Here is a 94,875-nt window from a genome sequence, read left to right on the forward strand (position 1 = left end):
CGTTAGATAACGTTGAAAATGAATCGAATGAAATAGGTAATGAAGAGCCAGAAGAGGCAAATCTTAAGTCAGAAGATAATCTAATCTTACCTGATATTAATAATGATAACAAAACCGTTGATGCAACACCTAAATATGCGCCACACACGGTTGATAGCGGTATTGCTTATATTATGAAAGATGGATTACGTACCATTGTTTTTGGTGGTTCGGATTGGCAAGGTACAGCATGGCGTGTAAAAGCCTTAGGTCGAAAAGATGTTGGTGGTAAAACTGGTACCACTAACCAATCGAAAGATGTTTGGTTTTCTGGATTTGGTGGCAATATTGTCACATCGGTTTGGATGGGCTTTGATGATCACCGTCGTGCTTTAGGGCGGACTTTCCGTGCCGAAGCTGGTGCAGTTACAGCTAACCCAGTCTGGGTTGATTATATGAAAGTTGCTCTTGAAGATGTGCCAGAAAAACAAGATGTAAAACCAGATAATGTGATTTCAGTGACAATTGATCAACGAACCGGAATGTTACCAGGTTCTGGTGCAAGAACAATGTCTGAATACTTTATTAAAGGAACTGAGCCAACTACATATGGATCACAAGAAGTTGGTACTAGTGTGACGGATTCACAAGGCAATACTCAAGAACTATTCTAAGTAAGGTTATTATATGAATGGTTCAATAAGAATTATTGGTGGTAAATGGCGCGGTAGAAAATTATCAGTTCTTGATAAACAAGGCCTGCGTCCAACCACAGATAGGGTAAAAGAAACTTTGTATAATTGGTTAATGCCAATTATACAAAATAGCAATTGTTTAGATTGTTTTTCTGGTAGTGGATCATTAGGTTTTGAAGCTGCATCACGTGGAGCTCAATCAGTCACATTATTAGAGAAAGACAAGCAAACAGCTAATCAGTTGAAAAAAAATAAACAACTCATTGCCAGTGATAATATTGATATTTATGCAACCGATACTTTTCAATGGTTAGATAAACCTGCGCAAAAACAATTTGATGTTGTTTTTATCGATCCGCCTTTTCATCAATCATTGATTGAAAAGACAGTACAACTCCTTGAAAATAATCATTGGCTTACTTCATCAGCTTATATTTACATCGAGTCTGAAACAAATCATGATCTAACTAGTTATATCCCATCAAATTGGTATTTACATCGGGAAAAAACCGCCGGCCAAGTTCATAGTTATTTATTTATACGAGAAGAAAAATAATGTTTATACTTTTGGGCAAATCAATCTATTCATTTATATGGTTATTTTTATTATTTAACTTAGTTCATCCATTTCCAAAGCCAGCCAATATTGTTGCTTACGTTGGATTGGCTGCATTTGTTATAACTCATGGCTTACAAGCTTGGTTATTACAATCAACAATGACCAACCAAGAAAAGCAGCAGGATAAATTTAGAGCACTTAGACTTTTTATTTTTGGTGTTTTTGAAACACTTAGCTGGAAGAATAAAAAATAACGGTTAAAAAAGGTTGCCATAGACTAATATTTTTGTATAATGCTCACCACTTCTTTCGAAGCAATCAATATGCGGGAATAGCTCAGTTGGTAGAGCGCAACCTTGCCAAGGTTGAGGTCGCGAGTTCGAACCTCGTTTCCCGCTCCAAATTCTTCAAAAATAAATAAATTCATTTAAATTCAAATAGTTAATCACGTAAATAAAGTTCTAAAATACGACTCGAATTCGGTTGTTTTTTGTTTGAATTATTACTTAATTGATATTAATTGATTTATTTTTAAACCCCTTCCTTATTACCTTTTATAACCACTAATTATTTAGTCCAAAAATCAGTACATCTGGATTTAGGTAGTACATCGTTTTTTGTGCTATTTATGGCCTGATTTTTAAACCTATCGAATTTGACAGGTTTAAAATTATGTATTTCTTAATTTGCTTTTTTATCCATCAATATTATTGTAGATATATTTTTTTCTTTGTCAGTTGCTAACAAGGAGCAATGATGCCATTAGTGGATAAAGTTGTGCATTTTGCAAGACCTGATAATAAACCTTATACGCTTTGTGATGGGAACGGCTTATCATTATTTGTCGCTTGTAACGGTCGACGAAGTTGGCATTTCCGTTTTTCTTGGCAAAAGAAGCAGTACCGGATCTTGTTAGGGGTGTTTCCTGAGGTGAGTCTGGAGGAAGCAAGAGCTTTGTGTCGAGACTCGAATGAGCTGCTTGGGAAAGGGATTGACCCTCGAGTTTATCGCCAACAAACTAATTCACCGGCTGCTGACAGTCGGCTATTTCGTGTGTTTGTTCGATCTTGGTTGGCATTCAAGTTGAAACGACTAGATTCAGTGTTTTCTCGGGAAAAGAAACATGTAGGTGGTCAAGTAACAGCTATCCAGATTGAACGTTCATTGAAAAGGGATATTTTACCGTTTTTGGGTGATCGAACATTAAGAGATATTTCTCGTGAAGATGTGTGGGCAATTCAGCAGCGTATTGAACAGCGAGGTACATTTGCTGTGGCTAAGAAGGTGCGGACTTGGCTTAAAGAGATGTTTGCTTATGCGGTGGCATTGGGTGAGTTAGAGTTGAATCCAGCCAGTTATTTGAATGAATTAGCATTACCTTGTTATGGCAAGCGGATGGTGAATCCTTTCTTATCTCTGGAGGAAATCCATGAGTTATTATCTTGTCTTGCCCGTTATAGAGGTAATTTGCAAACTAGATTAGCGATTCGCTTACTATTGTTGACGGGGGTTAGGTTAGCGCATTTGCGCTTTGCACAGGTGCAACATTTTGATTTCAAGCTGTCGGTTTGGCATGTTGATGTGTTTAGAGGTCGTAAGGTATTGGAGAATTCAGATAGGAGTCGTCTTATTTATCCTGCTTATGTTGTTCCTTTATCTTCCCAAGCATTAAGTATTGTGAAGAAGTTGTGTGAGTGTGCTTTTCCTGGTCAAAAGTATCTTTTGTGTCATCGTCTCGATCCCCAGCAAACAATTAGTGAAAATACATTGAATATGGCATTGAAGCGTTTAGGGATTAGTGGTCGTTTAACCAGTCATGGGATTAGAAAGATGCTTTTTGCGGCCTTTAAGGACTTGGGCTATGATGATGATTTGATTAATACACAGTTGTATCATTTTAGTTGTGAAGAGATCCGACGTACTTATAATCATGCGCTGTATATTGAGCAGCGTAGAACGATGATGCAGGAGTGGGCGGATTTATTGGATGCGTGGGAGAAAGAAGAACAATTTAAAGTAGTTTACTAAGAATTTTGGTTTATCTTAGCCAGAAGTCGAATTAATCCCTCAAAAATAACCATAATAATTAAAATATAATTCCATATGTTTTCTAAAATATTTACATTAAAAATCTTTCGACGATAACTAAATATTGAATATTGGATTATTATTTTTTTACTGTACAATATTTTCAATTATAATTTTACAGAAATTAGAGATCTAAATGAACGCGGAACAACTAAAACAATTAGAAGACGATCTATGGGCTGCTGCCGACAATCTACGAGCAAACAGCGACCTTAAATCTAGTGAATACGCCACACCAGTTTTAGGGCTTATATTCTTGAAATTTGCTGATAACAAATATGCAGTAGCTGAAAAAGCCATTCTTGATGAGTATAACAAGCTAAAAGGTACTCGCCGAGAAAAACCAATCAGTGATGTTGCTATTGAAAAATGTGGTTTTTATCTACCCGATCACGCTCGTTATGACTATTTGCTAAATCTTCCCGATGAAGAAAATGTTGCTAAAAAAATCAAAGAAGCAATGCAAGATATTGAGCGTTATAAGCCTGAATTGGATGGGGTATTACCTAAAGACGAGTATTTTCCTCTTGCCCGAACCGATAAAACATTACCTTCGCAACTATTAAAGGCATTTTCTAATATTCCTCGTGATGCAAGTGGTGATGTTTTAGGCAAAATCTATGAGTACTTTCTAGGTAACTTTGCCTTAGCAGAAGGCCAAGGTGGAGGCGAATTCTTCACACCTACCTCTGTGGTTAGATTAATGGTTGAAATAATCGAGCCCTATAAAGGTACAGTATACGATCCAGCTTGTGGCTCAGGTGGTATGTTTGTTCAATCACAGCATTTTATTGATGATCATCGCCGCGAACTTATAGCTTTAGGGCAAAGCTATGAGCAAGATCAATTATTTGTTTATGGTCAAGAAAAGACTTTAGATACTGTAAAATTAGCTAAAATGAACCTTGCAGTTAATGGATTACGTGGTGATATTCGCCAAGCTAATAGCTATGCGGAAGATCCATTTAATAGCTTCGGAAAATTTGACTTTGTGATGGCTAATCCTCCATTTAATGTTGACGATGTGCCAATTGCTACTGTAGAGAAAGATGAACGTTTTAATACTTATGGTATCCCACGTAATAAAACCAAACCTAAAAAAAGTGAAGAAGGTAAAGAAACTGTACCCAATGCCAATTACTTATGGATTAACCTATTTGCCACCTCATTAAAAGATAAAGGACGTGCAGCATTAGTTATGGCTAACTCCACTAGTGATGCACGTCACTCGGAAGCTGATATAAGACAAACCTTAATTGAAAATAATTTAATTTACGGGATGCTTACTTTACCGTCCAATATGTTCTATACAGTAACTTTACCAGCAACATTATGGTTTTTTGATAAAGCTAAACAAGATAGCCGTATTCTATTTATCGATGCACGTAATATCTTTACTCAAATTGATCGTGCCCACCGTGAATTTAGCGAAGAACAGATTCATAATATTGCCATTATTAGTAAGTTACATAAAGGTAATCGTACAGCATTTATTCGTTTAATAGACAGTTATTTTGGTAAAGGAATGCAGCTACTGCTAATAAGTGAACAACAAATTGTTCCTATCAGTGAAAAGCTACTTGAAGTATTAGGAGAACAAATAGGTAAAGATACTGTAGATGAATTAGTTGAAAACTGGCAAGAAATAGCTCAATTACAGAAAGAATATCAAAATTACCAATCCCATATAAAAGGAAAGCTTACTGATAACAAATATATTGATAAAGTAAATCAAGCACAACAAGAACTATCAAATACTTTCCAGCCGTTCTTTAAATTATTACATAATAGTTTAAAGCAACTAGATAAAAATGTACGTCAACATGAGAAAACACAACAAGATATAGCTCATGCTGAAGGTAAACGTACTACAACCGACCGAAAAACTAAGCAATTAAAAGAAGCATTAGAACAACTACACCAAGCTTTAAAAAATGCAGAAAGCTTTTTTAAACATATTAACTGGTTACATGAACGTTTTCCAAATGCAGAATATACAGATGTTATTGGACTTTGTAAGTTAGCTACACCTGATGAAGTTAAAGAACAGGATTATTCACTTAACCCTGGACGATATGTGGGGGTAGTAATTGAAGAGGATGGGAAAACTGAAGAAGAATTTATCTCAATGCTTCTTGAAACACAAGATGAATTAGAACAATTGACTGCCGCCGCCCAGACTCTTGAAATAATCATTTCAAAAAATATTAAGGCTCTCTGCGATGAATGAAACAAAACTATTTTTAGAACAGTGTTTTGAATTTATTAATGGTGGCACATGGAATGAAAATGAATATTCCCTAGAAGGTATTCATGTTGTTAAAGTTACGAACCTAGTGAATAGTGGCGTTGAAAGAAAAAAAGATGATAGCTATTTGCCATGGTCTAAATATGAAAAATACCAAAAGCATAAATTATTTGAAGGAGATGTTGTCATTGCAACAGTAGGGTCTCATCCAACACAACAAGGGTCAGTTGTTGGACGCACATCGAGAATTCCTAAAGACTTTGACGGTTCTTTTTTAAACCAAAATGCTGTGTGCCTCAGAAATAAAGATACTAATAAAATTAATTCCAGATACTTTTTTTATCTGACAAAAACAATACTATTTAAGGGATATATTGAAGGAAGAGCAAAAGGTAGTGCAAATCAAGTAAGGATGGCTCTTAGTGATTTAAAAAAATTTAATTATTATTTCCCCCATATTTCTTATCAACGCAAAATTGCTGCAATTTTGTCTACATATGACGATCTTATTGAAAATAATAATAAACGTATTGCATTATTAGAAAAAATGGCTGAAGAAATTTATCGTGAATGGTTTGTACATTTTCGTTTTCCAGGATATCAAGATATCAAATTTGAAAAAGGTATTCCAAAAGATTGGTCTGTCAAATCCTTGGGTAATATTTTCGATACTGCTTCAGGGGGAACACCCTCTAGAAAAGATATAAGAAATTATAATGGAAAAATAAACTGGCTTAAAACAGGAGAGTTAAAAAGCATATTCGCATTTGAAAGTGAAGAAAAAATAACCTTATCTGGATTAGAGTCATCATCTGCGAAAATTTTCCCAATAAATACTATTGTGATTGCAATGTATTGCGCAATGCCAGATATATCAATTTTAGCTGAACCTGCAGCAACTAATCAGGCTTGTTGTGCCTTCTTACCAAAATTGGATTATTTTACATATCATTATAATTATTATTTAATTAAGTATGCACAACCCCATCTTATACAATACTCTCATGGTGCGGCTCAACAAAACTTGAGCCAAGATTTAATTAAACGATTTGAAGTATTAATTGCTAATGAGTTTATTATTAAAAAATATACATCAATAGTTGATCCACTATTTCAAGAAATAAAGATTATAATGAAACAAAATAAGATTTTGAGAGAATATAAAAATATGTTACTCCCACGTCTAATCTCAGGAAAACTTTCAGTAGAAAATTTAGATATCGCATTTCCTCCTAGTATGCAGCAAGAAGAAGGTAAAGTAGATTAGATAAAAAAGGAACTACTTATGGTAAAAGGTAAAGTAAAAAACTTCATCAGTGAAGACGATATAGAACAAGAATTATTGCAAAGCCTACAACACCTTTATGGCTTTGATATATTAAATTGCTTTACACCTAACCCTGAAACATTAAATGATGGTTCTAATCGTTCTGATAAACGTGATGTAGTACTTATTGATCGTTTACGTATGGCATGCCTTACCTTAAATCCTACAATTCCTATCGATGTAATTGAGGCTCAGGTACTATCTAAAATCATTGATCATCGTAATATGATGAGCCCAGTTATAGCTAATAAAGAACTCGATAATTTTATTCGTAACGGCGTACCGGTCATATATGAAGACAGTAAAGGTATAAAACAACAAGAGTTTGTTAAACTTATTGACTATAATCAGAAAGAAAACAATAGTTACCTAGCAGTCACTCAATTATGGATTAAATCAACTGTACAAGTTCCTTTTGCTGCTTATCGTCGTCCTGATATTATCTTATATATTAATGGGTTACCCTTAGTATTTATCGAACTAAAAAACTCTAATATCAAGCTTCGCTCAGCATATGAGGATAATTTAACTAGCTATAAACACGATATTCCCCAATTGTTTAATTATAATGTCTTTTGCCTACTTTCTAATGCAGTTGAAACCAAAATAGGCAGTTTTACTGCTGGTTGGGAACATTTCTTTAATTGGTTACGTGTAGATGATGAAAAAGAAACTATTAATCGTAAGGATATTGCTGAAGCAGGTACTAGCCTAGAACGTGTTATCGATGGTTTATGTAACCCCAACCGTCTTTTAGACTATATAGAAAACTTTATTCTTTTTCATAAAGATAATCTAAAAATTATTGCTCAAAATCATCAGTTTATGGGGGTTAATCAAGCATTTAATCGCTTTTTAAAACGTGATGAACTAGACGGTAAGCTAGGAGTTTTTTGGCATACTCAAGGCTCAGGTAAAAGCTTTTCCATGATATTTTATGTACGTAAGATTTTAAGGAAAGTAACGGGTAATTTTAGCTTTGTAGTAGTAACTGATCGACAAGATTTAGATGGGCAAATTTATCGTAATTTCTTAAATACGGGTACAGTAAATGAGAAAGACGCTGCTCAGCCTGCCAATGCAGAAGAAATGCGTAAGTTTCTTGGTCAAAATAAAAAAGTGGTGTTTACCCTCATTCAAAAATTCCGTTTTACTAAGGGTAAAACTTATCCTCATTTATTTGATCCCGTCAAAGAACAGCGAGAAATTATAGTTATTGTTGATGAGGCACATCGTACTCAGTATAAAGACCTCGCTGAAAATATGCGTAGGGGATTAAAAGGTGCACATTTTATTGCTTTTACAGGTACTCCTCTACTAGGTAAGAAACGGAAAACTAGTGAATGGTTTGGTGACTATGTATCAGAATATAACTTTAAGCAAGCTATGGAAGACGGTGCAACAGTGCCCCTTTACTATGAAAAACGTGTTCCAGAAATGCTTATTCAAAATGATGATCTCAGCGAGGATTTTTATACATTATTAGAAGAAGAAAAACTTGATGACGCCCAGCAAGAAAAATTAGAAAAAACATATGCTAAAGAAATACAGATAATTGTTCGAGATGACCGTCTAGAAACACTAGCTCAAGATATTGTCTACCATTTTCCTCGTCGTGGCTATCTTGGTAAAGGAATGGTTGTCACACTGGATAAGTTCACTGCTGTCAAAATATACAATAAAGTTCAATCTCATTGGAAAGCAGAAATAAAGCGATTACGTGGTTTAGTTAAAACTACAGCCAATGAGATTGAAAAAGCTCGTTTCAAAAAAATTATCGACTACATGAAGCGGGTTGAAATGGCTGTTGTTATTAGCGATCCAAATGCTGATATAGAACGCTTTGAAAAAGCAAAGCTGGATATTAAACCGCATATTAAACGCTTAGAGCAGATTGATGAGCATGGGCATGATATTGAATATAATTTTAAAGACCCTGAACATCCTTTGCAGTTAGTATTTGTCTGTGCTATGTGGCTCACTGGTTTCGATGCACCAACTTTATCAACATTATATTTAGATAAGCCAATGAAAGATCATACGCTCATGCAAACTATTGCACGGGCAAATCGCGTAGCTGCTTATCGTATTAGAGGCTATAACGGGGAATTAATCGAAAAACGTAATGGCGAAATCGTCGATTACTATAATGTATTCCGTAATATGAAAAAAGCGTTACGCGATTATGCCTTAGGAGGGGATGATACAGAACCTCCTGTACAAGAGAAATCAGTACTTTTTAGCTTATTAGATAGTGCAATTTTACAAGCAGCTACTTGGTGTAAAACCTGCGATATTGATCTTTATAGCATTATTAACACAGAAAATACTTTCAAGAATATTACTCTATTTAAACAATATGCCGATATCTTGTTAAGTAAAGATGAATGGCGAAAAACTTTTTATGTATATGACAATACTATCTCTTCACTTTATGAAGCTAGTAAACCTGAAGTATTAGATCAAGAGCAACGCCCTTTAATTGCTATTATCCAATATTTACGTGGGATTGTGGACACACATATTAACCAAGCTGATATTGATGATGTTAATGAAAAAATTGCAGAACTATTAGATGAAAGCATGGTTGTTGATAACGGTGAGAAATTTGCTGTTAGGGAACACCAAGCCGAATACAAGATAGTGCAAAAGAACCGAGTGTGGGATCTCAGTAAGCTTAATGTCGAAAAACTTAAAGAAGAATTTGCTGAGACTCAATATAAACATATTGAGATTGCAGAGCTAAAAACATTTATTGAAGATAAATTACGACGAATGTTGGAAGCTAATCATACTCGAGTAGATTTCGCACAAAAATTACAGCAAATTGTCGATCGTTATAATGCTGGTGGCTCTTCTACAGAAAATTATTATGATGATTTGATGGCATTTACTGAAAGTATGAAGCAAGAAGATGAGCGCCATATACATGAAGGCTTAACGGAAGATGAACTTGAACTTTATGATTTACTCAAAAAAGATAAACTAACTAAAGCTGAAGAACAAAAAGTTAAACTTGCAGCAAAAGAACTGATTATAAAATTATTAGAACGTCACCCTAGAGTTTTAGTACAAGATTGGTGGAAAGATGGTCAAACTCAATTAAAAGTAAAAACAGCCATTGAAGAAGTACTTGATCAAAATTTGCCAGAAAGCTATAACCGTCTTGAGTTCAAGGAAAAGTGCGATAAAGTTTTTGAGCTTGTTATAGAGTTTGCTGCTCATCATAAAAAATGGGCTGCATAATTTGTGAGTGTTTTAACCACACATAACTCCAACTGATATACACCTTGATATGTTAAATTATATGAAGGACATTCAATTAAGTTAATTGATAAATATGACCTTCACTAAATTGTAATGACCTTCCAGAAAAATCGGAAGATAAATGTAACTGAGTTATTATGACTCCACGCTGTTAGTACCAATTATGGAGATTATATTATTGAAATATTTTCTTTTTGTATAAAATAACTTAGTATTATTTACGACTCTTTGTAATCCATTTAAGTATATAAATAAAATTATTGTAACTAAAAGCTATTTAGTCCAGAATATAGTCCAAAGGATAGCTTGATCAATAATAAATATAACTTATTCAATAGATTGTAGAGGTAATATGGATTACGTTTTCCGCTCCAAACTCATTCCAAAGTGAAAAATATTCAAATTCGAATTATCATTTATAAATTAGAAAATTCTGAAATTATAGACTAATGACAATCTTTTTATTGTTTCTTTATACCTATCTATTTTATCGTCTTATCTACTCTTATTGAGATCAGAAGTTTGGTATCGACTACACAATTTAAAAGAAGTAAGTCCCAACTATGAACCGGTTATATTTCTACTATAGAGTCGAATAGTTTTTTTATTTAATTATATATAACCTTATTTTGTTATGCTCATATATTCTATTAAACTATCAACAAATAACCTTACATTCAGCGGTAGGTATTTGGCATACAGATATAATAAAAAAATGGCCGTGTTGCGCCATTAAATTCCGTTAATACCTCAACGGGTGTTTGGTAGAAAAATAACTAAAATTAAATAAAACTGCAAGTAATAACTATTTATATATTATTGATTGATAAATGTATAATCATACAGCAAAATTAGCTAATAATTTATTTACTTGCCAATTGAGTTAGTGATGGATGCTAAGAAAACAAATATTATTAATAAATTAAATAATTTATTAAACCATCAGGTAACTTTAATTGCGGAAGATATTAATTATTTAAGTTACCAAACTACCTCTCTTCCTAAAGATATTTCTGCTTATGACGCTTATAGAATGATGATTCAATCTCAACCGAAATGGCTTAAAATATTGTTTCAGATGAGAGATTTTTTAGGCCTAATGGTTGGAATTAAAACAATAAAAGGTTTTGAACAGTTAGGTGAAAATATACCTAATATTGGTGATATAGTGCATTTTTTTAACGTTATTGAGTTAGAAAAAGATAAATTAACTTTAATCGTTAGAGATCATCATCTAGATGTTTGTTTACATCTTCGTTTAATTGAAGATAATGATAAACAAAATAAATTATATGTAATTACATCAGTCAAAAATCATAATTTTATCGGCAAGGTATATATGGCACCAGTGTCTGTACTACATCCACTGATAGTTAATAGACTATTGAAAAATCTTAAAGCTAAAAAATGAATTTACTAGTAAATCCGGATTGATTTTTTGATTGCACAATTAAACATCGTTAATTTTTTATGATTAAAGATCATAATAAGCCAAACTTTTTAGTTCTGAAAAATTTAGCTAAAGATTTACCTAAATAATTTAAAATATATAAGGAATATATAATGATAATTGTAACTTTTAAGTTTAAAAAACCTTTGGAAGAATTGTTAGCTAAATTTGAAGAACATAATAAATTTTTAGATGAGTATTTTGCCAACAATAAGTTTATCGCGTCTGGTCCTTTAGAGGATAAAACAGGTGCGATTATTGTAGTAATGAGTGATTCACTTGAAGAAGTTAAAAATATTATGAAATTAGATCCGTTTTGTATTTATGATCTTGTTGATTTAGAATTTACTTTATTTCAAGTGGCTAAAATTTCACCTAACTTATTAAATAATTAAGTTTATATTATCTGATCCGAGCAGATAAAAGACTGTTGCGTATAATAGCTTGAATAATTTAGGAAATACTAAAAAAATTCACTCGTATAAAACTCATTTTCTTTTTTAGACGCATTAATATATTTTATTCTTTTAATTGCCAATTTACCTACTATGTGGTAAAAATGGCACTCTATTCCCGTCAGTTTTCTTTTTGTAAAATTTAAATTATTCATAATATAGTTTTTCTTTTTCTTTTTTAATTATTTACTAATTTAGTCTTATTGTTATTGATAAATTAAGTCTTTTTTTATTTATTCGAAATTTTGCCTCGCTCCATAGTTGTATTGATTTGTTAGCTGTAATAAGCAAATTGCCATGCACTTAATAGCACTACTTAAAAATTCTCTATTAGATTTTTCAAATAAAAATGTTGTTTTACCAATATAGATTTATTTTGGAGAGGAAATAATGAATAAAGTATTTAAGTTAGTTTGGAATGCACAACGTCAGGCCTACATCGTTACATCAGAAAAAGCACAATCTAAAAGTCGATTATTTTTACTTAATTTATTACCAGCTATCAGTTTAATATTAGTCATGACACCAATGAGTTATGCTCAGTGTGATAATTCATTGCTCGTTAATAATTGCAGCCGAAAAGTTACTAATAAGATTGCCAATAAAAATTTATCTAATAATCAATTATCTAATAAACAAATCAATGCTTATATTAACTCACTTTTTGGCGCTACTAACTTTAACAATCCAGTAGAAATATTACTATCCAATCATATTGAATCTGATGATGATGGTTATAACTATACTGGCGATAATAGTGTTAGTGACATAACTTTATATCAATCTGCTGGAGATATTATTGGTGGCAAAAATGGTATTAATCTTAACCATAATGGTAATGGTTCAACCGGTATTACGATTTCTAGTGATGTCACGGGTAAACAAGGTGATGGAATAAGAACTATAAATAGCACCTCTACTCAAGATCTAAACATTACCGAACTTGTTGGTGCCAATGTTCATGGGCAAGCCAATGGAATTAACGCCGTAAATAATGGACATGGTATAACAATAATTTCAACTGCGGATTCGGTTATCGGTGATGAACTTGATGGTATTTCGGCGGTAAACGATGGTGATACTCAAGGTTTAAAAATAATTCAATCAGCAGGTAATATTCATGGGAAAAAAAATGGTATTAATGCTGATAATAGAGGTAAAGGAAGAACAAATATTACTACCAATGGAGAAGTGGTTGGTGATGAAAATGAAGGTATTAATGCCGTAAATGAACAAAATGCCGGTGATTTACTGATTTCACAAAATGGTGGTTCTATTACTGGTGGACTTAATGGTATCAAAGCTAATAATCAGGGCAATGGTTCTACCTCAATTACGGTTACAGCTAATATTATTGGTCAACAAAATGATGGGATCAATGCCAATAATAGCAGCAATACGCATGATTTATCGGTAACTCAAAATTCAGGGGTTATTAATGGTAAATTAAACGGTATTAATGCTGTTAATAATGGCAATGGATCAACTATTGTCACAACTTCAGGCACAGTTACTGGTAATGAAAAAGATGGGGTAAACATTACTAGTCAAGCCAATACTAATAAATTAACCTTTAATCAATTAAAAGGTGAAATTACGGGTAAAGAATACGGCTTAAATATAGTTAATAATGGTAATGGTATAACTTCGATTTCAAGCCATGGAGCGATCGAAGGACAACAAAAAGATGGTATACAGGTTACGGGTAGTGCCAACACAACTGATCTAAACGTTAATCAAACCGATGGTAGTATAAAAGGTGCACTTAATGGAATGAATTTGACTAACCAAGGTACAGGTTCAACTTTAATTACTACTAATGGCGAAATCAGTGGACAACAAAATGATGGCCTTTATGCAATTAATCAAGCTAATACCCACGACATGACGGTTAATCAATCGGCAGGAACTATTTTGGGTCAATCCAATGGTATTAATATTCATAATGGTGGCAATGGATCTTCTATTATTGGTAGCTCGGGTAATATAACCGGTATGACTAATTATGGTATTGTCGCTGTTAATGAGACTAATACCAAAGATCTTACAATTATCCAATCATCAGGTAATATTAAAGGTGAACAAGATGGTATTAATATTGAACATAAAGGGACTGGGTCTACAACGATTTCAACTGCAGGACAAGTATTAGGCTATCAAGGTAATGGTATTTATGCTGTAACTCAAACAAACAGCCAAAATTTAACTGCAAAACAATCATCTGGCCGTATCTATGGCAAAAAAAGTGGTATTAATTTTAATAATAATGGTAATGGATCTACATATGTTAATACTTTTGGTGATGTCATTGGCGAAGAGAATGAAGGGATCTTAGTCAATAATGACATTCATAGCCAAGATGTCAATGTGATGCAGACATCAGGTCAGATTAAAGGTAATACTAATGGGATTAATATTACTAATAAAGGTAGAGGTAAAACAACAGTAACTTCATCAGGTGACATTATTGGTAGTCAATATAATGCCATTACATTACTCAATGATCAAAATAGCCAAGATATCACGGTGTCACAATTAGATGGTAATATGCAAGGGGAGTCCTACGGCATGTATATCACTAATAATGGCAAAAGTACCACCGCGATCACTACTTCAGGCAATGTAACTGGTGATCAGAATGATGCAATCCGTGTGTTTAACAATAATAGTGCTACGGATTTAAAAATCAATCAATTAAAAGGTAATATTACCGGTAATCAAGATGCTATAAATATAGAAAATAATGGCCAAGGACTAACCAATATTACTACTTCAGATAACGTTATCGGTAAACAACGTGATGGTATAGCAGTGAAAAATGGTACTAACTCTAAAAATCTTACTGTTATCCAATCAGCTGGTGAAATCAATGGTAATCGCTACGGAATATATGCAGTCAATAGTGGTCAAAACTCAACGGTAATTAGTATTGCAGGTAAAGTCATAGGTAATAATAGTGACGCTATTTTTGCTGTTGCAGAGTCTGCTACTTATAACTTACTTTTTAGTCAAAACAGAGGTAGTGAGATTAATGGCAAGCTCAATAGTGTCAATCTTACCAACAATGGGCAAGGTTCAACGAATATTAAAGTTGCAGGTAAAATCATTAGCCAAACATTAGATGCTATCATTGTAGCTAATGATGCCAATACTAGTAGTCTATCTTTTAAACAAGAAGCGGATAGTAATATTCAGGGAGAGATAAATGGCGTTAATCTCACCAATAAAGGACGCGGGTTAACTAATGTTATAGCTCAAGGTGTTATTAGTGCTAATCAAGGTTCAGGCATATTAGCCGCTAATGGTGATACCGCAACAGATTTATTTGTTAAACAATCCAATGGCATCATCAGTGGTTTTGATAACGGTATTATGGTGACCAATAATGGTACAGGTATGACTGAACTTGATATATCAGGAAAGGTAGTTAGCCAAAATAATATCACGGGTGTAGGTATTAATACTTCTGGTAAAGAAGGTCTTAAAACTTATATCAATTTAAATCAGGGCGCTGATGTCTCCTCGGCTAGTGGTATTGCGATTAAAAATGAAACAACTGATTCAATTATTGCCCTTAATAATGGCTCTAAAGTTAGTGGTCAAATTAGATTGGGTACTGGCAATGATACCTTATTTATCAATGAGGGTGCAGATATATCACAATTGACAGTCGTTGATGGGGGGAATAAATTATTTCGCGTAGGTGGATCGTCTGATGTTGATAGCCTTAACCTTAATACTCATCTTATTGGTTCATCAACCTCTAATGGTTCGATAGGTGATGTGGCTATTATTGGCTGGGAAAATATTAATCTTAGTAGTATTGCTAGACTAACACTGACAGGCGATTTAAATACTGATAAATTAACCATTAATTCAGGTGCTATGGTGGATCTTAAATCTGGTCTGCACCAATCTAATATTAGTGGTAGTGTTTATAATAGTGGCGTGATTACCCTCGGTAATCAATTTGCCGGTGACCGTTTAACGATTGCTGGTGATTATATTGGGGATGATGGTAAGTTAATCTTTGACACAGTTGTACAAAATAGTGATAGCCCAACTGATCGATTATTTGTACAGGGTAATGTTTCGGGTAATACTTTTATAGAGATTAATAATATTGATGGTTTAGGTGCTGATACTAGTAATACAAATGGTATTGAATTAGTGCATGTTGATGGATCAAGTAGTAATGATGCTTTTAAAATGCGACAAGAGCATATAGATGTGGGTGCATATGAATATTATTTACATAAAGGTGATCTTAACAATCAAAATAATAACTGGTATTTGCGTTCTTACTTGCCAAATAATCCAAATGATCCAAATGATCCAAATGATCCAAATGATTCCAATAATCCTAATAATCCCACAGACCCAACTCATCAAAGTGATCCACAAGAACCTACAGATCCAACTATAAATCCCTTTCCTGAATCAGGTAAACCGGCCAGAATAAAAACTTATCGTAAAGAAGTATCGATGTTTGGTGCAATAGCTGAACAACTTCGTTTAGCAGATAACCTTATGCAAAGTAATTTACATCAACGTATTGGTAATGCGCCATTGTTGGATTCATCAATAGGGTGGGGAAGAATTATCACTAAACGTGTTAATGTAAAACAGAATGGTACCGCAAATGCAAACAGTAAAGGCAACTACTCAGGTTTCCAATTGGGTAGTGATATTTGGCAAAATGACGATTGGCGAATTGGGGGATATTTCGGTTATCTACATGGTAATTTAAGTGTTGATGGCTTTGCTAGTGGTAGATATGGACGGGTAGGTAGCAATGGTATTAATTCATACTTTATGGCTGTTTATAGCACCTATATGCAAAACGATGGGGGGTATTTAGATATGGTTTTACAAGCTGCTCGTCACCGAGCTGATGTAAATCCAAATAGTAATAAAAATAGCAAACAAAAAGCAAATAGTTTGAATGCCTCCATTGAAACGGGCAAACCATTTGGGTTATTCGATAGTAATTGGAAAATCGAACCTCAAGCACAAGTGATTCATCAGTTGTTAAACTTAAAAGATAGTCATATCAATGGTAAAACTACAGTAAAACATAGTGATAATAATGCTTTGCTATTGCGTATTGGGGCTAGATTTGAAGGTGACTATAAAGTTGATAATGAATTATGGCGTCCTTATGCACGGTTGAACTTTTTCTATTCACCAAGTGGTGCTGATCATGTAACTTTTGCTAGTAAAAGTGCTGCTACTAAGTTTAGTAATGGTGCTAAATCTTTCAGTTCTGAATTAGCTATTGGTGGTAGTTATGAAGTTAATAATCAAATTAATGCATATAGTGAAATTGGTCACACATTCACTCATGGTGGCGATGCCAGAGTGAAAGCTCCAATTAGTGCTTCTGTTGGCATACGAGCTAAATGGTAAATGTAAAAAAATCACAATTAATTTGTAAAGCCGATATTGTATGTTAAATATCGGCTTTTTTTAGATTTTTTATATATAGTAAATTTTTTAAAACTAAATATTTGGTCGGCGTTGAGTCAACCACTCTACAATGGCCGGATCGCTATGTGAAAAAAATGCACTGGTTGCAGTATCAATCGCGGTGATATCGATCATATCCTTATCTGAAAGTTGAAAATCAAATAGATTAAAATTCTCCATCATACGCTCTTTTCTAACTGATTTAGCCAAACTGACAATTTGCCGTTGAATTAACCAACGTAAAATAATTTGACCTACCGACTTATTATATTTTTGGCCAATTGCGGTTAAAATTGGATGATTGAAGATATCATTCTTTCCTTCAGCAAATGGCGCCCATGCTTCCGGCTGAATAGTCTTACTTTGCATCCAAGGGGCTGCTTGTAATTGTTGATTAAAAGGGTTAACTTCAATTTGATTTACGGCCGGTTTTATTTTATTAAATGCCATTAAATCGGCTAAACGATCCGGACTAAAATTACTAACACCAATTGCTCTGATTTTTCCTTGCTCATAAAGTTCTTCCATCGCATGCCAAGCGCCATGAATATCACCAAAAGGTTGGTGGATTAAATATAAATCAACATAATCTAGTTGTAGTAAATTTAATGATTGTTCAAATTGGATTTTAGCACCTTCATAGCTAGCACGATTTAACCAAAGTTTGGTAGTAATAAAAAGATCTTTTCGGTCAATTCCACTAACTTTAATCGCATTTCCGACTTGGCGTTCATTTTGATAGGCCGTTGCGGTATCAATCAGACGATAACCAACATCAATTGCATCCAACACCGCTTGCTGACACTGGTTTTCATCAATTTGATAAACACCAAAGCCTAGAATAGGCATTTCAATGCCATTATTTAATTTTGTGCTTTTCATAATGGGCACCTCTAACATTAGAATTAACTGAAAATATTAACGGTTGTCTTTTTGAATGATTATTTATTAATCTCACTATTAAGTAAAGTAGAAATGTTATCTCATCAGTCAACAAATAACCTGTTTCATAGTAGTTTTTCTAGCTATTTACCTTTATGTTTATCTTTAAAAACCCCTTTCCTCAAAATTTTTTTATTATTAAGTAAATTATTATGAGTTATTAAAGTGATTATTATTTCAATAAACTTTAATCATTTGATAAGTGTATAAAATAAGATAGATGGATTATAGGTAGGGAGACAACTGCGTTCGTTGCCCAATTATAGTGCAATGGTCATTTAAATTAATTTACAAATTATTATAAAAATAACTATCTTTGAAAAAAATATAATATTTATTTTTAAATTATCAGTAATTATTATTTAGTTTTTTTCTAACTTCATTAAGTTATATCATGATTATTAAATGATTTTAATTATCTCTATAAGTTTATTCTTTGCACATCATTAATCATTATAATTTTTTTTAATTAGTTTTTTGTTAAAAAAATAGTAATTATATTTGCTATTGTTTTTTGAAATATGTTAGAAATATTGGCATAGTAATTGCATATATTGATATCAGATTAATCATAATTATAGAGAAGTTTAGTAAAGAGGAACATGCGTATGGAAAATCATAGCAGCAGTACCGTTGCTTTTGTAAAAAATAGGCGAGCATCGCTGATTAGTGCAATCTTTTTGATGGCAACTTCGGCAATTGGTCCCGGTTTTATCACTCAAACAGCTACTTTTACCGTGACACTTGGCACTGCTTTTGGTTTTGGTATTTTGGCCTCTATCATTATAGATTTTGTGGTTCAGCAAAATATTTGGCGAGTAGTTGCATTAACAAAAATGAACTCATCAGATATCGCTAATAGTACTATACCTTTTAGTGGCTATATATTAGCAATATTAGTTATATTTGGTGGTTTAGTTTTTAATATAGGCAATATAGCTGGAGCCGGTTTAGGTTTAAATGCATTAGTTGGCCTTGATCCTAAGTGGGGAGGAGCAATCAGTGCTCTAATGGCGGTTTATATATTTTCATCACGTAAAGCGAGTAATTTTATTGATCGCCTAATGATTGGTTTAGGTTTATTAATGATCATTTTGACGCTGTTTGTTGTTTTTGCTTCTCATCCACCTGTCGGCGAGGCTTTAAAAGAGACTGTTATACCATCAAAAATTGATTTTGCTTCAATTACAACTATTGTTGGTGGTACTGTCGGTGGTTATATCTCCTATGCTGGTGCTCATCGCTTACTTGATAAAGGTATGGTTGGCGTAGAACATATAGACTATGTATCTGGTGCAGCAACAAAAGGGATTATGGTTGTAGGCTTAATGCGTTATATTTTGTTTCTAGCCATTTTAGGTGTAGTAGCCAGTGGCGTAACAATCGATATTTCAAGTTATGCCGCTAATCCTGCATCACAAGCATTCCAAGCGGCTTTAGGCGAATTAGGTTTACGTATTTTTGGTTTGATATTATGGGCAGCTGCCATCACGAGTATTATTGGTGCCGCTTATACCTCAATGACTTTTATTACACCTTTTAAACGTAATATCAGTGAAAAACAACGCCAATTTGCGACTATTGTTTTTATTGCTGCCTCATTGGCGATTTATTTAATTATGGGTACCGCTCCGGTATCATTGCTGGTTTTTGCTGGTGGGTTTAATGGTTTAGTATTACCGCTTGGTTTAACTATCTTTGTTTACATAGGATGGAAACGGGCTGATTTAATGTCTGGTTATCATTATCCTAGATGGCTATTGTGGTCAGGACTTTTGGTCTGTGCTATTACATGGTATATGGGAGCAATGTCTGTTTTCACTATTTTTAATTATTTAAAATGAAGGGCATCATGATTACTAATAAGATTATTGATTTAAACAGTGATCTTGGCGAAAGTTTTGGTCAATGGCAAATGGGTAATGATGAAGCAATGCTAAAAGTTGTTAGTAGTGCCAATATTGCCTGTGGTTTTCATGCCGGTTCGCCAGAAGGGATTTTAAAAACATTAAAAGCAGCCAAGTTAAATAATGTAAGTATTGGTGCTCATTTTGGATATCCTGATTTAGTTGGTTTTGGCCGACGAAATATGGATATTAGCTCTGAAGAATTAATTGCTGATGTTATTTATCAGATTGGCGCATTAACTGGCTTAGCAAAATCTATTGATGCTAAAGTTAGTTATGTTAAACCGCATGGTGCTTTATATAACACGATAGCGCATGATAAGCGCCAAGCAATGGCAACGATTGATGCTATTCGACTGATTAATCCTAATCTTGTTTTAGTCGCTTTGGCTGGATCACCATTAATCAGCTGGGCTAAAGAAAGTGGCTTGAAAGTTGTTGCTGAGGCATTTGCTGATAGAGCCTATCATACCGATGGTACATTAGTCTCTCGTAAGGAGGCTGGTGCAGTCTTACATGATCCAGATATTGTTGCCAATCGTATGTTACAACTTGTTAATGAAGGCGGTTTGATATCAATTGAAGGCGAGTTTGTTGAGATTGATGCTGGATCAATTTGTGTTCATGGTGATAGTATGGGCGCTTTAGCGATGGCGCAAAGAGTTAGCCAACAATTACAAAATAATGGCGTTAAAATTGCTTCATTTACCGATGTTATTAATGAGTAATTTGCAGTAGATATTGCAACAATATAATTCAATTATTTGCCGTAATTTTCAAATAAAGATTTACTTATAATCAATCTTTTTTGCGGTGTTTAGAGGTGTATAATGCGTTTTTTACCAGTTAATATTGATGCTCTGCTTGTCGAGTTAGAGACTCTAGAACAAGTGATGGCATTAACTGATGCATTACAATATAAAAAAGATGTATGGAATATAAATGAAATAATACCAGCCGCTCGGACTGTGTTAGTTCGATATAATTCCATTATTATGGATGGAAATAAACTTGCCCAATATATAGCGCAATTAGATGTATCCTCAGGGCAATTAAGATCGGGTGAATTAGTTACCATTCCAGTTAGTTATAATGGTGAGGATTTAGGCTTTGTAGCAGAATATTTAGGCATTAGCGTTGCTGATGTTATTTCTAGACATACAAGTAATGAATATCAGGTTGCTTTTTGCGGATTTGCACCTGGTTTTGCTTATATGGTAGCGAAGGATATTCAGCTTAACGTACCTCGCCGTCAATCTCCTCGGGTTCGTATTCCAGCTGGCTCTGTAGCCTTAGCTGGTGAATTTAGTAGTGTTTATCCGCAAGCAAGCCCCGGTGGTTGGCAACTGATTGGTGTTACCAACGTTAAAGTCTGGGATATTTATCGTGACGAGCCGGCACTCTTTAAACCAGGTACACGAGTAAATTTTATTGATGCAAGTAAAACTGTCACTAAATATAGCTTACCACAATCGAAAAAAGTAACCTTGCCGGTTGAACAACAAGAGCAATCGCAAGATATTGAGATATTAGCCACTGGAATTCAAACTTTATTACAAGATAATGGCCGCATAGGACAAGCTGAATTAGGTATTTCAGAATCAGGTGCAATGGATAAAGCAGCTTTGCATAGTGCCAATCGTATACTAGGTAATCCAACTAATGAGGCTGTTTTAGAAATAACTCAAGGTGGTTTTAAAGCTCGTATTAATAGCGCTATGTTAATTGCTGTGACAGGGGCGTCATGTGAGATTAAAGTTACTACAATTAGCGGTGAAAGCTATTTTGCTAATATGTATCAACCGATCCAATTAGAACAAGGTGATATTGTTCATTTAGGTAACGTACAGTATGGCGTACGTAGTTATGTTGCTGTGCGTGGCGGTTTGCAAGTTCAGCCGATCTTAGCTAGTTGTTCTTTTGATACTTTGGCGCAAGTCGGTCCGAGTCCGCTAAAAGTTGGTCAAACATTGACCATCAAGAATGGTCAAACTTTTAACGCGCTTTCTTTAACAGAAACTCCGGCTATCTCTTATCCATGTAAAGATGATGTTGTCGAATTGGATATAATGTTTGGCCCTCGTACCGATTGGTTTACACAACAAGCTATACAACAACTAACTTCACAATTGTGGCAAGTGACCCCGGCATCAAATCGTATTGGTTTACGTCTTTTGGGTGAAATTTCTTTAGAGCGTGAAAAACAACAAGAATTACCAAGTGAAGGCACTTGTATGGGGGCAATACAAATTCCTGCTAATGGTCAACCGGTACTATTTTTAAATGATCATCCTCTAACAGGCGGTTATCCGGTTATTGCAGCAGTATGTAATTATCATTTGGATTTGGCTGGTCAAATTCCAGTTAATGCCAAAATAAAATTTAATCCGATTGGAGTTTTTAAAGAATTTGAAGGGAGCCATGTTAATCATGTCTGAAATTAATAAACAAGTTGCACACAAAGTATTGATTGCTAATCGTGGTGAAATTGCCGTTCGGATTATTCGTGCTTGTCGAGATATGAATTTTACATCGATAGCGATTTATGCCGATGTTGATATGGATGCACTGCATGTGCAAATGGCTGATGAAGCTTATGGATTATCAGGTAATACACCGAGTGATACCTATCTAAATATTGATAAGATTATTGCGATTGCGCAGAAATCTGGAGCGACAATGGTTCATCCCGGTTATGGTTTTTTGTCTGAACGAGTTGAATTTGCCAAAGCGGTACAAGATGCTGGTTTAATTTGGATTGGTCCTAAACCTGAAACAATAGCTATTTTGGGCGATAAAGTAAAAGCGAGACAACTTGCTATCGAAGTCGGGGCACCACTAGTTACCGGTACAGATAAGCCTGTACAAAATGCCAAAGAAGTTGTTGAATTTGCGCATAAGCATGGATTACCAATTGCAATTAAAGCCGCATTTGGTGGCGGAGGCCGAGGACTTAAAGTTGCTTGGCAAATGGATGAAGTAGAAGAGCTCTATAATTCAGCTGTGCGTGAAGCAACGGTAGCATTTGGTCGTGGTGAATGTTTCTTAGAACAATTTTTACATCATCCTCGACATATTGAAGCACAGGTTATCGCTGATACTCATGGTAATGTTGTTGTAGTTGGTACTCGTGATTGTTCTTTACAGCGTCGTAATCAAAAGTTGATAGAAGAATCACCAGCACCTTTTTTAGATGAAAAAATAGAAAAACAAATAGTTAAAGCATCAATCGATATCTGTGCTAAAGCAAATTATATTGGCGTTGGTACCGTTGAATTTTTACTGAGTCAGGATGGTAAACTGTCTTTTCTAGAAGTAAATACTCGATTACAAGTTGAACATCCAGTGACCGAAGAAACAACAGGAATTGACCTCGTTATTGAACAGTTACGAATAGCGCAAGGATTACCTGTTAGTATTAAACAAATGCCTCAACCGCGAGGGCATGCTATTGAATTTCGCATAAATGCAGAAGATGCTGCTAATGGTTTTTTACCTGTGGCCGGAACGATAACTCATTTTGATATACCGACAGGTCCAGGTGTTCGCTTAGATAGTGGCGTTAATGCAGGATCAGTGATCCCTGCTACATTTGATTCGCTCATGGCTAAACTTATTATTGTTGGTAATAATCGCCAACAGGCTTTGGCAAGAGCTCGTCGTGCATTAGCTGAGTTTACCATTGAAGGAGTTGCTAGTGTGCTACCATTTGATCGAAAAGTGATAGACCATCCTGATTTTTGCCAGCAGTTTAATGTGCATACTCGTTGGATTGAAACGGATTTTAAAGCAGAACTTGAACCAGCAAAAAGGCAACTTCCGCAGCAAGAAGATATATTGACCCATACCTTTATTGAAATTGATGGTAAGCATTGTAAGCTTGGTTTGCCTGCGAAACTATTTTCTGGATTATCTATCAGCCAGACCAATAGTGAAGCCCAATCAGTTGTAACCACTAACACAAATCTTGATTTAATTGTTCCAGCTCCAGTGTCTGGCAATTTGTTTAAATGGTTGGTTGAGGATAATCAAAAGGTTGAACAAGGTGATATGATTGCAATTGTCGAGGCAATGAAAATGGAAATACAAGTAATAGCTCATCGTGAAGGTATTTTGAAACATTCTCATACCGAAGGTACGTATGTTAATGCTGATGATCCTATTGCTGAAATTATTTAGTATTAAAAATAATTTATAAATTAATAATAACAATATGTTTTATTAGATTCTTGCAGTTGGTAAAACATATTGTTTTTTATATTAAGATTATTTGTATTGCCTTTTCGAAACAGTTATATCAGCGATTAATATGTAATTTAAATTTTTGATATTAACATCCCTAATCTTATTGTTGAGCTCTTAACTTATAAATTAAACGATATAATCACGAATATTTATCTCGAATTTGAATTAATTATCCAATGCTATTCTCGTTTTATCATTCTCAAAAACCCCTTTCCTCAAAATTTTTTATTGAATGATAATAGTTATTGGCGACTCTTTCTAACCCCTATCTAGATTCAGGATAATAATTAAACTTAATAATTGAATAAAGTAATATAAAAAATAGTTATCATGATAATTTTTTTATAGTTTTAGTTTTAATTTATGATAAGGTTGCCCTTTTGTATTTTATACATAGGGAAGCACAATGACACATTCAACCAATAAATTGGTTCGTTTTTATTTCAAAGTAGGATTAATACCACAAATTATTTTGGGGTTAATCTTAGGTATTGCTTTAGCGGCAATTTCAAAAGATGTTGCATTAGATATGTCCTTTATTGGATCACTTTTTATTAATGCTTTGAAATCAGTAGCCCCAATCTTGGTACTTATTTTAGTTATTGCTTCAATATCTAATCACCAACATGGTAAACGGGCCAATATGGGAGAACTATTGGCTCTTTATTTTGCAGGGATGATGTTAGCGGCATTATTAGCAACTGTTGCCAGTTTTATTTTTCCTTCTGATATCTCTTTAGGTGATACCGCTAATCAAACAAAATTAACACCTCCAGGTAGTATTCTTGAAGTACTAAAAACGTTATTTAATAAGATGATCGACAATCCAATTAATGCGCTGGTTAATGCTAACTATATTGGTCTTATTATTTGGGGTGTTGGTATTGGGATTGCATTAAGACATTCAAGTGAAACCACGAAAACAATGATGAATGATCTTTCTGTAGCTATTTCATTTATCGTTAGAATTATTATTCGTTTTGCGCCATTAGGTGTATTTGGTTTAGTCGCTTCAACGCTTGCAGAAACAGGATTTGGTGAATTACTTAAATATGCCCATTTAATTCTTGTGTTGGTATCTTGTATGTTAGTTGTGGCATTGATCATTAATCCTTTATTGGCGTATATGGTCATGCGTAAGAACCCGTATCCATTAGTTTTAACTTCATTAAAAGAGAGTGCTATTCCAGCTTTCTTTACTCGTAGTTCGGCAGCAAATATACCGGTTAATATGGAAATTTGTCGAAAACTAAAAATGGATGAAGATACCTATTCCGTCGCGGTACCGTTAGGGGCAGCCATTAATATGTCAGGTGCAGCTATCACTATTACTATTTTAACCTTAGCAACTGTTAATTCATTACATATAGAAGTTGATGTCCTTTCTGCGGTATTGCTTTGTATTGTAACGAGTGTTTGTGCTTGTGGAGCATCGGGAATTGCTGGTGGTTCATTACTGTTGATTCCTGTTGCTTGTAGTATGTTTGGCATACCTAATGAAATTTCAGCAAAAGTCATTGGTATCGGTATTGCAATTGGTGTAATTCAAGACTCAGTTGAAACTGCACTTAATTCATCTAGTGATGTGGTATTTATTGGCGCTGTTTCAGAGAAAGTACAGCGTAATAAAGCAAAATAGAATCAATTTATTCGTTAGCCAATTTATAATGACTATTAAGCCTGATAGATATCAGGCTTTTTTATGAATTGAAAACACAATCAGTAGCTCAATGATTGCATTTACTCTAATGACTATTTATCATGATTTACATATTAAATGTACTAAGGAATTATCATGTCATTCAATGCAATTATATTAGGGAAAGATGAGGTTACTGGATTTTCAAATTCCTTAAAGACAATTACTAAACAGCAGTTATTGCAGCAGCCGGGAGATACTTTAGTTCAAATCCATTATTCAAGCATCAATTATAAAGATGCATTAGCCTTGACCAATAAAAGTCCTATAGTTCGACAATGGCCAATGGTGCCGGGTATTGACGGTGTGGGTACTGTTATTGAGTGTCAAAGTGGCCATTATCAAGTCGGTGACTTGGTTATTTTAAATGGCTGGGGATGTGGAGAAACTCATTGGGGATGTTTAGCACAATATGCCTATCTAAAATCAGATTGGTTAATCCCTTTACCTAATAACCTGACTACTTATCAGTCAATGGCTATGGGTACCGCTGGTTATACCGCTGCACTTTGTGTAAAACGCATTATTGATTTTGGTATTAAACCACAAGATGGCAAAATTTTGGTAACCGGTGCTAGTGGTGGTGTCGGTTCTGTGGCCATTGCCTTATTGTCTAAATTGGATTTTAACGTTACAGCATCAACAAGTAAAACTTCTGATAAAGAGTATTTATCAAAACTAGGTGCGGTTGATATTATTGATAGTCAATCATTAAAAACGCCGAATAAACCGTTACAAAAAGAGTTATGGTCAGCAGCAATAGATGTTGTTGGTTCAAGCACATTAGCTAATATTTGTGCTCAAACTCGATATGGTGGCATAGTCGCATGTTGTGGTTTGGCGCAAGGTATGGACTTACCTGCAACCGTGGCACCATTTATTTTACGCGGCGTAACATTATCGGGAGTTGATAGTGTGATGGCAAGTTATGATAAACGGGTTTCAGCTTGGCAATTAATAGCAGAAAACATGGACGAGCAACTGTATACTCATATAGCTAAAACCATTACATTAGATCAATGTTCTGAGATAGCAAATAAGATGATCGCTGGTGAAATTAAAGGACGCTTTGTGGTTGATGTGAATAGGTGATTTCATCTTTAGTCGTAGAACAATATATAGCGGTGTAAAAATACACCGCTATATAAGTGTTAATATTAATCGAGATGAAAATTAATACTATCAATTGCGTGATAATACTTGTATTTCGGGTAAAATAAGACTAAATTCAATCCAACTTAACTATTTTTCTGTGATGTTCGCAATTACCAATCAAAGTTATCAATAATCTGTGATTAATTTCGAGGGGGAATGTGATATGCCATATCAAACAAGAAATGATCTACCCGAATCCGTCCGACATGTTTTACCTACCCATGCTCAAGATATTTTTAAAGAAGCTTTTAATAGTGCCATAAAAGAGTATCAAGATCCGAAAAAACGACGCGATAAAAGTGATGCCGAACAAGTTGCTTTTCGTGTTGCTTGGTCAGCGGTTGAAAAGGTCTATCATAAGGATGAGCATGGCAAATGGGTAGCTAAATAAAACTTAAAATATTATAGATAGCTTGTTTTATTATTGAATAACGTTATAAATAATAAGTAAGAATAAATGCTAAGCCGACATGGATAGTCGGCTGAATTAACTTTCATTTCCGCATCGGTAAGAGCAGGTGCAACTATGGCGCATGGTTTGTTAGCAACGCGATTATTTGCACAAAAAAATGGTTAACACCTGAGTATTTTTGTTTAACTGACAGCTATTTAGTTATAAATTAGCTGGCAAATTTTTATTCTCTTAAGTTTAAATTTACAACTCCCTGTTTTAATCCTAATTCTCTTCGTTATCCAAATCTAAGATAAATTTTCCTTATTCTATTTACAATTTTCCTTATCAATACGGAAAAAGTTGGTTAGTAATTATTTATTTTTCCTTTTATACTAAATTTGAATCATCAATAAACATAGGTAATTGATTATGAATAATAAAGGTTTACCAAAAGATTTTCTATGGGGCGGTGCTGTTGCTGCTCACCAATTGGAAGGTGCTTGGCAAGTTGGCGGCAAAGGTATGAGTGTTGCTGATGTGATGACAGTCGGATCGCCGAAAAGTTATCGCAAAATCACTGAAGGTATTATTCCTGGTGAGTATTATCCTAATCACGAAGCTATCGATTTTTATCATCATTATAAAGATGATATTAAGTTATTTGCTGAAATGGGGTTTAAGTGTTTTCGAACTTCAATTGCTTGGACGCGAATTTTTCCGAAAGGTGATGAGCTTGAACCAAATGAAGAGGGGTTAAAGTTCTATGATGATCTTTTTGATGAATGTTTAAAATATAACATTGAGCCAGTTGTTACCCTTTCACACTTTGAGCTACCTTATTATTTAGTAACCGAATATGGTGGTTTTCGTAATCGTAAATTAATCGATTTCTTTGTTCGCTTTGCCGAAGTCTGTTTTGATCGTTATAAAAGTAAAGTGAAATATTGGATGACCTTTAATGAGATTAATAACCAAGCTAATTTTAACGAAGATTTTGCTCCTTTCACTAATTCTGGTATCTATTATAAAGAAGGTGATAATCGTGAGGAGATCATGTATCAAGCTGCTCATTATGAATTAGTTGCCAGTGCAAAAGCAGTTCAAATTGGTCATGCGATTAACCCTGATTTTCAAATTGGCTGTATGATTGCTTTAGTGCCAATTTATCCTGAAACTTGCAAACCAAGCGACATCCTAATGGCACAAAAAGTTATGGAACGTAAGTACTTCTTTACTGATGTTCATGTGCATGGCAAATACCCAAATTACATTAAAAAATATTGGCAACGTAAAAACATCAAGCTAGATATTACTTCGCAAGATTTAGAAGAGTTAACAAAAGGAACCGTAGACTATATTGGCTTTAGTTATTACATGTCGAATGTGGTTAGACACAATAAGGGTAATGACCATTTTGATTATAATGAAAAAACTGATTTAGTCGGCAATCAGTATGTCAAAAAATCCGATTGGGGCTGGCAAATTGATCCAGAGGGCTTACGTTATACCTTAAATTGGCTAACTGACACCTATCAATTACCGCTATTCATTGTAGAAAATGGTTTTGGTGCTTATGACAAAGTTGAGTCTGATGGTAGCGTTCATGATAATTATCGAATTGAATATCTACGTGAACATATAAAACAAATGAAGTTAGCCGTTATTGAAGATGGCGTTGACTTAATGGGTTATACACCATGGGGTTGTATTGATTTAGTTTCTGCGGGTACCGGTGAAATGGAAAAACGTTACGGTTTTATCTATGTTGATAAAGATAATAAAGGCAATGGTACTTTAAAACGTAGTCGTAAAGATTCTTTTGCTTGGTATAAAAAAGTCATTGAGTCAAATGGTGAAATTTTATAACGATTTAAATTCATTAGGAGAAATTATGAAAAAAGCGTTAATTATTTGTGCAGCAGGTATGTCATCATCACTTATGGCTAAAAAAGTTACTGAATTTTTTGCTAGCCAAAATAAAGCCATTGAACTTGATGCGGTATCAGCAACTGAAGGTAGTAATAAGATTAAAAATAGTGATTTTTCACTGTTTTTGGTTAGCCCTCAAACCATGATGATGTTTGATAAATTAAAAGCGTTGGGCGATGAAGTAGGAAAACCTGTGGTGAGTATTCCTTTTCAAGCATATATCCCAATACCGTCTGGTATTGAACAATTAGCTAAATTAGTCGAGGATAATATTAACTAATATTCAAGAAAATCTTTGTTCTACCGATCTTAATATGATGCGATTCTTTTATGGAGGCTCGCATCATAAAATGGCTTAAGTTTAACATTACCATTTTAGTAACTTAACCCTTTGGATAAATTTCATTAATAGTTAAGGTGTAGTAGATAATGATAAAACAAAAACAACGAGAACTAATTAGTTTACTTGTTCGTTCTAAAAATGAATATAAAAGTAGTCAAGAATTAGCTACGCAATTATCGTTATCTGATCGTACCGTACGTACCTACTTTAAAGATTTAAAAACTATAATTGAAAGTAATGGCGGCAATATAATAAGTAAACAAGGTTACGGTTTTCAATTACAAATTGAAGATCGAAATGCATTTAATTTATTTTTAATTGAACACCATTTATTAGACAAAAATGTTGAACAATTTCAATGTCGAGAAGCGAGTGAACGAAAACATTATATTTTGAATTTATTGTTATTAGAGAGTCAAAAAATTGATGTTGAAGCATTATCAGAACAACTATTTATCAGCTCATCTCAATTAAATAAAGATATTGCCGAAATTAAATCTCAATTACTTCCTTATGAACTAACGATTAAAAAGAATCGTTCTCTAGTTTTTGTTGATGGTGAAGAAAAAGCTAAACGTCATTTTATAATGAGTTATTTTTTTCATGAAGATTCAATTAATTTTCTACATCATTTGTCCTATTTTAATCAAGCTTGTGAAACCATTAGTTTTGATTCATTAACTATTATTATTTTAGATGAATGTCGTGAGGCAAATATTAAATTATCAGATGTGATGATACAAAATATTGTCTTGCATTTATCATTAAGTATTAAGCGTTTACAATCGGGACTTTCTATTCAAAATCTTGATTTGCCTGTTTCAACAAATTCGTCACTTGAATACCAAGTTGCCGAGCGAATCATCGCTCGCATTGAATCGATTATTGGTTTTCATTTTCCTAAAGAAGAACAGATGTACCTTACTCTACATTTGATGAGTAAATCTAATTTAATCCAAGATGATCTGGATGATGATTTAGGTTCGTCACTAACAAATTTGCTATTAAAGATCCAACAAGAAACAGGCTATCCTTTTTTGCATGATGAACAATTAAAAAATGGATTAATCCAACATTTAAAACCAATGTTAGTGCGTTTACAACAGAATATTAAATTAGATAATCCATTAATAGATGAAATCAAACGTCAATACTGTGAGGTCTTTGGGTTAGTTAAGCGTTATTTCAATCAATTACCCAATTTACAACAATATGAAGTGAATGATGATGAATGGGGATATTTAGCGCTGCACTTTTTAGCATCACTAGAAAAGCTAAAAAGTGAACAGAAAGCCAAAGTGTTAATTATTTGTGCAACGGGTCTTGGTAGTGCTCAATTACTTAAAAATCGAGTAGAAAGTGAATTTGATGAAAGAGTGAAAATTGTGGCAACGCGGGGGTATTATGAAATTGATCCAGAAATGTTAAATGACATCGATTTTATTATTTCTTCGGTCGATTTATCGTCAAAAATATTTAAAGTTCCAGTATTTCATGTTTCAGTATTTTTTTGTGAAGAAGACGTTCAAGCGATTCGCCGTTATCTTTCCCATAGACAAAAACCTAATTCATTGCCAAAAAATTCATTTGTGACAACATTTGATGATAAACAGCAAAATCATTCGCATTATATTAGTCAAATCTTTGATGATATTGCCGCAGATTATTTTTATTTGTGCTCAAAAAAACCATCTAAACAAGCTGTTTTGGATCATTTGCTTGATCTCTTGTCTATTAATGAGGCAAAAAGCTTTAAAAGTGAAATGCAAAAGCAAATGGAAAAACGGATGGTTATTGGTGAAATACTTTTTAGTCCAACTATCGTGGTTCCTCATCCAGCTATTCCAGTAGGTAAAATAGCTAAAATAGCGATTGCCATTATTCCAGAAGGACTTTGTTGGGATGAAAACTACCCAGATGTAAAATTCGTTTTTATGATTTCACCGTCAATTTATCAAAATTCTCATTTAGCAATGATGACTAAAGCAATTGTTAATTTAATCGATGATTCGGTCATGCAACAAGCCATGTTAAAAATTGCAAATTTTAATCAGTTTAAATCACTTTTTATCCAACTTATTGAAAAAGGATCGTAATAATGAATGACCAAATGAGCTCAGAGGATATTCAAATTACCGCATTTAATATTATTTTACATAGTGGTAATGCCAAAACCAAAATTCATGCTGCTTTCAAAGCAATGAGAAACGCAGAATTTGATACAGCAAATCAGCTCTTAGAAGAGGCCAATGAGGAAATATTAGAAGCACATAAATCGCAAACCGATCTTCTACAATCTTATGCTAATGGTTGTAAAATTGAGATGGAAATTATCATGGTGCATGCTCAAGATCATTTAATGACAACAATGACGTTACGCGAAGTTGCCATTGAGATGTGTTATCTCTATCAAAAAACCTATCAGTTATCAAATCAATAAAGAGGTTAGCGATGAATACTCCACTAGAAAGCCAACTTAAAATGCATAAAAAAGTCAGTTTGACTAATCTTTATTTTAATCGCTTTTTAGCGGTTCGTTATGCGACAGCCTTCTTTCTATTTATTAACCTTTATTGGGCTGTCTTTCTGTTGGGGAGCTTATCAATTGCTATAGTACTACCACTGTTGCTTATCGTGATGGCTACATTAACCAGTTTTGAACAAATTAAGCTTTATCGTAATCATAAAAATCATTTACGTTATGCCAGTTTATTGTACCGAACATTATTAATATCCATTATCGTGTTAATGGTTTTGATTTATACCCCATTGTTTCACTTTTTCTTTCCATTTCTAAAAAATTCACCGGAGGCGGTAAATATTATATTAGGCATTTTGGCAGCAAGTTTAGTTTTTACTATTTTTATACTGATAAAACTAAAAAAAATTGAGCGTAATGAGGATAAACATTTTAAAAGAATCCAAGCTTATCAAGAAATCATCAATTGAATGAGGAAAACAAAATGAATACCGGATTTGTGTTGTTACAAAAGTATCTAATGACTCCGATGGCTAAAATATCGCAGTTTAAGATTGTTCGAGCAGTAATGGCAGCTGGAATGGCGTCAGTGCCTTTTTGTATAGTTGGATCGATGTTTTTGGTGTTTAATACGTTGCCGATGACATTTACTGGCTTAGAAACAGTGTTTGAAAATACTGTTTTCAAAGTAAGTGATCTTTATATGATAGCAAATACAGCGACAATGGGGATATTAGCACTCTATTTTAATATTGTTGTCGGTTATGAATTAACTAAAATTGAGGAAGAAGAAACTGGTTTAAAAGTAAATGCACTTAATGGTGCTATGTTATCGGTATTTGCTTTTGTTATGACTTTACCAGAATTGGTAATGCAAAGCGGTGCAATGGTTTTACTTAATGACCAAAGTGAATTAGTTTTTAACGGATTACGTTTAAAACCGTTTATTTATCGCTTAGGTACATCTGGTATCTTTATTGCCATTGTTATGGCGATTATTGCAACACAGTTGTATTTCCTCTGTGTACGTCGTAATTGGGTGGTTAAAATGCCGGAAACCGTTCCATTAGGCGTATCCCGATCATTCACTGCATTAATTCCAACTTTTGTTATTGCATTCACAATTCTTATTCTAAACGGAATTTTGGTGTATTTTGGTACGGATATATTTGATATTATCGGTGTTCCATTTACCTTTGTAACCAATTTAACTAAAAGTTGGCTGGGTATAATGGTGATTCTATTCTTAATCCATGCGCTTTGGGTTGTTGGTATTCATGGTGCTAGTATAATTGGGGCATTTATTACGCCTATAATGCTTAGTAATATGAATGAAAACGTTGGCGGCGCACATATTCCATTTGCTGGTGAATTCAATAATTCATTAGTAATTTTAGGTGGTTCAGGTTCAACGTTACTTATGACTTTCTTTATTGCTTTTTGTGCTAAATCGAGTCAATTAAAAATTTTGGGTCGAGCTTCAGCTGTCCCGGCAATTTTTAATATCAATGAGCCAATTATTTTCGGTATGCCGATAGTGTATAACCCATATCTTGCCTTACCGTTTTTATTAGCACCGATGGCATGTGGTACTTTAGGTTACTTTGCGATTAGTAGTGGGTTTATGAATCCAATTATTGCATTAATACCATGGCCATCACCAATGGGATTAGGGGCGTTTATTGGTACTGGTGGGGACTATCGAGCTATGTTTGTTGCGATACTTTCAGCAATTTTAGCGTTAGTAATTTACCTACCTTTTGTCAAAATGTACGACAACAAGCTTTATAAAGAAGAACAAGTTAAATCTGAAAGCAAAAGTCAAACAGAGGAATAAATTGCAGGTTGGTGTCGAATCTATTCTTGTTTTGATAAAAAACAGTAAAAACATAATAGATTCTTGAGGTAATAAAAAACCCGTTATAAAAACGGGTTTTTTTACTGTTATTTATTTGATGATTATTCAGGAATAATATCAACAATAACTTTTGCAAAAGCTTCGCTGTGTACTTGGAATAACACTTCGTGTTCACCAGTAGTACGCAATACACCATTTGGTAAACGAACTTCGCTTTTTGATACTTGAATACCACGAGCTTTAACTGCATCAGCGATATCACGAGTACCAATTGAACCAAATAAACGACCTTCATCACCTGCTTTAGAAGTAATAGTTACTTTACCTAAAGCATTGATTTCAGCAACGCGTTGTTCAGCTGCTTTTAATGTTTCAGCTAATTTTGCTTCTAATTCAGCACGACGAGCTTCGAAGAATTCAATATTCTTTTTAGTTGCTGGTACTGCTTTACCTTGTGGAATCAAAAAGTTACGAGCGTAACCCGCTTTAACATTAACTTGATCACCTAAGCTGCCTAAATTAGCAACTTTATCGAGTAGAATAATTTGCATTATATGTTCCCTCTGTTGCTAATTACTGATGATTGTCAGTATATGGTAATAATGCCAAGTAACGAGCGCGTTTGATAGCGCGAGCTAGTTGACGTTGATATTTTGCGCTAGTACCAGTAATACGGCTTGGTACGATTTTACCACTTTCTGTGATATAGCTTTTTAATAAAGAAACATCTTTATAATCAATTTCTTTAACGCCTTCTGCTGTAAAACGGCAGAATTTGCGACGACGGAAGTAACGTGCCATTTGGCTATTCTCCTAATAGTTTAACTTGGTCAGCATGTAAAACTATTTGACTGGTTTTATCTCGTTTAGTATGTGTACTAATAAAGCCACTTACCAAAACTTTGCTGCCTTTTTTAATACTGTAACTTAACTCTTGTTGTCCACTGACAATAACGGGCATTATGCACCATGCTTGTCTTGGGAGTCCTGCTTCAATTTGTTCAGAAACATGTTCTAAATAAAACTGACAGTGTGATATCCCACTTGGACTCATTTTTTTAATCGGGGTTTTGGTAACCAATCCCGATAAAACTAAACGATTATTCTTCCGAATCATCGTCCATATTTGCATCGCTAAAATCTTCTTCAGAACTACGACGTTCATCTTTAGCTTTTAGCATTGGTGATGTTTCAGTTACAGAATGTTTAGTACGCATAATTAAACTGCGAATTACTGCATCATTGAAACGGAAGTTATCTTCAAGTTCATTTACTGCTTCTTGAGTAGCTTCAACATTCATTAACACATAATGTGCTTTATGCAATTTTTCGATAGGATATGCTAATTGACGACGACCCCAATCTTCTAAACGATGGATTTTGCCACCATCAGTGGTTAACGTACCAGTATAACGTTCGATCATACCAGGTACTTGTTCACTTTGATCTGGGTGAACCATAAATACAATTTCGTAATGACGCATTATCGCTCCCTACGGATTAATCAGCTTTCTGTCGGGGCAACCGCAACCCATTGAAAGCAAGGAACATGAAAATTAAGCGGTTGAAATCGACGGCGCATTATATATCAAAATAATTACTTTAACAAATGAATAAATATTAAAAATGTTATTCGTTTTTTATAATAAAAATAATCTGTTAATCATAACTAAAAATTTTAACTAAAAATCGATTATAAATAGAATAAAAAAGCTTTTCGGTAAAGTTTTTACTTGAACAACCGAATTAGGTGTAAAAATGTAACGATATCTATACATCTTTGTTATTAAAATATGTTATTCTTTATAAAATAAAAGATTAATGTTAATAGCTATTTTTAAAGGAGTGCTTATATGGCTGAAGAAACCATTTTTAGTAAAATAATTCGCCGTGAAATTCCTGCTGATATTGTTTTTCAAGATGATCAGCTCACAGCCTTTCGGGATATTTCTCCTCAAGCCCCTACACATATTTTAATTATTCCCAATAAATTGATCCCAACCGTAAATCATATTGCAGAGTCTGATGAAGCTCTGCTTGGTCATATGATGGTTGTTGCGGCTAAAATTGCCAAGCAAGAAGGGATTGATGAAAGTGGTTATCGTTTAATAATGAATTGTAATAAAGATGCAGGACAAGAAGTTTTTCATATTCATATGCATTTATTAGGTGGTAAAAATTTAGGGCGATTAATAGGTTAGCTTATATGAAACAGTTTAAACGTATCATTGGAATGGGCATGCTTGCTTTTAGTTTAGCTGGATGTCAACTTCTTGGTTATAATCAAAAAACTGAAGTTAATCCGCCAGTAGAAATCCCCGATAACACTGGAGTGGTAGATACTCCACCACAGATAGTTAAAACAACTGATTGGAGTGATATATTATCTCCAGTTGTAAATAAAATATTGCAATCTTCATCAGCAATTGAAGGTAATAAAGTGTTGTTAATTAGTGATATCCAAAATCGTAGTGGTGATTATTTAGCAACAAATCAGATTGATACAACGTTACATAATATACTGAATAAGCAAAGCATTTTCTCTGTGGCTGATAGACAATCGATCAGTCAAGCTAAACAAGCGTTAGGTATTTCTGTTGATGATAAACTTGTTTCTCGCAGTAAAATGATCGGTTTGGCTAAGTCAATAAATGCAAGCTATGTGCTTTTTACCACACTTTATAAGTTACCAACCGAAAATGAAGATGCCAACCTTTCTATGGAATTACTTTCAACCCAAACGGGTGAAATTTTACAACGTGTGACAACAAAGGATATCCAATCCAAAAATTCTGCTAATCCTGATCCTTCTCAAGGAGCTGCTGAATAATGGGGCCTTTATTGATTGATGTGCCGAGTACATCATTAACTAATGATGATATGGCGCTTTTAAAAAATCCAATGGTAGCAGGGATTATTTTATTTAGTCGCAATTATCAGTCGCCTGAGCAATTGACTGACTTGATAAAGCAAATTCGTTCGGCGACATCAGAACGTTTATTAATTTCGGTTGATCATGAAGGTGGTCGAGTTCAACGTTTCAAACAAGGTTTTACTCTTATTCCTCCTGCGCAATCTTTTGCTTTGCTTAATGATTTAGAAAAAGCGAAATCATTAGCATTTGACGCTGGTTGGTTACTAGCGATGGAATTGATTGCCTACGACATTGATTTAAGTTATGCGCCTGTACTTGATTTAGGTCATGATTGTTTAGCCATTGGTAGTCGGTCATTTCATCAAGATAGTTATATTGCTTATCAAATTGCATCGTCAATGATTGATGGTATGCATTCCGCAGGCATGAAAACAACTGGTAAACATTTTCCTGGTCATGGTCATGTTATTGCTGATTCTCATAAAGAAACACCAATTGATTATCGTTCGAAAGAACTCATTGAAAATGATATGCAGATTTTTGCTAAATTAATCGCTGAAAAGAAACTTGATGCCATTATGCCTGCTCATGTTATTTATCCTGAATTTAATGATAAACCTGCCAGCGGGTCAGAGTTTTGGCTAAAAACAGTGTTACGTGAAAAGTTACATTTTGATGGTGTTATATTTTCTGATGATTTATCGATGGAAGGTGCTTCTGTTTTGGGTGATCACGCTGAACGAGCTAAAGCAGCGCTTAATGCTGGTTGTGATTTATTATTGGCTTGTAATAATCGAAATGGCACATTAGCTATTTTAGATGCATTAATTCGTTTAAATGAAAAACAGCCATTATTAACTGATAAAGCAAAACTACTATTAACTAATACCAAAGTAAATTATGCCGATTTGATAAAGAGTCATGATTGGCAGAATCGTCATCAAAATTTAATGAAGTTGAATGAAAAGTGGGAGCATTATAATGCAAGCAGCCATCATTAAAATCGACAATAATACACAATTAGTTGCTTATAATGATGCAGCAAAAGCATTATTTTCTAGTAATTTATTAAGCTTAGATCAGCCATTTGATTATCGAAATGCATTTAATTTAGATACAACATTCGATTTATCTGAACATGATGATACGATTATTGTATTGAACTCGCAGTATTTTTTATTGCAAAAAATTAATGAATCATCCCTTATTACCTTTGTTTTGCAACCAGTTGAATATCTAAAAAAACGGTTAGCAAAAATTAATGTTGTTGGACATCATGCTTTTGATATTTTTGCTGTTAAAAGCCAACCAATGCAAAAATTAATTGCTCAAGCTAAAGCTTTTTCAATGCAAAGGGAGCCACTATTGATTACCGGTGAAACTGGCACCGGTAAAGATTTATTGGCTAGTGCATGTCATCAATATAGCCCTAGAGGGGATCAAACCTTTTTAGGTCTTAATTGTGCTGCTATGCCTGATGATGTTGTTGAAAGTGAGCTTTATGGTCATGCCGCAGGGGCTTATCCAGGAGCACTAGAAAGCAAAAAAGGTTTTTTTGAGCAGGCTAATGGTGGTTCTGTATTACTTGATGGCATTGATGAAATGTCATTCCAAATGCAAACCAAATTATTGCGTTTTATTAATGATGGCTTTTTTAGACGAGTCGGCGATGATAACGAAGTTTATGTTGATGTTAGAATCATCTGTGCAACTAAAGTTGATTTAGCTGAATTGGTGGAACAAGGAAAGTTTAGGAAAGATCTTTATTATCGCTTGAATGTGTTGTCCTTAAATTTACCTTCACTACAAGAGCGTCAGGAAGATATTGCACCGCTTACACAAATTTTTATTGATGAATTTGCTAATAAGCAGGGCATTACACCGCCAACAGTTAATCAAGATGTTATTCCTTATTTAGCTCAATATTCATGGCCAGGAAATGTAAGACAGCTTAAAAATGTACTTTATTCAGCATTGGCTCAGTTAACATCTTCACAATTGACAGTAAAAGACATTGTTTTACCAGCAATAACTTCAACTCAGATCTCATTGATTAGCGATATTGACAATAAAACGCTAGATGAAATGACTAAAAACTATGAAAAAGAAGTCCTAAAAAGTCTCTATGTCAAATATCCAAGCTCAAGAAAACTTGCCAAAAGATTAGGGGTATCACATACTGCAATTGCGAATAAGCTTAGGGATTATGGGGTAGGACGGTAAGTCTTATTTTGATTATATTAACAAATAAAAATTTCATATACTATATAAAATTAGGTATGTTTATAAAATTTAATTAATATTATAATTTTTAATTGATATTGGGCAATTATAATTTTAGAATTGTTATAATTATTTAAAAAGCATAAAAAAATGCACACCATGATTTATGATTTATTAAATTTAGCACTAAAATTAAGTAAATATATGGATAATAAAATTAAATAGGTAATTTAGCATGACAGAACACAGTGTTATTAATTTATTAAATTCTAGCAAAGATTATTTTCATAAAAACAAATGTAAATATAATAATGATTATATAGAAGAGGTTTTAAAAAATCTTGAGAATTATGATATAGTTTCATTTGATATATTTGATACAATTCTAACAAGACTAGTTGAATGTCCTATTGATATATTTTCTATAGTTGAACAGTATTTAATTGAGAGTAAGTATCCTGTAGAAGGTTTTGCTATTGCAAGATTTAAATCAGAGAAAATAGCTAGAGATAATGCTTATAAAGCTGGAAAAGAAGAAATAACACTTGAAAATATTTACGAACAAATAAGTTCACTTTATCCAAAATATAACGATTTTTTAGATGAAGCTAAAAGAATCGAAATTTTTATTGAGGTAAATTATTGTGTTCCGTCAATTGATAATTTATTTTTGATAAATAAAATTATTGAGAAAAATAAAAAGATTATTTTAGTATCTGATATGTATTTAGATAAGAAAACAATCATACAGATGCTTAATAAAATTAATGTTACATCTTTTGATAATTTATATCTATCAAGTGAATTATTTGCAACGAAAAATCATGGCAGTATCTGGGAAAAAGTTCTAACTGATTATAAAGACAAAAAAATTCTTCATATTGGAGATAACCATGATTCAGATATCGTCATCCCCAAAAAATATGGCATAGATACAATTTTATTTAGTTTATTTAAAACAGAAAGGCGGTTAGGAGGACAATTATCACCTAACATTATTCCTTTCTCCCTAATTAAAAAAATGATTATGTTAACTGATAGAAAATTATCCGAGGATTTTTGGTTATCTTTGGGTGTATCTTTCGGTTCTTTTTATATTTACAGTTTTCTTCAATGGTTGAGCTTAGAAGCAAAGAAAAATAAAATCCAACATATTTATTTTTGTTCTCGAGATGCATATTTAATATATAAATTATGGGAAGAGTTTGATTTTGATAAAGTTTGTAATACATCATCAAGTTATTTATATATATCGCGGCTAGTTCTTGGATATACTCAATGCTATATAGAATGTAAAAATAATAATAAATTATCTGAGGAATCCCTAAGTTTTCTTTCTAATCATAACATAATTTCAGGACAAACCTATCGAGAAGTACTTACAAGGTTAAAGATTAATATTAATGATATTGATCTCAAAAAGTTCATAGCGAGGTTTGGTGAGTTAGATAATGAATTTAATTTTTCATATTTAGATGATTTTAAATATTATTTAGGAAATGATCTACTTCCATTTTTACTTCCACAGTTTGAAGAACATTATAATAATTCTTATGCTTATTATAAGCAAGAAGGTATATTTGAAGAAAAGAAATTAGCTATTGTTGATCTTGGATGGTCAGGTTCATTGCAACATGCACTGACTCTTATTAGAGAAAATGATGGTATTAAGGAAAAAATTAGTGGATTTTATTATGGTTTACATAATGGTTCAGCAACCGGACGAATATTTTATAATGGCGTGATGAAAGCTGCATTTTTTAGTGAATTTAACGATGATAATATTTTAATGCGAAATAGTATTAATATTTTAGAGAATCTTCATTATGCTAATCATGAGTCAGTTATTGGTTTTAAAAGAGAAACAGATATTTACAGACCTATTTTCAAAGAAGAAAAAGAATTTTTAAAGCAACAGGCTAAAAATTTAAGTAAATTTTATCAAGGCGTGCATATTGCAATTTCTAAATGGATGAATAATGAAGAAGTTTTTGGATTAGCTTCTAATTATGTTAATATAGATAGTTCTAGAGGTGCTTTAGCTCAAGTACTATGTTCTCCTAATAAATTAGAACTTAATGAACTTGGGCATATTTTGCACGCACCTGGTTATGATCATCAAACCTATTTTCCGTTAATTTGGTTTTCTAGCGAATCTTGGAATAATAATATTTCTATTATGATGAATAGGGGTGGTTGGTTATGCGGTCAATTGAGTTATTGGAAAAACGAAGGATATTACTCAAACGATGCGAATCTGTATCAATTTATTAATGAAACACTAACGAATTACCCCAAAATATTAAAAGAATTTTTATTAGGATAGTTTAATGAACATTTCAGAACAACTCTACCCATCATATATTGAAATTGAAGAAAATGATAGTTTGGTAAAAAATGATGGCTCTGTTGCCATTATTATGCGGACAAAAAATCGTCCTATTTTATTAGCTAGAGCATTAAAAAGCGTATTAGAACAAGAATATCAAAAGTGGCATTTATATTTAATTAATGATGGTGGTGAAAGAAAACCAGTAGAAGATCTGGTTAGTTCATATCAACCTTATTTTGAAGGACGTCTAACACTGATACACAATGAAAAATCCCTTGGTATGGAAGCTGCTTCAAATAAAGGTTTTGAGCTTGCTAATGAAGAGTTTTTAGTTGTTCATGACGATGATGATTCTTGGACACCTCAATTTTTAATTAAGACTACCCGATTTTTACGTGAAAATATACAAGCAGTCGCAGTTATAACTAATTGTATTGTGATACATGAAGAAATTAAAAATAATTGTGTTCAAGAAACTGCAAGATTTGATTGGGGTTATTGGCACGATAATGTTGATATATCTACCCTTATAAAAGGGAATGTCACACCTCCTATTTGCCTTTTGATAAGAATGCGATTTGCAAAAAAAATTGGACAATTCAATGCTGATTTACCTGTATTAGGTGATTGGGATTATAATTTAAGATTATTTAGATGTGGTGAAATTTTAACATTAAATGAAAAACTTGCTTATTATCATCATCGAATAAATGCAAAATCGGTTTATGGAAATTCTGTTCATGCAGGCTTAGATAAGCATAAACTTTATGCTATACAGTATAGAAATGCTTTGGTGAGAAAGTCACTTCAAGAAGCACAAGGAAATTATGGAATTCTGCATGTATTATTGCATGAGCATGAAAAAACACACAACCAATTAGCTGAAACTTTACATCAATTAATCGACACTGTAAATCTTCAGCACATTGAACTATTAAAAATTAAAAAAATAGTTAATGAAAAAATTACTATTTATAACCGAATAAGATTGTTAATACGAAAACTGAAACAACTGATAATTAAAAAAAATAAATGATAAATGGAGATTATAGTGGGAATTAATAAAATTGATATTAGGAAATTTTTGTCAAATTTTAGAAACAAAAAGGTCTATTTCGTTTCTAATCCAGGTAATGCAGGTGATGCATTTATTGCTTATTCAACTTTTTATTTGTTTAATGAATTGGGTATAGACTACGAAGTTATCCAATCAGAATCTATATCTTTAGAGGGTGAAACTATCTTTTTTAGTGGAGGTGGTAATTTAGTAGAGGGTAAATATGATCATCTTTACAATAAAATGAAAAAGTATATAGATAATAACAAATGTATTTTGTTACCACATACGATTTTTGGCTATCAAGATCTTATAAAAGAAACTAATAATAATTTAATTATTTTTTGTCGAGAGAAAGTAAGTTATGAATTATGTATGTTAAATGGAGCGAATAAAAATAATCTTTATTTATCTGATGATATGGCTTTTTATCTTCCAGAGTCTGAGTTATCTCAATTTATAATTAAAGGTAATGGGAGGACTTATTGTCTCAGAACAGATGGCGAATCATCTAACCAACATTACATTAAAGATTTTAATAGAGATATATCATATTCTTGGAATGGGGAATTATGGAGTAATTTCTTATTAGCAAAATATGTTACATTTAGTCTCGCAAGTTATCTTTGCCAATTTGATGAAATTGAAACGGACCGCTTACATATTGCAATACTAGCAGCAAAGTTGAATAAAAAAGTTATATTTTATCCAAATAATTATTATAAAAATAGAGCTGTTTATGAAAATAGTATGGCTAACACTTACGAAAAAGTACATTTTATTAATACTTCAACAGATTTATTGCATTCCGAATATATAATGAATTTATTAAAAATAAATGGAATAAGTGAATGCTAAAGTTAATAGAAGATAAAATTACTAGTTCAATAATTTTATTTTATTTTTTTACTCCTTGATAATTAAATAAAAAATGATATTAGAAAAAATAAAAGATATAAATCAAGTAAAGATTAAACTCTTGGGATTTACTTTGTATAAAAGATCACGGCAAACCAATATACAAGATTATCTGCATGGTTTTTTTACTATTGAAAAAAATAATAAAAGAAAGATCTATCGCATATTAGGATTGCGGGTAGCCTCAAAAAAAAATAAAAAAAACAAAAATAAATATGATTTAGTTAGTTGCGTTAATTCAACTGATATTGTTGTCCCAAATTACAATGTCTTGAAAGATGAACTTCCTATTCAAATTGATGATATTATTAAATATGTAGAATTAAACACTATAAAAGTCGTTAGTTTTGATATATTTGATACCTTACTATTAAGACCAACATTAGAGCCTATAGATTTAATCTATTTATTATCAGAAATTGTTAATAAAAAGTATAATCTCAAGATTTTAAAACTCAGATTATCCGCTGAAAATGAAATAGGGATTGAGCAATCGAATATTTATAATATCTATGATTTTGTAGCGCAAAAACTCTCCTTAGATGAAACAACTAAACAACTTTTAATTGAAGAGGAATTAGCATTAGAAAATAAATTACTTAGTGTACGAAAAGACATAAAATTAGTATATGACGCAGCGGTAAAATGTAATAAAAAAATAATCGCAATTTCTGATATGTATTTACCTAAAGACTTTTTATTGAAAGTTTTACAGGATAAAGGCCTTAACCAAATTGAAAAAATATATGTTTCAAATGATTTTCATAAAAGAAAAGATACAGGTGAATTATATGATGAAGTTATTAAAGAAGAAAAAATTTCACCTTCATCTATTTTACATATTGGAGATAATTATTTTTCTGATTATGTTAAACCACTTGAAAAATTTATTACAGCTGTTTATTACCCATCAATCAAGAACATTATAACTTCTGAAAAATCGATCTATAAAGATGTATTATCTAATTATCAAAACTTAGATATAGGTCAAAGATTATTGATTGGATTCAGTTTTAATCGTATTTTTGCTGACAGCACTAAAATGCCGACTAAACCTCATATTTTCAGTGATATAAGTTTTTTAACAAAATTATTGATAGCTCCAGTTGTCTCAAATATCGCATTAAAAATTCTACAAAATAATGAAATCCAAAAAAAATATAAAATTATAAACTTTGCTTCTAGGGATGGTTATTTACCTAAAAAAGCTTATGATTTTTTAAATGAAAAATTGTTTAAAACTAAGTTACCATCTCGATATATTTATCTTTCTCGTCGTTCATATTATCTTTTTGAATGTAAAGATATTATAGAATATGTAAAAAATATTAATATTATGCATGATCCATCATATAAACTGCGTAATTTAATATATGCCTTAATTTCTGATGAAACACTACAAAACACATTGTTAAATAATTTATCTGAAGAAGAAAAAAATTTATCGTTTTATGAAAATAAGCAACAATGTATTGATATTCTTGAAAAATATAAAAACATTTTGGATGAATATGAGGTTCAAACAAAAAATAATATATTAAAATATTTTGAACAAGAAATATCCGAGGATAATAGTCAAAATTCTATCATATTTGATATCGGATATTCTGGCAGCATAGGTAATGCACTAAAGAATATAACTAATGTCTGTTTTGATAAAATATACTTATTTGAAACGAGTAAAAATAGAGAATTAGATACAACGAATAATACTAAAACTTTTAATATTATGCCAGAAGTAATGGATTATACACCTATTCATCTTTTGTTTGAGGAATTATTTTCTCCATATCAAGGCGCTTGTATTGGTTATAAAGAAATTAAAGATAAAATATCAGAACCGATATTAGAAGTATTACTTGAAAATAATCAAATGAAAAAAATATTTATAACTATTGAGAAAGAATTGAATGAATATTTAAACGATTTTATCGATTTATTTGGTTATTATATTAATGATATTAATATTCATAATATGAAAGGTTTTATGGAGTTAGCTAGGTTTTCATGGCTAAAATCTCCTTATTGTGAAATGAACATTGTTAAAAATGTAATTTTCCCAGATCCTTTAAATTGCTCAGAAAATTTCTCACTGCAATACAAGATTATGAAACATTCAAATGGATATTATAATGTATTTTCTGCAACAGGGTTTAATAATCCAGAAAAAAGATGTTCAATAAACCATGTATTATCTTCGAATTTTAATAAAAAAATTGGTATTCATTGCCATTTATTTAATGTAGATCTTTCTGAAGAAATAATAAAATATTTAAAAGATTTTCCTGTTGAATTTGATTTGATTCTTACTATTCCAGATAAAAATTATGAAAATGTAATAAATAATTTATTTAATTCAAAAATTATTATTAATTTAAATAAATTAATCGTAAAAGTTGTTCCTAATAGAGGGCGAGATGTTGCTCCATGGCTTATTTCAACTAAAAATGAACAAAAAAGTTATGATATATTTTGTCATATTCATACAAAAAAAACGCAAAATGCTATATGGGCAAATCGGTGGAGAAATTACCTATTTTCTAATTTAATTAAAAAAGACAGTGTAATTGATATATTTAATTTTTTTGAAGAAGATAAAGAATTAGGAATTATCATTAATGATTTTTATCCTGAATTAGCTAAATTTTGTATTGAAAAAAATATTCCTCTTATTGGACAAGCAAATGAAGATGTAATGATTGATAATCTTCTTAATAGAATGGGATTTTTACCGTTAATCCCACGTAATGATCTATTATTTGCAGCAGGTACAATGTTTTGGTATAGGCCGGAAGCTTTAAGACCATTATTCGAATTAGATTTAACTTATGAAGATTTCCCCGAAGAACCAATTGGAGTCGAAGGAACAATTGCTCATGCGATTGAAAGGTTACCAGCTTTAGTATGTGAAAGAAATGAATATAAAAGCTTTATATATTCTAAATATTAAATTTAATCAAACTTAATATTTTTATTCAACTAAAGATTCTAATTAAAGAGATTAATAATGAAAATAATTGTAACTGGAGGAGCCGGTTTCATTGGTTCTGCTGTAGCTAGGTATATTGTAAAACATACTTTGGATGAAGTCTTAGTTATTGACAAATTGACTTATGCAGGAAATTTAGAGTCATTAGATGATGTATGGACTAATGAGCGATTTTTATTCAAACAAATTGATATCTGCGATAAACAAGCACTTGATGATGTAATTGTAAATTATTCACCAGATATTATTATGCATTTAGCAGCAGAAAGTCATGTAGATCGTTCCATTGACAATCCTTCTTCATTTATTGAAACAAATATTATTGGCACCTATGCTTTGCTCGAATCTTCCTTAAACTATTGGCGTAAATTAGATCAAACTCGACAATCAACTTTTCGTTTTCATCATATTTCCACAGATGAAGTTTATGGTGATTTACATGGAACAACCGAGTTATTTACAGAAAAAACTCCTTATTCACCAAGTAGCCCTTACTCAGCTTCCAAAGCATCAAGTGATCATCTTGTTAGATCTTGGCACAGAACTTTTGGGTTACCAACAATTATTACTAATTGTTCGAATAATTATGGACCTTATCATTTCCCAGAAAAATTAATTCCATTAATGATTTTAAATTCATTAGAAGGAAAACCTTTACCTGTTTATGGTAATGGTCAACAAATCAGAGATTGGTTATATGTCGAGGATCATGCCAGAGCTCTTTATTTAGTGGCAAATCAAGCAAAAATTGGAGAAAATTATAATATCGGTGGTCACAATGAACGAAAAAATATTGATGTGGTAAATCTTATTTGTGACTTACTTGAAGAATTGGTTCCTAATAAACCAAATGGTGTTATTAATTATAAAGATTTAATTTGTTTTGTTACTGATAGACCTGGGCATGATCAGCGTTATGCTATTGATGCTTCGAAAATATATCATGATTTAGGTTGGAAACCACAAGAAACATTTGAAAGTGGGATGCGTAAAACAGTTGAGTGGTACTTGAAAAATAGTGACTGGTGTAATCATATAAAAGATGGTTCATACGCTAGATCTAGGCAAGGTATCTTAAAAAAATAGGTTAAATTATGAAAGGAATTGTATTAGCAGGTGGTTCTGGAACCCGACTTTATCCTATAACTAGAGGTATTTCGAAACAATTATTACCTGTATATGATAAACCAATGATTTATTATCCATTATCGGTACTTATGCTTTCAGGTATCCGTGATATTTTGATCATCACTACACCTGAAGATTTGAATATGTTTCAAAAGTTATTAGGTGATGGTTCAAGATTTGGAATTAAGCTTAGTTATGCACAACAACCAAAACCTGAAGGATTAGCTCAAGCTTTTTTAATTGGTGAAGAGTTTATCGAAAAACAACGTTGTGCGATGATACTAGGTGATAATTTATTTTTTGGTCAAAGTTTTGGTAAAAAGTTAATCAAAGTTGCTAACCAAAAAGAAGGTTCAACCATTTTTGGATATCAGGTTGTTGACCCTGAAAGGTTTGGGGTTGTTAATTTCGATGAAAATTTTAAGGCATTATCAATTGAAGAAAAACCTTTAAATCCAAAATCAAATTGGGCAGTAACGGGGCTCTATTTTTATGATGAAAATGTAGTTGAAATGGCAAAATGTGTAAAACCTTCCGATAGAGGGGAATTAGAAATAACGACTCTTAATCAAATGTATTTAGATGCAGGGCTATTAAATGTAGAAATATTAGGACGAGGTTTTGCATGGCTTGATACCGGAACTCATGATAGCTTAATTGAAGCTTCATCATTTGTTCAAGTTATAGAAAAAAGGCAAGGTTTAAAAGTTGCTTGTCTTGAAGAAATTGCCTATCGTAATGGCTGGATAAGTGCAGAAAAAGTAAAAGAAGAAGCTATTTTATTGGGTAAAACATCATATGGACAGTACTTAGCTAGATTGATAAATGATTAGAGGAAGGAATAAATGGAAGTAATACAAACTGAAATTCCTGATGTGAAAATTATTCAACCCAAAGTATATGAGGATGAAAGAGGTTTTTTTCTAGAAACTTTCGAACAAAAACGTTATCAGGAAATGTTAGATATCGATTTCAATTTTGTGCAGGACAATCATTCTCGTTCACAAAAAAATGTATTAAGAGGTTTGCATTTTCAAAAAGAAAATCCTCAAGGGAAGTTGGTTAGAGTTGTCAGGGGTGAAATATTTGATGTAGCTGTAGATATTCGCAAGAATTCATCCACTTATGGTAAATGGGTTGGTGTTATTCTTTCTGAAGAGAATAAAAATCAATTGTGGATTCCACCAGGCCTTGCTCATGGATTCTTAGTTTTGTCTGATATTGCTGATTTTGAATATAAATGTACAAACTATTATGATCCTAACTCTGAAGGATGTTTAGTTTGGAATGACTCAACCGTAAATATTAATTGGCCTATATCAACGCCAACTTTATCCGAAAAAGACAAATTAGGCAAAACATTACAGGAGCTATAATAAATCATATGAAAGTTTTATTAACTGGAGCTAATGGGCAACTAGGTAATTGTATTGTTGATATTTTCCCAGCAAAATGGGAACTAATTAAGACTGATGCTGAACAACTTGATATTACTAATGAGAATGCGGTAGATAGTTTCATTGCTAAATATAAACCTGATGCAGTTATTAATGCTGCTGCATATACTGCGGTTGATAAAGCGGAGGATGAGCCTCAGCTAGCTTATAATGTCAATGTTATAGGGCCTCAAAATTTAGCCATTTCATCAAAAAAATATAATGCGAAATTTTTTCATGTTTCGACTGATTATGTCTTTGATGGAACAAACAATATTCCTTATACCGAAGAGGATATAACTAGCCCGGTTAATATCTACGGCAAAACAAAACGTGAAGGTGAAGTAGCCGTTTTAGATAATGCTCCATCGGCAGTTGTCATTAGAACATCTTGGGTATTTAGTCCTTATGGCAATAATTTTGTTAAAACAATGTTGAGATTAGCCACTGAAAAACAACAATTATCCATAATTGAAGATCAACTTGGTAATCCAACTTATGCAGGCGATCTCGCTCAAGTTATTCTTTATTTGCTTGATAAAAAAATAGATGGAGGTATCTATCATTTTTGTGGTGATAGTTCAACATCGTGGTTTTTGTTTGCCAAAAGAATTTTTGAAATAGCCTTAACCCTAAAAGTGATAACCAAATCTCCAGAAATTATTCCAGTTAAAACTCACGCATTTCCTACGAAAGCTAAAAGGCCAAAATATTCGGTAATGAGTGTTGAAAAATTAATTAAGTATGGTTTATTCGCCTCAGATTGGAATAAAGGTTTGATTCACAGTATTACTAAAATTAAATCTGATAATTAACCTAAATAATATAATATGTTATGACTATTTATTTTGCAGAATGGAATGCTGATTATGAAAAGTATATGATCAACGCCTTAAAACATGAGTATGATGTTATACTTTATAATAAATTGATGAAGCATTTTAGGGATATCAATTTTTCTTTAGAAAGAAAGAATTTTCCTCGACAATGGTTTATCAAACTAAATCAGTTAATAAAGTTAAGAAAATTAAAACGTAACGATATTTTATTATGTAGTGGTTTTGGTATATCAGGATTTATAGATTTAGTTAAAGATGTGAATTGCCACCGAGTGCTAATTTTAAGAGACACAATTGATGTTTTAAATAATAGTATGAAAAACAAGAAAAAATGGCTACTTCAAGATGAAGACTATATAACCAAAATTACTCCTCATTTTGATAAAATATATAGTTTTGATTTTGATGATTGCAAAAAATATAAATTTACCTATTTAAATCAATTTTTACCGTTTACTATCTTGGAAATGAAAAAAATCAGAGAAGAAGTGAATTATAATGTAGCAACGAAAAGCTGTTTTTTTATTGGTGAGTATTTGGATAATCGAGTAGAGGTAATAAATAATTTAGCTCCTATTTTATTAGATAATAATTATAAAACTGATTTTCATTTAATTAATTATAATTTACTTCCAAAAAAAACAGAGTTAAATTTCAAAAAATCAGATTATTATAAGTTAGGATCAAAAATAGGTTATTTTGACAATATTGAAAAGGTAAAACAAAGTGATATTATTTTAGAAATTGGTCAATTAGGTCAAACAGGAGTGACTTTAAGGGCAATAGAAGCAATATTATTTAATAAAAAATTAATTACTACAAATAAATCTATTAAAGAATATGATTTTTATAACCCAGAACAAATCTTTATTCTTGAAAATGAAAATTATATAAATATTTCAGAATTTTTACAGACAGATTTCTTACCTATTCCATTAGAAATTTTATACCAATATAGTGCCGATGAAATGTTGAAAACAATTAACAGTGCATTTATAACATCTAATTAAGTTCATTTATGTTTAGTTAATTTTTTAAGACAATATATAATGTTACAGATTATACCAGAAAAATATTTTTTCTGATGTATTTTATGTTTAGAACAATATCTCATTTGATTAGCTGTAATAGCTGATAAAAATGGTATTGATTTTAGCGGTGATTGTTCTTTTGCATTAACAAAATATTGTGAACACTTATAATCTTTAGCCCAATTATGCCACGGTTTTGTCGGTCCGATATAATGAATTAATATTGTTTGTTCTAAATCAGGTGAATAAATCTTATATTTTAGTTCATAATTTATACTAACTTGTCGGTTGTATTTGTTATCGAGATATTTAACTTTTTCGAGAAGTAATAAATTTAATACATCTTGATCAAGATGTGTAAATTTTGGTGATTTATTATTATCTGATAGAAGTTCCAATGCTTGGCTATTTATATTATTTTCATACCATTTGTTTAAATCTATTAGTAAAAAACCTGCATTAAAATAAGCATTTGATAATCGATTTTCATCTAGTCGAAAAGCACATTTTTTCCACCAAATGGAATCTTTGTCTTTAACAACATATGCAATATTGTTATCAAATTGTAATTCAAATAACTCTTCTAATGATCCATTACATATGATATCAGCATCTAAATAGAGAATTTTATCAATTTTTTGATAAAAATAATCAGCTATTATAAATCTAAAATAGGTTGCGATAGTCCAATTCTTTGTAGTAGGAAGTTTCGACAAACTTAAATCATTAACTAAATATAATGTTATATTTGTTTTATATTCTTCAGATAGTAACTTAAAATTTTTTTCAAAATCTTCTGGTAAATGGTTAGTAAATATGTGAAAAGAAAAATTTAGATTAGGATTAAATATTAAAATAGAAGAGAGCGAAACAGCACAACCTAGGGAAAAATTTTTATCTATTCCGTAGGCTATATTCAGCTGATTATCATTGTTACTATTGTTGTTATAAAATGTTATTTTTTTTGTAATAATGTGGTTGACATCGAGATACATTGTTTATTTCCTATTTGTAATAATTTACAAATAAACACATTTAATTAAAAAGCTACGGTTATTGTAAACTTTTAACTTAACGTACAGATTAAATTAAATTTGAACTTTAATTTTATAGTTATTATATAGATAATACAAATTATTTCTAGTTGAAAAAGAATTGAAATAAAATATTAAACAATACAGTTTATATAGTATAATTAGTATTTTGATTAATTGCTCTCTTTTATGAAAAATAGATATAGTTCATTAAACACAATTAAACAATTGTGGCCATTTATTTCTCCAAATAAAAAAGCTTTAATCGTTGCTATTATTGCTCTTTTGTTAAATGCAGCAACTGACGCAACATTAATTTCACTAACTAAACCACTATTAGATAATGGCTTAATGGATAAAAACTATGATATTCTGGTCCTTTTTTCGATAGGTATTATTGGGCTGATTGCTTTACGTGGATTATCCAATTTCTGTTCAACTTATTGTCTTTCATGGCTTTCTGGTAAAGTGGTAACTAAATTTCGTCAATTAATTTTTAATCATTTAATCAAAAGTCCAACTAGTTTTCTTAATAAAAATCCGATTGGAGAACTAGTGACAGTAATAACTTATAATACCCAATTATTATCTAAAGCATCATCTGATGCGCTGATTATTCTAGTAAGAGAAATCGCTTATGCTATTGGTTTATGCGTAGTAATGTTTTATGGAAATTGGAAATTAGCTTCAGTATTAATTGTTGTTGTGCCTGTGGTTATTTTTATTGCCCAATTTATTGCAAAAAAATTTCGTAAAACATTAGTCTCTATGCAAAAAGGAATAGGGAACATAACTACTGCTGCCGATGAAATGATTAAAGGACATAAAGAAATATTAGTTTATAACGCCCAAGAATATGAAAAAAATAATTTCTTAACTATTAACAAAATTTTTAGGCGCAGTATTTTGAAAATCGTTTTAGTTTCTGGATTATCTTCACCTATTATTCAACTAGTTGCTACCTTTGCATTGGGTTTAATATTATATCTTGTAGCAAGCCAATCTTTAGATATTACACCAGGCTCATTTACCGTTGTTTTTTCGGCAATGATTGCCGTTATGCGTCCATTGAGAGAATTAACAAGTGTTCATCTTGAATTACAAAAAGGATCGGTAGCTTGTGAATCATTATTTGGTCTTCTAAATACTCCTTTAGAGGAAGATAATGGAACTATTACATTAAAAGGAGTAAAAGGTGATATTATTTTTAGTCATGTCACTTATACCTATCCAACGAATAGTGTGCCATCTTTAAAAGATGTAAGTTTTAAAATTAATAAAGGTGAAACAGTCGCTTTAGTTGGCCGCTCTGGCGCAGGCAAATCAACAATAGCCAGTTTATTACCAAGATTTTATGATATTGTTGAAGGTGAGATATTAATTGATTCTATCAATATCAAACAATATACGTTAAGATCATTGCGTGACCAAATAGGATATGTTTCTCAACAAGTTCACTTATTTAATGGAACTATTGCTGATAATATTGCTTATGGAGCTAAAAATAGGTATACCAGACAAGATATTATCGAGGCTGCTAAGCAAGCTAATGCAATGGAATTTATTGATAAATTAGAAAATGGAATTGATACCGAGATTGGTGATAATGGAATTTTATTGTCTGGTGGACAACGTCAACGAATTGCAATTGCACGAGTTTTATTAAGAAATAATCCAATTCTTATTTTTGATGAAGCTACATCTGCGTTAGATAACGAGTCAGAAAGATTAGTACAACAAGCAATTGAACGTTTACAGAAAAATAGAACTTCAATTGTCATTGCTCATAGGTTATCAACAATTGAGCAAGCAGATCGTATTTTAGTTATTGATGGAGGTCAACTTGTAGAGGATGGGACTCACCAATCTTTGTTATCCCAAAATGGCCTTTATGCCTCAATGTATCAACTACAATTTAACTCTTAATTAAAATTATATTATGAAAAAAAATAGTAAAAAGATAAATAATGATATAGATCGAGATTTTTCAACGTTACATACTTTTTTTAAGTTATGGCCATATATAACTAAACATAAATTTCTGCTTTTTTTTGCAATAGTATTATTAATTATAAGTGCATTTGCAGATACATCACTTATTGGAATACTGCAACCTTTACTAGATAAAGGTTTTGTTGAAAATGATCAGCACTTTTTATTTATGGCACCAATTTATATTTTTACCTTAGTTTTTCTTCGCGGTGCTGCAAATTATGGGTACTCTTATTTTTTATCTTTAATTTCAACTAAAATTGTCCTTAAAATTCGTCAACGACTTTTTAATCATTTTGTTGATGCTCCAGTGAGTTTTTATGATAAAAATTCAACTGGACGATTATTATCGCGTATAACATATGATACTGACCAAGTAGCCTCTTCTTCCTCAGATGCTTTAATTACTATAGTACGTGAATCAGCATTTATTTGTGGCTTATTTTATACAATGTTTATTAATAGTTGGCAATTATCTTTATCTTTGATTTTTATTACACCTATAGTGATTGGTTTAATTGCATTTGTGTCAATAAAATTTCGAAAAATGGCCAAAACTATGCAAAACTCAATGGGTAATGTTACTATGTCTGTTGAGCAAATGTTAAAAGGTCACAGAGAAATTATTCTTTTTGGTGCTCAAGATGAGGAATCGAATCACTTTGCAAAAGTAAGCAATAGATTTCGAAGAGATACGATGCGTTTAGTCTCAATATCTGCTTTATCTACACCAATTGTTCAACTAATTATATCGTTTGCTATCGCTTTTGTATTATTAATGGCGAGTAACCCAGATTTAAATATTACTCCAGGGCAGTTTACCGTAGTCTTTTCTTCACTAGTTGCTTTAATGCAACCGATAAAAAGTTTAACGAGTGTTAATGCTGACTTTCAAAAAGGGATGGCTGCATGCCAAACTTTATTTTCGATATTTGATCAACCTATTGAGAAAAACAATGGAAATTTAACTATTGAACGGGTAAAAGGTAATATTGAATTTAAACATGTTTCTTTTACATATGAAACTAGACAAGAACCAGCATTAAGAGATATTAATTTTACAGTAGAGCATGGTAAAACCATTGCTTTAGTTGGTCGTTCAGGTTCAGGCAAAACAACTATAGCAAGCTTACTTACTCGTTTCTATGATATAAATGAAGGCGAAATTTTAATTGATAATTATAATATTCAGGATTTAACTCTATATAGTTTACGAGACCAAATAGGCTTAGTTTCTCAAAATGTACATTTATTTAACGATACAATTGCAAATAATATTGCTTATGGGCAAATAGGTGAATATTCTCTAAATCAAATTGAAGAAGCAGCTAAAAAAGCTTATGCCTATGATTTTATAAAAGAGCTAGAAAATGGTTTTGATACTGTAGTTGGTGAAAATGGAATACTATTATCTGGTGGTCAACGACAGCGTATTGCTATCGCTAGGGCTTTATTACGTGATAATCCAATTTTAATTTTGGATGAAGCAACATCAGCTCTTGATTCGGAATCAGAAAAAGCAATACAAAAAGCATTAGAAGAATTACAAAAAGGTCGAACATCAATTGTCATTGCTCATAGGTTGTCGACAATTGAAAACGCAGATAAAATTTTAGTTATTGATGGTGGTGAAATTGTTGAACAAGGAAATCATCATGAATTAATATCTCAAAATGGTATATATTCAAAATTATACAAAAGTAACTTATCAAATTAAAACTTAATATTTTATTTATAAAAAGATATTTTGAATTATAGGAAATTGAAAGGAATATGGTAAACAAGTTACTTAATTTTATTAAACATCTAAATAGACAACGAAATTTAAAAGTTAAACCTTTAAAATTAGCTATTAAATTATACTTATTAAATCGAAAAAAAAAAGTAAGATCGTTATTAACTCCGCAGGATTATTCTTCTGTAGCTATTTTAATGAATGACCAAGGTATAGGTGATGCAATAATCACCTCTTACTTAATTGAATCATTAAGGAAAAATGCTTTTAAAGTTTTTGTAGTAGTAGAAAAACGAATTGCATTTTTATTTGATGAATTTATCTCAGTTGATGGTATTATTTTTTATGACAGAAAGAAGAAGACAGAATTGATAAAAGAGTATTTAGGTAATACTGAAATTGATGTTGTTATTGATCTTGTTGATAAGGGGCCGAATAGTGTTCGACGTTCACAAATAATTAAAGCACTTAATCCATTACATACGATAGGTTTTAATCAAGAAAAATATAAGCTATATGATACATCTATTGATTACCATGATTATACCTCTCATATTTCAAAACGAAGTCAGAAAGTATTGGATTTAATGAACATTAAGGTTGATAGAGTAAGTTATTATCTTAATATCCCTCCTTGCAATGAAAAATCCGTAAATGATTTTTTGAAACCTTATAAATCATTAGGAAAAAAAATTATTATCTTTAATCCATTTGGTTCTAATTCAGCAAGAAGTTTTTCAAATTCTCAAATTGAAATCATTTTATCTTTTTTATCACAATATAGTAACTTCATTACAATCGTGGTAGGTGAGCCAGATAAAATTTCAAATATAAAATCTACAAATAATATTATCATAAATCAAATGGCGTCTTTTTTTTGTACGGTAGCACTGGTTAAACATTCAGATTTTGTGATTACAGTTGACACGTCAATTGTGCATTTAGCCTCGCATTATGATAAGAAAATGGTTTGTGTATATAATAATAGAATAATAGATAATAAGTTCATTAATAATTTTGTATGGGGACCAAATTATGCTAATGCAATTCAGGTTTTCACTGACGAAAATGTTAATACAGGACTTGGTGATTTAATATCTAATTTTGATATTAATATAATGTTAAAACAGTTGGAAAATGAGTTACATAAATTATAAGATAAATGGTAAAAAGGAATTTTTTTATAAGAATGAAGAGAAAAATAAAGCAGTTAAATTGGAAACGTAACTTAATAACCAAAAAAATTAAGTATTTTATTTTTATGAAATTTCTATCATTTATTTTCTTTTTTGTAAAAAGACGAAATGAAATAATTAATCCCGATACAGTAAAAAAAGTGCTGATTATTAGAAATGATTGTATTGGTGATATGATTGTTACTACACCTTTTATTCGTTGTTTATCTAATGCTGGGTATAAGGTTTATATTTCATCAAGAAAAAGTAGTTTAGATATTCTTGATGGTAATCCATATATTAGCGATTGTTTTTTATATCAGGATAGAAAGCTAAATAATTTGGTTGATTCTATTCGCACAATAAGAAAACATCAATTTGATTTATCCATTGATGCAAGATTTCATCGCAGATTAGACCTAAAACACCTAATTTTTTGTTGTTTAATTAAAACAAATATTTTATTGAGTTATAATAAAAGTAATATAAAAGCCTTCAATATATCTTTGCCGTATTATAAACCGAATGATCATGTAACAAATCAATTAAAATACTATTTAGATAATCTTAATATTAAACATGACTTATTCAATTACGATATTTATATTAATCCTTCACAAAATCAGAATGTTACTGATTTTATAAACCGATACATTTATCCTAATAAATTTGTTGTTATTAATCCATTCGGCGGTTCAGAATATCGGTGTTTATCAGGCTCTCAACTTCAAGGGATTTGTGATTTATTTAAGAAACATTATCAGGATTATAAAATCGTACTAATTGGTGAAGGTAAGAAATTTGAAAAATTATCATTGCTAGATACAATTAAATTTAAGTCTGAGACAATTATGGATGTTACTCCATTGATTAAAAGAGCTGATTTAGTGATAAGTGTTGATACATCGATTGTACATATAGCATCGGCATTTTCTACAAAATGTATTTCCATTTATATGGAACCTTTAGCACCAAATTTAGTAAATTTGAAGTCCATATATAGTAGGGAATATAGTGATTACAAATATTTAAGACAAGATTTATTTCTCGATGGAAAATATATAAAAAAATACAAACCTAGACTTGAGTTTCAAATAAATAAAGATCTATGGGCACCAAATAATATTAATGGTAGACAGCTTGTTTATGATGCTAATAGTATCGAATCAGTAGAAGTGCAAAAATTATTGGAATCAATAAAAAAATATATTTAATTATTTTTTTGTCTACCCCGTAATTTATAGATTAAATAAAGAGTATAATATTTCATACCATTAATAAATTTCTTTTCTTTAAAGCTAGATTTTGCATAAATTCGATAATCATTTACTCGCATTTTAGGTTTATAACTTTTTAAATTACAGTTAGCCCAAGGAGTAAAATGTTTATAAAAACAATAAATATTTTGGGCTATACCTGTATGTTCTTGATACCATATTTTTCTTGGACCTGTAAAATGCACAAAATAAGGTAACGATTTTTTATGATGAAAAAAAGATTCTTTTTCTTTTTCATTCATCCAAGTAAATAAATAATTCCATTTAACATCAACAAAAACAACACGTTCTTGCAAAACAATGTTTAAAGCATCTTGGTCTGGGTAGATTAAATTATAATTCTCTGGTGATAATAATGTTTGGTTGGCTTTATTTTCTATGTCAAATTTTTTCCAATTCTGAGTGTTAATATATAAAAAACCTGAATTAAAATATTTTTTATTTCCTAACGATAAACGATTTGCATTTGCTAAAAGATTATCATCATTTAAAGAATCAGCTGTTACCGCACAAACTACTGAATCAATATTGATATTTAAAACAGGAGAAATGTCGCCAAAACATAAGATATCAGCATCTAAGTAAATAAACTTATTAATATAATCAGGTAATAGTCTTGGAACAGATAAGCGAATATACATTGAGCGATTTATATGCTTTATCTTATCATTCTGAATTTCAGAATATTTATCTAACTCATCTGTCGGGATAGAATAAAGATTAATTAAAGGACTAATTTCCTTGAGCTTGTTTTTATCTTCTTCCGAAACATCATACAAAAAAATATGAAAATGAATATTATTACTTTTATTATTGAGTATGATCGAAGTAATAGAAACACCAACATGTTCTAGATAATTGGAATCTGTACAATATACAATATTAATAATACTATTATTCATTTCAAACACTCATTAATACAATTTGTTAAATATATCATAGCTATTTATGTATTACAAAATAGTTAAATAAATATGAAATGGATAGTTAATTTTTTTTATAATAATTAGTTATGTTACAATAAATCAAATTTCAAATTCTCAGTATTACTAGAACATGTTAACAGCAAATCTTTTTATTAGTAAGATTACAACTTTATTTAGTCATATTATTGAATCACAAGAAACAGTGCATATTGCATTCTGTTTCGATGATAATTATGCAATGCCAGCAGGTATTGCTATGTCATCAATTATTATCAACAACCCCGATAAAAATCTTTTTTTTCATTTATTTGCTAATAAAGTATCTAATAAAAAAATTGAAGACTTTAATCAACTTAGTCAGAATAATACCACAATAATCTGTTATGAAGTGAGCGATGATTTCTCGATAAATCCTGATACTTTAGTACTACATGTTTCGGCATCAACGTGTTTACGTTTTGTCGTACCACAAATACTAAATAAAATAACATCCAGAGTGTTATATTTAGATTGTGATATTCTTTGTACTAACAATCTGAATCATTTAATCAATACCGACTTATCCGATAAATATGCCGCTGTAGTGCCTGATGTAGAGAAAACTCAAGAAAAACAATGTTCAGCCTGTGATATTCCTTTTGGTGAATATTTTAATGCGGGTATGATTTATATCAATACTGATATGTGGGTAGATAATAATCTTACCGAAAAAGCTTTTGCAATGATTAATAGTGGTAAAGTTTACAAATTTGCCGATCAGGATGTTCTGAATATATTAATGCAAGGTAAAACTCAGTTTCTACCTAAGATATTTAATCAACTTACATCGCTTACAGTTGGTGGAAAAGAAGATAGCATTTTAAGTGATGATACGGTTATAATTCATTATGTGACTGGTAATAAACCATGGTACCAATTATATTTAACTCCCCTTTATCAACGCTATATGGCTGCTTCACCATGGACTAATCAAAAATTATTATTAGCTAACGAGAATGCCCCTTCAACTACAAGACGTTATGCAAAACTGTTAGCTAGTAAACATCAATATTTCAAAGCTTTTAAATATTATCTTTTATATTTAAAGCACAAAGTATTTAGAAAGTAATTTATTCTAACAAATAGAATAATGGTTTTAGTTGTATGGAAAATGATATGCACTATAGTGATAAATTTTTAAAAAATATATTAGTTTTAAATAAAAATGTACAGGTTACTGAAGGATATCATATTGCTTATTGTTTCGATGATAATTATGCAATGCCAGCTGGCTTATCTTTGATGTCTGTTATTGAAAATAATCCGAATATTGCGATTAATTTTCATTTATTTACTAATAACCTTTCTAAACAAAATTTAGCTCATTTTGAAACATTAGCGAAACAATTTGATTGCTCTATAACTTGTTATGAAATAGATAGCAATTTTTCAGTAAATTCTGATACATTAGTTTTAGGAATATCAATTGCAACATGTTTAAGATTTATTGTTCCTGAAGTTTTAGAAAAAATAACAAGCAGAGTTTTATATTTAGATTGTGATACCTTATGTGTGGGGAATTTAGAAGGGCTTTTTAATAGAGACTTAACTAATAAAATAGCCGCAGTAGTACCTGATATTGAAAATATGCAAAATACCCAAGGTAAACGTTATGGAATCCCTTATGGTGAATATTTTAATGCAGGTGTTATATTTTTTAATACATTATTATGGAATCATAACAAATTAACAGAAAAGACATTTCAACTGATTAATGATGGAAATGTATATACATTTGCAGATCAAGATGTTTTGAATATTGTTATGAAAGAAAATACATTATTACTATCTTCGGATTATAATAATCTAACAGCATTGACAGTGAATGGAAATGAGGACGCTAAAGTTAATAAAACAACTAAGATTATACACTATATAACTAAAAACAAACCTTGGCATCAACCTTATCGAACTAATTTATTTGATTATTATTTTACTAACTCACCTTGGAAAGATATGTTATTACCTTTCTATAACGATAACAAAACTTCTTCAATTAGAGCTTATGCAAAATTAATGTTTAAGCAAAAGAAATATCTATCAGGAATAAAACATTATATTATTTATTTAAAAACTAAATTTAAAAAATAATATTCGGTCAATGATCTTGTTGCTTTCAAGCTTATTTAGTTAATAGATTAGAAAAATTTTAATCTATTTCTAACTAAGCTATTTATAGTTAAAGTTCATGTGTATATTTCTAACGTGGTTATTGATATAGTATACTTCATTTTTTTGATGGTTAATTATCCAATTTAATGACTATTATTTCATGCCAATTTTATGAGGGCGTTATATTTTACTAACGTTAATTATTTCTTTAACAAATTTTCTAAAGTATATAAATAGGGCTTATCTTTTGATTAGGTGTATTTTAAGTGATTGATGATTTTGCAGAAAATGGTTTACTTGCGACAGCTATTGATGGCTTTGTTGCAAGAACGCCACAAAAACAGATGGCAAACAAAGTCACTAAAGCAATACAAGCACAACAATCACTGGTGGTTGAAGCGGGAACCGGTACAGGTAAAACCTTTGCTTATTTAGTTCCAGCATTACGAAGTGAGAAGAAAGTCATCATTTCAACTGGCTCGAAAAATCTACAAGAACAGTTGTATAGTAAAGACTTACCCATTATCAAAAAAGCTTTGAACTATACCGGTAAAATTTCACTCCTTAAAGGGCGGGCCAACTATCTTTGTTTAGAGCGTATGTATCACCAATATGCGGCAGCTGGCGATTTAGATAAGAGTTTACGCACAGATTTAGTTCGGGTAAAAAATTGGTCAATCAAAACTAAAGATGGTGATATCAGTAAATGTACAACGGTAACCGAAGATAATCCAATTTGGCCAATTTTAACTAGCACTAATGATAATTGTTTAGGCAGTGAATGCGAACACTATAATGATTGTTATGTGGTTAAAGCTCGTAAGCGAGCGTTAAATGCTGATATTGTTGTGGTCAATCATCATCTGTTTTTAGCTGATGTTGTGGTAAAAGATACTGGGTTTGGCGAACTGATTCCAAAAGCTGATGTAATGATATTCGATGAAGCTCATCAACTGCCAGACCTGGCATGCCACTATTTTGGGGAACAGCTAACCAGCCGACAACTGTTTGATTTAGCCAAAGAGATAAATTTAGCATATCGAACCGAAGTCAAAGATATGTCTCAGTTACAGCAATGTGCTGATAAACTGCAAAAATGTACTCAAGATTTGCGAATATTAATCAGTCAGCAAAATAACAAAGGCAACCTGCGTTATCTATTTAATCAAGCTAACATTAAACAAGAATTATCTTATTTATTTGATGCTCTTGATTTTTGCAAAGAAGTACTTTTATTAGCGATAGGGCGCTCTACCACGTTAGATAATTGTTTTGATCGTGTTAACCAGTATCAATTATTATTGAAGCGTCTAACAGAAACACATGTATCTGGTTTTAGTTATTGGTATGAGAGTTCATATAGTTCTTTTCTGTTCGCATTAACACCATTGTCGGTAGCTGAAAAATTTGCAGAGTTATTAATCGAGCGCAAAGGAAGCTGGATTTTTACATCAGCAACCTTATCAGTCGATAATCAATTAGATTATTTCACCAAACGTTTAGGATTAACTAATTCTGACTCATTGATTTTAGAAAGCCCTTTCGACTATAACAACCAGACAATATTGTGTGTGCCACGTTATATACCATCACCAAATGAGCAAGGTAATGCTGAAAAATTAGTTAATATTCTATTACCTGTTATTGAAGCTAACAAAGGACGCTGCTTTTTCCTCTGTACTTCATATGCCATGATGAATGCTTTAGCGACACAATTTCGAGAATTGACTAAATTACCTGTGTTAGTTCAAGGTGATACCAGTAAAGTAAAATTATTGGAGCAATTTATTCATAGTGGTAACGCTCTATTAATTGCAACTAGCAGTTTTTGGGAAGGAATCGATGTTAGAGGCGACACACTTTCTTGTGTTATTATAGATAAATTACCTTTTACTTCACCTGATGATCCTTTAATTAAAGCTCGAATGGAAGATTGCCAAATGCAAGGTGGTGATGCATTTAATGAGGTTCAATTACCCGAAGCTGTTATTACCTTAAAACAAGGAGTAGGGCGATTAATTCGCCATCACAATGATCGTGGCGCAATTATTATTTGTGATAATCGATTAGTCATGCGACCATATGGCGCAACATTTATTAATAGTTTACCACCTTCGCCAAGAACGCGAGATATAAATAAGGTCATCAATTTTTTATTATCTAACAGTGAATCGATAACCGATAATTTGGAAAGCAAATGAGTACTATTTTAGCCATTGATACTTCAACAGAAGCTTGTTCAGTCGCATTATTTTATCAAAATGAAATCACTCATGATTTCATTATTTCAGAGCGAGATCACACAAAAAAAATCTTACCCATGGTGGATAAAATTTTGCATCAAGCTGGGTGTAGTCTTTCACAACTAGATGCAATTGCTTTTGCTCAAGGCCCTGGTAGCTTTACAGGAGTGCGAATAGGTATTGGAGTGGCTCAAGGTTTAGCTCTCGGTATTGATGTTCCAATGATAGCTGTATCGACATTGCAAACTTTAGCACAAGGTGCTTATAGAACTAAACGTGCAACTAAAGTTCTTCCAGCAATAGATGCTAGAATGGGAGAAGTCTATTTAGGACAATACCATTATCAAGATCAACAATGGCAAGCGATCATTCCTGAATGTGTGATTAAACCTGAGGATGTGGTAACTAAAATCCGACATATTGATAATGATGATTATTCGGCTGGCACTGGTTGGCAAACTTATCCTAATATGTTAGCAATGATTAAATCAAGTGAAGTGTTATTACCTGAAGCACAAGATTTGGTGGTTATCGCCCAGCAAAAATGGTTAAGAAAGGAAGTGGTTAAAGTTGAAGATGTTGAACCAACTTATTTGCGTAATGAAGTAACTTGGCAAAAATTACCAGGTCGATAAGAGCAGATAAGCTATGGAAATGCGTTATCTGCTGTAAAATTAAGCTTAATATTTATTCTTGGAATAATCCCAAATTCGCTTTGGCATATGCTTCAAAGTCAGTACAGCCACCAATTGGTTTTTCATCAATGAAAATTTGGGGTACGGTTTCAACTGGTTTACCAACACTTTTTGAAAGATCTTCTTTGGTAATACCTTCAGCATTGATATCAACATAACGGTATGAAAAGTCATCTCGTTCTTGTGATAATTTTTCTGCTAACTCTTTAGCTCGCACACAATATGGACATCCTTGACGTCCGAAAATTACAGCATACATAGTTCACCTCTAATAGTTAAATTTAATTGTTGGATTAACTATACTTCAGTTTTAAATAAAAAAAAGTAGTTAAATCTAGTTGATATAATAGATTATACCTATTGACATTACGCTTGCAAAGTTAGCAAGGTATACGTTTTAATCATTTAGATAATTTATCGAGTATTTTATCTGTTATGACAAAAAAATTTTGAGGAAAGGGGGTTTTAAGCCTCAAAAATAGTGCTAATTTGATATTACTCACTATAATTTTAATTTCAACCATTAAATGGATGTCAGTATGTTAAAAAAAATGATATTTATTTTGTCATTAACTTTATCGATAGCTACTTTTGCAGCACAAAAAGAGTGCCCTGTAAAACCAAGTTACGATATTGTGATAAATAAAGACAGTATCCATATATATAATAAATCAAATGATTTATCTATTATGAATGATGGCCAGGTGATATTAAATAAAAAAATAATATCACCAAATCCATCATTGCAAAAAAAACTTGATCAGTTTGAGAAAGGTTTACGCTCACAATTACCTCAACTAGAGCAGCAATCATTAAGTTTATTGTCTGAAGTGAAAGTCGCTTTTGATCAGGCAATCACCAAAAAGTTGAGTGATGATCGTGAACTGCATAGCGAGTTAAATAAATTATATAAAAGATTAGTGAAACTATTACATGGCTCTCTTATTAGCGAGAATGGCAGCACAAAATTTTATTATCAAAATTTTAATAAATTGAAAAAAGATGGGCATGATATTGGTGAACGTATTTTTTATAATGTTATTGGTGGTAGTATTTTAGATTTTAATTTGTTTAAAAACATAGCTGCGATTAAAGATATTTCGAAAAATGAATGGAAGGCTCAAAAACCAAAACTTAAAGCCTTTGATGCTCATATTTGCTCGGTTATTACGGATGTGGATCACCAATATCAACAGATTTTAACAGAACTTAATCAATCGGCCGACAAGTAAATAGACAATAATCAAAACTTTTGCGAAAATATCTTATCTACAATCATCAGGTAAAAGAAGTAATCAGCTTATGACAGCGAATATAATTGATGGCAAAGCGTTAGCATTGCAAATACGCAATGAAATTGCTCAAAAAGTAAAAAAACGTACTGAACAAGGTTTATCTGTTCCCGGTTTGGCTGTTATACAAGTTGGTTCGGATCCCGCCTCGAAAATTTATGTGAAAAATAAACAAAAAGCTTGCGATGATGTCGGTTTCGCTTCTTTTGCGTATGATTATCCATCGTCAACCACTGATGAATTATTAGCATTAATTGATGAATTGAACCAACGCTCCGATGTTCACGGTATCTTAGTTCAATTGCCTTTACCGGATAATATTGATAAAACTAAAGTGCTAGAGCGTATCGATCCTCGTAAAGATGTCGATGGTTTTCATCCTTATAATATTGGTCATTTATTACAACGAGATCCAATACTACGACCATGTACACCATATGGTGTCGTTAAAATGTTGGAATCAACCGGTATTAATTTATCGGGGTTAAATGCAACAGTTGTTGGTGCATCGAGTATTGTTGGTCGCCCTATGGCATTAGAGCTATTACTTTTAGGATGCACAACCACAATCACCCATAGTCGAACAGTGGATGTAGCAAAGCATGTCAGTAATGCAGATATTGTTGTGGCTGGTGTCGGTATACCTAATTATGTCAAAGGTGAATGGATAAAACCGGGTGCTATAGTGATTGATGTTGGTATTAATCGTTTGCCTGATGGGAAATTAGTTGGTGATGTGGAATTTGATGTTGCTAGCCAACGAGCCGGCTGGATTACACCGGTACCTGGTGGTGTTGGGCCGATGACGGTAGCAATGTTAATGAGTAATACATTAGATGCATGTGAAAGATTTAGTGAGTAAGCATATTAAAAGATATTGCTCACCTTTTAACAATTTTTACGTAATAGAATGAAATTAAGGAACATTTTATGATTATATTTCATACTTCATTAGGCGATATTAAAATTAATACTTTTGAAGATAAAGCTCCAGAGACAGTTAAAAATTTTGTTGAATATTGCCAAGAAGGTTTTTATAACAACACCATTTTCCATCGTGTCATTAATAATTTTATGATTCAAGGTGGTGGTTTTGAACCAGGTATGAAACAGAAAAAAACTAAATCGCCGATTAAGAATGAAGCTGATAATGGTTTAAAAAATAATCGTGGTACATTAGCCATGGCGCGTACCAGTGATCCTCATTCTGCAACAGCGCAATTTTTCATCAATGTCGTTGATAATGATTATTTAAATTATCGCTCATCAGATATCAATGGTTATGGTTATTGTGTTTTTGCCGAAGTTGTCGATGGTATGGATGTGGTTGATAAGATTAAAGCGGTTAAAACTGGCCGTAGTGGCATGCATTCTGATGTTCCTGTAGAAGATATCATAATTAAGAGTGTAACGGTTGAATAATCCGGTTCGCTTTTTTATTGCAGATATTCATCTTGCAGACAATCAGCCTGCTGTAGATCATTTTGATATAACAGCAGGTTTTTTATCTTTTCTTAAACAATTACCTAATCAATGTGAGCTTTATATACTTGGTGATTTGTTCGATTATTGGGTAGGTGATGATGTACAGTCAATACTACACAATCAAATCGCTGATGCCTTAAAAGAGCTCTCGTTACGTCATATTAAAAAATTCTTTGTACATGGCAACCGTGATTTTTTAATTGGTAAGCATTACGCTAAACGCTGTGATATGAATTTATTAAGCGATATTAATTGTTTAGTTAATCAGAATAAAAATATTGTATTTCTGCATGGTGATTTGCTTTGCATTGATGATCCTCAATATCAAAAATTCCGCAAAATCATGCATAAAAAATGGCTACAAAAATTATTTCTATTATTACCATTAAAGATACGTTTAAAAATTGCCACTAAATTACGTAAAGAGAGTAGCCAGCATAATCAAATCAAATCTGAAATTATTATGGATGTAAATCCAAAAGCTGTCATTGATATGATGATTGCCAATAACGCTAGTATTATGGTTCATGGACATACTCATAAACCTGCTACACATCATCTTTATATTAATGGCGAGCCTGCGACTAGAATTGTGTTAGGAGCTTGGCATGATGGCATTTCGTATATAAAACAAGAAAAAAATAGCGCCACTTTAGAACTTTATAACCACTCTTTCAAATAATCACTTTGTAGAATTTGTTCAGTATCACCATAGATTTGTAATTTCCCTTGCTCTAAAACTGCTACTTGTTGTGCAATGCGTTTAACTTCATTGATATTGTGCGTTACATAAACAATAGGGATATTTAGATCATTTACTAGTTTATCAATATAGCTTAATAGCTCTTTTTTACGGGGCATATCTAAAGCTGAGAGTGGTTCATCCATTAGTAATAATTTTGGTTCTGCTAATAGCGCTCTACCAATGGCAACACGTTGTTTCTCACCACCCGATAACATTGCTGGATAACGATTGAGAAGTGAATCAATATTGAGCACCGAAACTATTTCGTCAAATTTTTCTTTATTCAATGATTTTGCACCATAAGTTAAGTTTTTTATTACTTTATAATGGGGAAAAAGCAATGCATCTTGAAAAACAGTACCAATTTGTCTTTTTTCTGGTGGAGTAAAAATTCCTTTTTCAGTATCAACCAAAGTAGTTTGATTTAGTTTAATATAACCGCTATCTGGTTTAATCAAACCATTAATAAGGTTAATCAGAGTTGATTTTCCTGATCCGGAGACACCTAAAATTGCCGTTACGCCATGACAGGGAATTTCATGTTTAAACTGGAAAACAAACGAGGCGAGTTTTTTGCTCACATTTATATTTAACATGATGAACTATCCTGTTAACTTCTTTTTATGCCAACGATTAAGCATTTCAGATAAAAATAAAGCAATTAATGATAATAGTATCGAAACAATGCAAAGCCGTAATGCACCGGATTCGCCATCAGGGATCTGTAATAAAGTATACATAGCTAAAGGAATAGTACGGGTTTCACCTTGAATATTTGAAACGAAGGTAATTGTTGCGCCAAATTCACCTAGACAACGAGCGAAACCAAGTACGGTTCCCATTAAAATGCCCGGAAATGCTAATGGTAAAGTAATGGTCATAAAAACACGAAATGGTTTAGCGCCAAGGGTTCTTGCGACTTTTTCTAATCTTGAATCAATTGATTCAATCGCTAATCGAATCGATCTGACCATAAGAGGGAATGCCACCACCGCAGAGGCTAAGGCAGCACCTTGCCAATTAAAACTGAAACTGAGATAAAAATAGTTATTTAGCCATTCACCAATAATACCGTGACGTCCCATCATCAAAAGTAGTAGATAGCCTAAAACAACAGGCGGTAAAACTAATGGAAGATGAACAATACTATCAAACAATGATTTACCTATGAATTGACATCTTGCTAAAATCCAAGCAGTTAAGATCCCTAATGGTAGGCTAAAGATTATCGCTGCTCCAGCTATTTTTAAGCTTAGCAGTAATGTTTGCCATTCAAATTCAGTTAATATCATCTTTTCAAAATACTAATTAGTTAAAAAACCATATTTTTGGAAAATATTTTGTGCTGTTGGTGAATTTAAATATTGATAAAACTCTTTTGCTTCAGGTTTCAATAATGTTATTGGATATTCAATAGCTTTGAATGTATCGGCAGGAAAACTACCAACGACTTTCACTTTATCACTTACTTTTGCATCAGTGCTATACACAATCCCTAATGCAGCTTCATTGCGTTCAACTAACATTAACGCATCACGAACATTACTTGCTGGAGCCATTTGTGGTAACAATTTATCAAATACGCCTAAATTAGTTAAAGACTCTTTAGCATACAGTCCGGCAGGGACATGGTCAGGATCACCGACAGCTAATCTTTCGCCTTTGGGTAAAATTGTTTGCCAGTTAGTCTCTGTATTGATATCTACTTTGTCTAATTTAGATTGTTTTGGGGCTATTAAAACTAAGCCGTTTTTTAACAAATTTTGTTTTTCTGTTGTAATTTTATGTTCAATAAGATAATTCATCCATTTTTGATCTGCTGACATAAAAATATCTGCTGGAGCACCTTGTTCAATTTGTTTAGCTAATACAGAAGAAGAAGTAAAGGAAAATACGATTTCGGTATCTTTATGCTCTTTTTTATAACTAGTTGCGATATCTTGCATTGCATTAGTCAGCGATGCTGCGGCAAATACTGTGATTTTTTGACTGGCTGTTGCAGATAAACTCAAAAATAAAGCTGTTAATATTATTATTAATCCAGTGATTTTTTTCATATTATCCCTTATTTTCGTTATATAAAATAATGCATAACGATGCTATCAAACTTTACCGATAATGTACAATTAATCTTTACTTGTTAGCGAAATTTTATTGTTCATAAAGAGATAAGATTACAATTTTTGGTGGAAAATAAAAAAACGTCTACAATAGAATAACTTTACCATTAATAATGGTTTATTTAATCTAATAAGGCACAAAATAATGCTGTCACCAGAAATTTTATTAACTTTAAACTTAAATCAGCAATTATTTACTGATCCTCGGCGAATTGCCCTATTAAAAGCGATAGAGCAAACAGGTTCATTAAGTCAAGCAGCTAAACAAATCGGTATAAGTTATAAAACCGCATGGGATGCGATTAATGAAATCAATAATTTGGCTCCAACCCCTTTTTTGATTACCGCCACAGGAGGAAAAAATGGTGGAGGTACCAAACTTAGTGCTTACGCTGTAAGATTTATACAACTTTACGATCTATTAACTCAGCTACAATATAATGCATTTAATATTTTAAATGATGACAATATTGCGCTGGATGATATTTTAAAAATCACTGCTAGATTATCATTGCAAACCAGTGCTCGTAATCAAATTTATGGTAGTGTTGCAAATATTGAAACTAGTAACATTGCCGGATTTGTAAAGGTTAAATTAAATGATAATCAAACGGAACTAAAAGCTTATATAACTCAGCAAAGTATTGAACGTTTAAAAATAGATGTTAATAAAACCGTGCTTTTACTTATTAAAGCGCCTTTGATTGAATTGAATAATTTAAATGAAAATCAATTAACGGTTAAAGTTGAAAAAATAATCACTGATGGTCAGTTATCTGAAATTTCATTTTCATTGCCATCAGGTATGATACTTTACGCAAGCAAATTAACCAGCGAAGTTAATCGTGTAAAGTTAATCGAAGGTCAGCAAACAACCATATCTATCGATCCTCAACATATTATCATTGCTACATTAGTTTAGTCATTTGAGGTATTTATGTTACAAATTGAAAATACAATATATAAAATTAGTGATTTCCGCGTTTTTACTATCGAGTCTTTGACGATTAATGCTGGTGATATTGTTGCTTTTGTCGGCCGAAATGGATCGGGTAAGTCAGTATTAGCTAAAGCATTAGCTGGTGATCAAACAGTATTATCAGGGAAAGTAATTAATCATTTTAAATCTGTTGCGCATATATCCTTTGAGCACTTACAGAAAATAATCGATGATGAATGGAAACGAAATAATACCGACATGCTAAGCGATAAAGAAGATGATACTGGATTAACTACGGCTGAGATTATCCAAGAACATAATCAAAACCAAGCGCTTTGTGAAAGTTTAGCACTACAATTTGGTATAGCAGATCTTTTAAATCGTCGTTTTAAATATCTTTCCACCGGAGAAACTCGTAAAACCTTAATTTGTCGCACATTAATGAGTAAACCTGAACTATTAATTTTAGATGAGCCATTTGATGGTTTAGATGTTGCATCTCGAGCTAATTTAGCTGAAACACTCAGCCAACTATCAAAACAAAATATTACTATTGTAATGGTATTAAATCGTTTTAATGAAATCCCACCATTTGTAAAAAATATTGGTTTACTGGCTAATTGTCAACTATTGAAATTTGGACCTAAAGACACCATATTAGATGACGTAGCCATCAAGCAACTGGCAAATTTAGAACAATTATCAAACTTTACTTTACCCGAACCGGATGAAACTCCCATTCAACTACCCGATACGTTGGACCGCATTATTTTAAATAATGGTTATGTTCAATATGATGGTAAAGCAATTATTAATGGATTAAATTGGTTAGTAAAAGCTAATGAAAATTGGCAAATAGTTGGGCCAAATGGGGCAGGAAAATCGACATTATTGAGTCTAATAACGGGTGATCATCCTCAGGGATATAGTAACGATTTGACACTGTTTGGACGTAAACGAGGCTCTGGTGAAACTATATGGGACATCAAGCGTCATATTGGCTATGTAAGTAGTAGTTTTCATCTAGATTACCGAGTTAGTTTAAGTGTGGAAAATGTATTAGTATCAGGTTATTTTGATTCAATTGGCGTATATCAAACAGCTAGTGATAAACAATTAAAATTAGTTAAACAGTGGTTGCAATTATTAGATTTAACCGAATTAGCTGAGAAACCATTTCAATCACTTTCATGGGGGCAGCAACGTTTAGTCCTAATTGCTAGGGCTTTAGTTAAACACCCAACGCTACTGATTCTAGACGAACCATTACAGGGACTCGATTATTTGAATCGTGAATTGGTAAAAAATTGGATTGATAATTTAATTGATAAAGGTAATACACAATTATTGTTTGTTTCGCATCATGTAGAAGATGCGCCAAAATGCATCACTCATCGATTAACTTTTGTGCCTAATGAGACTGTTGGCTATCAATATAAAATAGAAGGTATTAAAAAATAGTTTAGATAAAAGCTATTAAATTAAGTTTTAAAAATAGGAATAATCAATAAAAAAAGTTTTTTAAATAGCTCAAAATTTAGTCAAAATTTGGAAAAAAGTTTATATTGATTATACTTAGCAAGTTATCCCCTATGCCTGTGGATAAGTCTGTGAATAGTTGATTGAAAAGTGTGTTAACCTCAATGTTTATCAGGTTTTTATTTGATTTGATTACAACTTAATCATGATTTTGAATATTTATATATATCAATTGGTTATCATAAATCAAGGGTTGTTTGTTAAGGCGGCTTTACATTCTTTTAGCTTAACTGAACAAAAAATATAACATTTCTAAAGGTCAAGTGTTTTTTGGGGATAATTTTTATTAATAGGTAAAATTTTAGGTTGCGAGTAATGAGAAAATTTAAATTATGTTCTGATTTTAAACCTGCTGGCGATCAGCCAGCGGCAATTGATCGGATAAATCAAAATCTTGATGATGGGATTGCGCATCAAACATTATTAGGTGTTACAGGTTCAGGTAAAACATTTACTATGGCCAATGTCATTGCCAAGCATAATCGTCCAACTATTATTTTAGCACCTAATAAAACTTTGGCGGCGCAGTTATATGGTGAAATGAAAGCATTCTTTCCAGATAATGCAGTTGAATATTTTGTGTCTTATTATGATTATTATCAACCAGAATCATATGTGCCTTCTACAGACACATTTATTGAGAAAGATGCCTCAATTAACGAGCATATCGAGCAAATGCGTTTATCGGCTACTAAATCGTTATTAGAACGCCGTGATGTAGTGATTGTGGCTTCAGTGTCTGCTATATATGGATTAGGCGCGCCTGAAACTTATATGTCCATGATTTTACATTTGGCAAGAGGTACCATCACTGATCAGCGTTCAATCTTAACGCGTTTAGCTGAATTACAATATACCCGTAATGAAATTGGTTTTAGTCGTGGTACGTTTCGGGTACGAGGTGATGTTATTGATATATTTCCTGCTGATTCTGATGAACTAGCTGTACGTGTTGAGCTTTTTGATGATGAAGTTGAACGGATAGTTATGTTTGATCCATTAACTGGCAATGCGATTAATGAAGTACCTCGTATTACTATTTATCCCAAAACGCACTATGTAACCCCAAGAAATATTATGGATAATGCGATTGCTGAAATTAAGCAAGAGCTTCAAGAACGCCAAAAAGTTTTGTTGGATAATAATCGACTTTTAGAAGAACAACGATTAACTCAGCGGACTCTATTTGATATAGAGATGATGACTGAACTTGGTTACTGTTCTGGAATCGAAAATTATTCCCGATATTTAGCTCAACGTAAAGCAGGAGATCCACCCGCAACATTATTTGATTATTTGCCGGCTGACGGCTTATTATTTATTGATGAATCTCATGTGGCAATTCCGCAATTGGGGGCGATGTATAATGGTGATAGATCACGGAAACTTAATTTAGTTGAATACGGTTTTCGTTTACCATCAGCATTAGATAATCGACCGCTAAAATTTTCAGAATTTGAAAACATAATGCCACAAACAATTTATGTTTCAGCAACACCAGCTAAATATGAAATTGAAAAATCGAGTGGAGAAATTATCGAGCAGGTTGTTAGACCTACAGGTTTATTAGATCCGATTATTGAAGTTAGACCGGTTGCTACTCAAGTTGATGATCTATTATCTGAAATTAAAGTGAGAATAAATCAAGATGAGCGAGTATTAGTCACTACTTTAACTAAACGTATGGCTGAAAACTTAACTGATTATTTATCTGAACATAATGTTAATGTTAAATATTTGCATTCGGATATTAATACCGTTGAAAGAATGGAAATTATTCGCGATCTTCGTCTCGGTAAGGTTGATGTGTTAGTCGGTATCAACTTATTACGAGAAGGATTAGATATCCCTGAAGTATCATTAATTGCAATTTTAGATGCTGATCGCGAAGGCTTTTTGCGTTCAGAAAGTTCATTAATCCAAACGGTTGGTCGTGCGGCTCGAAACGTGAATGGTAAAGCGATTTTATACGCCGACAAAATCACACCTGCTATGCAGAAAACGATCGACGAAACAGCGCGCCGTCGTAAAAAACAGGAAGATTTTAATGAAGCTCATGGTATTACGCCAAAATCAGTACGTAAAGAAATTAAGGATGTTTTAGATGCTGGTTTAAGCACGAAAAAAGCTACGGCTAAAGTACAAGCTTTTGAACCTGGTGGACAGTATAATTATGTTTCGGTCAAAGAAGTTCAAGCAAGAGTCAAAGAACTTGAAGCCATGATGTATGAAGCTGCCCAAAATCTAGAATTTGAAAAAGCAGGTGTTTTACGTGATGAGATCAAAAAATTACGATCTGATTTCATCAAAGTATCTTAATAAAAAGTTTTTAAGGAAAATATAATGACAATTACTCGTATAGATCCCGAAGATAGATGGTCGGAAGCGGTGATCCATAATAATGTGATCTATTATACAAGTGTGCCAACAGATTTACGTGATGATGCTTATACGCAAACCCAAAGTGCCTTAGCTGAAATAGATAAAATTTTAGCAAGAGCAAATAGTGATAAAATTCGCATTTTAGATGCGACCCTTTTTTTGGTAAATAAAAGTGATTTTCCAGCCATGAACAAAGCGTGGGATGAATGGGTAGCAAAAGGGAAAGCTCCAGTTCGTTGTACTGTTCAGGCAGGATTAATGAAAAAAGAGTATTTGGTTGAAATTAAAATCGTTGCAGCCGTTAATCCATAAATTTATATGATTATCCGCCATATATTGGCGGATTTAATAACGTTATATTATGAGATTAATTTTTTTATTTATGCATTAGCTTAAATTGTTCGAATATTCAGTTTAACTTATTGATAAGAAGTCATACTTCTTACTATCCCATTTACCGAATTTTAGTGTATACTTTCGACACTTAATATTTACATCTCCTTATAATCATCTATGCATACTCAACCAAAAATTGCCATTGTAATGGGGTCGAAAAGTGATTGGGCTACTATGCAGCATGCTGCTGATATTTTAGATACTTTAGCCATTACTTATCATGTTGAAATTGTTTCTGCTCACCGTACTCCAGATAAATTATTCGAATTTGCTGAACATGCTAAAACAAAAGGTTTTGATGTCATCATAGCTGGTGCTGGTGGTGCAGCTCATCTACCTGGTATGTTAGCGGCAAAAACCTTAGTTCCTGTTTTAGGTGTGCCAGTTCAAAGTGCTGCATTAAGTGGTGTGGATAGTCTTTATTCTATCGTGCAAATGCCAAAAGGCATTCCTGTAGGAACTTTAGCTATTGGTAAAGCTGGAGCCGCAAATGCAGCCTTATTAGCTGCGCAAATTCTAGCATTACATAACCAAGAAATTTATCAACGTTTATCGAATTGGCGATTAAGTCAAACTGATGAAGTTTTAAATAATCCTGATCCGAGAGTAGCGATATAATATGACAATTCGATCTGTTTGTGTGTTAGGAAATGGGCAGTTAGGGCGTATGCTTCGACAGGCAGGTGAACCATTAGGTATTCATGTTTATCCGGTAGGACTAGATGTTGAACCTGCATCGATCCCTTATCAAGATTCTGTTATTACTGCTGAAATTGAACGTTGGCCTGAAACGCAATTTACGCAAATTTTAGCTAGTCATCCTCAGTTTGTTAATCGAGATGTATTTCCTATTATTGCGGACCGTTTAACTCAAAAACAGTTACTTGATGAACTGAATTTACCAACAGCTAAATGGTTTGCTGTTAATAATCAGCATGATTGGCCGAATTTTTTTGAAAACTTAGGTGATTTACTAATTGTTAAGCGTCGAACCGGTGGTTATGATGGGCGTGGGCAATGGCGACTTTCTATAGATGATGACATCACTGTACCGAATGATATTTATAAAAATGCTATTGTTGAACAAGCGATTCCTTTTGAAAAAGAGGTGTCGCTGGTTGGGGCTCGAAATGCAAAAGGGGAAACAGTTTTTTATCCTTTGACTAATAATTTGCATCAAGATGGTATATTAAAAATGAGTGTTGCTATCCCATGTGAAAATGAAACATTACAGGCAAGCGCTGAGCAGATGCTAGCAAAGATTATGCATAAGCTTAATTATATCGGCGTTATGGCAATGGAATGTTTTGTCATTGGTGATAGCTTATTAATTAACGAATTGGCTCCAAGGGTACATAATAGTGGTCATTGGACGCAAAACGGTGCTTCTATTAGTCAGTTTGAATTACATTTACGGGCTATTTTAGATTTACCGTTACCTAAGCCAGATGTTTTTTGTCCATCAGTGATGGTGAATTTAATTGGTACCGAATTCAACATTAATTGGTTAGCGGTAGATTTAGTTCATTTGCATTGGTATGAAAAAGAAGTAAGAGTAGGGCGTAAAGTTGGCCATATCAATTTAAGCCATCAACATCGTCAAAAATTGATCGACGCTTTAAATCAACTTGCTTCTATGCTACCAGCAGAATATGGTTCACCAATCGAGTGGGCAAAACAGAAATTATAGCTGATTGAACCTCAGGTTGCGATATGATCGATTTTAATAAAAAAATTAATTATCAACGATATGCCAGTAAACAACGTCAAGCGTCGGATGAATATTCTGTCTTGCGCTTTTTTGAAAGTGATCGGGGTCGCATTCTTAATTCAGCAGCTATACGGCGTTTACAGCAAAAAACACAAGTATTTCCTTTAGAGCGTAATTCTGTTGTGCGAACTCGGCTTACTCATTCAATGGAAGTACAACAAGTTGGTCGTTATATCGTCAAGGAGATTGTCAATCGTCTTAGTCTCTCTGGAAAGTTAAAGACGTTTGGCTTAGATAAATCCGTCATGTCGGTAGAAAGCTTAGTTGAAATGGCTTGTTTAATGCATGATATTGGTAATCCACCATTCGGCCATTTTGGTGAAGCAGCAATCAATCAGTGGTTTAGTGCGCGTTTGGGAATTGATAATGATTCAATCTATCCAATACTTAATATCAATGAGAACGAAGAGCAATCACTCAAATCATTAAAATTAAAAATTCGCCAAGATCTTGCAAACTTTGAAGGTAATGCTCAAGCAATTCGATTGGTGCATACAATTCTTCGACTTAACTTAACTTATTCACAAATCGCTTCAATTCTAAAATATTCCAAACCTGCTTATTGGTCTAATGATATTCCAGATGAATTCAGCTATTTGATGAAAAAACCTGGATACTATCTGTCTGAAGAATCTTTTGTTAATGAATTATCACAGCAACTGGATATCCAACCATTTCATCGCTATCCACTTACTTATATTATGGAAGCGGCGGATGATATTTCTTATTGTATTGCTGATCTAGAAGATGCTGTAGAAAAGAAAATTTTAACTGTGCAACAGCTTTACCACTATTTAAAAGATGCATGGGGCCCAGTTAAAAAAGGTGATTTATTTGATGAAGTTGTTAATAAACCTTATGACAATTTGAAAAAAAATGAATTTGAAGCGATAGGTATTGACCAATTCTTTATGTATTTACGGGTAAATACTATTGCTAAATTGGTACCTCATGCAGCTGAACGATTCATTGAAAATATAGAAACAATCTATCATGGTTCATTTAATCACGCTTTACTTGAAGATCATGAAGCTGAATATAAATTACTGAATATATTTAAAACAGTTGGATTTGAACATATCTTTAATCATGAGATGGTTGAAAATATTGAATTACAAGGTTATCGAATAATCACGGGTTTATTGGATATTTATAGTCCACTGCTAAATATGTCAACAGATGATTTTATTAACTTAGCCAAAACAAGTAATCATAAAAACTATCCTATCGAAACACGGTTGTATCATAAATTATCGGCAAAACATTGTGTTGCTTATCAACAAGCTATTGCATTATTGGACAAAGGGCATTGTAGCTTTAAATGTTGGGAATTTTATTATCGTTGCCGGTTAATTCAAGACTATATTAGTGGTATGACTGATCATTTTGCTTATGACGAATATCGCAAACTAATGGTAACATTCTGATTATTAATATCTATCGGCACCAAAAATAGGCATAAGCACCAAATTGGTGCGCTAGAAAGCCTATTTTTGTCTTTAAAAACCCCTTTCCTCAAAATTTTTTACATAATAATAATCATCAACCAATTTTAAAAATAACAAATATTTCAATGGTTAATCATTCTATGCTAATTTTGGCATGCTCCTTGCATTAACTTAAATAACATTAATAGTAATAAGGAGTAATGGATGAAATTTGTCACCGTAGTTATAAAACCTTTCAAATTAGAAGAGGTCAGAGAATCACTATCCAATATTGGAATTACTGGTTTAACTGTTACTGAAGTTAAGGGATTTGGGCGACAAAAAGGTCATGCCGAGCTGTACCGTGGAGCAGAATATAATGTCAACTTTCTACCTAAAGTTAAAATTGAGCTAGCAATTAGTGATGAATTGCTTGATGAAGTAATTAGTACCATCAGTAAAGCTGCTTATACGGGAAAAATAGGGGATGGGAAAATTTTTGTTACTCCGCTAGAACATGTCGTTCGTATTCGTACTGGTGAAACTGATGAGTCAGCACTGTAATTATCAATAAGGATATCATTATGTTGAAAAAATTTATTCTTTGTTTCGGATTGGCTTTAGCTAGTCCAGTGTTTGCCGATGAAATAGTAGTTGCAGATAAAGCTGATAATGGTTTTATGATGATTTGTACCGCATTAGTTTTATTTATGTCAGTACCAGGTATTGCACTTTTTTACGGTGGCTTATTAAGATCTAAAAACGTTTTATCCATGTTATCGCAAGTATTAGTGACATTTTCGTTGATTGCTGTGTTATGGATAGCTTATGGCTACTCTTTAGCCTTTGGTGAAGGTAACTGGTTTTTTGGTAATTTTGACCATTTTTTATTGGCTAATGTCGGTATTACTGATGTTTCTGGTTCGATCTATGAAATGATCTGGATTGCATTTCAAGGTTCTTTTGCTTGCATCACTTGCTGTTTAATCTTGGGGGCCTTTGCCGAAAGAATTCGTTTTTCAGCAGTTCTTATCTTTATGGTGTTATGGTTCACTTTCTCATATATTCCGATGGCTCATATGGTTTGGGGTGGTGGAATTCTTGGTGATGAAGGCGCATTGGATTTTGCTGGTGGTACTGTGGTACATATCAATGCCGCTGTTGCTGGTTTACTCGGTGCCTATATGCTTAAAAATCGTATTGGTTACAATCGAGAACCATTAAAACCGTTTAACTTACCTTATGTTTATTTAGGTGCAGCCATATTATATATCGGTTGGTTTGGTTTCAATGCCGGATCGTCAACACATGCTGATGAAATTGCTGGTTTAGCTTTTATTAATACCGTTGCCGCAACTGCTGCCGCTGTTTTAGCGTGGTCATTTGCCGAATGGATATTACGAGGTAAACCATCATGTTTGGGCGCAGCATCAGGCGTGATTGCTGGATTAGTGGGTATCACTCCAGCAGCAGGATTTGTTGGTGTCGGTGGAGCAATGTTAATCGGTCTTATTTGTGGGGTAGCTGGAGTTTGGGGAGTTTCATCTTTAAAAAGGATTTTAAAAGTTGATGATACCTGTGATGTATTTGGTGTACATGGTGTATGTGGTATTGTTGGTTGTCTATTAACTGGGGTCTTTGCTTCTGAGTCATTAGGTGGAACAGGTTATGCCGATGGCATCACTATGACAAGTCAAGAAGGTATACAGTTAATGAGTGTTATCACTTGTGTAATTTGGACGGCAATCATTGCTTATATTGCGTATAAAATTGCTGATTTTAGTGTTGGTTTACGGGTATCTGAAGAGCATGAACGTGAAGGACTTGATATCAATAGTCATGGTGAAAGTGCATTTAATAGTTAACATTATTTAGAAGACTTAAATTAAAAATCTACAGTATGTCAATACTGTAGATTTTGTCTTATTAATTATTGTTAAGTTTTTTTTAGTCATCCCAAAGCATAATAGTATTATCTTCAGTTAAGACTAAGGGTGGAGCGAAAAGGTAATCTTTAAATCTGGTTGGTAGGGATTGAACATTGTTCAAGTTAAATTGTATTTCAGGGTAAAACTTGGCAAATTCCTTTAAACGATCATTCAGCAATTTCTTTACTCTATTTGATTCTTTGGCAATTAAGATCTCATCTTTCAACATACCAATTTGTTTTTTATGATGTTCTGATTCAAATATTTCTTGAAAAATAAAAGAAAAACCTGACTTATTATTTTGTTTATCATCATGATATTCCCTATATTCAGAATGGTGAAGTTTCAATTCCTTAATACGTAAATTAATAATTTCATCAATATGATCTGTATAATCATTTAATGTTGGGTCAAGATACGCTAAGGTTTTATGCTCAGGTATAGCATCATTGCTATGCACTAAGGTAAATAATGGTTTTTTATATGTCTTCATTCTGTAACTTCCTTTTAATTCAGGGTAAAAATAGAACAATAAATTTGACAATAAAACAGTGTTAATACTCATTATTGTCAAGGCATATCTGTTTAACTTTATGTTTACACATACAAAACAACTAAGACTGTTACTATACTGCTATTTACTACTGACTATTAAAACCAATGATTTAAGAAAAAATCATCTTGTTACGATATAAATAAGACTAACATGCTATTTAATAGCTTGTTTTAAACCTACTATTTTGCTGTGCCTCCTGTTGTCTAAATATTATTAAAATACATAGCTTTGGTTAATATTTACTATATCTATAATACATATAGTAATAACTATGTAGCTTTTATTAATTGGTTTAAGATAAATTAGAGAAATCTTAATATGCTTGTTTATTAAGTTATTAATCTATAATAATAAACTGCATGTCTTAGGATGATGATTTAGATTTGAGATATATTGATACCTCGAATGCCAATCATTGGTTGATATAAGTCCATTTTAGAAGTATCAAATCTTCTGGAAAACGTTCACTAAAAAAAGGATAGACTTTATTAAATTATCATTTCGGACTTAATTTTATGTTATTACGCTACTAAAAATATCTTTTGAAAAACAACTTATTCTTATCAAAGCAACGCTAATCATTCTTAATTTAGAATATCAATTATGATATTGAGACGATCAATAAACTTTTCAATACCTACAGATAACATTACTTCATTTGTGTCATTTTACTAAATGTACTAAATAACAAATTATATCAACCACGGTAAAGACTTTATTTTATAGATATTAAAACTTATAAAAAATATAGATTACTTTTCTCTAATGCCTTAGCTAATACTACACTTTTTACAGTAATAAATACTAGTATTTTTTGTTTTTTTTGTCTAGTATTTGACAAATGATCTATTGTTAACTTTGCATGAGCTAAATTGTTGCAACATAGACGTCACATTAACCTGATAAAAAATAGTGGCTTTCCGAACGGTAATAGATTAGATTAGTCGAATGATCTTTTATAGTGTTCTTTGGGATCACTGCAAATGAATAGTGAAGATAAAGTATCAAATAGTAGCCGTTTTATTAATCGTTATCAATTATCGAAGTTACATACGTTTGAGTCTGCCGCTCGCCATTTATCTTTTGCTTCTGCCGCTGAAGAACTCTGTATTAGTCCTAGTGCTGTGAGTCATCAAATTAATAAACTTGAAGAAGAACTCAACTTTAAATTATTTAACCGATTTCACCGAAGAATAACTTTGACCAATGATGGTAAGAATTTATTTGCTGTGGTTAAAAAATCATTAAGTATTTTAAATCAAGAAATTGTCGATATTAAAAATAAGGATGTTACCGGCGCTATCACGATCTACTCTTGTCCCTCTTTTATTCAAGAATATTTGATCCCTAAAGTATCGCAATTTACAGAATCTTATCCGCATATCAATTTGAATATGATATCAGGAAATACACCTATTAATTTCAACCAATATCCAGTTGATTTAGCAATCTATTATGATTCTTTGCATTATGATGAATTAAATTGTGAACATTTAATTAGTGAAACACTTATTCCGGTATGTACCCCTGATTATGCTAAGCAATTTAATCTACTTTGCAATATCGAAAATTTAAAAAAATGTATTTTATTACATTATAATTCAGGTGATATGCTAGATTTTAGTTTTGATGAATGGTGCACATGGGCAAATTACTTTTCGTTATCTTTTGATTTTATTAAAATGCAAAATTTGTTATTCGATCGTTCAGACCATGTCATTGCTGCTGCAATCAATAATGCAGGAATTGCCATTGGTAGAAAGCAGACTATCAAAAAATATCTTGAATCGGGTCAGCTGATAGCCCCTTTTTTAGATATGGAAGCACCATGTGCACAGCGTTATTATATTTGCCGCTCACATGAAAGATATAATCCTAAAATAGATGTTTTTGTACAATGGCTTAAAAGCCATGTACAAGAGTAATTATGATACAGACAATTAAGTGCAGTAATTTTATTACTACACTTAATACATTGCAGGATTATTATTTTTTCAGGTGTTTTAAATTAGGTAAGGCAATTGCCAACAAAATAATGATCACCCCAATCCATTGGTTTAAATATACCGATTCTCTCAAATAGAAATAAGAGCATGTTACCGCAACGGGAAGTTCTGCTGCTGATAAAATAGCACTTAATGAGATGCCAATTTTTGGAATACCTACCGAGAATAAAAAAGGTGGTAAGACAGTACCTAATAATGCCAGTAAGAAACCTAATTGGTAAATTTTATCATCAATATTTAATTCAAAGAAAAATAGTGGTGGAAAAATAATAAAGGTGACAATACAAGCTCCGGTTATCATGAGTGCACTTTTTTCTAATTTTGGTAATTCGTTACCAATATTGCTACTAGTGGTAATAAAAAGCGAATACATTAAAGCAGCTAAAAAGCCAAATAAACAACCCGTTAAATTCAACTTAATAGTTTGATTGAATATACCTGCGGCTAAACAACTACCAATGATAATTGTAATGATTGTCACTAACTGAATAGGCGTTGGTTTATTTTTAAAAATAACAAAATCAATAATTACACTTATCCATAAATATTGCATAAGCAAAATAATAGCAATAGATGCAGGAACCAATTGCACGCATTGATAATAACAAATCCCAACTAAACCGGGAAATATACCAACGGCACATACATGCCATTTTTTAGTTGAGCTTTTTTTGTGTTTATTCGTTACTTTATTTTTATTGGTAGCTTTTACTATAAAATGGATCCCCCATAGTATCAGCATACCTAAGAAACATTGAACTCCGGTCACTTGGTCAAGTGTATAACCTGATTTATAAGCGGTCTTGACAATAGAAGAGAGAACGCCGAAGCTACAAGCGCCTAAAAAAACTAATAAACCACCTAAAAATTTTTCTTTCATAACTAAATCTCATTACTTTTAAAACTATATGTGCCGTCAATTATTGGCACATAAAAATTATAACCAACAAGAAATATCTTGTGGCTTTATGTCACTATTTTTACGGTATGGGAATACTCAAAAAAACAGAGGATAAATAAGGGATGGGTTATCCCTTATTTATATTGATAAGTTATTACTTCGCAGATTCGATTTTATGTTGATCATAATTAAAGGTAAAATAAAATACTATACCTAAAACTAATGCGTAAGCAGCAAAACTTAACCATATTGAGTGCCAATCTTTTAATCCATCATGTGTATTGATATCAACCACAATACCACTAATAAATGAACCTATAATCGCACCGATACCATTAACCATGGTCATAAATAACCCTTGGGCACTAGCACGTATATTAGCATTAACTTCTTTTTCAATAAAGATGGAGCCTGAGATATTAAAGAAGTCAAATGCACAACCATATACAATCATTGATAGCATCAATAATACAAAACCAAATGGTGTTGGATCACCATAGGCAAAGAAGCCAAATCTAAGTGTCCAGGCAATTAAGCTGATCATTATGACTTTCTTTATGCCAAATTTGTTAAGAAAATACGGAATAGTCAAAATAAAAGCAACTTCAGCCATTTGCGATACAGATAATAATATCGCTGGATGTTGAACAATTATGCTGTCTTGAAATTCGGCAATTCTGCCAAAATCTTTTAAAAACGCACCACCAAAGGTATTAGTAATTTGTAATATAGCGCCTAACAACATCGAAAACAGAAAAAATATCAACATTACTGGTTTTTTAAATAACACAAATGCATCTAAACCTAAACGTGAAATCCATGATTGTTGTTGGTTTTTGGTGATTCCAATATTGGGTAATGTCGCACTATAGATAACTAAAATAATGGAAGCCCCACAAGCAATATAGAGTTGGGCATTGCTTATATCGAATTTTAGTAAACTGATGGTCCACATTGCGATAATAAAACCTACAGTTCCAAAAACACGGATTTTTGGGAATACCGTAACAGTGTCTAAATTACTTTTATCTAAACAGTGATAACTTAATGAATTAGATAATGCTATAGTTGGCATAAAAGCCATTGCATTAACCAGCATCACCCAATACAGTTGATTTGGTGTTGTTACTGAGGCTGCATAAAATAACGCAATAGCACAAATAGTATGACAAAGCATAAATAAGTATTTAGGTGGAATAAATTTATCGGCAATAATACCAATAATAAACGGCATAATTAATGCAGCAAAGCCTTTAGTACTGTAAACCAAACCAACGTCATAACCAGAAAAATTCAACGTATTGATCAAATAAATACCAAAAGTTGTTAACCAGCTTCCCCAAATAAAATATTGGAAAAACATCATGACTTGTAATCTATGTTTTATGTTCATTATTTATATCCAAAATAAAGTGAACTGCTAATATAAAATTATAAAAAATTACTTTTTAGAATTACTTATTAAAAACTAAAAACGAGCAATTGTTTTAGTAATCAATTGTAAGAAAGTTGATTTAACTCGTTCAGCGGTTTCAATAACTTCTTCATGACCTAAAGGTTGATCTAAAATGCCACAAGCCATATTGGTTAAACATGAGATTCCGATAGTTTTAATACCTGAATGATGAGCAATGATTGCTTCTGGAACGGTTGACATACCAACAGCATCAGCACCTAATACTCTAATCATTCTAATTTCTGCTGGCGTTTCATAAGTCGGACCAGTCCACCATGCATAAACACCTTGTTGTAACGTGATATTAAGTTCTTTAGCAACTTCGCTAACAGTTGCGCGTAATTGTTTATTGTATACTTCGCTTACATCAAGAAAACGTACACCTAATTCAGGATTATTCGGCCCCATTAATGGGTTATTAGCGGTTAAATTAATGTGATCTGTAATTATCATTAAATCACCCGGTTTAAAGCTGGTATTAACCGCACCACAGGCATTGGTAATGATAAGTTTTTCTACGCCAAGCATTTTCATTACCCGAACAGGGAAGGTAACTTGATCTAATGAAAATCCTTCGTAGTAATGAAAGCGCCCTTTCATGGCAACAACGGTTTTATCGCCACAGTTACCAATAACTAATTCATTAGCATGACCGACAGCAGCAGATTTGGCAAAATGAGGGATATTGTCATAAGGAATATGTACTGCATCTTCAAGAGTATCGGCAAAAGGGCCTAAACCAGATCCAAGTATAATTCCGATTGTAGGTTTTTTATCTGTTTGTTGTTGAATATAGTTTACTGCTTGTTGTATATCTGCTGTTTGATGCATGACACTATCCTTTCAAATTTAAGTATACGCTTAATTGATAACACGATTAAAAATCATTATTTAAGAAACTTTTTTACTAATGATTTAATTTTAAATTCAAGAAAATCATTATGATTACTAATCAGTTATGTAAAATTATTTATAATATCAATAACTGATAATTGATTAAAAATAGAACAATCATTTAAAAAAGAATATATAATAAAAACAAAGTTGTTCTTATTTTCGGCGTATATTATGATGATCTTCGATAAATAAAGAAAGGTGTGAAATAATATATATTGAACTAAATTTATTTTTATATGAAAAATCAATAAATTGAATGATTAATTATTTTATTGGTTATGTAAAATAATTGTTTAGTCTGAATTTATTATTGATAGCCTATTTCTCAGTGATTCGTTCACTATCGGTATAAATTACTCCTTGGGTGTTTCTAAAAAAACCAACTAAAGTTAAATTACTTTGTTTGGCTAGTTCAATTGCCATTGTCGTTGCTGCTGATACGGCAAATAGAATTTCTACACCACAACGAGCTGTTTTTTGTACCATTTCATAACTAGCTCGGCTAGAAACAAGAATTATTCCTTGTATGTTTTGCTTAGTTTCTTGTTGTATTTTTGCTCGATAACCTAACAATTTATCTAATGCAACATGTCTGCCGATATCTTCAAATCCAGCAATAAAATTACCGGTTAAATCCAACCATACAGCCGCATGCGTACAACCGGTTTGTCCTCCAACAGTTTGAACTTGCGTTAGATAATCAAGGGCATGATGAAAATCAGATAAACGAATTTTATCGTTTGATAATAGAGGCTGAGTAAATTGACAAACTTGCTCTATTTGTTCTGTACCACAAATACCACAACCAGTACGACCAGTTAAATTGCGACGCTTTTCTTTTAATTGCATAAAACGTCTTGACGATAGTTCAATATGGACTTCAATACCTTGTACTGTTTCAATAATATCAATGCCATAAATTTCACTAACTGATTCTATAATTCTTTCAGTTAATGAAAAACCAATAGCAAAATAATTGAGATCTTTCGGGGTTGCCATCATGACGACATGAGAAATACCATTATAAATTAGCGCCACTGGCTTTTCTGTGGCTACAGTATCATCTTCAGACGGCTGTAATTGACCATGTTTAAATTTATTTACATTAAAGCTTTTAATGCCCACTGTCATGGTTTATCTCGAAATAATTGTTTGACTAAATCTAGCTATCATTTTAAATATAATAACTTAGCTTAGTATCAATAAAAAGGCCAATATTTAGGTTGGTTGATTTTGTTAGATTCTACCAATGATTAGTCCAATTAGAACTATCATATATTTGTTGTGTTAAAATAAAGCCTATCTAAAATAATTATGGTTGACAACTTTATGTCATTAAATGAAATTACGCATACTATTATGCAATTTATTGAAACTCATCAAGTGTGGTCGCTGCCAATTATTTTTTTATTAGCATTTGGTGAATCATTAGCTATCATCTCTTTACTTGTTCCTGCTACAGCAATTTTATTAGGAGCCGGAGCTTTAATTGGAACTGGAGTGATTTCGTTTGTTCCTGTTTTGATTGCTGCATCATGCGGGGCTATTATTGGCGATTTAATTTCTTACTGGTTAGGCAAACATTATCATCAACAGGTGATTGCTTCATGGCCATTGAATAAATATCCAAAAATAGTGTTTCGTGCTGAACAGTTTTTTCAGCGTTATGGGACTTTTGGGGTGTTTATTGGCCGATTTTTTGGTCCTTTACGAGCAGTCGTTCCTTTGATTGCTGGCACCATGCATATGCCAGCAACAAAATTCAATATTGCCAATGTGGCTTCTGCTCCTATTTGGGCATTTGTCCTATTGGCACCAGGAGCTTTTGGGGTGCCATGGTTAGAAACAATTTTTGGCTAAACTGTGCCAATAGTGTAACTTCGGCGACCACTTTTACGACCAAGTGCCTCTAAGTTCGTTTGCAATGGCGGGAATGGTAAGGTCAAGTTATGACGTCGATAAGCATCTAAAATGAGTTTATGTATTGCACTGCGTAATTTCATTCGATGTCCCATTTCTGCCGCAAATACCCGTAATTCAAACAGTTGGATTCCTTCTTGAATATCAACTAAAAAGACTTGTGGTTCTGGATCGTTAAGTACAAATTCACATTCTTCAGAAGCTTGTTGTAAAAGCTTCATAACCAGTTCACTATCTGCATCAATGGTTGCTGGTATGGTTAATACTATACGAGTGATTGAATCGGATAATGACCAATTGACTAATTGTTCGGTGATAAACGCCTTATTCGGCATGACAATTTCTTTACGATCCCAATCGACTATAGTAATAGCTCGTGTACTAATTTTAGTGATATTACCAGTTAAATCTCGAATCGTAACGGTATCACCAATCCTTACCGGTTTTTCAAACAAAATAATTAAACCGGAAATAAAATTAGCAAAGATCTCTTGTAGACCAAAACCTAAACCAACACCAAGTGCAGCAATTAACCACTGAATTTTAGCCCAATCTATACCAATGAATGAAAAAGCAATCATACAACCTATCATCAAAATAATGTACTTTGATACTGTGGTAATCGCATATCCAGTGCCAGGAGCTAAATCTAAATGCTGTAAAATGCCTAACTCAAGTAAGGCAGGTAGATTTTTAACTAATTGAACAGTAATGGTCATGACTAAAATAGCGATACATACCGCACCAAGAGTGATATGTTGTTCAATCTCAGTGCCATTGATAATAGTACTTGTACCCCAAAGCTTTATATTATTCATAAAGGCAAAAGCCGAATGAAGTTCCGACCAAAGTAAGATCATACTGATTAATGCTATAAGCATAATAATTGATCTGACTAATTGTAATGATTGAGCACTAATTGCATCTAAATCAATAATAGGTTCATCGACATTATCATTGATTGCAGTTATATCTTCTTCGATGCCTTTGGCGCGTTGCATTCGTTCTAATCGGCGCTGTTTAGTCCGTTCGAATTCAATACGACGTTTTTGTATCCACATCCAACGACGAATCATAAAATAAATAACTAATAAGCCAAACCAGATTATGACTGAGGCTTCTAATCTGCCCAGTAAAACTTCTGCTGTCGACAAATAACCTAAACAAGCAGCAATGATGGCTAGCCAAGGTGCACTTAATAGCATAAACCACAAAATATGACTTAATAAGTTATCCCCTGAACCTTTTTTATCAATATAAAGAGGGACGCCAGCTCTATGAATTGAATTAGTCATAAATACTAAAGCAAAACAGAGAATAATAAAGGCTATACGACCAATAGTTGCAGCAAATTGGCGATTACTAAACTGATCAAAACTCATCACAATGACAACTAATGGGATCACGACCCAAACAGATAGTTGATAGTATTTCATTGCGTGACGAACATTTTGTTTTGCCCAACCAAAGTGAGTGATAAACAATCCATTTGGGGAAGCAAAGTGTGCCGTAATAATGAATACCCACAAAATAGGTGCTGCGGCATTGACACCATAGCCTAAAGCAACTGCAACAGGGTAATCCCAATTAATTTGTAGTGCATAACCTAATGCGGCCCATAAAATAGGTACAGGTAATGCCATTATCAATGAAAAAATAATTACTTTTAAAGTCAGAGAATAACTATCTTGGGTGACTTTACCGACTCGAGTAGCTGATTTATTTAAAAATGTGTTGTATTTGCCACGCATTTTAAAATGCACATATACAAACATTATTGATAATACTAAAAAGAATAGTGGTTTTGGTGCGCTAAGCACTTCTAAACTAGCATTGTAGAGTTGTGATAGTGTATCAATTGAAACGGTGACATAAACCACATCTTTGGCTAAGTCTAAAGGAAAACTAAGTGAAATAGGGTTAACATCAGCAACCCAAAAGAAGTAACGATGCGCCGCATCATTAACTTCATCAATGGCATTGGTTAATTGTTTATTGGAAATTTTTAATTTAGTTAATTCAAGAATCGTGGTATCAGTTCCTGAAATTAATGTTTTAAGTAGTTCACTTTGTTCGCGTAACAATCGTCGATATTGACTAGCTGATTTAAGATTACTGAGAGCAACGCTTAGTGTTGGATAATTTTCTAAGCCATTTAAGGTATTTGAATAATTAAGTTGTTGTACTTTCGCCTCAGCGATTTCTGCATCAAGTGGTTGTGACTTAGGTTTTTCTGGTAATCGCAATAGTTGTTGGCGCAAAGTTTCACCTAACGCCGTTGAAAAACTTAGCCATTCACCTTGTTCTGCAAGGGTTGCAAGGGTATTTTGAACATGTGAAATTTGGGTATTAATATTATTTTGTTCATTAATAATGCTGGTTAAATGTGTTTTTTGGTACTCCATATTCTGACGAAGATCTTCATTCTTTTCATCGAGTTTAGTAATCACTTCTGCAAGTTGATCTTCATTATCAATAACTGGTATTGATTCTTCAGCTACAGCAAAGCATGAAATAGCCAGTAATATCCAACACAAAAAACCACGCATTAACATAACGTTAGATCCTTTCGGCTAGTTTTTGACCTACACGGGTGATATCTCCATGTTTTAAATGGCTATCAAATTCAACTGCGTTGGAGGCAAATAAGGTGATGACGGTTGAACCTAATTTAAAACATCCCATATCTTGACCTTTTGTTAACTTAACCTCACCAGCATATGTCCAACGTTTCATTACACCATCACGAGGAGGAGTAATTATACCTTCCCAATTTAATTCAATACTACCAACGATAGTCGCGCCTACCATAATTTGAGCCATTGGTCCAAATTCGGTTTCAAATAAACAAATTACTCGTTCATTTCGGGCAAAAATATTTGGAATACTTTCAGTTGTAGCTTGGTTAACTGAAAATAGAGAGCCTGGTACATAAATCATTTCACGTAATATACCATCACAAGGCATATGAAAACGATGATAGTTTTTAGGTGATAAATATGTGGTAGCAAAAGAGCCATTTTTAAAAAATTTTATCATATCCGGATGACAAGCAAGCAGAGATTCTAATGAGTAAAAATGGCCTTTAGCTTGTAACAATAAATTATCTTGAATACTACCGAATTGACTAATTACACCATCTGCCGGCATGACAATTGAACTTTCTGAAGGATCAATAGGTCTCGCATCTTCATTGAGTTCACGAGCAAAAAAGTCATTAAATGTTGGATAATCTTTAGCATCAGTTAACTTCGCTTCACTTAGATCAATTTTGTATAGCTTACAAAAGCCAATAATCATCCATGTGGTGACTTTCCCTAAACGTTTATTAGCTAACCAACCAAATATAACGGTTAATAACTGTTTAGGTAAAAGATACTGAATTATTGCTTTTAATTGATTTAACATAAATAGCTCTCAATTTATTTACTAAATGAACCATTATATCAACATTTATTATGAAAGTATAAAAACCCCACCTTTGTTCTTATTTTGTGGTACAGATCACAAGCATTTTAAAAATTTTGCCAAACTTATTCAACAATGGCCATCGATTAAAAGTGTAAATCAAAATAGTTCACTAGACTGTCTTCATTAGTAAAAGTGAGGGTAGTTATAATGGCAAATAGATATATTGCTGCAATCGATCTAGGCGCATCAAGTGGCAGAGTCATGTTGTCGAGTTATCGATCTCAAACAGGAAAATTAACACTAACTGAGATACATCGATTTAGTAATGGATATAAAAGTGATGGTAAAAATTTTTGTTGGGATTTGACGTACTTAGAACAAGAAATCATAACCGGATTAAACAAAATTATCCAACAAGATATCAAACTCGATAGTATCGGTATTGATACATGGGGGGTTGATTATGTGTTGCTTGATAAACAAGGTCAAATTGTCGGCCCTACTTACTCTTATCGAGATCATCGTACTGACAACATTATGTCAAAAGTACAAGATGACATTGGTCTAGAAAATATTTATCAAAAAACTGGAATTCAGTTTTTAACCTTTAACACACTTTATCAACTTAGGGCAATGATGCTTGAATCACCAGAATGGTTATCACGAGTAACCGATTTTGTCATGATTCCTGATTATCTGATTTACCGATTAACCGGTGTATTAAATCGAGAATACACCAATGCAACCACCACACAACTTGTCAATGTGACGACTCAAGATTGGGATAAAGATTTACTTGATTATCTTGGTATACCACGTAAATGGTTTGGTGATATCAGTAAGCCTGGAAATCAAGTTGGATATTGGCAAAGTGCCAAGGGTGATCATATCCCTGTAATTGCAGTCGCAAGTCATGATACTGCTAGTGCGGTTATTGCTGCACCAATCATCAATTTACATAGTGCTTATTTATGTTCGGGTACTTGGTCATTAATGGGATTGGAATCAAAACAACCACTGATAAGCAAACAAGCATTAAAAGCCAATATTACCAATGAAGGTGGTGTAGATGGTAATTATCGAGTATTAAAAAACATCATGGGATTATGGTTATTTCAACGGGTTTGTGCTGAAAATAATGTTAAAGATATTATTGAGTTAATCGCATCGGCAAAACAAGAACAACCTTTTACGTTTCTTATAAATCCCAATGATCCACGGTTTTTAAATCCGGACTCCATGACAGAAACCATTAAACAGGTTTGTTTAGAAAACAGTGGTCAAATTCCTGAAAACCTTCCTCAATTAGTCAGATGTATTTTTGACAGTCTAGCTCATTTATATCGAGATGTATTACACGAATTATCGACACTGAGTGGTAATCCTATTAAGACATTACACATTGTCGGTGGAGGTTGTCAAAATGCTTTTTTAAACCAGTTATGTGCTGACTTATGCAATGTTAATGTCACCGCTGGACCTATTGAATCTTCGGCATTAGGAAATGTTGGCTATCAGTTAATTTCATTAGGTGAAATTGCGGATATTGATGCATTAAGACAGTTAATTTCACAGAATTTTGACACCAAATTTTATCAACCAAATTGTATTGAAAATTTTTATATTAATTAAGGAGTGCTACATGAACACTATTGAAAATGCTTATCAGATCGCTAAAGCAAGATTTGCTGAAATTGGGGTAGATACAGATGCTGCAATAGCAGCAATGGCAAAATTACCGATTTCAGTTCATTGCTGGCAAGGGGATGATGTTGGTGGTTTTGAAAAGCAAGAAGGTGAATTAACTGGTGGTATTCAAGCAACTGGTAATTATCCTGGTAAGGCTCGTACAGCTGATGAATTAAGAGCAGATTTAGATAAAGCCTTTAGCCTTATACCAGGCCCTAAACGACTAAATCTACATGCTTCTTATTTAGAATCAGATCAAAAAGTCGATCGTAATGAAGTTAAACCGGAACACTTTGCCAATTGGGTCAAATGGGCTAAAAAACATCAAATCGGTTTAGATTTTAATCCAACTTATTTTTCACATCCTTTAAGTAATGAAGGCACTTTAACCCATGTTAATCCAGAAATTCGTCAATTTTGGATAGAACACGGCAAAGCATGTCGTAAAGTATCAGAATATTTTGGTAAAGAATTAGGTACACCTTCTGTTATGAATATCTGGCTACCTGATGGTATGAAAGATATTACTGTCGACAAATTTAGTCCTAGACAACATTTAGTTGAATCATTGGATGAAATTATTCGTGAAAAAATTGACCCAAAATATCATATTGATGCGGTTGAAAGTAAATTGTTTGGTATTGGTCTCGAATCTTATACCGCTGGTTCAAATGAATTTTATCTAGCTTATGCGACATCACGTAAAACTGCATTATGTCTAGACGCAGGGCATTTCCATCCAACGGAAGTGATTTCCGACAAAATTTCTGCAGTTATGCCGTTTGTTGAACATCTATTACTTCATGTCAGCCGCCCTGTTCGTTGGGATAGTGATCACGTGGTGCTTTTTGATGATGAAACACAAAATATTGCAAGTGAAATCATTCGAAACAAACTATTTGACCGTGTGCATATTGGTCTAGATTTCTTTGACGCTTCTATTAACCGTATTGCAGCATGGGTAATTGGTACTCGTAATATGAAAAAATGCTTATTAAAAGCATTATTAGAACCAACAGAAAGATTAAAAAAATATGAGCATGATCGTGATTTTACCTCACGGCTAGCATTACTAGAAGAACAAAAATCATTACCATGGCAAGCAGTTTGGGATCAGTACTGTTTATTAAATGAAGTTCCAGTTGGTGGTCAATGGCTAGATGAGGTTCGTCAATATGAAACAACTGTCTTAACTAAACGATCTTAAGGAACATAAAATGCAACAGATTCTTTCTTCTTGGTTTGTAAAAGGAATGATCAAAGCCACTTACGATATGTGGCTTAAAGGCTGGGATGAGCGTAATGGTGGTAATGTCAGTTTAAGATTACTTGAAAGTGATGTGATCTCTTTTCAAAATGATTTTTATGAAAAACCACGTCATGTACTGATGAATCCCCTAATGATTTTGGTAAAAATCATTAAGTTAAGGTGGATACACATCTTGTCATATGATCAAATGGTTTCGCGAA

Annotated in this window: 77 protein-coding genes, 1 tRNA gene and 3 pseudogenes (1 of these 81 only partly in view); 63 read left to right on the forward strand and 18 right to left on the reverse strand. The window is 32.4% G+C overall.

The annotated features are described in order from the left end of the window. The 11 genes from H3T83_RS02135 to H3T83_RS02185 form a co-directional block, all read left to right on the forward strand. Positions 1–653, forward strand: partial view of a penicillin-binding protein 1A gene (locus H3T83_RS02135; protein WP_370527991.1) — the 3' portion only. 1,888 nt of this gene lie to the left of the window's left edge; only the last 653 of its 2,541 coding nucleotides appear in the window; its start codon lies beyond the left edge, outside the window; its stop codon occupies positions 651–653. 13 nt (positions 654–666) lie between these two features. Then, positions 667–1,230 carry a 16S rRNA (guanine(966)-N(2))-methyltransferase RsmD gene (gene rsmD, locus H3T83_RS02140; RefSeq protein WP_034902448.1) on the forward strand — a complete coding sequence of 188 codons (564 nt, stop codon included), beginning with the start codon at positions 667–669 and terminating at the stop codon, positions 1,228–1,230. Beyond that, positions 1,230–1,487 carry a DUF1145 domain-containing protein gene (locus tag H3T83_RS02145; RefSeq protein ID WP_034902452.1) on the forward strand — a complete coding sequence of 86 codons (258 nt, stop codon included), beginning with the start codon at positions 1,230–1,232 and terminating at the stop codon, positions 1,485–1,487. Before rsmD ends, H3T83_RS02145 begins: the two co-directional genes overlap by 1 nt. A 71-nt stretch (positions 1,488–1,558) precedes the next feature. After that, positions 1,559–1,634: transfer RNA gene (locus H3T83_RS02150), tRNA-Gly, on the forward strand. Between the two features lie 355 nt (positions 1,635–1,989). Next, positions 1,990–3,261, forward strand: a complete 1,272-nt coding sequence (locus H3T83_RS02155) for an integrase arm-type DNA-binding domain-containing protein (protein WP_198214944.1) — start codon at positions 1,990–1,992, stop codon at positions 3,259–3,261. Between the two features lie 196 nt (positions 3,262–3,457). After that, the gene (locus tag H3T83_RS02160) at positions 3,458–5,551 is read left to right on the forward strand and encodes a class I SAM-dependent DNA methyltransferase (protein ID WP_086319905.1); all 2,094 of its coding nucleotides are present in this window, start codon (positions 3,458–3,460) and stop codon (positions 5,549–5,551) included. Then, positions 5,544–6,836 (forward strand): restriction endonuclease subunit S, encoded by a 1,293-nt coding sequence (locus H3T83_RS02165; protein ID WP_198214945.1) that lies wholly within the window; start codon positions 5,544–5,546, stop codon positions 6,834–6,836. Before H3T83_RS02160 ends, H3T83_RS02165 begins: the two co-directional genes overlap by 8 nt. Positions 6,837–6,854: 18 nt before the next feature. After that, positions 6,855–10,142, forward strand: a complete 3,288-nt coding sequence (locus H3T83_RS02170) for a type I restriction endonuclease subunit R (RefSeq protein ID WP_198214946.1) — start codon at positions 6,855–6,857, stop codon at positions 10,140–10,142. A gap of 910 nt (positions 10,143–11,052) precedes the next feature. After that, positions 11,053–11,574 (forward strand): DUF2867 domain-containing protein, encoded by a 522-nt coding sequence (locus H3T83_RS02175; protein WP_198214947.1) that lies wholly within the window; start codon positions 11,053–11,055, stop codon positions 11,572–11,574. Between the two features lie 152 nt (positions 11,575–11,726). Then, positions 11,727–12,008 carry a YciI family protein gene (locus H3T83_RS02180; RefSeq protein ID WP_198214948.1) on the forward strand — a complete coding sequence of 94 codons (282 nt, stop codon included), beginning with the start codon at positions 11,727–11,729 and terminating at the stop codon, positions 12,006–12,008. 450 nt (positions 12,009–12,458) lie between these two features. Beyond that, positions 12,459–17,477, forward strand: a complete 5,019-nt coding sequence (locus tag H3T83_RS02185; protein ID WP_198214949.1) for an autotransporter outer membrane beta-barrel domain-containing protein — start codon at positions 12,459–12,461, stop codon at positions 17,475–17,477. A 93-nt stretch (positions 17,478–17,570) separates the two neighbouring features. Here the strand turns inward: H3T83_RS02185 and H3T83_RS02190 are convergent, their stop codons facing one another. Beyond that, complete coding sequence (locus tag H3T83_RS02190; protein WP_034902461.1) at positions 17,571–18,419, reverse strand: aldo/keto reductase; 849 nt, start codon at positions 18,417–18,419, stop codon at positions 17,571–17,573. A gap of 668 nt (positions 18,420–19,087) precedes the next feature. Between H3T83_RS02190 and H3T83_RS02195 the strand changes: the two genes are divergently transcribed. From H3T83_RS02195 to celB, 13 genes are all read left to right on the forward strand, one after another. Beyond that, positions 19,088–20,323, forward strand: coding sequence for an NRAMP family divalent metal transporter (locus H3T83_RS02195; protein WP_109846956.1), 1,236 nt, complete (start codon positions 19,088–19,090; stop codon positions 20,321–20,323). Positions 20,324–20,331: 8 nt separating this feature from the next. Next, positions 20,332–21,114: a LamB/YcsF family protein gene (locus H3T83_RS02200; RefSeq protein ID WP_198214950.1), complete on the forward strand. Its 783-nt coding sequence runs from the start codon at positions 20,332–20,334 to the stop codon at positions 21,112–21,114. A 102-nt stretch (positions 21,115–21,216) separates the two neighbouring features. Beyond that, a complete protein-coding gene (locus tag H3T83_RS02205) occupies positions 21,217–22,824 on the forward strand; it encodes a 5-oxoprolinase/urea amidolyase family protein (RefSeq protein ID WP_198214951.1) in 1,608 nt (535 codons plus the stop codon). Continuing rightward, positions 22,817–24,565 (forward strand): biotin carboxylase N-terminal domain-containing protein, encoded by a 1,749-nt coding sequence (locus tag H3T83_RS02210; RefSeq protein WP_198214952.1) that lies wholly within the window; start codon positions 22,817–22,819, stop codon positions 24,563–24,565. The genes H3T83_RS02205 and H3T83_RS02210 overlap by 8 nt, the downstream gene beginning before the upstream one ends. A 472-nt stretch (positions 24,566–25,037) precedes the next feature. Continuing rightward, positions 25,038–26,270, forward strand: a complete 1,233-nt coding sequence (gene sstT, locus H3T83_RS02215) for a serine/threonine transporter SstT (RefSeq protein ID WP_065579342.1) — start codon at positions 25,038–25,040, stop codon at positions 26,268–26,270. A 156-nt stretch (positions 26,271–26,426) separates the two neighbouring features. After that, complete coding sequence (locus H3T83_RS02220) at positions 26,427–27,422, forward strand: MDR family oxidoreductase (RefSeq protein WP_198214953.1); 996 nt, start codon at positions 26,427–26,429, stop codon at positions 27,420–27,422. A gap of 226 nt (positions 27,423–27,648) precedes the next feature. Beyond that, positions 27,649–27,876, forward strand: coding sequence for a ChaB family protein (locus tag H3T83_RS02225; RefSeq protein WP_198214954.1), 228 nt, complete (start codon positions 27,649–27,651; stop codon positions 27,874–27,876). A 432-nt stretch (positions 27,877–28,308) separates the two neighbouring features. Next, complete coding sequence (locus tag H3T83_RS02230; RefSeq protein ID WP_198214955.1) at positions 28,309–29,745, forward strand: 6-phospho-beta-glucosidase; 1,437 nt, start codon at positions 28,309–28,311, stop codon at positions 29,743–29,745. Positions 29,746–29,770: 25 nt separating this feature from the next. Beyond that, entirely contained in the window at positions 29,771–30,088 is a 318-nt protein-coding gene (locus tag H3T83_RS02235) for a PTS cellobiose transporter subunit IIB (RefSeq protein ID WP_086365626.1), read from the forward strand. A gap of 149 nt (positions 30,089–30,237) precedes the next feature. Then, the gene (locus H3T83_RS02240) at positions 30,238–32,247 is read left to right on the forward strand and encodes a transcription antiterminator (protein WP_198214956.1); all 2,010 of its coding nucleotides are present in this window, start codon (positions 30,238–30,240) and stop codon (positions 32,245–32,247) included. A gap of 2 nt (positions 32,248–32,249) precedes the next feature. Beyond that, on the forward strand, positions 32,250–32,591 hold the full coding sequence (locus H3T83_RS02245) for a PTS cellobiose transporter subunit IIA (protein WP_065613416.1): 342 nt from the start codon (positions 32,250–32,252) through the stop codon (positions 32,589–32,591). A gap of 11 nt (positions 32,592–32,602) precedes the next feature. Further along, a complete protein-coding gene (locus tag H3T83_RS02250; protein ID WP_065613415.1) occupies positions 32,603–33,100 on the forward strand; it encodes a hypothetical protein in 498 nt (165 codons plus the stop codon). Between the two features lie 14 nt (positions 33,101–33,114). Continuing rightward, positions 33,115–34,467 carry a PTS cellobiose transporter subunit IIC gene (gene celB, locus H3T83_RS02255; protein ID WP_110453191.1) on the forward strand — a complete coding sequence of 451 codons (1,353 nt, stop codon included), beginning with the start codon at positions 33,115–33,117 and terminating at the stop codon, positions 34,465–34,467. 122 nt (positions 34,468–34,589) lie between these two features. Here the strand turns inward: celB and rplI are convergent, their stop codons facing one another. The 4 genes from rplI to rpsF are packed head-to-tail and all read right to left on the reverse strand — an operon-like array spanning position 34,590 to position 35,972. Next, positions 34,590–35,039, reverse strand: coding sequence for a 50S ribosomal protein L9 (rplI, locus tag H3T83_RS02260; RefSeq protein ID WP_065579335.1), 450 nt, complete (start codon positions 35,037–35,039; stop codon positions 34,590–34,592). A gap of 22 nt (positions 35,040–35,061) precedes the next feature. Next, entirely contained in the window at positions 35,062–35,289 is a 228-nt protein-coding gene (gene rpsR / locus H3T83_RS02265; RefSeq protein ID WP_025314965.1) for a 30S ribosomal protein S18, read from the reverse strand. A 4-nt stretch (positions 35,290–35,293) separates the two neighbouring features. Continuing rightward, positions 35,294–35,605: a primosomal replication protein N gene (gene priB, locus H3T83_RS02270; protein WP_065613412.1), complete on the reverse strand. Its 312-nt coding sequence runs from the start codon at positions 35,603–35,605 to the stop codon at positions 35,294–35,296. After that, positions 35,589–35,972 carry a 30S ribosomal protein S6 gene (rpsF, locus tag H3T83_RS02275; protein WP_065579333.1) on the reverse strand — a complete coding sequence of 128 codons (384 nt, stop codon included), beginning with the start codon at positions 35,970–35,972 and terminating at the stop codon, positions 35,589–35,591. Before rpsF ends, priB begins: the two co-directional genes overlap by 17 nt. Before the next feature lie 369 nt (positions 35,973–36,341). Between rpsF and H3T83_RS02280 the strand changes: the two genes are divergently transcribed. The 13 genes and pseudogenes from H3T83_RS02280 to H3T83_RS02340 all read left to right on the forward strand — a co-directional run bounded on the left by H3T83_RS02280 (position 36,342) and on the right by H3T83_RS02340 (position 51,295). Next, complete coding sequence (locus H3T83_RS02280; protein WP_198214957.1) at positions 36,342–36,689, forward strand: HIT domain-containing protein; 348 nt, start codon at positions 36,342–36,344, stop codon at positions 36,687–36,689. A 5-nt stretch (positions 36,690–36,694) separates the two neighbouring features. Further along, complete coding sequence (locus tag H3T83_RS02285; RefSeq protein WP_086357390.1) at positions 36,695–37,318, forward strand: penicillin-binding protein activator LpoB; 624 nt, start codon at positions 36,695–36,697, stop codon at positions 37,316–37,318. Then, on the forward strand, positions 37,318–38,364 hold the full coding sequence (gene nagZ / locus H3T83_RS02290; RefSeq protein ID WP_065579330.1) for a beta-N-acetylhexosaminidase: 1,047 nt from the start codon (positions 37,318–37,320) through the stop codon (positions 38,362–38,364). The genes H3T83_RS02285 and nagZ overlap by 1 nt, the downstream gene beginning before the upstream one ends. Before the next feature lie 352 nt (positions 38,365–38,716). Continuing rightward, positions 38,717–39,586 (forward strand): annotated as a pseudogene (locus tag H3T83_RS02295) (sigma 54-interacting transcriptional regulator); the annotation flags it as partial. A gap of 235 nt (positions 39,587–39,821) precedes the next feature. Continuing rightward, positions 39,822–41,912 (forward strand): hypothetical protein, encoded by a 2,091-nt coding sequence (locus H3T83_RS02300; protein WP_198214958.1) that lies wholly within the window; start codon positions 39,822–39,824, stop codon positions 41,910–41,912. A 4-nt stretch (positions 41,913–41,916) separates the two neighbouring features. Further along, positions 41,917–42,954, forward strand: coding sequence for a glycosyltransferase family 2 protein (locus H3T83_RS02305; protein WP_198214959.1), 1,038 nt, complete (start codon positions 41,917–41,919; stop codon positions 42,952–42,954). A 15-nt stretch (positions 42,955–42,969) separates the two neighbouring features. Beyond that, positions 42,970–43,833 (forward strand): polysaccharide pyruvyl transferase family protein, encoded by an 864-nt coding sequence (locus tag H3T83_RS02310; protein WP_165756067.1) that lies wholly within the window; start codon positions 42,970–42,972, stop codon positions 43,831–43,833. 73 nt (positions 43,834–43,906) lie between these two features. Next, the gene (locus tag H3T83_RS02315) at positions 43,907–46,843 is read left to right on the forward strand and encodes a rhamnan synthesis F family protein (protein ID WP_198214960.1); all 2,937 of its coding nucleotides are present in this window, start codon (positions 43,907–43,909) and stop codon (positions 46,841–46,843) included. A gap of 57 nt (positions 46,844–46,900) precedes the next feature. Next, a complete protein-coding gene (gene rfbB / locus H3T83_RS02320) occupies positions 46,901–47,968 on the forward strand; it encodes a dTDP-glucose 4,6-dehydratase (RefSeq protein ID WP_232351087.1) in 1,068 nt (355 codons plus the stop codon). Between the two features lie 8 nt (positions 47,969–47,976). Beyond that, on the forward strand, positions 47,977–48,843 hold the full coding sequence (gene rfbA / locus H3T83_RS02325; protein WP_086365752.1) for a glucose-1-phosphate thymidylyltransferase RfbA: 867 nt from the start codon (positions 47,977–47,979) through the stop codon (positions 48,841–48,843). A gap of 12 nt (positions 48,844–48,855) precedes the next feature. Continuing rightward, positions 48,856–49,386: a dTDP-4-dehydrorhamnose 3,5-epimerase gene (gene rfbC, locus H3T83_RS02330; RefSeq protein WP_198214961.1), complete on the forward strand. Its 531-nt coding sequence runs from the start codon at positions 48,856–48,858 to the stop codon at positions 49,384–49,386. 8 nt (positions 49,387–49,394) lie between these two features. After that, the gene (gene rfbD, locus H3T83_RS02335) at positions 49,395–50,261 is read left to right on the forward strand and encodes a dTDP-4-dehydrorhamnose reductase (RefSeq protein WP_198214962.1); all 867 of its coding nucleotides are present in this window, start codon (positions 49,395–49,397) and stop codon (positions 50,259–50,261) included. A gap of 20 nt (positions 50,262–50,281) precedes the next feature. Further along, positions 50,282–51,295 (forward strand): hypothetical protein, encoded by a 1,014-nt coding sequence (locus H3T83_RS02340; protein WP_198214963.1) that lies wholly within the window; start codon positions 50,282–50,284, stop codon positions 51,293–51,295. 2 nt (positions 51,296–51,297) lie between these two features. Here the strand turns inward: H3T83_RS02340 and H3T83_RS02345 are convergent, their stop codons facing one another. Then, entirely contained in the window at positions 51,298–52,311 is a 1,014-nt protein-coding gene (locus H3T83_RS02345) for a glycosyltransferase (RefSeq protein WP_198214964.1), read from the reverse strand. 228 nt (positions 52,312–52,539) lie between these two features. On the opposite strand from H3T83_RS02345, the gene msbA (H3T83_RS02350) reads away from it, so the two are divergent. The 4 genes from msbA (H3T83_RS02350) to H3T83_RS02365 are packed head-to-tail and all read left to right on the forward strand — an operon-like array spanning position 52,540 to position 58,466. Further along, positions 52,540–54,276: a lipid A export permease/ATP-binding protein MsbA gene (msbA, locus tag H3T83_RS02350; protein WP_198214965.1), complete on the forward strand. Its 1,737-nt coding sequence runs from the start codon at positions 52,540–52,542 to the stop codon at positions 54,274–54,276. Positions 54,277–54,289: 13 nt separating this feature from the next. Then, positions 54,290–56,059: a lipid A ABC transporter ATP-binding protein/permease MsbA gene (gene msbA, locus H3T83_RS02355; protein ID WP_232351088.1), complete on the forward strand. Its 1,770-nt coding sequence runs from the start codon at positions 54,290–54,292 to the stop codon at positions 56,057–56,059. A gap of 56 nt (positions 56,060–56,115) precedes the next feature. Further along, positions 56,116–57,234, forward strand: a complete 1,119-nt coding sequence (locus H3T83_RS02360) for a glycosyltransferase family 9 protein (protein WP_198214966.1) — start codon at positions 56,116–56,118, stop codon at positions 57,232–57,234. 32 nt (positions 57,235–57,266) lie between these two features. Continuing rightward, entirely contained in the window at positions 57,267–58,466 is a 1,200-nt protein-coding gene (locus H3T83_RS02365) for a glycosyltransferase family 9 protein (protein ID WP_110453202.1), read from the forward strand. On the opposite strand, the gene H3T83_RS02370 is transcribed toward H3T83_RS02365, so the two are convergent. Next, positions 58,463–59,431 carry a glycosyltransferase family 8 protein gene (locus tag H3T83_RS02370; RefSeq protein ID WP_198214967.1) on the reverse strand — a complete coding sequence of 323 codons (969 nt, stop codon included), beginning with the start codon at positions 59,429–59,431 and terminating at the stop codon, positions 58,463–58,465. The genes H3T83_RS02365 and H3T83_RS02370 overlap by 4 nt on opposite strands. A 154-nt stretch (positions 59,432–59,585) precedes the next feature. Between H3T83_RS02370 and H3T83_RS02375 the strand changes: the two genes are divergently transcribed. The 4 genes from H3T83_RS02375 to tsaB all read left to right on the forward strand — a co-directional run bounded on the left by H3T83_RS02375 (position 59,586) and on the right by tsaB (position 64,484). Beyond that, positions 59,586–60,563: a glycosyltransferase family 8 protein gene (locus H3T83_RS02375; protein WP_198214968.1), complete on the forward strand. Its 978-nt coding sequence runs from the start codon at positions 59,586–59,588 to the stop codon at positions 60,561–60,563. A 35-nt stretch (positions 60,564–60,598) separates the two neighbouring features. Then, positions 60,599–61,585, forward strand: coding sequence for a glycosyltransferase family 8 protein (locus H3T83_RS02380; RefSeq protein WP_198214969.1), 987 nt, complete (start codon positions 60,599–60,601; stop codon positions 61,583–61,585). A 287-nt stretch (positions 61,586–61,872) separates the two neighbouring features. Then, entirely contained in the window at positions 61,873–63,807 is a 1,935-nt protein-coding gene (locus H3T83_RS11490) for an ATP-dependent DNA helicase (protein WP_198214970.1), read from the forward strand. Then, on the forward strand, positions 63,804–64,484 hold the full coding sequence (gene tsaB, locus H3T83_RS02390; RefSeq protein WP_110453206.1) for a tRNA (adenosine(37)-N6)-threonylcarbamoyltransferase complex dimerization subunit type 1 TsaB: 681 nt from the start codon (positions 63,804–63,806) through the stop codon (positions 64,482–64,484). Before H3T83_RS11490 ends, tsaB begins: the two co-directional genes overlap by 4 nt. Before the next feature lie 52 nt (positions 64,485–64,536). Here the strand turns inward: tsaB and H3T83_RS02395 are convergent, their stop codons facing one another. Continuing rightward, complete coding sequence (locus H3T83_RS02395) at positions 64,537–64,803, reverse strand: GrxA family glutaredoxin (protein ID WP_065579308.1); 267 nt, start codon at positions 64,801–64,803, stop codon at positions 64,537–64,539. Positions 64,804–65,083: 280 nt separating this feature from the next. Between H3T83_RS02395 and H3T83_RS02400 the strand changes: the two genes are divergently transcribed. The 4 genes from H3T83_RS02400 to H3T83_RS02415 all read left to right on the forward strand — a co-directional run bounded on the left by H3T83_RS02400 (position 65,084) and on the right by H3T83_RS02415 (position 68,003). Beyond that, positions 65,084–65,776: a DUF2884 family protein gene (locus tag H3T83_RS02400; protein WP_198214971.1), complete on the forward strand. Its 693-nt coding sequence runs from the start codon at positions 65,084–65,086 to the stop codon at positions 65,774–65,776. Positions 65,777–65,846: 70 nt separating this feature from the next. Continuing rightward, entirely contained in the window at positions 65,847–66,698 is an 852-nt protein-coding gene (folD, locus tag H3T83_RS02405; RefSeq protein ID WP_065613380.1) for a bifunctional methylenetetrahydrofolate dehydrogenase/methenyltetrahydrofolate cyclohydrolase FolD, read from the forward strand. 68 nt (positions 66,699–66,766) lie between these two features. Next, positions 66,767–67,258 (forward strand): peptidylprolyl isomerase B, encoded by a 492-nt coding sequence (gene ppiB / locus H3T83_RS02410; RefSeq protein WP_065613375.1) that lies wholly within the window; start codon positions 66,767–66,769, stop codon positions 67,256–67,258. Continuing rightward, complete coding sequence (locus H3T83_RS02415) at positions 67,251–68,003, forward strand: UDP-2,3-diacylglucosamine diphosphatase (protein WP_198214972.1); 753 nt, start codon at positions 67,251–67,253, stop codon at positions 68,001–68,003. Before ppiB ends, H3T83_RS02415 begins: the two co-directional genes overlap by 8 nt. On the opposite strand, the gene modC is transcribed toward H3T83_RS02415, so the two are convergent. The 3 genes from modC to modA are packed head-to-tail and all read right to left on the reverse strand — an operon-like array spanning position 67,982 to position 70,123. Then, positions 67,982–68,662: a molybdenum ABC transporter ATP-binding protein gene (modC, locus tag H3T83_RS02420; protein ID WP_198214973.1), complete on the reverse strand. Its 681-nt coding sequence runs from the start codon at positions 68,660–68,662 to the stop codon at positions 67,982–67,984. The two genes, H3T83_RS02415 and modC, sit on opposite strands and share 22 nt — an antisense overlap. A gap of 6 nt (positions 68,663–68,668) precedes the next feature. Next, positions 68,669–69,358: a molybdate ABC transporter permease subunit gene (modB, locus tag H3T83_RS02425; RefSeq protein WP_198214974.1), complete on the reverse strand. Its 690-nt coding sequence runs from the start codon at positions 69,356–69,358 to the stop codon at positions 68,669–68,671. 12 nt (positions 69,359–69,370) lie between these two features. Next, on the reverse strand, positions 69,371–70,123 hold the full coding sequence (gene modA, locus H3T83_RS02430; protein WP_198214975.1) for a molybdate ABC transporter substrate-binding protein: 753 nt from the start codon (positions 70,121–70,123) through the stop codon (positions 69,371–69,373). Between the two features lie 208 nt (positions 70,124–70,331). Here modA and H3T83_RS02435 point away from each other — a divergent pair, with 208 nt between their 5' ends. The 9 genes from H3T83_RS02435 to amtB all read left to right on the forward strand — a co-directional run bounded on the left by H3T83_RS02435 (position 70,332) and on the right by amtB (position 80,506). Then, on the forward strand, positions 70,332–71,108 hold the full coding sequence (locus H3T83_RS02435) for a TOBE domain-containing protein (RefSeq protein ID WP_198214976.1): 777 nt from the start codon (positions 70,332–70,334) through the stop codon (positions 71,106–71,108). A 15-nt stretch (positions 71,109–71,123) separates the two neighbouring features. Further along, positions 71,124–72,587: a molybdate ABC transporter ATP-binding protein ModF gene (gene modF / locus H3T83_RS02440; protein ID WP_198214977.1), complete on the forward strand. Its 1,464-nt coding sequence runs from the start codon at positions 71,124–71,126 to the stop codon at positions 72,585–72,587. 393 nt (positions 72,588–72,980) lie between these two features. Then, a complete protein-coding gene (gene uvrB, locus H3T83_RS02445) occupies positions 72,981–74,984 on the forward strand; it encodes an excinuclease ABC subunit UvrB (RefSeq protein ID WP_065579298.1) in 2,004 nt (667 codons plus the stop codon). A 24-nt stretch (positions 74,985–75,008) separates the two neighbouring features. Continuing rightward, positions 75,009–75,359: a RidA family protein gene (locus H3T83_RS02450; RefSeq protein ID WP_198214978.1), complete on the forward strand. Its 351-nt coding sequence runs from the start codon at positions 75,009–75,011 to the stop codon at positions 75,357–75,359. 201 nt (positions 75,360–75,560) lie between these two features. After that, complete coding sequence (gene purE / locus H3T83_RS02455) at positions 75,561–76,061, forward strand: 5-(carboxyamino)imidazole ribonucleotide mutase (protein WP_065579296.1); 501 nt, start codon at positions 75,561–75,563, stop codon at positions 76,059–76,061. A gap of 7 nt (positions 76,062–76,068) precedes the next feature. Further along, positions 76,069–77,133 carry a 5-(carboxyamino)imidazole ribonucleotide synthase gene (purK, locus tag H3T83_RS02460; protein ID WP_198214998.1) on the forward strand — a complete coding sequence of 355 codons (1,065 nt, stop codon included), beginning with the start codon at positions 76,069–76,071 and terminating at the stop codon, positions 77,131–77,133. Positions 77,134–77,156: 23 nt separating this feature from the next. After that, a complete protein-coding gene (gene dgt / locus H3T83_RS02465) occupies positions 77,157–78,641 on the forward strand; it encodes a dGTPase (RefSeq protein ID WP_198214979.1) in 1,485 nt (494 codons plus the stop codon). A 225-nt stretch (positions 78,642–78,866) separates the two neighbouring features. Next, on the forward strand, positions 78,867–79,205 hold the full coding sequence (gene glnK / locus H3T83_RS02470) for a P-II family nitrogen regulator (protein ID WP_065579294.1): 339 nt from the start codon (positions 78,867–78,869) through the stop codon (positions 79,203–79,205). A gap of 20 nt (positions 79,206–79,225) precedes the next feature. Continuing rightward, a complete protein-coding gene (amtB, locus tag H3T83_RS02475; protein ID WP_198214980.1) occupies positions 79,226–80,506 on the forward strand; it encodes an ammonium transporter AmtB in 1,281 nt (426 codons plus the stop codon). 82 nt (positions 80,507–80,588) lie between these two features. Here the strand turns inward: amtB and H3T83_RS02480 are convergent, their stop codons facing one another. Next, complete coding sequence (locus tag H3T83_RS02480) at positions 80,589–81,062, reverse strand: hypothetical protein (RefSeq protein WP_065613356.1); 474 nt, start codon at positions 81,060–81,062, stop codon at positions 80,589–80,591. A 1,046-nt stretch (positions 81,063–82,108) separates the two neighbouring features. Here H3T83_RS02480 and dsdC point away from each other — a divergent pair. Next, positions 82,109–83,050 (forward strand): DNA-binding transcriptional regulator DsdC, encoded by a 942-nt coding sequence (gene dsdC / locus H3T83_RS02485; protein ID WP_065651816.1) that lies wholly within the window; start codon positions 82,109–82,111, stop codon positions 83,048–83,050. 61 nt (positions 83,051–83,111) lie between these two features. Here dsdC and H3T83_RS02490 read toward each other — a convergent pair whose 3' ends face one another. From H3T83_RS02490 to fdhD, 4 genes are all read right to left on the reverse strand, one after another. Then, complete coding sequence (locus H3T83_RS02490) at positions 83,112–84,011, reverse strand: DMT family transporter (RefSeq protein WP_198214981.1); 900 nt, start codon at positions 84,009–84,011, stop codon at positions 83,112–83,114. Between the two features lie 175 nt (positions 84,012–84,186). After that, positions 84,187–85,425 carry a nucleoside permease gene (locus H3T83_RS02495; RefSeq protein ID WP_198214982.1) on the reverse strand — a complete coding sequence of 413 codons (1,239 nt, stop codon included), beginning with the start codon at positions 85,423–85,425 and terminating at the stop codon, positions 84,187–84,189. 75 nt (positions 85,426–85,500) lie between these two features. Next, positions 85,501–86,319 carry a purine-nucleoside phosphorylase gene (locus H3T83_RS02500; RefSeq protein WP_086365465.1) on the reverse strand — a complete coding sequence of 273 codons (819 nt, stop codon included), beginning with the start codon at positions 86,317–86,319 and terminating at the stop codon, positions 85,501–85,503. A 384-nt stretch (positions 86,320–86,703) separates the two neighbouring features. Continuing rightward, positions 86,704–87,516, reverse strand: coding sequence for a formate dehydrogenase accessory sulfurtransferase FdhD (gene fdhD / locus H3T83_RS02505; RefSeq protein ID WP_198214983.1), 813 nt, complete (start codon positions 87,514–87,516; stop codon positions 86,704–86,706). Between the two features lie 198 nt (positions 87,517–87,714). Between fdhD and H3T83_RS02510 the strand changes: the two genes are divergently transcribed. Next, a complete protein-coding gene (locus tag H3T83_RS02510) occupies positions 87,715–88,245 on the forward strand; it encodes a DedA family protein (protein ID WP_086365467.1) in 531 nt (176 codons plus the stop codon). Here the strand turns inward: H3T83_RS02510 and mscM are convergent. Both mscM and asd read right to left on the reverse strand, forming a co-directional pair. Further along, a complete protein-coding gene (gene mscM, locus H3T83_RS02515) occupies positions 88,242–90,860 on the reverse strand; it encodes a miniconductance mechanosensitive channel MscM (RefSeq protein ID WP_198214984.1) in 2,619 nt (872 codons plus the stop codon). The two genes, H3T83_RS02510 and mscM, sit on opposite strands and share 4 nt — an antisense overlap. 7 nt (positions 90,861–90,867) lie before the next feature. After that, positions 90,868–91,713, reverse strand: a pseudogene (gene asd / locus H3T83_RS02520) (archaetidylserine decarboxylase); the annotation flags it as partial. Between the two features lie 210 nt (positions 91,714–91,923). Here asd and rhaB point away from each other — a divergent pair. The 3 genes and pseudogenes from rhaB to H3T83_RS02535 form a co-directional block, all read left to right on the forward strand. After that, entirely contained in the window at positions 91,924–93,348 is a 1,425-nt protein-coding gene (gene rhaB / locus H3T83_RS02525) for a rhamnulokinase (RefSeq protein WP_198214985.1), read from the forward strand. Between the two features lie 10 nt (positions 93,349–93,358). After that, on the forward strand, positions 93,359–94,612 hold the full coding sequence (locus H3T83_RS02530) for an L-rhamnose isomerase (RefSeq protein ID WP_110447524.1): 1,254 nt from the start codon (positions 93,359–93,361) through the stop codon (positions 94,610–94,612). A gap of 10 nt (positions 94,613–94,622) precedes the next feature. Further along, a pseudogene (locus tag H3T83_RS02535) lies at positions 94,623–94,875 on the forward strand (class II aldolase/adducin family protein); the annotation flags it as partial.

The sequence above is a fragment of the Gilliamella sp. M0320 genome (assembly GCF_016101635.1).
Classification (GTDB): Bacteria; Pseudomonadota; Gammaproteobacteria; order Enterobacterales; family Orbaceae; genus Gilliamella; species Gilliamella apis.

Coding starts and splice junctions, on each gene's coding strand:
- rplI (WP_065579335.1), bottom strand. CDS start 35,039: ATGCAAATTATTCTACTCGATAAAGTTGCTAATTTAGGCAGCTTAGGT.
- H3T83_RS02305 (WP_198214959.1), top strand. CDS start 41,917: ATGAACATTTCAGAACAACTCTACCCATCATATATTGAAATTGAAGAA.
- H3T83_RS02285 (WP_086357390.1), top strand. CDS start 36,695: ATGAAACAGTTTAAACGTATCATTGGAATGGGCATGCTTGCTTTTAGT.
- purE (WP_065579296.1), top strand. CDS start 75,561: ATGCATACTCAACCAAAAATTGCCATTGTAATGGGGTCGAAAAGTGAT.
- H3T83_RS02280 (WP_198214957.1), top strand. CDS start 36,342: ATGGCTGAAGAAACCATTTTTAGTAAAATAATTCGCCGTGAAATTCCT.
- fdhD (WP_198214983.1), bottom strand. CDS start 87,516: ATGACAGTGGGCATTAAAAGCTTTAATGTAAATAAATTTAAACATGGT.
- H3T83_RS02210 (WP_198214952.1), top strand. CDS start 22,817: ATGTCTGAAATTAATAAACAAGTTGCACACAAAGTATTGATTGCTAAT.
- H3T83_RS02530 (WP_110447524.1), top strand. CDS start 93,359: ATGAACACTATTGAAAATGCTTATCAGATCGCTAAAGCAAGATTTGCT.
- H3T83_RS02185 (WP_198214949.1), top strand. CDS start 12,459: ATGAATAAAGTATTTAAGTTAGTTTGGAATGCACAACGTCAGGCCTAC.
- mscM (WP_198214984.1), bottom strand. CDS start 90,860: ATGTTAATGCGTGGTTTTTTGTGTTGGATATTACTGGCTATTTCATGC.
- H3T83_RS02155 (WP_198214944.1), top strand. CDS start 1,990: ATGCCATTAGTGGATAAAGTTGTGCATTTTGCAAGACCTGATAATAAA.
- H3T83_RS02360 (WP_198214966.1), top strand. CDS start 56,116: ATGGTAAACAAGTTACTTAATTTTATTAAACATCTAAATAGACAACGA.
- H3T83_RS02395 (WP_065579308.1), bottom strand. CDS start 64,803: ATGTATGCTGTAATTTTCGGACGTCAAGGATGTCCATATTGTGTGCGA.
- H3T83_RS02180 (WP_198214948.1), top strand. CDS start 11,727: ATGATAATTGTAACTTTTAAGTTTAAAAAACCTTTGGAAGAATTGTTA.
- msbA (WP_198214965.1), top strand. CDS start 52,540: ATGAAAAATAGATATAGTTCATTAAACACAATTAAACAATTGTGGCCA.
- H3T83_RS02245 (WP_065613416.1), top strand. CDS start 32,250: ATGAATGACCAAATGAGCTCAGAGGATATTCAAATTACCGCATTTAAT.
- rfbD (WP_198214962.1), top strand. CDS start 49,395: ATGAAAGTTTTATTAACTGGAGCTAATGGGCAACTAGGTAATTGTATT.
- modF (WP_198214977.1), top strand. CDS start 71,124: ATGTTACAAATTGAAAATACAATATATAAAATTAGTGATTTCCGCGTT.
- H3T83_RS02315 (WP_198214960.1), top strand. CDS start 43,907: ATGATATTAGAAAAAATAAAAGATATAAATCAAGTAAAGATTAAACTC.
- H3T83_RS02195 (WP_109846956.1), top strand. CDS start 19,088: ATGGAAAATCATAGCAGCAGTACCGTTGCTTTTGTAAAAAATAGGCGA.
- H3T83_RS02340 (WP_198214963.1), top strand. CDS start 50,282: ATGACTATTTATTTTGCAGAATGGAATGCTGATTATGAAAAGTATATG.
- H3T83_RS02380 (WP_198214969.1), top strand. CDS start 60,599: ATGGAAAATGATATGCACTATAGTGATAAATTTTTAAAAAATATATTA.
- H3T83_RS02190 (WP_034902461.1), bottom strand. CDS start 18,419: ATGAAAAGCACAAAATTAAATAATGGCATTGAAATGCCTATTCTAGGC.
- rfbC (WP_198214961.1), top strand. CDS start 48,856: ATGGAAGTAATACAAACTGAAATTCCTGATGTGAAAATTATTCAACCC.
- H3T83_RS02365 (WP_110453202.1), top strand. CDS start 57,267: ATGAAGAGAAAAATAAAGCAGTTAAATTGGAAACGTAACTTAATAACC.
- celB (WP_110453191.1), top strand. CDS start 33,115: ATGAATACCGGATTTGTGTTGTTACAAAAGTATCTAATGACTCCGATG.
- ppiB (WP_065613375.1), top strand. CDS start 66,767: ATGATTATATTTCATACTTCATTAGGCGATATTAAAATTAATACTTTT.
- H3T83_RS02240 (WP_198214956.1), top strand. CDS start 30,238: ATGATAAAACAAAAACAACGAGAACTAATTAGTTTACTTGTTCGTTCT.
- H3T83_RS02435 (WP_198214976.1), top strand. CDS start 70,332: ATGCTGTCACCAGAAATTTTATTAACTTTAAACTTAAATCAGCAATTA.
- dgt (WP_198214979.1), top strand. CDS start 77,157: ATGATCGATTTTAATAAAAAAATTAATTATCAACGATATGCCAGTAAA.
- sstT (WP_065579342.1), top strand. CDS start 25,038: ATGACACATTCAACCAATAAATTGGTTCGTTTTTATTTCAAAGTAGGA.
- H3T83_RS02490 (WP_198214981.1), bottom strand. CDS start 84,011: ATGAAAGAAAAATTTTTAGGTGGTTTATTAGTTTTTTTAGGCGCTTGT.
- priB (WP_065613412.1), bottom strand. CDS start 35,605: ATGATTCGGAAGAATAATCGTTTAGTTTTATCGGGATTGGTTACCAAA.
- H3T83_RS02450 (WP_198214978.1), top strand. CDS start 75,009: ATGACAATTACTCGTATAGATCCCGAAGATAGATGGTCGGAAGCGGTG.
- glnK (WP_065579294.1), top strand. CDS start 78,867: ATGAAATTTGTCACCGTAGTTATAAAACCTTTCAAATTAGAAGAGGTC.
- dsdC (WP_065651816.1), top strand. CDS start 82,109: ATGAATAGTGAAGATAAAGTATCAAATAGTAGCCGTTTTATTAATCGT.
- rpsR (WP_025314965.1), bottom strand. CDS start 35,289: ATGGCACGTTACTTCCGTCGTCGCAAATTCTGCCGTTTTACAGCAGAA.
- rfbA (WP_086365752.1), top strand. CDS start 47,977: ATGAAAGGAATTGTATTAGCAGGTGGTTCTGGAACCCGACTTTATCCT.
- folD (WP_065613380.1), top strand. CDS start 65,847: ATGACAGCGAATATAATTGATGGCAAAGCGTTAGCATTGCAAATACGC.
- H3T83_RS02170 (WP_198214946.1), top strand. CDS start 6,855: ATGGTAAAAGGTAAAGTAAAAAACTTCATCAGTGAAGACGATATAGAA.
- H3T83_RS02375 (WP_198214968.1), top strand. CDS start 59,586: ATGTTAACAGCAAATCTTTTTATTAGTAAGATTACAACTTTATTTAGT.
- modA (WP_198214975.1), bottom strand. CDS start 70,123: ATGAAAAAAATCACTGGATTAATAATAATATTAACAGCTTTATTTTTG.
- H3T83_RS02175 (WP_198214947.1), top strand. CDS start 11,053: ATGGATGCTAAGAAAACAAATATTATTAATAAATTAAATAATTTATTA.
- H3T83_RS02205 (WP_198214951.1), top strand. CDS start 21,217: ATGCGTTTTTTACCAGTTAATATTGATGCTCTGCTTGTCGAGTTAGAG.
- H3T83_RS02480 (WP_065613356.1), bottom strand. CDS start 81,062: ATGAAGACATATAAAAAACCATTATTTACCTTAGTGCATAGCAATGAT.
- msbA (WP_232351088.1), top strand. CDS start 54,290: ATGAAAAAAAATAGTAAAAAGATAAATAATGATATAGATCGAGATTTT.
- H3T83_RS02220 (WP_198214953.1), top strand. CDS start 26,427: ATGTCATTCAATGCAATTATATTAGGGAAAGATGAGGTTACTGGATTT.
- H3T83_RS02370 (WP_198214967.1), bottom strand. CDS start 59,431: ATGAATAATAGTATTATTAATATTGTATATTGTACAGATTCCAATTAT.
- uvrB (WP_065579298.1), top strand. CDS start 72,981: ATGAGAAAATTTAAATTATGTTCTGATTTTAAACCTGCTGGCGATCAG.
- rsmD (WP_034902448.1), top strand. CDS start 667: ATGAATGGTTCAATAAGAATTATTGGTGGTAAATGGCGCGGTAGAAAA.
- rfbB (WP_232351087.1), top strand. CDS start 46,901: ATGAAAATAATTGTAACTGGAGGAGCCGGTTTCATTGGTTCTGCTGTA.
- H3T83_RS02145 (WP_034902452.1), top strand. CDS start 1,230: ATGTTTATACTTTTGGGCAAATCAATCTATTCATTTATATGGTTATTT.
- modC (WP_198214973.1), bottom strand. CDS start 68,662: ATGTTAAATATAAATGTGAGCAAAAAACTCGCCTCGTTTGTTTTCCAG.
- H3T83_RS02235 (WP_086365626.1), top strand. CDS start 29,771: ATGAAAAAAGCGTTAATTATTTGTGCAGCAGGTATGTCATCATCACTT.
- H3T83_RS02230 (WP_198214955.1), top strand. CDS start 28,309: ATGAATAATAAAGGTTTACCAAAAGATTTTCTATGGGGCGGTGCTGTT.
- H3T83_RS02500 (WP_086365465.1), bottom strand. CDS start 86,319: ATGCATCAAACAGCAGATATACAACAAGCAGTAAACTATATTCAACAA.
- H3T83_RS02345 (WP_198214964.1), bottom strand. CDS start 52,311: ATGTATCTCGATGTCAACCACATTATTACAAAAAAAATAACATTTTAT.
- H3T83_RS02400 (WP_198214971.1), top strand. CDS start 65,084: ATGTTAAAAAAAATGATATTTATTTTGTCATTAACTTTATCGATAGCT.
- nagZ (WP_065579330.1), top strand. CDS start 37,318: ATGGGGCCTTTATTGATTGATGTGCCGAGTACATCATTAACTAATGAT.
- H3T83_RS02300 (WP_198214958.1), top strand. CDS start 39,822: ATGACAGAACACAGTGTTATTAATTTATTAAATTCTAGCAAAGATTAT.
- tsaB (WP_110453206.1), top strand. CDS start 63,804: ATGAGTACTATTTTAGCCATTGATACTTCAACAGAAGCTTGTTCAGTC.
- H3T83_RS02160 (WP_086319905.1), top strand. CDS start 3,458: ATGAACGCGGAACAACTAAAACAATTAGAAGACGATCTATGGGCTGCT.
- modB (WP_198214974.1), bottom strand. CDS start 69,358: ATGATATTAACTGAATTTGAATGGCAAACATTACTGCTAAGCTTAAAA.
- H3T83_RS02250 (WP_065613415.1), top strand. CDS start 32,603: ATGAATACTCCACTAGAAAGCCAACTTAAAATGCATAAAAAAGTCAGT.
- H3T83_RS02225 (WP_198214954.1), top strand. CDS start 27,649: ATGCCATATCAAACAAGAAATGATCTACCCGAATCCGTCCGACATGTT.
- H3T83_RS02495 (WP_198214982.1), bottom strand. CDS start 85,425: ATGAACATAAAACATAGATTACAAGTCATGATGTTTTTCCAATATTTT.
- amtB (WP_198214980.1), top strand. CDS start 79,226: ATGTTGAAAAAATTTATTCTTTGTTTCGGATTGGCTTTAGCTAGTCCA.
- H3T83_RS02200 (WP_198214950.1), top strand. CDS start 20,332: ATGATTACTAATAAGATTATTGATTTAAACAGTGATCTTGGCGAAAGT.
- rhaB (WP_198214985.1), top strand. CDS start 91,924: ATGGCAAATAGATATATTGCTGCAATCGATCTAGGCGCATCAAGTGGC.
- H3T83_RS02165 (WP_198214945.1), top strand. CDS start 5,544: ATGAATGAAACAAAACTATTTTTAGAACAGTGTTTTGAATTTATTAAT.
- H3T83_RS02510 (WP_086365467.1), top strand. CDS start 87,715: ATGTCATTAAATGAAATTACGCATACTATTATGCAATTTATTGAAACT.
- rpsF (WP_065579333.1), bottom strand. CDS start 35,972: ATGCGTCATTACGAAATTGTATTTATGGTTCACCCAGATCAAAGTGAA.